This is a genomic window from Ruegeria sp. AO1 (assembly GCF_056535985.1).
Genome location: NZ_JBQFJC010000001.1, coordinates 2,592,974 through 2,704,308, shown reverse-complemented (window position 1 = coordinate 2,704,308; position 111,335 = coordinate 2,592,974). Strand labels below are relative to the sequence as shown.

Here is a 111,335-nt window from a genome sequence, read left to right as displayed (position 1 = left end):
ACGGTCAGTCAAAATACTCGGCTGGAGGGGCCTATTCCTACACCTACGCCAGCGGAGAATCCGCCTTTGGAACCTATTCCATTGCCGAGGATGGCAGCGTTTGTGTCGCCTATCGCAACGGTTTCAGCCGGTGTGACCTCTATGTGCGCAGCGGCGATCGGTTGATTCTGATCGATCAAAAGGGCGATCGGTATCCAGTTAGACCCGAAGCGCAATAGCTGTCTGCCGCTACTCACGCGCGATCAGACGATCGGAATCCTCAACTCCTGACCGGGGAAGATCACATTCGGGTCGCTGATAAAATGCGCGTTTGCCCGTTGGATCACCGACACCTGCCCGGCGTTGCCGTATTGCGATACAGAGATCGCCGTCAGCGTATCTCCGGGCGCGACGGTGTAGTTCCGATACCCGACATATCCCGGCAGAATGCGCGGACCGTAAAAGATCGGGACATGGACGGTCGGAATCCCGCCCTCACCACCGGCGCTGTCATCCTTGACCGTCAGGATCAGACGGTCGAGTTGGAAATTCGGATTGTCAGGGACATCCAGCGTGGCCTGAAATTGGCGAAGCGCAATTGCCCCAGCCGTCGCGGCTCCATTGAATTCCACATGACCTTCTGTGACCGAGATGGAGAGGTGTCCTTCAAAGCCAACGGCGTTGCCTGCGATCATGATTGTCTGGCCGACGATGTCGAAGGGTTGGGGCTGAAGTATTTCAATATTCATCAATGAACTCCTTCGCAATGGATAGGGAATCATACCCCGAACAGGTTCCCGCACAAAATCAGACCGGTGGAAAATAGCCCATCACGCGCCTCGGCTGACGTTCTGTTCAATCAGCAGGGGCGCGGGCATTCTAAAGTCTGTTTAGTAGGTCAGGCGTAGGCCAGGCGTCCGCAGGCAGCCCCAATCGTTTCTGCTCGGCCTGCACTGCTGCTCGGGTGCCAGCCCCAAGAATCCCGTCGATTTTGCCCACGTCATAGCCACGCTCCTGCAGCTTGCTCTGCAACTGCTTCATCTGCGCACCGTTCAGACCCGTCTCGGGATTGCCCGCGTTGTAAATTTGCGCACCCTCTAGCCGTGTTCCGAAATAGGCGGCGGTCAAGACGTAGACAAAGCTTTGGTTCCATTCGAAATAGACGTCGAAATTCGGGTAGGCCAGAAAGGCCGGCCCCTTGTGGCCCTGCGGCAGGATCAGTGAGGCAGGCAGGTTGGCCAACGAACCGCTGCGGGCCTGAAGACCCATCGCTTGCCAGTCAGAGACGGAACGCGGTTTGCCCGGCCCTGACAGAGACCAATCCATTTGCGCGGGTACTGTCACCTCTTGCAGCCAGGGTTGGCCCGGTTGCCAACCCAGATGGGACAACATCTTGCCGCCTGACATCAGCGCATCCGCGGCCGAGGTTTTCAGCGAGACCTTGCCGTCCCCATCTCCGTCCACGCCGTTTTCCAGAATATCGCGGGGCAGCATCTGGACCATTCCGATTTCTCCGGCCCAGGCGCCAGTCGTGCGGGCGGGGTCGAAATTGCCCTGACTGTACAGCTCCAGCGCGGCGAAGATTTGGGGTCGGAACAGCTCGGGGCGGCGGCAGTCATGGGCCAGCGTGACCAGCGCGTTGCGGGTGTTGAAATCGCCCTGAAACGCGCCGTAGTCCGTCTCGAACGCCCAGAAGGCCAGCAGGACCCCGCGTGAGATACCATATTCGCTCTCGATCCGGTCGAAGACCGCGTCGTATTTCTGGGACATGGCCTTGCCCCGGTCGATCCGGTTGGCCGAGATCAGGCGGCGTGAAAAGTCGATGAACGGTTTCTGGAATACACCCTGCGCGCGGTCGGCTCTCAGAACCGCATTGTCCTGTTGGACGCCCTTGAAGAAGGCGTTGACGGTCGGTTTGTCGAACCCCTGTTGGACGGCCTCGGCCTTCAGCCCTTTGACGAAGGAATTAAATCCTCCGCCGCATTGCGCAAAGGCGGGCGAGGTCATCAGGGCGGCGGCGAAGAGGCTGGACAGAAAGCGCATGGGGCGTCCTTTAGAAGATCACGTTGATCCCAACCCACACTGAGACGAGGCCAAGCGCAAGCCCCCAGACACGCCAGAGCATGTCGCATGCGCGGAAAACCTCTTCCGCGCAGATCTGACGGCGCGCATCGCCATTGACCCAAGCCAGGTCGCGCAACTCTCCGTCATAGCTGCGCGGCCCGGCCAGTGCGACGTCGAGCGCGCGGGCCATGGCGGCCTCGGGCCAGCCTGCATTGGGCGAGATATGGCGGTGGGCATCCTGCAGGATATCGTGCCAACGCGCCCATTGACCTGAAAGCGCCACGATCATCAAGCAGGTCAGGCGCGCAGGGATAAGATTTAGCAGGTCGTCGAACCGGGCCGAGGCCCATCCAAAGTCGCGGTGCTTCTCGGTGCGATAACCGATCATGCTGTCAGCGGTATTCACAGCCTTGTAGACCAGCAACCCTGGCAGGCCCGCCACCAGAAACCAGAAAGCGGGCGCGATAACGCCGTCGCTGAGGTTCTCTGCCGCGCTTTCGATCGCGGACCGGGCGACCTGTTCCTCGGTCATGTCGCTTGTGTCGCGTGAGACGATCATGGCCACCTGCGCCCGCCCGTCAGCAAGCGAGGCGTGTAGCCCTTCGCCGACAGCGCGGACATGGGTCACAAGCGACTTCTGTGCCAACAGGATCGCACAGACCAGAATCTCAACAACTCCGCCCAGCTGTGCCAGTACCCAGCCGATACCAAGGGCGCCCACGACCAGCAGGATCAGCGTGCAGACACCCTTGGCGCGCCGCGCCGCACCATGGTTCAGCCGGATGTCCAGCCATCCAATGGCATTGCCGATCACCACCGCAGGGTGCCGGATGCGGGACCAGAGCCAGTCCGGCTCGCCCAACGCCGCGTCCAGACACATGGCGCAGACCAACAGAAAGGGGATGCTCAAAGCGCAGCCTCCAGCCGATCCCACCCGTGTGCAGGAGGGAGGCCGAGGCGCAGAAAACGTTCGGAGTAGGGGAAGATGCGGCTCCAGATATGTGCCTGCGCCAAACGGTCTTGCCAGAGGGCTGCATCATCGACCTCGTAGAGGCGGAACAGGTTTGTGCCTCCGACCAGTTGCGCGCCTTTTCCAACTAGTAGAGCGTCCAGCTGGTTGCTCTCGGCTTCGAGCCGTGCGCGGGTCTCATTGGCCCAGCCGACGTCCTGCAAGGCTTGCGTCCCGACCCGCAGCGCAGGCCCCGACACGGCCCACGGCCCGGTCAGGTCGTTCAGTCTGGCAATCAGTTCCGTTGCACCGATGGCAAAGCCCAGCCGTATCCCGGCCAGCCCCCAGAACTTACCAAAGCTTTTCAGTACGATCACGCCGGGCTGTCCGGCCAGATGGATCAGTGACGCACCGGGCGTCACGTCACAAAAGCTTTCGTCGATGATGGTCAAAGGCTCGGTGGCGTCGCTGGCCTGCCACGCCCGGCCGTCCGGGTTGTTCGGATGCACAATCACACGCGCATCAGCAGGGCCGGTTTCCTGCACCGACCAGCCTTGAGCACGAAAGGCAGCGGCATGTTCGTTATATGTGGGCATCGTGATCTGCACTCGGCCTTGCGCTGCCAGTGCGGGAATGCGCGCGATCAGAGCCGAGGCTCCGGGCGCGGGCAGGATCGCCGCCTCCGCCGGGACATTCCAGAATTGGCGGGCGGCTGTGCTGAGCCGCTCGAACGCGCCATGATCGGGCAGTTCGGTCCAATCCGAGGGGTGCAGCCCTGCGATCGGGTAGGGATGCGGGTTGATGCCGGTGGACAGGTCGATCCAATCGCTACGCGCGCCGCCATATTGCGCGATGGCCCCGTCCAGACCGCCACCATGGTCGCGTTTCGCACGAGGATTCAATTCGGTATCGTTCATCCCAACGCATGCCCCAAATGTCGTATTCGCCCCGCTTCAAGCGGATTTTCGCCGTTTTGACAAGCAAATCCGCGTGATCAGGGCGGCCAGCGGGCAGAGTTAACACTTTGTTAAGGAAATGACGTGATCACGGGACTTGGGGGTCGGCACCACTCACCACACCAAGTGCCGAGGTTGTAGTATGAAAGTTTTGATTGTTGAGAGTAACCCCGATCTGGGTCGGGTCTGGAAAAGGCATCTTGAACGGCAAGGTGCCGAAGTGACGCTTGTGGCCGGGCAAGAGGCCGCGATACTGGCGCTCTATGGCTCTGAGTTCGAAATTATTGTGCTGGATCTGGTTCTGGAAACCGGCAGCGCGCTGGCCGTGGCCGATTTCGCCAGCTACCGCCGCCCTGAGGCGCGGGTGATTTTTGTCACCAACACCACCTTCTTCTCGGACGGGTCGATCTTTGCCCACAGTCCCAATGCCTGCGCCTATGTGCAAAGCGGCACCCCGCCCGAGGATCTGGCGGCGATGGTGGAACACTACGCAGCGGGGCGCTGATTCCGTCCGTGCGGTTCAAGATAGTCAAGCGTCGGGTTCACCGGGATGATCCGATGCGGATTGATGCTGTCGTGACTGTAGTGATAGTGCCGCACGATATGGTTCATGTTCACGGTCTGCGCGACGCCGGTCCATTGATATAGCTCACGCGTATAGGCCCAGAGGTTGGGGTAGTCGATCAGCCGGCGTTTGTTGCACTTGAAGTGCAGGTGATAGACCGGATCGAACCGGATCAGCGTTGTGAACAAACGCCAGTCAGCCTCGGTCACGCGGTCGCCCATCAGGTATCGGTTCCGGGCCAGCCGGTCCTCGAGCCAATCCAGCGTCTCGAACAGTGGGTGGACGGCGGCGTCATATGCCTCTTGCGAGGTGGCAAAGCCGGATTTGTAGACACCATTATTGACGTCCGAATAGATCCGCGCGTTGACCTCTTCGATCTCGTCCCGCATCACCTCGGGCCAGTAGTCATCGCGGTTGCCCGTGATCTCGTTGAAGGCCGAGTTGAACATGCGGATGATTTCCGAGCTTTCGTTCGAGACGATCGTCTCCTGCTGTTTGTCCCACAGGATCGGAACCGTAACCCGACCGGAATAGGCGGGGTCGGCCTTAGTGTAGATCTGATGGGCATAGTCCACGCCGTAAAGATCATCTCCGGTCGCGCCGTGATCATCGGTTTCAAAACTCCAGCCTTTGTCCAACATGTCTGGATGCACCACCGAAACTGAGATCAGATCGCTTAGCCCTTTGAGTTCCCGAAAGATCAGCGTCCGATGGGCCCAGGGACAGGCATGACTGACATAGAGGTGATAGCGCCCAGGTTCGGCCTTAAAGCCACCTTTGCCGGACGCGCCAGCGCTGCCATCAGCCGTCAGCCAATTGCGAAACTGAGCGGCGCTGCGCTTGAATGCGCCGCCGGTGGATTTGGTGTCATACCAGGTGTCGTGCCAGGTTCCGTCGACCAACAGGCCCATATCGCGTCCTCCGTATCTGCGTTTCGGCAAAGATAAGGCGCAGAACCCGGCCTTCCTATCACAGCCCGCGCGCATGCAGCCTGCACCTGCGCACATCACCAGCCTGAGATGCGCGCGCAACATCTGCCTGCGCTTTGATGGTATGTGGTCGGCTTCACTGGATTTTTACAGTTTTGCCTCCACAATAAGAGATATCGAAGGGGGGAAATTTGATGAGTACCTATGTTTCCAAGGAAATGAGCGCTGAGTTGGAGGCCGCGCGAATCGCCACTTTGAAAAAGACCAGCCGTTTGCGGGTGGAAATGGGCGACAATTACTTCAAAATCCTTAGATTGTGGAAGAATGGCTTTACAGTCGAGGCCGAGACCACGCCGCGTTTGCGCGGGTTAGTCGATATCCATGACGGCGCGAACCATTTGTATCAATGCCTGATCGTCGCGGACGAGGAAGAGGCAGGCGAAATGCGTTATGAGTTCAAGCGCAACACGGCGGCTTCCGACAAGGCGCCGCTGGATTTCTATCGCGCGCCAGATGCTCCGATTGCCCTGCTGGGGCACGAGGACTAATGCGTTTTGCGTTTTGCCTGAGGCAAGACCATTGAAAGGTGCGTTCGACCGAAGAGTGAGGCAGCGTACGGCGCCTCAAGTCAAACGCGGAACGATCTAGGGTCGAATTTCGACGGTCGTTCCGGTCGGAGTCAGGCTCCAAAGCTGTGCCATCTCTTCGTTGGATAACGCGATGCAGCCCAGCGTCCAGTTTCCGGGCAGGGTGAGGCCGACAACACCGTTTGGTTGCCCGTGAATGAAGATATCGCCGCCGGGGTCGATGCCCTGCTGCTGTGCGCGGGCGATGTCTTCGGGTTGAGGGTAGTCGATCCCAAGTGACAGGTGGAACGCACTGTTCGGGTTGCGCCGGTCGATGGTGAACATCCCGACGGGCGTCTTACCGTCGCCTTTCTGCTCTTTGTCTCCTTCTGGCGCGAAGCCCAGTGCGATCTCGCTCTGCAGTACGATGGCGCCCTCCAACGTTGCGGTCAGGCGACGGGCAGATTTTTCGATCAGAATGTGATCGATCTGTGCCGCGTCAGGCGCCATGGCAGGCGCGGGAGGGCGCGGCCCGTATCTCTGCCAGCCGATCCAGCCAATGGCTGCTAGCAGAAATACCAGCGTGATCCGGGCCAGCAGGCGCATCCGCTATTGCAGATCCCCGAACGCCTGCTTCAGCCGCGCGCAGGCCTCTTCGACGCGGGCGTGTTGGGTGGCAAGGTTGAAGCGTTCGAAAGTCTCGCCGCCCGAACCAAATCCGGGGCCTGAAGAGGTCGCGATCCGCGCATCCTGACGCAGGCGTCGTACAAATTCATCATGGCTCATCCCGGTGCCCGAGAAATCGACCCAGGCCAGATAGGTCGCCTGTAGGGGCATCGACCAAAGGCCTGGAATCTCGGCGATCGTGGCGTCAAACAGTCGGCGGTTTCCATCCAGATGCGCGATCTGAGCATCCACCCATTCTGCCCCTTCGGGCGTGTAGGCGGCGGTGATCATGGCTACGCCCAGGGCGCTTGGTTCATAGTCCAGCGTATCCAGCCGGTGGCGCATCGCCGCACGCAGTTTCGGATCGGGGATGATCATGTTGCCGGTGCGCTGTCCCGCAATGTTGAACGTCTTCGATGCCGCCGTAAGGGTCACGGTCCAAGGCCGTGCCTCAGGTGCTGCGACATCCATCGGGACGAACTTCGCCCCCGGGTAAACCAGATCATGATGGATCTCATCCGAAACCAGAATCAGCCCGTTGCGCCCGGCGAATTCAGCCACCGAGCGCAGCTCCTCGCTCGTCCAAACCCGGCCCGACGGGTTTTGCGGCGAACACCACAGCAGCAGCTTCTCCGACCCGTCCAAGCGCGATTGCGCGTCGTCCAGATCAATCGCGTAGCTGTCGCCCTCGCGCACCAGCGGGCATTCCACCACGCGGCGTCCGGATTTATTCACTTTGTGGGCAAACTCATGGTAGACGGGCGTGAAGATCACAGCGCCATCGCCCGGTTCGCTCCAGACATCCAGACAGAGGGCGATTGCATTGCCCAAACCTTGTGAGGTCAACACCCAATCAGTGTCGATTTGCCAGTCATGGCGGGTTTGCATCCACCACTGAACCGAAGACAGGTATTCAGGGTGTTTCCACGAATAGCCGAAGACCCCATGCTCAGTTGCACGACGCACCGCATCAATCACGCAAGGCGCGGTCTGATAGTCGGAATCCGCCGTCCACATCGCCAGCCCATCATCAGGGGATACGCCGTAGAGTTGCTCCATCTTGTCCCATTTTGAGCTGTGGGTGCCGCGGCGGTCGGTTGGGGTATTGAAAGTCATGTCTGCTCCATCTGTCGAGGCGAAAGCTAACTACAAATCAGGCGGGTGCAAGGGGGGCGTTGCGGCGACGGGCGGGATGCCCTAAATCAGCCTCATGAAACGCCCTATCCTGATCCATCCCGATCCTCGCCTGAAAAAACTCTGCGCCCCGGTTGCCGATCTGACAGATGATCTGCGCAAGCTGGCCGACGACATGCTTGAGACCATGTATGATGCGCCCGGCATTGGTCTGGCCGCGCCGCAGATCGGTGTACTGGATCGCCTGATCGTTCTCGATTGCGTCAAGGAAGAAGGCGAGGCCCCCCGTCCGCTGGTCATGTTCAACCCCGAGATCATCGCCTCGTCGGATGAGACCAATGTCTACGAGGAAGGTTGCCTGTCGATCCCGGATCAATATGCCGAGGTCACGCGCCCGAAGGTCGTCGACGTGGCCTGGATGGACCAGAATGGTAACGCGCAACAGGAAACGTTCGATGGGCTCTGGGCCACCTGTGTGCAGCATGAGATCGACCACTTGGATGGCAAGCTTTTCATAGACTACCTCAAGCCGCTGAAACGGCAGATGATCACGCGCAAGATGCAAAAGCTCAAGCGCGAGAAGGCCCGCACATGACCGTCCGCACCTGCCTGCCATGGCCGGACAAACGCCTGCGGACCAAGGCCGAGCATGTGTCTGAGATCACTGATGAGATCCGCGCCATATGGGACGATATGATCGACACGATGGAGGCGATGCCCGGCGTTGGCCTCGCCGCGCCTCAGATCGGGATGATGCTGCGTCTGGCGGTCGTTGATGGCTCGGCTGAGCGGGGCCGGGTGGTGCGACTGGCGAACCCGGAAATCCTGCACAGCTCGATCGAGTTGCGCGAACATGATGAGGCCAGCCCTAACCTGCAGGGCGTATCGGCCAAGGTAAAGCGCCCTCGGGCCGTGACCGTCAAATTCCTGAACGAACAGGGCATCATTGATCGCCGCGATTTCGTGGGGATCGAGGCCACCAGCGTGCAGCATCAGATCGACCATCTGAACGGCCGGATGTATTTCGACCGCCTCAGCAAGGTCAAACGCGACATGCTGCTGCGCAAAGCCAAGAAACAGGGGTAGGTCGGGCTTTAGCCCGGCACCCGGAAATCGTACCGGAGCGGAACATGCGACTAATCTTCATGGGCACGCCCGATTTTTCGGTCCCGGTATTGGACGCTCTGGTCGATGCGGGGCATGAGATCGCCGCCGTCTATTGCCAGCCCCCGCGCCCAGCAGGCCGGGGCAAGAAGGACCATCCGACGCCCGTGCATGCGCGCGCCGAGGCGTTGGGGCTAGAGGTCCGGCACCCAGTCTCGCTGAAATCGCCCGAAGAACAGGCCGCGTTTGCCGCTTTGAACGCGGATGTGGCGGTGGTCGTCGCCTACGGCCTGCTTCTGCCGCAAGCCATTCTGGACGCACCCGCACAGGGTTGTCTGAACATCCATGCGAGCCTGTTGCCGCGCTGGCGCGGGGCCGCGCCGATCCATCGCGCGATCATGTCGGGCGACGCGGAAACCGGCATCTGCATCATGCAGATGGAGGCCGGTCTCGACACGGGTCCCGTCCTGATGCGTCAGGCCACGCCGATTGAACCTGAGGAAACCACGGCTCAGCTACACGACCGGCTTTCGACCATGGGGGCCGCGTTGATCAACGAAGCCTTGACCCAGCTGCCGGACCTCACCCCCCAGCCACAACCCGAAGAGGGCGTCACCTACGCCTCAAAGATCGACAAGTCCGAGGCGCGGATCGACTGGTCCCGACCCGCAGTTGAGGTCGACCGCCAGATTCGGGGCCTGTCGCCCTTTCCCGGCGCGTGGACCGAGATGGAAGGCGCGCGCCTCAAGCTGCTGGCTTCGCGCGTGGCCGAGGGGCAGGGCGCTCCTGGAGAGGTCCTGACACCCGAATTGCATGTCGCCTGCGGGCAGGGCGCGGTTGAACTGTTGCGCTTGCAACGGGCAGGCAAAGGCGCGCAGGATAGAGAAACCTTTCTGCGGGGTTGGCCCATCCCGGTCGGCACCCGCCTGACGTCGGAGTAGAGACAGATGTTCATGGTCCTGATGGGCACCGTCGTGATTGCCGGGATAGTCGGCTACCTGTCCGAAAAGACGGAATTCACCCATAACGGCTACCTGCAGTCCATCATCATCTGCGTCGGTGGAGCATTCCTGTTCTACTTCGTCCGCATCATGTTCGGCATCAGCTTTGGCCCGCCTGGGCTGGACGCGGTTCTATCCTCAATCGGTGCGCTGATCATCGTGCCGACCCATTGGAGGCGATGACATGCCCGTTGTCGCCCTGATCGTGATCGGAGCCGCTGCAGGGTTCCTTGCCACCCGCCTGATGCGGATCGAGGCCGATATTCCCACGACCATGCTGATTGGTATCGTCGGTGCCTTGGTCGGCGGATTCCTGTTGCGTGCACTGATCACCGTTTCTGGATGGCTGTCCGGTTTTGTGGGGGCGGTGCTGGGCGCGTTGCTGGTGATCTGGATATGGCAGAGTTTAAAGCGCCGTTAAGGCTTGACCTTTCCCTTGGGTCGCCGCCTGATCAAGTCGAGTTTTCAAGCAGGTGACCCATGTCTTATGATCTGAACGCTGGTGATGTTGCCCTGATGGGCGTTCCACTGGATTTACATTCCTCATTTCTGCAGGGTCCGGCCTTTGCGCCCGGCCGCATTCGCGAGGCTTTGCATTCCGGTGCGGCCAATCTGACGGCCGAGGATGGCACCGATCTGGGGGCCACGGATCGGTTCAAAGATATCGGTGATCTGGATGTGTTTGAGATGCGCGGGCAGGCGCCGATCGACCGGATCGAGGCCGGTGCTGCCGCAGGGATCGAAACCGGCGCGCGGTTGTTGTCTCTGGGCGGTGATCACTCGGTCGCTTTCCCGCTGATCAAGGCCCATGCCGAGCGGTACGAAGGGCTGAATATCCTGCATATCGACTCGCATCCCGACCTGTATGACACGCAGGATATCGGGCCTCTAGGTCATGGCTGCCCCTTCGCGCGGGTGATGGAGACCGGCAAGGTCAAACGTCTGGTTCAGGTCGGCATCCGCACCATGAACAAGCACCAACAGGAGCAGGCGGACAAGTTCGGGGTCGAGGTGATCGACATGCGCAATTGGCGTCCCGATCTGGAGATTAGCTTTGACGGACCGGTCTACCTGTCACTGGATTTGGACGCGCTGGACCCGGCTTTTGCACCGGGTGTGTCACATCACGAACCTGGCGGGCTCAGCACACGCGAGGTGATCGACCTGATCCATCGGTTCGAGGGGCAGTTGGTCGGCGCGGATATTGTCGAACTGAACCCCCATCGCGACCCCTATGGCATGACCGCAATGGTGGCCGCAAAATTCGTCAAAGAGATCGGTGCGCGGCTGTTGTCGCGCTGAGGTCAGCGCGCATCGCAGGTTGAGGCTGACCCCAGAAGCGTCGCGCGCGTGGTGGCCATGTCGTAGCTGTTGGCCTCGGCGGCTGTCATCCAGTGCATTTCGTCCTCCGAGGCGACTTCTAGCGTGTACCAATAGAAATCCTCGGACACGCCGATATCGTCATAATAGTCCAGATATCGGTCGTGTTCGGGGTCGTCCTCGGGCAGTTCGGTGGCGATGATGCCCCCTCCTCCCCAGCTATGAACGCCGACGCAGGCGCCCGGCTGCAAGGTGCGCCTGTTGCCCGCCAGAAACAGGTCCGTCCCGCCCGAGGCGACCATGCCGTCGGACGGCACGACCGTGTCAAAACCACGTTTGCGTACCTCGCGCGAGAAGATCACGTTGGCATCGTCATCCACCGACCCTTCGATGCTTTGCAAAACAAGCGTTTTGATCTGCGGGTTGTCGGCGGCCACCGCACGAAAGGCACCAAGGGTGGTGTGATCGATGGCTCCGGTTACGACGATCTGATCGCCCTGGGCTACGAATTGCGTCGGGCTGTAGGGTTCCGCGCAAGCGGCGAGGCAAAGCGCACTGACGGCGAGCAAAGACAGGGGAGATTTCACAAGCGGGCCTTCGGTTTGTTTCGGCGGTACACGCCTTACTGGCGTGGCGGGCGGGCTTTGTAGACAGGAAGCCTCCAGCCAAAGATAAGCGATCCGGCGCGTAAGGCCCAGCAGGTCGCTGCACATAGCGCCAGAGCGGGCAGGCCCTCGAGCCCAAGCCGTGTCGCGACCACTGCCGTTAAGGCACCGGCAAACGCTGCTGAAACGTAAAGTTCTCCCTGTTTCAGCACCAGGGGGACCTCATTGCAGACCACATCGCGCATCAACCCGCCCAGACATCCGGTGGTGACGCCCATCAGCACCACGATGGTGCCGGATTGATCCAGCGAAAGCGCTGCTCCAGTTCCTGCAGCAACAGCTATGGACAAAGCGAAACTGTCCAGCCAGATCAGCCAGCTATAGCGGCTTTCGACCAGATGCGCGGTGAAGAACACCAGAACAGCGGCCCCGACAGCGATCAGGATGTAGTCCGGCTGGCCGACCCAGAAGACGGGATGGCGATCCAGCAGCAGGTCGCGCACGGTGCCGCCTCCGACCGCAGTCAGGCAGGCGATGAAGGCAAACCCCACCAGATCAAGCTGCGCCCGGCTGGCCACCAGTGCCCCAGTCAGCGCGAAGACCAGAACCGAGGCATAGTCCAGCAGGGCAAGCGCGCTCACTCCTGCGCCTTTACGGGTTTGAAGGGGGCCATCCCCGCGCGGGCCAGTTCATCCGCTTTTTCGTTTTCGGGATGGCCCGCATGGCCTTTGACCCATTCCCATGTCACATCATGACGACCCTGCGCTTCGTCCAAACGCCGCCATAGGTCCACATTCTTGACGGGTTTCTTGTTTGAGGTTTTCCAACCGTTCCGCTTCCACCCGAAAATCCACCCTGTTACGCCGTTCTTCACATAGGCGCTGTCGGTCACGACGGTGATTTTGGACGCGCGCTCCAGCGCCTCTAGCGCGCTGATAGCAGCCAGCAGTTCCATCCGGTTGTTGGTGGTCTCGGCCTCACCGCCCTTGAGTTCCCGTTCTTTCAGGATCGAATCCCCCTGCATCGCGCGGAGCAGAACGCCCCAGCCACCGGGACCGGGATTGCCGGAACAGGCACCATCGGTATAGGCAAATAGCTCAGGCATGGGCGGCAAGCCCAATCCAGTCCGAGACCGAGCCATCCAGCCCGGTGCCGCTGCCAAGTCGTCGTGCGGTAACGGTAAAGCCCGCCTTTTGCAGATAAGTTTTCAAGTCTTCCTCGGAATAATAGCTGTAGAAGCGCCCCAAACGATCCGGCCCTTCACCTTGTCCCAGCTTCATGGCGATATAGAAGACGCCCTTGGGTTTCAACGCCCGGTGAATGGCGGTCAGATGGTTCGGGAAATCCGCGCGTTTGGCGTGTAGAAGGCTGAAGTTGGCCCAGATGCCGTCATAGATTCCCTCGGCCTGCAGGTCCGAAAACGCCGCTTGGCGGGCGGACACGCCGGGATGGGCCGAGACCAGCCGGACCATCTCGGTCGAGGCATCCATAGCCTCAACCTCTAGCCCCGCCTGCGCCATGATCACTGATGAGGCACCGGGGCCGCAGCCCAGATCCAGCACCTTGCCACCTGTTGGGACGGCCTGAATGAACCGGGTCAGTTGCGGGTCCTCGGTGTTGGCTTGATCGGTCAGGTCGGCATAGCGCGCGGCCTGTTCGTCATAGACTGAGATCGTCTCACGATCGCTCATAGGTATACCCCGACAGCCAGGCACAGCAGCACGATGGCCGTCAGCAGGATACGCAATCGCATCCACCAGCGTGGCGCGAGGCCCCAATACCAGAACAGGGCGTCCAGCACCAAAAGCCCGGCAAAGCCGATCATCAGATTGGTGCCGGTGCTGATCGGCCCGCCGCCTGTCATGAAAAACGCCCAAAGGGCGGGAAGGACCGACAGAGTATAGCCCACAGTCGCCCTGCTGCCCGAGGTCTTCGTGGCAAACCCCCACAATACACCGGACATGAAACTCAGGATAACCGAGCCATAGAACAGCTGAATGTAAGGCCCCACGAAACGAGAGCCTAGTTCGCGCATGCCCAGATCGTGCAGATCCGAATTCAGATAAGTCAGTGCCCCCCAAATGAACGGGATCAGCCCCGCCAACCCCAGATAGAGCGCGGATTTGGGGACGCCGTTCATGCCGGTTGCCTCAACACGCGCGGGACTTTGAATTCTACGTTTTCGACAGCGGTTTCCACGAGGTCGACGGTTACGTCGTAGTGATCGCTGAACGCGTCGATGACTTCATTCACCAGTACCTCAGGGGCTGAGGCCCCGGCAGTGATGGCAATGCTCGAAATTCCCTCAAGCGCGCGCCAGTCAATATCGGAGGCACGTTGCACCAACTGCGCATAGTTGCATCCAGCGCGCGAGGCGACCTCGACCAATCGCCGTGAGTTGGACGAGTTCGGAGCGCCCACCACCAGCAGCGCATCCGCTTTCGGCGCTACGGCTTTCACGGCCTCTTGCCGGTTTGTTGTGGCGTAGCAGATGTCTTCCTTGTGCGGGCCGACGATCTTGGGGAACCGCTCTTCAAGCGCCGCGATGATATCCTTGGTGTCATCGACCGACAGGGTGGTCTGGGTGACAAAGGCCAGCTGATCCGGATCTCGGACCTGAACTGTGCCGACATCTTCGACGGTTTCGACCAGCAGCACCTCGCCTTCGGGCAGCTGTCCCATGGTACCGATGGTCTCGGGGTGGCCTTTGTGGCCGATCATTATCATCTGCAAGCCATTATCCGAGTGGCGCTGCGCCTCGACATGGACCTTCGAGACCAGAGGGCAGGTGGCATCGACATAGATCATCTCGCGACGAGCGGCGGTGGCAGGTACGGATTTGGGGACCCCATGAGCCGAGAAGATCACCGGCCGGTCATCTGGGCATTCATCCAGTTCCTCGACAAACACGGCCCCCTTGGCGCGCAGCCCGTCGACCACGAATTTGTTGTGGACGATCTCGTGCCGGACATAGACTGGCGCGCCCCATTTCTGCAGCGCCATCTCGACGATCTTTATGGCGCGGTCCACGCCCGCGCAGAACCCGCGCGGCGCTGCCAAGTACAAAGTCAATGGCGGCTTGGTCATGTCGCTGTCTCCTTGCGCCACAGGTAGGTCTTTTCACGGCCTTGGTCCAGACAGGGCGGCGTCATTGATCTGACATGAATCACTGATAGCCGTTAGGTGTTTCAGTACCAAACCTTAGTTAAAGAAGCGCGGCCAGGGATTCATACCCTGACCGCGCTAATCTCATCCCCAATTGTGACGCCGTGGGTTAGTGCCCGCCGGCGGCAGCAACACTGCGTGGTTCGGTCGGCATTTCCCGAGGCGGGCGGCCGATCACGTCGCGCAGGTCTTCCAGTTCAATGAAGTTGTCGGCCTGGCGGCGCAGCTCGTCCGAGATCATCGGCGGCTGGCTGCGGATGGTCGACACGACCGAAACACGTACGCCCTGACGTTGCAGGCTGGCAATCAGCGGGCGGAAATCCCCATCGCCCGAGAACAGTACGATATGATCAACGCGTGGTGCCAGTTCCATGGCATCGACGGTGAGTTCGATATCCATGTTACCCTTTACCTTCCGACGCCCCATGCTGTCGGTGTATTCCTTGGCCGGTTTGGTCACCATGGTGAAGCCATTGTAGTGCAGCCAGTCAACCAGTGGTCGGATCGGAGAGTACTCGTCATTCTCCAGCAGCGCTGTGTAGTAAAAAGCACGCAAAAGCTTGCCACGGCGCATGAATTCCTGCCGCAGAAGCTTGTAGTCGATGTCGAAGCCAAGTGCTTTTGCGGCGGCATAAAGATTCGAGCCGTCGATGAACAGCGCTAGCCGTTCGTCCTTATAAAACATAAATAGGTCCTTCCGGTATAATCCAGCCCGCTGCGCGTTTAAGAGTGAGTGGTGTAAAATTAAGCGTGCTGGTGTGCCTATAATTAGGGCTTTTAATGCGCATCGCAAGTATGCATTTGGCCGAATATGGGGGTATTAATGGGCAAAACCATGTCAAATGCAGTTGTTGCGATGGGCGCAAATCTCAATCTGAGCGGACTAGGGCCCAAGGTGACACTTCGCAACGCAATAAAAGCGCTTGCGAACCGTGGTGTGGTGATTCGCGCCGAAAGCCGGTTTTTTGAAACCCCCTGTTTCCCTCCGGGCGCGGGCCCTGACTACGTCAATGCGGCCCTTTTGATCGAGACTGACCTCCCGCCTGCGCAGCTGCTAGAGGTCCTGCACGAGGTTGAACATGAGTTCGGTCGTGAACGGGTGCAGCGCTGGGGGATGCGGACGCTGGATCTGGATCTGGTATGCTACGATGATCAGGTATTGCCCGATCCCGCCACCTTCGATCGCTGGCTGAGCCTGCACGCGGATGCACAGCGTCAAGAGGCCCCGGAGCAGCTGATTTTGCCCCATCCCCGACTGCAGGACCGGGCGTTTGTGCTTGTGCCCATGGTCGATGTGGCCCCGGACTGGAACCATCCAGTTCTGGGTCAGACCGTCCAGCAGATGCTCGAGGCGCTGCCAGCGGAAGACATCGCCGCGGTCACACCTTTGTAGATTGGTGGATTTGCGCTATTTCCTGCTTGTCAAGGCGCTCAATCGGTCTTAGATACAACGCTTCCTGATATGGACTCAGCAACGGAGTAGCGTTCCATGGCCCGCGTGACGGTTGAAGACTGCGTAGACAAGGTTCCCAACCGGTTTGAACTGGTGATGCTTGCCGCCCATCGTGCGCGTGAGATTTCCGCCGGTGGACCGATCACTGTGGACCGTGACAACGACAAGAACCCCGTTGTCTCGCTGCGTGAAATCGCCGACGAAACCCAGAGCGCGGATGAACTGCGCGAGCGTTTGATCGAGGCCAACCAGACCCAGATCGAGGTTGATGAGCCGGAAGAAGATCAGATGGCTCTGCTGATGGGCGCCGAATCGGACAAGCCTGCCGAAGATGACATGTCGGAAGAAAAACTCCTGCGCGCTCTGATGGAGGCTCAAGGGCAGGGGTAAGCCCTCAAAACGAAGGTGCGGACCGGATGATTTCTGCTGACGACCTGATTGCGCTGGTCCGCAATTATAACCCAAAGACAAACGCTGAACGCATCGCCAAGGCCTATGAATTCGGCCAGCAGATGCACGAAGGGCAGTTCCGCCATTCCGGTGAGCCCTATTTTACCCATCCCGTTGCCGTCGCCGCCATCCTGACCGAACAGCGTTTGGATGATGCGACCATTATCACGGCGCTGTTGCATGACACGATCGAAGACACCAAAGCCAGCTATGGCAAAGTGGCGGAGCTGTTCGGGGATGAGGTCGCCAAACTGGTCGATGGCGTCACCAAACTGACCAATCTGCAACTCTCCAGCCGCGAAACCAAACAGGCCGAGAATTTCCGCAAGCTGTTCATGGCCATGTCCAAGGACCTTCGGGTGATCCTGGTCAAGCTGGCCGACCGGCTGCACAACATGCGCACGATCAAGGCGATGCGCCCTGAAAAGCAGATCGTCAAAGCACGCGAGACCATGGATATCTATGCGCCGCTTGCGGGTCGGATGGGGATGCAGTGGATGCGCGAGGAGCTCGAAGACCTCGCCTTCCGTGTGCTGAACCCCGAAGGGCGCCAGTCGATCATCCGCCGCTTTATCACCCTTCAGCGCGAAACCGGAGACGTGATCCACCGGATCACTGGCGACATGCGCCATGAGCTGGAGAAAGCGGGCATCGAGGCCGAAGTCTTCGGTCGGGCCAAGAAACCCTACTCGATCTGGCGCAAAATGCAGGAAAAGGATCAGGGCTTCTCGCGCTTGTCCGACATCTACGGCTTCCGCATCATCACCGAAACCGAGGAAGACTGCTACCGCACCCTCGGCGCGATCCACCAGCGCTGGCGCGCGGTGCCCGGCAGGTTTAAGGACTATATTTCTCAGCCGAAATCGAACGGCTACCGCTCGATCCACACCACTGTTTCGGGTCGTGACGGCAAACGGGTCGAAGTGCAGATCCGTACCCGCCAGATGCACGATGTGGCTGAAACCGGCGTGGCCGCGCACTGGTCTTATCGCGACGGTGTCCGGACCGAGAACCCGTTTGCGGTCGACCCGGCCAAGTGGATTTCGAACCTGACCGAGCAATTCGACAATGAGGAAGATCACGAAGACTTCCTTGAAGCCGTCAAGCTTGAGATGTACTCGGACCAGGTATTCTGCTTCACGCCGAAAGGCGATGTCGTGAAGCTACCGCGTGGGGCGACGCCGATTGATTTTGCCTACGCCATCCACACCCGTATCGGCCATGCATGTGTCGGAGCAAAGGTCGATGCGATCCGCGTGCCGCTCTGGACCCGGCTGAAGAACGGGCAGTCGGTCGATATCATCACCGCTGATGGCCAGACCCCACAGGTCACCTGGCTTGAGATTGCGGTAACCGGAAAGGCTCGGACTGCGATCCGCCGCGCCCTGCGCGAAGTTGATCGCGAACGGTTCATCAAACTGGGCAAAGAGCTTGCCCGTTCCGGGTTCGAACATGTCGGCCGCAAATCCACCGATAAGGCGCTGGATACAGCCGCCAAGCACCTGCGTCTCAAAGACCGGCATGAGTTGCTCGCGCGTTTGGGCAGTGCCGAACTGACCGCCCATGATGTGGTCAGCGCCGTTTATCCGGAACTGACACAGGACGACGGCGATGCGATCCCGCTGCGGCGCGCCGTGATTGGCCTTGAACCAGGTCAGAAATTCGACCGCGCCCCCTGCTGCCAGCCCCTTCCGGGCGAGCGGATTGTCGGCATCACGCATCGTGGCAAGGGTGTTGAAGTTCACGCCATCGACTGCAACCGCCTCGGCGCATATGAGAATGAGCCCGAGCGTTGGGTCGATCTCCACTGGCATTCCGGCACCCACCCGGCGGTCTATGGCGCGACACTTGACCTCACCATCGGCAACGATGCAGGCGTACTGGGGCGTATTTGCACATTGATCGGCGAGAAAAAGGCCAATATCTCGAACCTTGAGTTCGTCGACCGCAAACCGGATTTTTACCGACTGCTGATCAATGTCGAACTGCGAGACCTTGAACAATTGCATTCGCTTATGCTGATGCTCGAGGCAGAAAGTGACGTGGCCGCTGTCGAACGATACCGAGAGCGTGAAAATGCCGCCCTGCCGGCTGGTTGAGATGAGGTGATCAGGAGTGGTTTTCAAGCGCCGAGATCGACGCTCTCCCATTCAGGCCGCATCTGAGTTTGTCTATCCACGTGGCGGATGGACCCGCGCCTTTCACTATGTAAAACACCGCGTTCGCCGTTTGCCGGACTCGCCCGAGCGGATCGCACGCGGTATCGGGGCAGGGGTGTTTGCAGCGTTTACACCCTTCTATGGCCTGCATTTTCTGGTCGCCGCCATCGGCGCGCGCCTGCTCAACGGCAATATCGTGGCCGCCCTCAGCGGCACGTTCTTCGGCAATCCGCTGACCTATGTTCCAATTGGCGTCATCTGCTTGCAGACAGGGCATTTCCTTCTGGGAACGGAATTCGAGAAAAGCGAAACCCGCGGCCTAATGGGGAAATTCGCGGATGCGATGGGCGATCTGAAGAACAACTTCCTCGCCATGTTTACCGACCGCGTCGCGGATTGGCACGGCCTGGGTCTTTTCTACCGCGAAGTGTTCTACCCCTATATGATCGGCGGCATTCTTCCCGGTCTGCTGGCTGGGGTGATCTGCTTTTATCTCAGCCTGCCGCTGATCCGCACCTATCAACAGCGCCGCCGCGCGCGGATCAAAGCCAAATTCGACGAAATCAAACGTCTGGCTGAAACCGAGGCTGACACTTCGGTGGAAAAGGCACTAGCTTCAGCTCAAACCGTAAAAAAGGAATCGCGCGATGTCTGACACTTATCTGCGTCTTGGTGTGAATATCGACCACGTCGCCACCGTGCGTAACGCACGCGGTGGGGCTTATCCCGACCCGCTGCGTGCCGCCAAACTGGCCGAAGAGGCCGGGGCCGATGGCATTACGGCGCATCTGCGCGAAGACCGCCGTCACATCTCGGATGCGGATATTGATGGGCTAATGGACGTCCTCTCGGTCCCTCTGAACTTTGAAATGGCGGCCACCGAAGAGATGCAGAAGATCGCCCTGCGGCACAAACCTCATGCGGTCTGTATCGTGCCGGAGAAGCGTGAGGAACGCACCACCGAAGGTGGGCTGGAAGTCGCGCGCGAGGAAAACAAGTTGGCCCACTTCATTGCTCCGCTTCGCGATGTCGGCTGTCGTGTGTCGATCTTCATCGCCGCTGACCAACGCCAGATTGAGGCCGCCCACCGTATAGGGGCCGAGGTGATCGAGCTACACACAGGCGCCTATTGCGACGCCTTCGCCGAAGGCCGCATGGAAGAGGCCGAGCGTGAGCTGGAAAGCCTGCGCCAGATGTCGACCTTTGCCCATTCGCTGGGCCTCGAAGTCCATGCAGGCCACGGGTTGACCTATGAGACGGTGAAACCCGTCGCGGCCTTCCCAGAAGTGCGTGAGTTGAACATCGGTCACTTCCTGATCGGTGAGTCGATCTTTCTGGGCCTTACCCCCGCCATACAGGAAATGCGTCGCCTGATGGATGAGGCGCGGGCGTGATCACGCCGACTTTCATAGCGATCTGGTTTGCCTGGTTGATGGCCGGTGGCTCACCCGGTCCGGCCACCATGGGCATTGCCGGTACCGCTATGTCTGAAGGTCGCTGTGCAGGGCTGGTCTTTGCACTTGGCATATGCGCGGGCTCTGCTGCTTGGGGGATTGCCGCCGCGCTGGGCTTGTCGGCGATCATGCTGGCAAATGTCTGGGTCTTCGAGGTGATCCGTTACTTTGGTGTCGCCTATTTGGGCTGGCTGGCCCTCAAGGCCCTGCGCCGCGCGATGACCGCCGGTGAGGTTCCATTGGGCAAGCCAGTCACCGGGTCGCTGCGCTCGATCTTTGCGAAAGGTGCAGCCATTCACCTGACGAACCCCAAGGCGATCCTCAGTTGGGGATCGATCTATGCGATCGTTGCCCCAAATGATGCCAGCCTATGGGTGTTGTTGGGATATTTCGGCCTACTTTATGCGGGATCGTTGCTGATCTTCATCGGTTACGCCTTCCTGTTTTCCTCGTTGCGTATGGTTAGCGCCTACCGGCGTGCTCGACGTTGGTTCGATTTTGCCTTTGCGGGGTTCTTCGGCGTCGCCAGCTATAAGATTTTGACGGTTCGGTTGTCGTGATCCTCGGAGTTGGTACAGACCTCGCGAATATCGAGCGCATTCAGCGCACGCTCGACCGTTTCGGCGACCGTTTCCGCAATCGCGTGTTCACCGAGACCGAGCAGCGCAAGGCGGAACGTCGCTACGACACCGCAGGCACCTACGCCAAACGTTGGGCCGCGAAAGAGGCTTGTTCCAAGGCGTTAGGCACCGGTCTGCGCATGGGCATCGCCTGGAAGGACATGGCGGTCAGCAACCTGCACACGGGCCAGCCCGTGATGCATGTAACCGGCTGGGCCGCCGACCGGCTGCGCCAGATGACGCCGGAGGGCCATGAGGCGATTATCCACGTCACCCTGACCGATGACCACCCCTGGGCGCAGGCCTTTGTGGTGATCGAGGCGCGCCCGCTTCAAGAAGCCGGTACGCAGCCTTGACTTGCCCCCGCATGGCCCGCATTTAGCACCCAACACACCAAGGAGCAGAGAGCAGTATGGCCGAGGACGTCAAAACCGGAAATCCCATCTGGGAGACGATCAAAACCATTGTCTACGCCCTGTTGATCGCAGGCGTTTTCCGCACCCTGTTTTTCCAGCCCTTCTGGATCCCCTCCGGCTCGATGAAACAGACCCTGCTGATCGGCGATTTCCTGTTCGTCAACAAGATGGCCTACGGTTACTCCTACGCCTCCTGCCCCAGCCTGATCATCCCCAGTGTCGGTCTGAATATCGACGCCGAGGATATATGCGGCTGGCTTCCGGGTGACGACAATACCCGCATCTGGGGCGGAGAGCCCGAACGCGGCGATGTGATCGTCTTCCGTCACCCTGTGACGGGGCGTGACTATATCAAACGCCTCATCGGCCTACCGGGCGACCGCGTTCAGGTCCGTCAAGGGCAGATCATTCTGAACGGCACACCCGTCCCGCAACAAGCCGATGGCGTCTTCACGGAAGTGGCGGCTCCGCAAGGTCCGCAACGCTTGCGTCCGCGCTGCTCCAACGGCCCGGTCGGTATCGGTGGCGTCTGTGAGAAAGAGCGCTTTGTCGAGACCCTGCCCAATGGCGTATCCTATGACGTGCTGAGTATCGGCAATCAAGGGTCCGACAATACCGGCATCTACACGGTGCCCGAAGGCCACTATTTCTTCATGGGCGACAACCGCGACAACTCTGCCGACAGCCGTCTGCCGCAATCTGCTGGTGGGGTAGGCTATGTTCCTTACGAAAACCTGATCGGTCGCGCAGACCGGATCATGTTCTCGTCGGCTGGCCGGTCTATGCTGTTCTTCTGGACATGGCGCAGCGACCGCTTCTTCAAGGCGGTCAATTGAAGGTATCGGCCGACATAAAGGCATTTCAGCAACGCTTGGGGTACGAGTTCTCAAACCCCGAGCTGTTGGTGCGGGCACTAACCCATGGTTCGGTTTCGTCCGCCACTCGGCCCGATAACCAAAGGCTCGAATTTCTGGGCGACCGCGTGCTGGGTCTGGTGATGGCAACAGCATTGCTGGAGGCGGATAAGAAAGCCTCCGAAGGCCAGCTGGCCCCTCGTTTCAATGCGCTGGTGCGTAAAGAAGCCTGTGCCGATGTCGCCCGTCAAATTGATCTGGGTGCCGTGCTCAAGCTGGGCCGGTCCGAGATGCTGTCCGGGGGGCGCCGCAAACAGGCGCTTCTGGGCGACGCGATGGAGGCCGTGATCGCCGCCATCTACCGAGATGCCGGGTTCGAGGCCGCTCGCGATGTCATTCTCGCCCTTTGGGGGGATCGCATCCACACGGTCGAATCCGACGCTCGCGACGCAAAGACTTCGCTCCAGGAATGGGCACAAGCCCGCGGCCAGAAACCCCCCAGCTATATCGAGGTCAAACGCAGCGGCCCCGACCACGCCCCGGTTTTCACCATCGCCGCCCGCCTGCAGGACGGGACCGAGGCAAAGGCTACCGCCGGATCAAAGCGCCAAGCCGAACAGGCAGCAGCAAAGGCCCTACTGGGTTCACTGAAAAAATAGCCCCCGCCCCTCTCCCCAAACCCGATCCGCTCTTCATCTGGCTAAAAATATCCCGGGGGTGAGGCCGGATGAAATCCGGACGAGGGGGCTGGCCCCCTCCCGGTCGGATTGGCGTAGCCAATCCGAAGCCTATACCACCCGGATATACCCGGTAAGACCGGTTTTCTGATGCTCAATCACATGGCAGTGAAACGCCCAGTCACCGGGATTGTCCGCGACCAGAGCGATCTCGACCACCTCATCTTTTAGCAGCAACGTGGTATCGGTCAGCAAAGGCGGCAGCTTGCGTAGGTTCGATTTCAACGGCGTGAACACAAGCCCATGCAGGTGGATTGGATGCAGGTTCGGCGATTCGTTTCGTAGCCTCAGAACGTAGCTTTTGCCCATCTCCAAAACAGCCAGAGGGCCGACACCCTCGGCGGCATCGCCCGCCCAAGGGGTCCGGTTGATCGACCAGAAATTATAGCCCAGAGAGCCACAGAATCCGTTATTCGGCTCTCCACCTTCGGGCGTCCAGCCAAAGACGAACTCATGCAGTTCGGCCTTTGCCAGATCAGGCCGTGCAACCGGGTTCGGAGGCAGTGGTTTCAACTCCCGCAAGTCCCGCGCAACATCCGCGCCTACGGCCCGAAGACGTGCCATCGGGCGATGCGGCTGACCCGGCAATTTCGCGACCAAATCCACCATCTGCCCCTCGCCTGAGGGCATCGCCACCGCGAAATCCACCCGTTGGCCCGGTCCGACCAGCAGAGGGTCCTCGGCGCTTGGCAGGGGAACCTCGACATCAACCGGATGTCCGTCCCATGCAATGATCCGAGCCTCGGCGCCCTCAAGATGCAGCCGATAGATCCGGGTCGTGTCCGTGTTCACCACCCGCAGCCGCACTAACCCGCCCGAGTTATGGTCGTAGACAGGCGTATCCAGCCAGTTTGCGGTTTGCAGATTGCCGAATGTGCCAGCTCGTGCCGCGCCGCGCTGGGTGTAGGCGGGCAGGAACTGGTCCTCGTTATCCAGACGGAAATCACGTAGGTTGACGACTTGTTCGCTGTCAAATCCGGGGTCTTCGGCCTCGGCAATGACCATCACGCCAGTCAGACCATGAGCCATCTGCTCCATCGTCATGCAATGGGGATGGTACCAATAGGTTCCGGCGTCGGGGGGCGTGAACTCATAGTCGAACAGTTCATTCGGCCCCATCGGCATCTGGGTCAGATAGGGCACGCCGTCCATTGCGTTGGGAATGCGCAGCCCGTGCCAATGCATCGCAGTGTAGTCCAGTGTCGAGTTGCGCACCGGCAGGCGCATCGCTTCACCCTGACGGCCCCGCAGCACCGGCGGCGGCGCGTCGGATGATAGGCTGACCATCCCGGTCGTCACCTGATCGCGCAGCGCAAAACTGGCCGATTGAATGATCAGTTCGGGCGCGGCTGAAGCCAACCCAAACCCTCCCAATCCGATCGCCCCAGCGGCGGCGCTGCTTCCCAAAAGGAACTCGCGTCGTTTCATGATTTGCCTCTTTGATGAAATCCTCGCCTGGCTGTCATCGGCGTGGCGTATGGCTACAGTTTCACTGCGCACAACGGATCGCAATGCGACAAAACCCTCTGGCCCGCGCGGGCATTCTGCTATAGGGGTGCGCACTTGCAAACAGGATCGCAGCAGACATGACCACACGCGCCGGATTTATCGCCCTGATCGGAGAGCCAAACGCAGGCAAATCCACCCTTTTGAACCGCATGGTCGGGGCCAAGGTCTCGATCGTGACGCATAAGGTGCAGACCACCCGCGCCCGCATCCGTGGCGTGGCGATGGAAGGCGATGCGCAGCTGGTTTTTGTGGATACGCCGGGCCTGTTCAAACCGCGCCGCCGTCTGGACCGCGCCATGGTTGCTGCCGCCTGGGGTGGAGCGGCTGATGCGGATGTGGTTGTCCTGATGATCGAGGCCCATCGCGGCATCACCGAAGGCGTCGAGCGGATCCTCGAAGGTCTCGAAGAGATCGGACAGGGCCGTACGATTGCGCTGGCCATCAACAAGATCGACAAGGTGCCCTCAGAGAAGCTGCTGGCGCTGACCAGTGACCTGAACGAACGCTACCCTTTTGCTGAGACCTTCATGATCTCGGCTGAGAAAGGTCACGGCGTCGACGACCTGCGCAAATGGCTGGCGGGTGAGCTGCCCGAAGGCCCTTGGCTTTATCCCGAAGACCAGATCGCCGATCTGCCCTTGCGCATGATCGCCGCCGAAATGACCCGCGAGAAGCTGACCCTGCGCCTGCACCAGGAACTGCCCTATCAGCTAACCGTCGAGACGGAGAACTGGGAAGAGCGCAAAGACGGCTCGGCCCGGATTGATCAGATCATCTACGTCATGCGCGACGGCCACAAGGGCATCGTGCTGGGCAAAAAGGGCGAGACGATCAAGGCCGTGAGCCAGGCCGCGCGGGCGGAATTGGAAGAGTTCCTCGACCGCAAGATTCACCTGTTCCTGCAGGTCAAAGTCCGGCCCAACTGGTTGGAGGAATCCGAGCGGTACTCGGAAATGGGACTGGATTTCAAAGACGGCAACGCATGACCCGTCTGACCGCAGACTTCTGGGTCCATGCCTATCTGGCGCGGTTGCGGTTTCAGGAGATCCCGGCCTTTGTGGTTGCGCATGGCGACGACACGGCGGGTGCGGTGCTGGTCAAGCTCAACACGCTTGATGGGATGGCGGTGGCCTTCCAACGCAGCTTTGACCTGATGAGCGGCGCGCGCAAATGGGTAGAACTCTCTAGCGGCGCCGAGGGTGATGTGGACGAGGCCATCCAACGCCAGCGCAGCTTTGACCCTGATCTATGGGTGATCGAGGTCGAAGACCGGCAGGGGCGGCATTTACTGGATGAAGAGGGTCTGGAATAGCCCCACTTACAGGGACTTGGACAGGCGGCCCAAACCGTCTAGTTTTAAGGTCAGGTCGGCACAGGCTGATCGTTGAGAAAACCGCAAAAAGGTCAGGTGTTGGCGTGGCTGAAACACTCGCTGAGAAACTTGAAAAATCGAACCTGGGTCATTGGATGCAGCGATTCGAAGGCTTCATGGTCTTCATTGGTGTCGTCGGTCCCTTTGCCACGCTGCCGCAGCTGATCAAGCTGTTTTTCACCCACTCGCAACACGCCACTGGCCAGTCGCTTTTGTCCTGGTCGCTCTATGCTGCGCTGTCATTCCTGTGGTTTGCTTACGGGTTGGTGGTCGGGAAGCTACCGATTTATGTAGGCAATGGGATCTCGATGGTCCTCAACCTGTTGATGGTGATTGGTATCCTGATGCACGCGGGCCTGACGTTCTGAGGGGGTTCTAGCCTAGCACCAGCGGCTCTAGCGACACCCGCAGCGATACGGCGGCGAAGAACAGTACGCTGCCTGCTAGAACGAAAACATGCCAAATCGTATTGTGATAGGGCATCCAGTCGGACAGGTAGAAGATGACGCCTGCGGTGTAGACTACCCCTCCGGCAATCATCAGGGCGAATACCGAGGGCGGCAGCTCGTCCAGCAAGGCATGCCCGCTCCAGACGGCAGCCCAGCCCATTCCCAGATACAAGACCAGCCCGATCCAGCGAAAGCGGTGCGGGTCCACCATTTTCAGCACCGACCCCAGCGTCGCCGAGGACCAAAGGCCGATCATCAGCCCCGGGGCTTGCGCTCCGGACAGCAGCAGGAAAGGCGTGTAGGTTCCTGCGATCTTCACATAGATGCCCGAGTGATCCAGCCTGCGCAGAACTTCTGACCATCGGTCGCTGACGACCATATTGTAGAGCGCAGAAAAGCTGAGCATCAGGATCAGCGTCACACCGTAGATCGACGCGCCCATGACCGCGTCCGGGTCGGCTCGATAGAACATCGTCATGACAATCAGAATGGGAACCGCGATAAGGGCTAGAAACAGGCCCAGAACATGTACAACTCCGTCACTGATGCGCTCGGCCCGGCTATAGGCTGGCCGGATATGTGCAAAAGATCGCATAGCAGAAGGGTAGGTCCGCTGCCGTCCTAGGGCAAGTCTACCGGGCTGAACTTCTCGTGTGGGTGCCACAGCTTGCGGCGCTGGCGGGTGTTTTTCATCCCCTCTTCATCAAACCGCAATGCTCAGGTCGGATCTTCGCCGAGCTTTGGGTCTTTGTACCGGTTGAGGTCCAGAATGCCCGCCTGGATTGGGTTATCCTTCAAAAAACGGGTGTGGATCTGATCGCTGATGGCCCAGAAATCTTCGCTGGTCCGACGCACGCCGAAATCGGCAACCAGCTGCATCCAGTCTTCTTGCGTGGCGACCGCTTTCACAGCCTGAACAAAGTCGGGCAATTGCGCTTCAGGCAGTTTGAAGAAGAAGTTTGGGTAGCTTCCGATCATCTCAGGCAGAATGGTCAGAACGTCTTTTTCGGGCTCTCGCCGGGCGGATTCGTCAAACAGGAAGGCTATGTTGGTATGGGCCTTGTCGTGGATCAGGGTGAAAACCTCGGCTTTCTCGTCGCTTGTCTCGACCACCAGCAAGGAAAGGTCGGGCAGGAACTTGACCCAAGGCCCGGTCTGGCTAGTGAGGGAAGTCAGGGCATCCTGAGCGCAATCCCCACCATCGCATCGGTTGATAGGGTCGGAGAGCAGCCACAAACCATTGCCGCGGGCTAGAAGTTGCAGAAGAAACTCCTGCTTCGGGGCGTTTGTTTCAAATGTGATCCCCGTGGGCATCGTGTCGTCGATGCGACGGGTGTGCCAAAAAGTGTGCAATCTGGCCAGAACGCCTCGGTACCAGTTTTCGTGCATCCCCGGCCGCAGATTGCGCGGCATGAAGGTCAGGAAGTTATCCTCACTCTCCATGCGCAATTCGTCCATGTAAATGCGGGTCGCTAGTTGATGCTCGACACGTCCGAACACATCATATCCGGCAACCAGATTGTAGTAGATTCGTTCAAACACCGGATAGTCGATGACCCAGGCGGTTTCCGGAATGTCGCCATGAAACCCGGTCAGGGCCGAGGCGTTGTCGAAGTGCCGAAACACGGTGATCAGGGCGTTCGGGTTGGTTCCCTCGCCATCCCAGATCGCATCATAGCCCCAACCGGTCTGATACGCAGGGCTGTTACGATAGCGGGTATCGCGGAACTCAAGGTACTGGGCCTGGTTCTGATGCGAGAACATGTGCAGGTCACCCAAGTTTTGGCCTACCTGCGCTACGGGCAGCTCAAGAAGTGCAGCGCCCTCGGCCAGAAAACTTGGGTCGGTGATCGAGAGGTCGGCGTCGGGGTCAAGGAAACTGACCCAGAACCGGTCCTCGATGACGTCAACGGCAGTCTCTCCGTGACAGACAGGGCCGCGGATAAAGCTGCGGACAAAGAACAGCGCATCGTCCAAAAGGAATTGGTACCGGCTACGCGCGGGGATCGCCGCGAAGGTCGAGAACGGGTCGCCGCCTTCGGCATCGCCATAGGAGGGCAGGTCGGTCAGCGCCCAGTTGGGCTGCAGGAACAGCGCCTGAAACCGCGTCATGCGATCAGGGCTTAGCGTATAGACCAGATGTTCTTTGTGGACGATGGTTTCATCGAACGGTTGTAGACGGTAGAAGAAAGGGTCCGCGCCGGGGTCGTCGAACGGGCGGCGGGTGGCGATGATGTCGATCTCTTCTCCGTTGGGCGTTCTGGACCGGACCATTTGAAAGAACCGCCGTGGGTCATCGCCTTCGAAATGTAGGCGGGCCAGAAACAGATGTTCGAACAGATACCGGTTCATCAATAGCGCGCGCGGGTCGGGAGCGTTCAAGAACGCCTCCCACGCGGTGACCTGTTCTTGGATATCGTCCGGCAATGGCGTAGCCGCGTTAGGCAAGGCCGCTCCGCCCTGCACCCAGTCCATCAACAGCGCATGCTCTGAGGCTGCCAGTGGCGCAGTCCCATAGGGCATTCCGGCCATCGGATGACTTTCGCGGAAGGCGTCGAACTCCTGATCGGTTGGGCAGACCAACGGGCGGTCAAGCGCCAGCTCCAACGAGTCCGGCAGGGGTGCGTTGGGGGGCAGAGGGTTTTCGGCCCCCAGTGCCAGATAGCGTTCAAGCAGGCTGGTCTCGCCTTGTGCCTGTGGAAGAACCGGATGGAACCCTAAATCCCGCCACCCCTCAACCGTTGTGGCATCTTGCCCCAAACGGGTCGGCTGGGCATCTTCTAGGCGCTGTGAATGGTAAACCGCCAGCTTGCTGCCGCCGCGCAGCAGCCCCTCGGGCGAGGTCAGCTTGACCTGACAGGGCGCGTCATAACAGCCGTGGCAAACCACGCATCGCTTGTCGAGAACCGGCTTGACTTGCGACCAGTCTGCCTGAGCGAAGGCGGAAAGAGGGCCAAAGCCGATCAAGCTTGCAAATAGCAAAACCCAAACTCTGCCTGGCATCTTTGTCCTCCCGCCCAACGCGCGCCCAATGATAATCTTGGACCAAGCGCCCGGTTTGTCGAGTCCCCATCCCGCTTGCGCCCGGCGTGCAGTTGCGCTCTTGTGAGGCGACCGACTTCCAACCCCGACCGGAGCTTGCCTTGGACTGGCGCGATCACGGCATTTTACTGACCACGCGCCGCCACGGTGAAACGGCTGCGATCATCGAGGTCTTCACCGAGGCCCATGGCCGTCATGCGGGTGTGGTGCGTGGGGGAACCAGCCGCAAGATCGCGCCGATCCTGCAGCCAGGCGCGCAACTGGACGTGCTGTGGCGTGCGCGGCTTGAGGAACATATTGGCACTTTCCAGGTCGAACCTCTGCGCTCGCGCGCGGCAGCGGCGTTTTCCGGGCGTCTGGCGCTGGCGGGGCTTAACGCCGTGGTGTCGCTGTTGTCCTTTTGCCTGCCCGAGCGGGAACCGCATCCCGCCATCTATACCCAGACCGAGCAGTTGATGGATCTGCTGGGGCAAGATGAGATCTGGCCGTTGGCCTATCTGCGGTGGGAACTTGCGCTGCTTGAGGATCTGGGCTTTGGCCTCGATCTGTCCTCCTGCGCTGTAACCGGCGCGACCGAGGGGCTGGTCTATGTCTCGCCCAAAACCGGTCGGGCCGTCAGTGTTGAGGGCGCCGGAGAGTGGGTCGACCGCCTGTTGCCCCTGCCGCCCTGTCTAAGGGGCGAAGGGACGGCCCCGGATTCTGAGATCGTGCAGGGGCTGAATACGACAGGGTATTTCATGGAACACCGCGTTGCGCCCGCGCTGGGCCATCATCCGCCGCCCGAGGCGCGGGCGCGGTTCATCGAGAGGCTTACTCGGCGGCTTTGAACACCATCTCGTGCCCGTCCTCATTGCGCAGGATCAGCACATCGCCGGAAACCTCGGATTGGGTCATCGCCAACAGGGCGGCGAAATAAACCCCCTCGGCCTCAAGCGCGGCACAGGCGGCGCGAGTGGCGGCAAGGTCCTTGATCGCGAACCAAGGATAGGGCGCGTTCAGCGTGCCATTGTAGCTATTGCAGGGGGCATTGCCCGCGATCTTACCCTCTTCGGGGAATTGCAGTATGACGCTGGCCTCAAACGGCTGCCCATCAATCTCTCGCAGCACCCAGGACCGGTCAGACGCGCCATAGGCCGCCACGGTTTCGTCGCGGTCGCATTGAAACAGGGCCATCAAGGGCAGAACGAGGGTCAGGCGTAGCATGGGCACAATCTAGCGTGTCTTCGGGTGCGGCTGAACCGGAATCTCAGCTGCCTACGCTGGCTGAGATCAGTTCTTCGCGCACCTCCAGCCGGGGCCGCCAGTTGTAACGGTCGTCTTCTGAGATCTCGCCCCAGAACAGGTCGCCGCTCTGCCGCCAGGGATCAAGGATCACGCCGTCCTTCAGGCTGTCTCCCCGCGCGCTGATCGCTGCCGAATGGTGGATGATGCGGAACGTGGTCGGAGGAGAGGTGGCCCAATGCACGTCCAGCGTTTGAAAGTCCTCTTGCTGCAAGCGCCGGGTCATGGCCTGCGCCCAGTCATTGCACAGGCCATAGTCACGAAAGCCGTTGATGACCTTGGCGTTGTGAACGATCGGCGAATCCGTCACGTTCCAGTCGCGCTTCAATTGTTGCGAATAGCTGTACGAGATTTCTGCGGCGCGGCGGGCCTCGGCCGGGTCGACATTGGGGCCAAGGTTGCGGATCTCAAGCGCCAGCCCATCGACATCCGCCCGTGTAACAGTCGAAGACGGAGCGCAAGCCCCAAGGGTCAGCATCACCAAGGCAGCAAGCAGCGCGGTCAGGCGTATCACGTTGGTCTCTCCGTCCGGGTTTCGAGAGGTCGTGTAAGTGATCTGCGCGGGATCGGGAAGGGGGAAGTTGCAGTGAAGAGTGTTCAGAATCGGTTCTGTTGGCTTTGTGGGACACACGGTTAGCGCCGTGCACAATATAAGCAAGTCAAGAAAAAAACCCGGCGCGGGCGCCGGGTTCAGTTGGGGAAATGAAGTTGCCGAATTTCGGTCAGCCCAGCAGACGCCGTGCGATGACCTGTGCCTGAATTTCGGCAGCCCCTTCGAAAATGTTCAGGATACGCGCGTCGCACAGGACGCGGCTGATTTTGTATTCCAGCGCGAAGCCGTTGCCGCCGTGAATCTGCAGCGCGTTATCGGCCGCGGCCCAGGCCACACGCGCGCCCAGCAGCTTGGCCATACCGGCCTCTAGATCGCAGCGTTGGCCGTGGTCTTTTTCCCAGGCCGAGAAATAGGTCAGCTGCCGCGCAATCATGATCTCAACCGCCATCATCGCCAGCTTGCCGGAAACGCGCGGGAAGTTGATCAGCGATTTGCCAAACTGCTTGCGGTCCTGCGCATATTGCATCGCGATATCCAGCGCACTTTGCGCAACGCCGATGGCGCGGGCGGCGGTCTGGATGCGGGCGGATTCAAAAGTCTCCATCAACTGCTTGAAGCCTTTGCCTTCTTCGCCGCCCAGAAGGTTTTCACCCTTCACGTGGAAGCCGTCGAATCCCAGCTCGTATTCCTTCATGCCGCGATAGCCCAGCACCTCGATCTCACCGCCGGTCATGCCGGGGGTGGGGAAGGGGGCTTCGTCCGTGCCCGGTGTCTTTTCGGCCAGGAACATCGACAGGCCCCGGTGATCGGTGCTGTCAGGATTGGTGCGTGCCAGCAGGGTCATCACATGGGTGCGGGCCGCGTGGGTGATCCACGTTTTGTTGCCGGTGATCTCATAGTCGCCATCGGCGTTTTTGACCGCGCGTGTGCGCAGGCTGCCCAGATCCGAGCCGGTATTGGGTTCCGTGAACACGGCGGTCGGCAAGATTTCAGCGCTTGCCAGCTTCGGCAGCCAGTTTGCTTTTTGCTCATCCGAGCCGCCTGCGATGATCAACTCAGCCGCAATCTCGGAGCGCGTGCCCAGAGAGCCAACACCGATATAGCCACGCGAAAGCTCCTCGGACACCACGCACATCGAAGCTTTGGACAGGCCGAATCCGCCGAACTCTTCGGGGATGGTCAGGCCGAAAACGCCCATCTCGGCCAGTTCTTCGATGACTTCGATCGGGATCAGTTCATCCTTGAGGTGCCAGTCATGGGCGTGCGGTTCGACCTTTTCGACGGCATAACGGCGGAATTGGTCACGGATCATCTCAAGTTCTTCGTCCAGACCCGACGCGCCGAACATGGTGGCTCCGGCCTGGTCTTCCATCAGGGCGACAAGGCGAGACCGCGCGGCTTGCGTATTGGCCTGCGCCATCAGCGTCTGGATCTCAGAAGTCTGGAACCCGGACAGAGCGTCCCAGCCCAGCCCCAGATCCTGCAGGCGGACAACTTCGCCTTGGTTCATGGGGATACCGCCAGCGACCTGATGCAGATACTCACCAAAGGCGATCTGGTGCAGCAGTTGCTCAATCTCGCCAAACTTGCCGTCCGCCTCAAGCGCTTCGGCCCAGCGTTGCATCTGTGCAAGGGACTGATGATAGGTCGCCAGCCATGCCAGCCCGTGAGCAGCTGTCTGGTTCGCCTCGATCAACGCACCCGAGATGCGACCGTCAGCCTCGACCATGGACCGCACCGAATCGCGCGCGCGCTCAAATACAGCTTCAACCGCTGGTACAGCGGCCTTTGTCAGGGCCAGAAGGTCCGGCAAAATCGCAGCTGTCGTCATCTGGGTCATATCCTGTCCGTCATGGGCCATGAATCACGTCCTCTTTTGCGTCGTCTGGTCATATCATGCTGCACGTGCAGCGCAACAAAAATACTTATTACGTAGCGAGAAAGTTCAAATATTACCTTGGCATTTTTGCAGTGCAGAGAGCGCACAGGGTGATATCTAGACGCCATGACATTGTTTTCCACACTCTCTCCGACCGATCTTGCCCTGGCTGCTGCGATTGCGTGCCTAGCCGGATGGGTCAAAGGCATGGTCGGTTTCGCGATGCCGATGGTTCTGGTTTCGGGGCTGAGCATGTTCCTGTCGCCTGAGCTCGCGGTTGCCGGTCTTATCTTCTCAACCGTCGTGACCAACGGCGTTCAGGCGCTGCAGGAAGGGGGGCGGGCGGCTATTGCCTCGATCCGGCGGTTCCGGGTCTTTCTGAGCGTTGGTTTGATCTTTCTGCTGATCGGAGCGCAGTTGGTGACGCTGGTTCCGGCCTCGACCTTCCTGATGTTGATCGGCATTCCGGTGACAGCCTTTGCATTGCTGCAGATCCTCGGGGTCACCTTTTCCCTCAAGGAAGCATCAGCGCGTATCGAAGCGATCTTCGGCGTAATTGCGGGTTTTGTCGGTGGGATTTCGGGCGTATGGGGGCCTCCGACCGTGGCGTATCTGACGGCCCTGAACACCCCAAAGCAAGAGCAGTTGAGAGTGCAGGGCGTGATCTATGGTTTGGGTGCTATTGCGTTGACAGTGGCACATATCGGATCAGGGATACTGAACAGAGAGACGGCGCCGTTCTCGGCTGTATTGGTCGTACCAGCCCTTGCAGGGTTGTGGCTTGGGATGCGGTTGCAGGACCGCATTGATCAGGCCCTGTTTCGGAAAATCACCCTGTTGGTACTGTTGGTCGCTGGGCTGAACCTTGTCCGCCGTGGTCTGTTCAGTTAGCAGATCACGCCCGCTTGTCCGCAAAGCGAAACGCGAAATAGAGGCCGAGCATCAGGAAGAACAGGCCTGAGACGTCTCCGATCAGAAAGGCTATGTACTCAGCGGTCGCACTGCCGAAGGCCAGGTTCGTCAGCCCCGAGACCAGGAATGAGGTCACAACGCCGACGCCCATGATGCAGATCCAGCAGGGTTTGCGGTCAGCGCGTGGGAACAAATCCCAGCCGAGCCATTTGCAGAGATAGAAGACCGCGGGAACCGTTGTTACTGCGATTGCCATCGCCATAAGACGGCTGGGCAAGAATACATCGCTGCCGCCGAGTGCTGCGAAAACGATGAAAACACCGGGAAGAAGGGCAAAGATCGCCCTCCAGCCCAATAGCCACGCGGATAAAACGCGCACGCCATGTGGCAGAAACAGCAGACTAGCCCGACTTGGATATTCGGGAAAGAACAAGTTCTGCAAAGGCATAAGGACCTCGAAAGTGAGGAAGGATGCGATCACATAGGCCAAAGAGGCAAAAATTGTTTCCGAGGCCCACTTGCGCACGTCGATCAGCCGTTGATCTGCCGGGGCGCGGCGTCACCTTGGTGCATGTACGATATACCGTCCGCGATTGGCTGTGCCGCTTTGCGACAGATAACCCTTTTCGACCAGCGACTTCAGCGCGCGGAAAAAGGTGGGCCGCGAAACGCTCTGGACCAGAGTGTGTTCGATCAAGCCGAATGTCCGGACTTCCTGATCGGCTTTCGATAGTTCTTCGGCCGCGTAATAAATGTCGCGCTCGACCGGAGAAAGCTGTTCAAGGCCTAGTGTGCGCTCCATGCTTTGCATGAGCTTGCGAAGTTCGGTGAGTTTCGAGATTTCGGTCATATCTTACCTGTCTTTTTCGTGCCAACGCGGCCAAAGCCGAAACCTGGAAATATATCCAAACACCGTGGTGTCTGGCTGGTTTCATATTGACACTTTACCCCATCTACTTAGACTAGCGTCGTCATTAGGTTGCCCAATTCGCTGGTGTGAGTGTCCGCGCATGAGCTGCCCAAAGGTTATTTTAAGATTCGGCCCGGTGCAAAAGCTCCGGGCCAATTTAATGTGTTGACTGTAGCGTATCGGAAACTTCGGAACAACGCATTTGTATATGCTGTTTCCGCGCGGTAACCGGAAGGTGAACACTCAGGCATAGAAAAGGGCGCCGAAGCGCCCTTGATTCAGGTCAGCCGATGGCAACAGCCTTGATGTCTTCGTCGATGAACGGAATGTACTGTTCAAAGTTCTCCGCAAACATCTGCACCAGCTTCTCTGCCTGCTTGTCGAACGCAACCTGATCGTCCCAAGTGCGGCGCGGATCCAGCAGAACCTCAGGCACTCCGGGAACCGAGACGGGCACGTCGAAGCCGAAATTGGCATCCTTGCGGTACTCGGCATCGGCCAGCGAACCGTCCAGCGCAGCAGTCAGCAAGGCGCGGGTTGCCTTGATCGGCATCCGGCTGCCAATCCCGTAGGCACCACCGGTCCAGCCTGTGTTGACCAGCCAGCAGGTCGCGCCGTGCTGGGCGATCTTGTCCCGCAGCAGGTTGCCATAGGCCTCGGGGCGGCGCGGCATGAAGGGCGCGCCAAAGCAGGTCGAGAAGGTTGGTTGCGGCTCGGTCACGCCACGCTCGGTACCTGCTACCTTAGAGGTGAAGCCCGACAGGAAGTGATACATGGCCTGCGCCGGTGTCAGCCGCGCGATCGGAGGCAGTACGCCAAACGCGTCACAGGTCAGCATGATGATGTTCTTGGGATGACCGCCCAGAGCGCTGCTGGATGCGTTCGAGATATACTCGAGCGGGTAGGCACAGCGCATGTTTGCAGTCAGGGAGTCATCGTCGAAATCCAGTTCCTTGGTTTCGGGATCGAAGACCATGTTCTCGATCACCGTGCCGAATTTCGAGGTCGTCGCGTAGATCTCGGGCTCGGCCTCGGCGTTCAGGTTGATGGTCTTGGCATAGCAGCCGCCTTCAAAGTTGAACGTACCACGATCCGACCAGCCATGTTCGTCGTCACCGATCAGCACGCGCGCCGGGTCGGCGGACAGGGTGGTCTTGCCGGTGCCGGACAGGCCGAAGAACACAGCCGTGTCGACCGGGTTACCAACGGCGTGGTTGGCCGAGCAATGCATCGGCATCACGCCTTTTTCCGGCAGCATGTAGTTCAGCAGGGTAAAGACGGACTTTTTGTTCTCACCCGCGTATTCGGTGCCGCCGATGAGGATCAGCTTGCGGTCGAAGTTCAGTGCAATCACAGTCTCGCTACGGCAGTTGTGCTTGGCGGGATCCGCTTGGAAGCTGGGGCAGTTGATGATGGTGAAGTCAGCCGTGAAATCATCCAGATCTTCGCGATCAGGGCGGCGCAGGAGGTGGCGGATGAACAGGTTGTGCCAGGCCAGCTCGGTGACCATGCGCACGTTGATCGAATAGGTCGGATCGGCCCCGCCAACGAGGTCCTGCACAAAATAGTCCCGGCCTTTCATATGGGACAGCATGTCTTCGTACAGTGCGTCAAAGCCTTCGGGGCTCATGGCGGCGTTGTTTTCCCACCAGATGCTGTCGGCGACGCTGTCGGTTTTGACGACGTGTTTGTCCTTGGGCGAACGGCCAGTGAACTTGCCGGTGGTGACCAGAAAGGCCCCGCCATTGCCAAGAGTGCCTTCGCCGCGCTTCAGCGCCTCTTCGATCAGCGCCGGTTCCATGAAGTTGTAATAGACATTGCCCAGACCCTCGATGCCCTGATCTTCGAGGCGGAATTGCGGGTTAACCCGTCCAGATGTCATGTGTGTCTTCTCCTGTGGCGGCGCGGAGGCAGTTCGGCCCGGTGCGCTCTTGGGGCAATCATGCCGGAGGACTCCGGCGGACAGGCGACCTCTTATCATGGTCGTTTGGGGCATGAACAGGAGGCTTTGACGCAGTTAGCGCAACCAAGTCTAGGTTTAGCGCCATCACAAATTTCCTGTCGGAAAACCGGGCAGCATTTTGCGGTCGGCAAGGCATTTTTGCCGCAGAACTGCCGCAAGAAAGGCTTGATTCGTGGTTACGGATTGATTCGGCGCCTTAAAACCGCCAACAATATCCTACAAAAAAGCGTATTATTGCGTATGTGAGCAGGAATAGGGGTGACCCCAATGTCAAAGATTGCACTGGTGGATGACGATAGAAACATTCTGACGTCGGTATCCATGACGCTCGAAGCTGAGGGTTTCGAGGTTGAAACGTATAATGACGGTCAGGCTGCGCTGGATGCTTTCAATAAAAAGCTGCCCGATATGGCTGTTCTGGATATCAAGATGCCGCGGATGGACGGGATGGACCTGTTGCAGCGGCTGCGCCAGAAAACCCAGATGCCGGTTATCTTCCTGACCTCCAAGGATGACGAGATCGACGAGGTTCTGGGTCTGCGCATGGGCGCGGATGATTATGTGAAGAAGCCGTTTTCGCAGCGCCTTCTGGTCGAACGCATTCGCGCTTTGCTGCGTCGTCAGGAAGCGACCGAGGGCGATAGCGCTGCGGTCAGCACTGGTGATGCGAAGGTTATGGAGCGTGGTGAGCTTCGGATGGACCCGCTGCGCCATGCGGTGACCTGGAAGGGCAATGATGTTTCACTGACCGTGACCGAGTTTCTGCTTCTGCAGGCCTTGGCGCAACGCCCAGGCTTCGTCAAAAGCCGCGACCAGCTGATGGACGTGGCCTATGACGATCAGGTCTATGTCGACGACCGCACCATCGACAGCCACATCAAACGCCTTCGCAAGAAGATGCGCGCCGCTGATCCTGAGTTCTCGGCCATCGAGACGCTCTATGGCATCGGCTACCGCTACAACGAAGAATAGGCACGCGCCCCGTTTGAAGGTATTGTGGTCCCGTGCGTGACACTGACCAATCTGACGAGCTGCACGACGGTGATGTCGTAATCGGGGATGACTGGGTTATCCCACAAGACCCCGAGTCTGCCGAACTGCGAGAGAAGCGGTCGCGGAGGAACTTGTTTTCTCTGCGCGGCTCGCCTTTGGCGCGCAAGATCGTCACCTTCAACCTGATTGCCTTGGTCATTCTCGTGACCGGTCTTTTGTATCTGGACGATTCCCGGAAGGAACAGGTTCAGCAAACCGCGCGCAACCTGATGGGCGACGCACAGCTGGTCAGCAACGTGTTCGAGGCTCAGATCCGTCAGAACGCAGCCGCGGGCGCGCAAAATCCGCGGGTGCTGGATGTGGGTGATACTCTGGCCGGGTTAAGTCTACCAGAAGGTGGCGAGGTCTTTGTTTACGACGCCAGCGGCACGTTGATCGGTTGGACGCGGGGTGCCTCAGTTGCCGTTGATCTGTCGACCATCTTGCAGTCAGAGGCGGATATCCAAACTGGAAGCACCGTTATCAGTGACTCTTTAAATGCGGTCTGGACCGGGGTATCCCGGGTGTTCAACTGGTCAACGACTGACGAGGCCCCGACGCTGGCCCAACGGGTGCAATCCATCATCCCCGATACGCTTGGCGGCAGAACGCAGGTGCAGGCCGTTCAGGACGAGATGGATGAGACGGTTATCGTTGCCGCCTCTCCCATCGTGTTCAACGACACGACAGTCGGAGCTGTTGCCATAACCGGCCCGGCAGGTGAGATCGACGCGCTGGCCCGGCGCGAGCAGGAGCGGATCCTGCAGATGTTTGTTGTCGCTCTGCTGGTCTCGGTCGGTCTCAGCCTTGTTTTGGCGTCGACCATTGCCAATCCGCTGGCCGATCTGGCCGCCGCGGCCGAGATGGGCAAAGACCGGGGTACAGGCGTTAATCCGGGCCGTATCCGCATCCCGGATCTGAGCGCCCGCCCTGATGAGATTGGTCGCCTCAGCCTGGCGCTGCGGGGCATGGTCACGGCGCTCTACAATCGGATTGACGCAAATGAACAATTCGCAGCGGACGTGGCGCATGAGATCAAGAACCCGCTGGCCAGCCTCCAATCCGCTGTGGGAACGCTGCGGATGGTCAAGCGCGACGATCAGCGTGAAAAGCTCATGGGCGTCATAGAACACGACGTGCGACGTCTGGACCGTCTTGTCAGTGATATCTCCAACGCCTCGCGGCTGGATGCGGAGCTTGTGAAAGAGGCTGAGCAGCCCTTTGACCTGCTGAAATTGCTGGACAATCTGGGTCAGTTTCTGGGAGAAGATGCTAAGTCCAAGGGCATCGAATACGCCACCGACCTGCCAGCAGACCCGATCGTGATCAATGGGCTTGAGGCGCGTTTGGCGCAGGTTTTCGTCAACCTGATCACGAACGCGATCTCCTTCTGCGAAGACGGCGACGCAATACGTGTGTGGGTGCGTCAACGAGACCACCGCGTGCTGGTTGTCGTCGAAGACACAGGCCCCGGCATACCGGAACAGGCTCTGACCAAGGTCTTCAAACGCTTCTACTCTGAGCGCCCCGAGGAGCATTTTGGCAACAACTCCGGTCTCGGGTTGGCGATCTCGAAACAAATTGTCGAAGCTCATGGCGGCGTGATCTGGGCCGAGAATATCCGACCGACCGAAGCCGATGTCACCTCGGAGCCGCTGGGAGCGCGTTTCGTCGTGGGGCTTCCTGTGTAGGACATGAGCAGTCAGACGCTTTCAGACATCGCGGATAAAGACAGGGCCTGTATTCACGCGACCTGTGTCGCCGTTCAGGGGCGGGGGCTGCTGATCATTGGAGCCTCGGGGTTGGGCAAATCCTCACTCGCCCTTCGCATGATGGCCTTTGGGGCCGATCTGGTTGCCGACGACCGAGTCGATCTGCGCCGGGACGAGGGCGCGGTGATTGCCGACGCACCACAGCGGATTGCGGGCTTGATCGAGGCGCGTGGCATAGGGCTGTTGCGCGCCGCCCCTTGCGGCCCGGTGGCCTTGGGTTATGTGATCGACATGGACCAGACGCAAACCACCCGCCTGCCAGAACCCGTTACTTTGCAGTTGCTGGGGCACTATGTACCCTTGTTGTTTGGCGCCGGCGTGCCCAATTTGGCCGAAGCACTGATGCAATTGCTTAAAATGGGGCGCGTAGACCCGGAATGGACCAGCACATGACAGCGCAACGGCGGATCGTTCTGGTGACTGGCCCGTCCGGGGCAGGACGATCAACAGCCATTCACGTGCTTGAGGATTTGGGGTTCGAGGCGATAGACAATCTGCCCATGGGCCTGCTGACGCGCCTGTTGGAAGGCGCGAGGGATGATCGACCCATGGCGTTGGGGATTGATGCGCGTAACCGGGATTTCTCGACCATCGGCTTCATCGAACTGGCCGCCAAGCTGGGCCGTATGGAACAGGTTGACCTAACCATCCTTTATCTGGATTGCAGTGATGATGTTCTTCTGCGCCGCTTCTCGGAAACTCGCAGGCGCCACCCTGTGGCAAAGGACGCGGGCCCTGAAACCGGCGTGCGCCAGGAAAAAGAACTGCTGGCCCCGATCCGCGAAATTGCCGATACCTTGATCGAAACCAGCGCCCTGAATGTTCACCAACTGCGTGAAGAGGTCGAACATTGGTTCGCCCCACAGGGTGGCCGCCATCTTGCGGTCTCGATCGAGTCTTTTTCCTACAAACGCGGCCTGCCGCGCGGCCTCGACATGGTGTTCGATTGCCGTTTTCTGGCCAATCCCTATTGGCGGCCCGAATTGCGTACCGCCGACGGTCGAAACGCTGACGTGGCGCGCTATGTCCAAACCGATAAGAACTACGCTCCGTTCTTTGACCGGGTGGTCGGAATGCTGGACATTTTGCTACCAGCCTTTCGCGCCGAAGGCAAAGCGCACCTGTCGGTTGCTTTCGGGTGTACCGGTGGCCAGCACAGATCTGTCGCTTTGGCCGAGGCGGTTGCGAAAGCCCTTGCAGACAGGGGGCAGCAGGTGGCAATTAGGCACCGCGAGATGGAACGACGCGCATTGAATGTGAGGCCGGATTGATCGGGATAGTGATCGTAGCGCATGGAGGGTTGGCCAAAGAGTATCTGGCCGCCATGCAGCATGTTGTCGGGCCGCAGCCCGGCCTCGTCGCGATCGCGATCGAAGCCGATCATGACCGCGATGAAAAGCAGGCCGAAATCTGCCGTGCCGCAAACGACGTTGATATGGGCGGCGGTGTGGTGATCGTCACGGACCTGTTCGGTGGCAGCCCGTCGAACCTCAGCCTCCGGGCCTGTGCGCCGCAGGATCGGCGCATTTTGTATGGCGCGAACCTTCCCATGCTGATCAAACTGGCCAAAAGTCGCCACTTGCCTGTAGCCGATGCCGTGCGTCACGCGATGGAGGCTGGACGCAAGTACATCAATGCGCAAAATGTGACGTTGGATTAGGACCGGACGTATTGAAATGACCAATCGAAGCTTGAAAATCATCAATGAAAAGGGCCTGCACGCCCGTGCCTCGGCCAAGCTGGTTGAGGTGGTAGAAGGTTTCGATGCCAGTGCCGAAGTCTCCAAGGACGGACTTTCTGCATCAGGCGACAGTATCATGGGCCTTTTGATGTTGGCAGCCTCGCGCGGAACCACTATTGACGTCGAGACCTCCGGGCCGGATGCTGAGGCATTGGCAGAAGCCTTGGAAACGCTTGTGAACGACAAGTTCGGCGAGGGGTTCTAAAGCCACCCCGCCGGGACAGGAAGAACGGGAAGACCAGGAATTGGCGGAAACAACGCACGACACCAAGACAGGCCCCGTTGTAGACGGGACCGAAGATCAGGGCGAGGTCTACGACCGTAGAACCCTGACCTATGCCAATTCGTTCGACGATGCCTGGACCGCGACGGCAATCCGCGCCATCGAATGGTTTACTGGCAAGCTGACCATTCTTCGGATGGTCAATAAATTCGAAAAGAAAAACGAGCAGTATCGCGGCCAGCGGTTCTGGGGTGGGGCGCTCAAGACGATGGGGATCACCCTCACCACACCCGAGGAACAGATCGCACGTATTCCCAAAACCGGCCCCGTTGTCGTTGTCGCCAACCATCCTCATGGCATGGTGGACGGCATGATTTTCGCTGAACTGATTGGACGTGTCCGTAGCGACTACCGTATTCTGACCCGCTCGGTTCTGACTGGCTTGGATGAGGCCGCGACCTCGTTTATGATCCCGGTTCCCTTCCCGCATGATCCTGAAGCGCAAACCAAAATGCTGGAAATGCGGACCAAGGCGATGGACCACCTGAAAGAGGGCGGCGTGGTCGCCCTGTTCCCCTCGGGTGTAGTGATGTCCTCGGATGATTGGTTCGGGCCGGCGATTGAACGCGAATGGAACGTCTTCACCGCCAAGATGATACGCCGTTCAGGCGCGACCGTGGTGCCGATCTACTTCCCCGGCCGCAACTCGCGCGCCTATCAGATCGCCAACAAACTCTCGCCGATCCTGCGGCAGGGCTTGTTGCTGCACGAGATCGTCCGCTCGTGCAACAAGCCCCAATCCCCGGTGATCGGAGAGCCGATCTCGGGCGAAGACATGCAGCTGCTCGAACGCGACCCGCGTGGATTCATGGCGTGGCTACGAAACCACACGATGTCCTTGGGCGGCATAGCAAAGCGCTGATCCGCTCCTTCATCTGGCTAAAGTATCCCGGGGGTGAGACCGGATGAAATCCGGGCGAGGGGGCCGGCCCCCTATTAGCGCGTCGGAACCGGCACGTCGCCGCGATAGTCGTAGAATCCACGCTGGGTCTTGCGCCCCAGCCATCCAGCCTCGACATATTTCGTCAGCAGCGGACAGGGGCGATACTTGGTATCCGCAAGCCCATCATGCAGCACGTTCATGATGGCCAGACAGGTGTCGAGCCCAATGAAATCGGCCAGTTCCAGCGGCCCCATCGGATGATTGGCGCCCAGCTTCATCGACTGGTCGATGGATTGAACACTCCCCACTCCTTCATAGAGCGTATAGACCGCCTCGTTGATCATCGGCATCAGAATACGGTTCACGATAAAGGCCGGGAAATCCTCGGCGCTGGCGGCGGTTTTGCCCAGTTTGTCGACTACGGCCTTACAGGCGTTATAGGTCTCTTCGTCGGTGGCAATTCCCCGGATCAGCTCGACAAGCTGCATGACGGGCACCGGGTTCATGAAGTGGAACCCCATGAAACGCTCCGGCCGGTCGGTCCGGCTGGCCAGGCGTGTGATCGAGATCGAGGATGTATTCGATGTAAGGATTGTATGCGGCAGCAGATGCGGTTGCAGATCCTCAAAGATCGCCTGCTTGATCGCCTCACGCTCGGTCGCGGCCTCGATCACCAGATCGGTCTGGCCCAGACGCGGCAATTCCAGCGTTGTGGTGATCCGCCCCAAAGCCGCCTGCACAGCCTCGTCCGAGATCTTCCCGCGTGAGGCCTGACGCGCTAGATTGCCTTCGATCGTCTTTACGGCATTGTCCAGGGCGTCCTTGTTGACGTCATTGACCAACACGTCATAGCCCGCCAAGGCCAGAACATGCGCGATCCCGTTGCCCATCTGGCCTGCGCCAATCACTCCGACCGATTTGATTTCCATGCTCTGGTGCCTCTGCTCTCAGCTCGCCGCGACATTACCGGCAGTTTGGGGCGGGCGGCAAGAGGCATCCGAGGTCTGCAGACCGGTCAAATTTGCCTCAAATCCGCGCATTAGCAATTTCGCAAGACTTGCGACGGCAAGATGGCAACCGGGTGAAAAATTGGGTGAGTGATATGAGCTATCATCAAACGGGCGCAGCAGTGCCCGAAGACAGCATCTGTCAGTATGGGGAGTCAAAACTACGGTTCCGGGGGCCGTCGCGCGCATTGGACGGCTCCTATCTGGCATGTATCGGAGGGGATGAGACCTTTGGGAGGTTCGTTGAGCACCCCTATGCCGCGATTCTCGAAGGCTTGCTGGACCGCAAATGCGTCAACTTTGGCAGTCTTCTTTGTGGCGTTGAGGCGCTGTGCGGCGATTCCACCTTGGTTGAGCTGGCGAATGATTCCGATCTTTGCGTGCTGCAATTGCCGGGGGCGCTGGGGCAATCGAATCGCTTTTACGGGGTGCATCCGCGCCGCAATGACCGGTTTCTGTCTCCTACACCGGACCTGCTGACGCTTTACCCTGAGGTGGATTTTACGGACGTCCATTTTGTGCGTCACTTGCTGGGGCTGTTGCATTCCTATTCGGACGCACGCTTCGAAATCGTCACCCACGAGTTGCGCAAAAAGTGGGTCGAGACGCTTGGCGCTTTTCTACAGGAGATCCGGCCTCCGGTCGTTTTGCTGAACCTGCAGGTCGATGGCGAGATCGCCCATGAGGTCGCCGGACCGCTGGGCTGTGAACCGGTCTTTGTGGATACCGAGATGTTGGACGCACTGCGTCCGTTCGGTGCGGATGTCGTTTCGATGTCAGTCCGGATCTCCGGCGAATCGGATGAGTTGGAGGATATGCTGTTCGGGACCCTTCAGCAGCCTATGGCCGAACATATGATCGGCCCGGCGACCCATCGTCGGATCGCAGAAGCGCTTTCCCGATCGATCCGTGATTTGCATTGAAAAAGGCCCGCCGAGGGGGCGGGCCTTACAATGGTTTTCCAAGCAACCGCTTGGTTCGATCAGCCGAGTTTCTCGGTCAGTTCGGGTACGGCCTGGAACAGGTCAGCAACCAGACCGAAGTCAGCAACCTGGAAGATCGGTGCTTCTTCGTCTTTGTTGATCGCAACGATGACCTTCGAGTCCTTCATACCAGCCAAGTGCTGGATCGCGCCCGAGATGCCGACGGCGACATACAGGTCCGGTGCAACAACCTTACCGGTCTGACCCACCTGCCAATCGTTCGGGGCATAGCCCGAGTCCACGGCGGCACGCGACGCGCCAACAGCGGCGCCGAGCTTGTCAGCCAGAGTCTCGATCAATTTGAAGTCTTCTTCCGAGCCGACACCACGGCCGCCCGAAACAACAACACCAGCCGAGGTCAACTCGGGACGATCGCTCTCGGCAACTTTGTCCTCAACCCAGGACGACAGGCCGGGGTTTTCGCCAACCGAGATGGTCTCAACCGCAGCCGAACCGCCTTCGCCTGCCGCATCAAAGGAAGCGGTGCGGAAGGTGACGACTTTCTTGGCGTCGTTCGACTTGACGGTCTGGATCGCGTTGCCTGCGTAGATCGGACGCTCGAAGGACGAGCCGTCAACCACGCCAGACGCATCCGAGATCACCATCACGTCCAGCAACGCAGCAACGCGCGGCATGACGTTCTTGGCGTCGGTGGTGGCAGGGGCAACGATGTGCTCATAGCCATCGGCGAGACCCACGATCAACGCTGCGGTCGATTCCGCCAGGCGGTGGCCCAGCGACTCGTCTTCAGCAACCAGAACCTTGGACACGCCGTCGATCTTGGCAGCAGCCTCACCGGCAGCAGCGGCAGAACCGCCCGCGGCCAGAACGGTCACATCACCCAGCGATTTCGCAGCGGACACTGCCTTGGCAGTGGCGTCCAGCGACAGTTCGCCGTTGTTGACTTCGGCGAGCAGAAGTACAGCCATTACACAGCCCCCGCTTCTTTGAGTTTCGAGACCAGCTCATCAACCGAGCCGACGACGATACCAGCGGCACGGGCCGGCGGCTCATCGGTTTTAACGATTTCCAAACGCGGAGTGACGTCGACGCCGTAATCGGCGGCGGTTTTCTCATCCAGCGGCTTTTTCTTCGCCTTCATGATGTTCGGCAGCGAGGCATATCGCGGCTCGTTCAGGCGCAGGTCAACGGTCACGATGGTCGGCATCTTGACGTTGATGGTCTGCAGACCGCCGTCAACCTCACGGGTGATTTTGGCGGTGTCGCCTTCGATGTCCAGCTCGGACGCGAAGGTGCCTTGGCTCCAGCCCAGCAGGGCCGACAGCATCTGGCCGGTGGCGTTCATGTCGTTGTCGATCGCCTGCTTGCCCGCCAGAACGATGCCCGGCTGCTCTTCCTCGACCACTTTGGCCAGGATTTTCGCAACAGCCAGAGGCTCGATATCCGTGTGGACGTCATCCGCAGCAATAACCAGGATCGCGCGGTCCGCACCCATGGCCAGAGCAGTCCGCAGCGTCTCCTGCGCCTGCTTCACGCCGATCGAAACAGCAACGACTTCGTCAGCCTTGCCTGCTTCTTTCAGGCGGATCGCCTCTTCAACTGCAATCTCGTCAAACGGGTTCATCGACATCTTTACATTGGCGAGATCAACACCGCTGCCATCCGCCTTAACCCGGACTTTAACGTTGTAGTCAATCACGCGCTTGACAGGCACAAGTACCTTCATTTTTGCGTTCGCTCCTTACAAAAACGGCAAGCCGCGTCGCGACTCCACCAATGCTCTCGCGGGACTAGATAGCGCCTCAATCTCATCGACAACAGAGCAAAATCGTCACGTCATGGCCTTGAGACGTCGCGTTTTGTGTTTTTTGACGAATAGGGAGCAGAGTTTTTTTGATGGTTAGCTGTCGATGCTGGGATTTGGTTGCCGGTGGCCAACCTGTCCAGCTGAAACCAGTAGGTTGATTGTTCTGGTCAGCGGGACACCGAGTAAATGACACTTAGCACCCGTTCTTTGGGCCGGGGCTCCGCCCTTCCGGTCGCCGGGACGTCCACTCGACGTCCCGCCGCTTTCAGCGGTTCGCTCCCGGAACCCACAAGACATCATCCTTGCCGCTGTTGTTGGCGCAGCGGGCGGCGACGAAGAACCAATCACTCAGACGGTTCAGGTATTTGACCGCGACCTCGTTGACAGGCTCCATATTGGTCAGCTCAACCGCCAGACGCTCGGCTCGGCGCGAGACGGTGCGGCAGACATGCAGATGCGCTGCCAAAGCCGAGCCACCGGGCAGGATGAAGCTGCGCAGTGGTTCAAGATCGGCATTCATCGCGTCGATTTCAGCCTCAAGCCGATCGATCTGAGCAGGCGCGATGCGCAGCGGCGGGTAGTCAGCCTCGGCGTCTTTTTCCATGTCGGGGCGGCAGAAATCAGCCCCCAGATCGAACAGGTCATTCTGTATGCGGGCCAGCGCCGCGTCAGTTTCTCCCTCGGCTTCGGTCCGGGCGACGCCGACAAAGGCGTTCAGCTCATCAACCGTGCCATATGCGGCCACGCGGCCCGAGTATTTCGCAACCCGTTCGCCATTGCCCAAAGCGGTTTTTCCGTCATCGCCTGTGCGCGTGTAGATCTTGTTCAGAACGACCATCGTCAAACTCCTTGTCCGCGCAGGAAGACGTAAAGCACAATCAGCAATACGGCAATGAATTGAAAGAGGATGCGCAGGCGCATCATCTTGTTGCTCTTCTTGGCGGCATCCATGCCGCTTTTTCCGAAATTTGCGATTCCAAGGGTCAGCACGACGACAACCGCCGCCATCGCCAAGAGCAAAACGACCATCAAAGGGTCCATCGTCAGTCACCGTCCGCTTTTTCTTTGTGTGCGCCTGATCTAGCGCCTGCAGTGCCAAAAGCGAACGGGAAATATTGCCTCAGATGTCTGACAGTATGCGGTCTATAGCTTTTGTTGGCAGAATTCGCCGCAAATAGCCTGCGATATAGGTCGGAGTCGTCACGTAGTAGCGCGCCTTGGGCCGTTTCGCTTCGACCGCATGTGCCAGCTTGTTGGTGACCGCCGAGGCAGGCAGTTCGAACGTGTCTGGGCCAGAGCCTTCATAGAGCCGTTTCAGCAAAGATGCCTCATACCTGTCACACAAGACCGAGTTCTCCCAATCCACGAAGCGCTCGAACACCGGGATCGCCTTTTCGCGGATTTTCGACGTGATCGGACCGGGTTCGATCAGGATGACCTTGACGCCGCTGCCGCGCAGTTCCAGGCGCATCGTGTCGGTCAGACCTTCAATCGCGTATTTGGTGGCGACATACGCGCCGCGCCAGGGGAACGCGACCAGCCCCAGAACTGAGGAGTTCTGGACAATGCGCCCATGACCTTGTTCGCGCATGACGGGAATGACCTGCCGCGTCAGCTCGTGCCAACCGAAGACATTCGATTCGAAGATGAAACGCAAACCGTCGGTCGGCACATCTTCGACCGCGCCGGGTAGCCCGTGCGCCCCGTTGTTGAACAGGGCATCCAAAGTGCCTCCGGTGGCCTCAAGAACCTCGGCCAGTCCGGCGGTGATGCTGTCTGTGTCCTGATAGTCGATTCGTGGGCTTTCAAATCCTTGCGCGCGCAGCCTGTCGCAATCACGCTGCTGGCGGCACGAGGCAAAGACGCGCCAACCGCGTGCACGCATACCGTGTGCTGCATCCAGACCTATGCCGGAAGAGCAGCCGGTAATAAGAATTGATTTTTGCATGATGGCCCCGAACCTCAACGTCCCCAACACCTAGGCTGCGAGAGGAAACAGAGCAATGACGCCCGGACGTCAGTTCGTGGTTTTGCGGACCAGTGATGCCGAAATCCATCCGACCTGTTGCCCGGGAAACACGCGGGTGCGCAGCCAGCCGGTGCCGGAATCACTCAGGACCTCAACCCGCTGCCCGATCGTGGCCTTGCCGATGATAGGATAGATCGTGCCCGGACCGTCACGCATGTTCACGCGGGTGCCTGAGATTTCGCGGATGTCTTTTTCGGGTTCCGGGACGGGCGACACGGCGGGTTCCGCGTCGGTTGTGACTTGCTGCATCGCCGTCACGCCGCCTTCCAGCGAGGCCAGCGTCAGCGTGACATCCTGATCTTCGAACAGAGACGGATTCGCTTGCAGTCCGGCTGCAACCTGAGACAGAAGCACCTTGGTTTCTTCCTCGCCCAGAACAGGTTCGGGTTCTGCAATAAACTCAATCACTGGGATGGGTTGAACCGCGGCGCGGGTCACCAACTCCTCAACTGGTGCGGCCGCCGGAGGCGCCGCCTTGGGTGCAGGTTCGAACGTGGCCGCCATGCGCTGCGGATTGTCACTGCGCAGGCCGCGCGGTTCAAAGTCGGGGCCTCCACTCATGACGTAGAAGGCCCAGCCAAGGGCGGCAAAAGTAACAAGTATCAGGCGCGTCATGACGCTTCCCCCCGAAGAAATCGTAAATACAAGATTTGGCAGCAGTTTAATTCATGAGAGCATAGCATATTTCGAGGCGGGAGTCGAAAAATGGGGGAAATCCGTAGGTTGCCTCCCCCTGTTGCAAAAAGCGCGACTTGTCCCCAGTAAAATAAGTCTTGGTTGCTTTACCAAGCCGCGCTTGCGTCGTATCACATCATATATGAACGATACGATCGACGACCCCAACATGGAGGCCCCTGACAATGGGGGCGAGGTAGCCGAACCGCTACGCCGCGCAATTGGTGAGCGCTATCTGACCTATGCGCTGTCCACCATCATGCACCGCGCCCTGCCGGATGCGCGTGATGGTTTGAAACCGGTTCACAGGCGAATCCTCTATGCGATGAGGGAACTGCGACTCAGTGCAACCGGAGGTTTCCGGAAGTCCGCGAAGATCTCGGGCGATGTGATGGGTAACTATCACCCGCATGGTGACGCCGCGATCTACGACGCGATGGCGCGTCTGGCGCAGGACTTTAACGTCCGCTACCCGCTGGTCGACGGGCAGGGGAACTTTGGCAATATCGACGGCGATAACCCGGCGGCCTCGCGATACACCGAAGCCCGGATGACCATCGTGGCAGAGGCGCTGCTTGAGGGTCTAAACGAGGACGCCGTTGATTTCCGTGACAACTATGATGGCACGCTGACCGAGCCGGTCGTGCTGCCTGCGCAGTTTCCGAACCTGCTGGCCAATGGTGCCAGCGGTATCGCGGTCGGCATGGCGACGAATATCCCGCCGCACAATATCTCGGAGCTCTGCGACGCGTGTCTACATCTGATCAAAACGCCAGACGCGCGCGACGACACGCTGTTGAACTATGTGCCCGGCCCGGATTTCCCGACCGGCGGCGTGATCGTTGAGCCGCCCGAGAATATCGCACAAGCATATCGCACCGGGCGCGGGTCCTTCCGCTTGCGGTGTAAGTTCGAAGTCGAGGATCTGGGTCGCGGCCAATGGCAGATCGTCGTCACCGAGATCCCGTATCAGGTTCAGAAATCCAAGCTGATCGAGAAGATAGCGGAACTGATCCAGACCAAGAAAATCCCGATCCTAGCCGATGTACGGGACGAATCCGCCGATGACATCCGCCTGATCCTTGAGCCGCGTTCCAAAAACGTCGACCCCGAGGTACTGATGGGCATGCTCTATCGCAACTCGGACCTTGAGGTGCGGTTCAGCCTGAACATGAACGTGCTGATCGACGGGGTGACGCCCAAGGTCTGCTCGATGAAGGAAGTGCTGCGCGCCTTCCTTGATCACCGACAAGAGGTCCTGATCCGTCGCTCGCGTCACCGCATGGCGAAGATCGACCACCGGCTTGAGGTGTTGGAGGGCTTTATTGTCGCCTTCCTCAACCTCGACCGTGTGATCGACATTATCCGTTACGACGACGACCCCAAAGCCGCGCTGATGCGCGAGGATTGGGGGATTGATCACGTCCGCGCCACGGACGAATCCGACTACGCCACACCCAAACCGGGTGAGGGTGAGTTGTCTGAGGTTCAGGTCGACGCGATCCTCAACATGCGCCTGCGCAGCCTGCGTCGTCTGGAAGAGATGGAACTGGTCCGCGAGCGTGACGAGTTGATGCTGGAACGCGCCAATCTGGAAGACCTACTGGCCGATCCCGCTCTGCAATGGGCCAAGATCGCCGAGCAGTTGAAAGAGACCAAGAAGACCTTTGGCAAAGACTACGAAGGCGGCGCGCGTCGCACGCAATTTGCTGAGGCCGGACAGGTCGAAGAAGTCCCGCTTGAAGCGATGATCGACCGTGAACCGATCACGGTGGTCTGCTCTCAGATGGGTTGGATTCGCGCCATGACCGGCCACATCGACCTCAAGCGCGAATTGAAGTTCAAAGACGGAGACGGCCCCCGGTTCATCTTCCATGCGGAAACCACGGATCGGTTGCTGGTGTTTGCATCGAACGGGCGGTTCTACACCGTTAGCGCCGCCAACTTGCCTGGCGGGCGGGGTATGGGGGAACCGCTCCGCCTGATGGTCGACCTGCCGAACGAAGCGCAGATCATCGACATCCTGATCCACAAGCCCGGACGCAAGCTGCTGGTGGCCTCGGACGCTGGCAACGGTTTCATGGTGCCCGAGGATGACGTTCTGGCGCAGACCCGCAACGGGAAACAGGTGCTGAACGTCAAAGGCGACGAGACAGCGATGATCTGTAAACCGGTCGCTGGAGATCACGTCGCAGTGGTCTCGCAGAATGGCAAGTTCTTGGTCTTCCCAACCGAAGAGTTGCCCGAGATGACGCGAGGCAAAGGCGTGCGCTTGCAGAAATACAATATGGCGCGCGGCCGGCAGGGCACGTTGGAGTTGGATGGCGGCCTGTCCGACATCACAACCTTCAACTGGGAAGAAGGGCTCAAATGGTCCATGGGTGGCGATAAAACACGGCATGAGGCAGATATGTCTCAATGGCTGGCCAAACGCGCCAGCGTTGGGAAAAAGCCTCCTTATGGCTTCCCGCGTGTCTATAAATTCTCGTGATCTGACGAGGGTTTCGGGCGAAATCCGCCGATACGGCTTGGCACAGGCCGTATCGGTGCGCTAGATCAAAGAAAAACAGGCCTATCGAGACGAGATCATGCTGCGCATTTTGACCCTGATTACTGGACTCGCCCTGATGGGCGCCTGCACGCAGACGCAAGTCTATGAAGAACCCGAGTCGTTGGGGGAGTTCAAGCTGCGCGTAAACTATGCGTTTGCCGACAAGGCGGTGAAGGGACCTGTCTCTCGCGATGCGACGCCGGATGAATGGACCAAGGCGATCCAGAACGCGGTCGATATCCGCCTTGGCCGCTACGAGGGCGCGCAGGAATACGACATCGGTATCAGCCTCGAAGGCTACATGCTGGCGCCTCCGGGCATTCCCGTCATCTACAATCCCAAAAGCACGGCGATTGTTCTGGTCAACGTCTACGATGTGAAGAAGAAAGAGTTTCTGGCCAAGGGCAAGCAGTTTCAAGTTTTGGAAGACACGACCGGAGAGAGCGCTCTGACAGGGTCGGGAAATACCCGCACGAAAGAAGAGCAGATGAGCGGCCTTGCCCTGAAAGTTGCCGACCGAGTCGAAGAGTGGTTGGCCGAAGAACATAAGGACAATGGTTGGTTTGACCGGCGTCCGGACCTGATCCAACCGCTGGAAACGAGCGAGCTCACGCAAAATCCGGCGTGATCGGTGCATTTCCCTCAGGATGTGCTTGATTTTCCCCTTTGAACCAAATATCCCGCGCGCGCAGATGTAACCATGGGACCAAGGGTCCCCCAAATCGCAAAAGGGCGCCTGAGGAATGGCAAAGGAAAAGTTTGAGCGTACAAAACCGCACGTCAACATCGGCACGATTGGGCACGTTGACCACGGCAAGACGACGCTGACCGCAGCGATCACCAAGTATTTCGGTGACTTCAAAGCGTATGACCAGATTGACGGTGCGCCGGAAGAGAAAGCGCGCGGCATCACCATCTCGACCGCCCACGTGGAATACGAGACCGAGAACCGCCACTACGCGCACGTTGACTGCCCCGGCCACGCCGACTACGTCAAGAACATGATCACCGGTGCTGCTCAGATGGACGGCGCGATCCTGGTTGTGAACGCTGCTGACGGCCCGATGCCGCAGACCCGCGAGCACATCCTGCTGGGCCGCCAGGTTGGCATCCCGAAGATGGTCGTGTTCCTGAACAAAGTTGACCAGGTTGACGACGAAGAGCTGCTGGAACTGGTTGAGATGGAAGTTCGCGAACTGCTGTCCAGCTACGAATACCCTGGCGACGATATTCCGATCATCGCAGGTTCGGCTCTGGCCGCGATGGAAGGCAACAAGCCTGAAATCGGCGAAGAGAAGATCAAGGAACTGATGGCGGCCGTTGATGAGTACATCGACACCCCTGAGCGTGCTGTTGACCAGCCGTTCCTGATGCCGATCGAAGACGTGTTCTCGATCTCGGGTCGTGGTACCGTTGTGACCGGTCGTGTTGAGCGCGGCGTGATCAACGTTGGTGACGAAATCGAAATCGTCGGCATCCGCGACACTTCGAAAACCACCTGCACCGGCGTTGAAATGTTCCGCAAGCTGCTGGACCGCGGTGAAGCGGGCGACAACATCGGCGCGCTGCTGCGTGGTGTTGACCGTGACGGCGTTGAGCGTGGCCAGGTTCTGTGTAAGCCGGGTTCGGTTACACCGCACACCAAGTTCGAAGCCGAAGCCTACATCCTGACCAAGGAAGAAGGCGGTCGTCACACTCCGTTCTTCGCGAACTACCGTCCTCAGTTCTACTTCCGTACAACTGACGTGACCGGCACCGTGACCCTGGCGGAAGGCACCGAGATGGTCATGCCCGGCGACAACGTGTCGTTCGGCGTTGAGCTGATCGCACCGATCGCGATGGAGCAGGGCCTGCGCTTCGCGATCCGCGAAGGCGGCCGCACCGTCGGCGCCGGCGTTGTATCGAAAATCACTGAATAATTCGCGCAAGCGAATAATCAGACGGAAAGGGCGTCCCTCGGGACGCCCTTTTTCGTTTGAGCCACGATCCGGATGTCTCTCAGGGTGCCTGAGATGTTGCCTTTTGGCCGCGACTCACTGCACTCGCGCATGAAAATATTGTTGAAATCAAAACCTTTTCTTACGGTCCTTGAAAACGTATCGCGCCTGATGAACGGCTGAGCGTGAAGAGGGAAGGGGACGGCAATGAAGATATTCTGGGCACTTGTCTTCCTGTGTGTTCCGCATTTTCTGCTCGCACAATCCTTGTCTCCCACGCCCCAACAAACAGAGTCATCAAAGCGAGAGTTGATCGGCTTCGGCTGGATGTTCACGGATGATCTGATTGGTGATGATCATGACCGTTGGCAGACGTCGTCTCTGAACCTGTCCTGGATTCTTGCGCGCGGCTGGAGCGGGGAACTGCCCGAAACCTTTGGGGACGTGATCGAGATTCGGGCGTACACGCAGATGGTATCTCCCGAGGACCTGGTTACGCCAAACCCGCAGGACAGACAGTATGCCGGGATCCTGTCGCTTGGTGCTTATACGCATTTTCAAAGACGCGGTGCGCAGTTCACTGTAGGCGCTGAATTGGTGGCCGTAGGGCCGCAAACGGGCGTGGACAGTCTGCAGACCGAGTTTCACGAGCTGATCGGAAGCACGCCACCGTCGCGGGCGGTCCTGGATGAGCAGATTTCCAATGATTTTTATCCCACCGTAGTCGCGGAATTCGGGCGAGAGTGGGATTGGGGCCGAAACACGCGCCTCCGCCCGTTTGCTTCTGTGCGGGCCGGAGACGAAACTCTTGCCCGCGTTGGAATGGACGTGACCTTTGGACAGGTGGGGCGGTCAGAGCTACTGATCCGCGACAAGATCACCGGGCAGCGCTATCGCTCTATGCGGACAGGACCAAAGGGTGTCAGCGGCGTGTTCGGGTTTGATGCAGCCTATGTGGCCGACAGCGCATATATCCCGAATTCCGGGGCGGTCAGCCTTAAGCATGAACGGTATCGCGCGCGCCTTGGTCTGAACTGGGAGGCCAAATACGGAACTCTGTTTTACGGCGCGACGTATCTGAGTGAAGAATTCAACCAACAACCTGAGGGTCAGGTTGTTGGATCAGTGAGTTTCAAAATCTCGTTCTGACCTTTGATCGCTATGACGCTGCGGCGGCCAGTAGCATTACTTCAACGCAGATTCCGCAGCCGCCCGAACCGAAGCGATATTCGCACCATAGACGTCAGGTTGGTCAACTGACCCGCCCTTGAACACGGCTGATCCCGCGACAAGAACATCTGCGCCCGCTGCTGCGACCAGCGGGGCTGTGTTTGGGTCAACACCGCCGTCAATCTCGATATGCACCGGGCGGTCTCCGATCATCTCGCGGAGCTTGCTGACCTTGTTGGTCATGTCGATGAACTTTTGGCCTCCGAAGCCAGGGTTCACTGTCATGACGCAGACCAGATCGGTGAGGTCCAACAGATGCTCGACCGCATCGGCAGGGGTGCCGGGGTTCAGGGCAACGCCGGCCTTCATGCCCGCCGCACGGATGGCTTGCAGGGTGCGGTGTGTGTGTGGGCCGGCCTCGACATGCGCAGTCAGGATATCGGCTCCTGCATCGGCATAGGCTTGGATGTAAGGATCGACCGGCGAGATCATCAGATGCACATCCATCACCGTTTTGACATGGGGACGGAACGCTTTGACTGCCGGAGGGCCGAACGTCAGGTTTGGCACGAAATGGCCATCCATGACATCGACATGGACCCAATCGGCACCCTGGGCCTCGATGGCCTGAATTTCGGCTCCAAAATTGGCGAAATCGGCGGACAGGATCGACGGAGCGATCTTGATGGAACGGTCAAAGCTCATAGCGGGCCTCATGCAGGAAACTGGGGTTGCGGGCGCGTATAACGGGGAATGAGCCTAAAGGGTAGGCCCTATGGTACGGGCTGCGGTGTTTACAAAACTTTCACTGAACCGACACATATCCGTTGATTGCAATCCGTAGCTACCCGCCAACACGAATTGGGGGTGGCACGTGCTGCACATCAAAAAACTGACCAAACGCTTCGGTGAGAATGTGGCGGTGGATACCGCAACGCTGGACGTGGACAAGCCCTGCATGATCGGGATCATCGGTCGATCGGGTGCGGGTAAATCGACGCTGTTGCGCATGATCAACCGACTAACGGATGCCAGCGATGGCGAGATCCTGTTCCAAGGCCGCGACGTGACCCAGTTGAAGGGTCGCGACAAGCGCGCCTGGCAGGCGGATTGTGCGATGATCTTCCAGCAATTCAACCTCGTGCCGCGTCTGGACGTGGTGTCGAACGTGTTGCACGGGACGCTGAACCGCCACTCGACCCTGGCTACGATGTTCAATCTGTTCCCGATGGATGAGGTCCACCGCGCTATCGACATCCTCGATCGTCTGGGCATCGCGGAACATGCGCCCAAGAGGGCCGAGGCGCTTTCGGGTGGTCAGCAGCAGCGCGTGGCCATTGCCCGCGCCCTGATGCAGGACCCCAAGATCATTCTGGCCGATGAACCGATTGCCTCGCTGGACCCGATGAACGCGCAGGTGGTGATGCAGACCCTACGCCGCATCCACGAAGAGGACGGCCGCACAGTCATCGCCAACCTGCACACGCTGGATACTGCGCGCCGTTATTGCGACCGCGTGGTGGGCATGCGCGACGGTCGTATCGTCTTTGATGGCCTGCCTGAACAACTGACCACCGGTGTCGCCCGCGAGATCTATGGCGCCGATGCCAGCTTCTCGGAAGAGGCAACCTCGACCGAGATCGAAACGCTGGACGCCACACAAAAGGCCCTGATGGAAGCCGAAGCGACCGTCTGAGCCACCCCAACCCCTTTCATCGCCCGGCCCGATGAGAGGTCGGGAGCATCAAACTGGAGAGAGACAGATGAAAAAACTAGTTGCTGCCCTTGTTGCGACCACTGCCATGGCCGCGCCTGCAATGGCTCAGGAGATTTCCGAGCTGCGTATCGGTATTCTGGGAGGTGAGAACGCTCAGGACCGTCTGAACAACAACGAATGCCTGCGCGTCTACACCGAAGAGGCTCTGGGCGTTCCGGCCAAGCTGTTTGCCCCTGCCGACTATAACGGTGTGATCCAGGGTCTGCTGGGCGGCACCATTGACGTAGCCTGGCTGGGCGCGTCGGGTTACGCAAAAACCTACCTGTCCGATCCCGAAGCGGTTGAGCCGGTTCTGGTCAAGGTCAACACTGATGGTGGCTACGGCTATCACTCGATCGGGTTTGCGCGCAAAGACAGCGGCATCACTTCGCTGGAAGACATGAAGGGCAAGACCTTTGGCTTCGGCGATCCGAACTCGACCTCGGGCTACCTGATCCCGTCGATCGAAATCCCTGCCGCAACCGGCGCGACCATGGATTCGGGTGACTATTTCGGTGAAGTGAAGTTCACCGGCGGTCACGAGCAGACCATCGTTGCCGTGAACAACGGCGACGTTGATGGCGGTGTGACCTGGGCCGACGGTCTGGGTGAGTGGGAAGACGGCTACCAGTCGGGTGCCCTGCGCCGTGCCGTTGATGCCGGTCTGATCGACATGAACGATCTGGTGCAGATCTGGAAATCCGAGCCAATCCCGGAAGGTCCTGTTGTTGTCCGCAAGGCGCTGCCTGCTGACGTCAAAGCCAAAGTGACCGAGCTGTGGGACACCCTGTCGGAAAAGGACCGGGATTGCTTCTACGGTGTGGCTGCGGGCGAAGCCAAAAGCTTTGATCCGATCACCCACGACGCCTACGAAATCATCATCGAAGCGCGCAAGCTGAAGTCCAACTAAGCCTGCCTCTTCTATTCGCGGGGTCCGGTATTTTGCCGGACCCCGTTTTCCACTCAGGAGCATTCCATGACAGACCTTTCGGCAGGGTCCTATAGCGTCGATCAGATCCGCGACGACTATACCGCGATGACGCGGCGCAAACGGGTCTATGGTGGTATTCTCCTGATCCTGTTTGTTGCCTTGATGGCAGCGGGCTTTCGCACGGCGGATGACCGCAATGCGGGCAGTTTCATTGATGGCTGGCACCGGATTCTGAACTACCCGTCCGAGGTTCTGTCCGAGGCGTGGGAAAAGATCGCCGAGATGCCAGCCAATCTGGTCGAGTTCTTCCCGGCCCTGATCGAGACGATCAACATTGCCGCCGCCTCGACCCTGATCGGGACGATTGCGGGTACGTTTCTGGCCCTGATGGCGACGCGCGGTATGGCGCTCTGGCCCTCGTTGATCCCGCTGTTCCGTCGGATCTCGGATATCTGCCGCGCGATCCCGGAAATCGTGATTGCTCTGGTTCTGATCTTCATTCTGGGTGGAGGGCCGGTTCCGGCGATGATCGCCATTGCCATCCACACGGCTGGCGCTTTGGGCAAGCTGTTCTCTGAGGTGAACGAAAATGCCTCGCTCAAACCGGTCGAGGGGTTACAGTCCGTCGGGGCCAACTGGTCTCAGCGCATGTATCTGGGCGTCATCCCGCAGGTCGGCCCGAACTATGTCAGCTACGCTCTGCTGCGGTTCGAGATCAACATCCGCGCCTCAGCCATCCTTGGCTTTGTCGGTGCCGGAGGTCTGGGCTATGAGCTGCGCAACGCCATGTCCTGGGGGCAGGGGCGCTACGATGAGGCCGCGGCCATCTTCATCCTTCTCTTCGTTACTATTGTGGTCGTTGATCAGATCTCTGGCTATCTGCGCGACCGTCTGACCCACGGGTCGGAAAAAGGAGCCTCGGTATGAGTACCTTTGCCACCGATCTGTCGATTGACGACCTGAAGGCCGAAGCAGACCGCTTGTTCAGCCGAAAACGCATCGTAAATTTCGGGCTACCGGGGCTGGTTGCCCTCTACCTGATCTACGTCTTTTTTGCCTTCGACGTTCCGGGTCTGACCGAGCGGGCTAACTGGGAAAACGGCAAAACGCTGGTGGCGGACAGCTACAGCTACAAGACCCATGTCGCACGCGACAACCGTACTGGAGAGATCTCTGCCGCGATCGAGGGTGAGCGGAAGGGGCGCTATCCCGACGGCACGGCACCCGATTGGGTCGCGCTGGGCGAGACCACGGTGATTGATCTGGAAGATGGCCATGTGGTGCGTTTCGGGCCGGAGACCGTCGAATATGACATCCCTGGCTATGGCACCGTGCGCGCAACCCCCAGCCGGTCGGCCGGTGTGCAGGCCGAACTTCCTGCCGGAGAGGTCCCGGACTGGATCAATGTCTCCAAGAACCGTCTGGCCATCAAAACCGACGCAGGCCGCCTGACCGTCACCCGCAACCGGTCAGAGGTGTTCCGCTACTTCACCGGGTGGGAGCTGTTCTGGTTCACGCTCGACAGCCCCTACTACGGCAAGTCCTTCCCCGAGCTTGTGAGCCTCGCAGCATCTGGTGAGGCAGGCGCGATCCTGAATGACTTCTGGACCAACAAGATGTGGCGGCATCAGGACGTGGCCTGGGCGATCTTTGAGACGATCCTGATGGCGTTTCTCGGCACGCTGGGTGCGGGCATGATTGCTCTGCCTCTGGCCTTCCTCGCGACGCGGAACTTCAACCCGCTGCGCTCGGTCCGCTTTGCAACGCGGCGCGTGTTTGACTTTGTCCGCGGCGTGGATGCGTTGATCTGGACCGTGGTTCTGGCGCGGGCTTTTGGTCCCGGCCCGCTGACAGGGGCGCTGGCCATTCTGGTGACCGATACCGGAACCTTCGGCAAGATCTTCTCGGAGGCATTGGAGAATGTCGACAACAAGCAGATCGAAGGTGTCCAGTCGACCGGGGCCAATGCGCCGCAACGCTACCGCTTTGGGGTGATCCCGCAGATCACTCCGGTTCTGCTCAGCCAGCTTTTGTACTTCCTTGAATCCAACACCCGAAGCGCGACGGTGATCGGGGCGATCACCGGAGGCGGAATTGGTCTGTTGCTGACGCAGGCGATCATCACGCAGAAAGACTGGGAAGAGGTCGCATACTACATCGTTCTCATCATTCTGATGGTGATGCTGATGGATTGGTTCTCGGGCTGGTTGCGCAAGCGCCTGATTCAGGGCCAGGCCGGTAAAAAGCGGAAGCCGCGCGGCGCGGCCAAGCTGCAGTCCTAAGCATATGGGGAAAATGATGACTCGTCTGCGCTCTGATCAGCCTTTCATCCATCCAGACTGTCAGATCTCGAACAGCAGCTTTGGCGCCTATGTCGAGATCGGCGCCGGGACACGGGTCGCCAATTCGCGGTTCGGTGACTACTCCTATTGCGACCGAACCTGTGACATTGCCAATGCCGAGATCGGCAAATTCGCCAATATCGCCAGCTTCACACGGATCGGCGCGACGGATCACCCGATGGAGAAAGCCTCCTTGCATCATTTCCTGTATCGCTCAGCGGATTATTGGGAGGATGCGGAAGACGATGCAGAATGGTTTGCCCATCGCGCTGGGCGACAGGCGTCGATTGGCCATGACACTTGGATCGGCCACGCGGCGATCATCAAACCTGAGGTGACGATCGGGCACGGGGCGGTTGTGGCGTCCGGTGCGATCGTGACCAAGGATGTCGCCCCCTATACGATCGTTGCCGGGGTAACCGCGCAACCGATCCGGCGGCGCTTTTCCGAGCAGGTGTCAGAGAGGCTTTTGGCTCTGGCGTGGTGGGATTGGAGCCACGATAGATTGCGCGACGTGCTGCCGGATTTCCGCGCGTTGCAAATAGAAGCGTTTCTGGAGAAATACGAGTAACCCTCCCGCGCCCGCATGTGCATCGGCTACGCCGATACCCATTGGCGGCCTTGGGCCCAGCGCCGCGCTTTGCGCGGCGCGACCCCCAACGGGATGAAGCCTCCGGCAGGAGGCTGAAGACGGGCGGGAGCGCTCCCTTGTCAGGTCTCGTTCAGCGTCAGGGTTACGCGCTCACCGGCGAAAACGGTTTTTCCATACTCGACCGGCTGCCCATCTGGGGCCGCATTGATCCCCAGCGAATGCAGGATCGGCGCGCCTTCGTTGAGGTTCAGGTGCAACGCTTGCGTTGCCGTGGCCGCGCGGGCGGTCAGCCGTGTGGACGTTCGTACAAAATCCTCGATCCCGCAGAGCTGAAGCGCCTTGGTGACGGATTGGGTTTCGGTCAAATGGGTGAGGATCTCAGGCAAACGGACGGCCGGAAAGACGCTTTGAAACAGCGCAATGGGCTGACCATCCGCCAAAGACAAGCCGTCATAGACATGAACCGGATCGCCGGGCTGCAAAGCCAGTGCTTCGGCTTCGGCCTCATCCGCGGCGCGGGTGGTCAGGGACAGGATGCGCTTGCCCGGTATCTTGCCGCTGGCGGAAATGCTCTTGTGATATCGGACTCGTTTGCCAATCGGATAATCCGTTGGTCGTGCGGTGACAAAGACCCCGGCCCCGCGCCGAGGCTGAACCAGCCCTTGCTCTGCCAGCTCGGCCAGTGCGCGCCTGACGGTGTGCCGATTGACGCCGTGGGTGGCCGCCAGCTGCGCCTCGGTCGGCAGCCGGTCACCGGTGCCAAAGCGCCCCTCGGCGATATCCGAGGTCAGGCTGAGTGCGATGCTCTTCCAGATCGGTGTTTTGCTCATGTCATCAAAACTTCATGGTCTCATGGATTGCCTGACAGGCGGATGCAGGTTAATATTTGTCTAGTTGTATAGTTCGAGTAGACAACCGCGACAAGGGCTTTCGATGACAGAACAGATGAAAAGCAACGGGATCACGCGTCAGGAGTGGATGGGCCTGCTGGCCCGCGCCCCTGAGGACGCGATGATGCCGCTTTGGGACAGGGTGGCTGATCGTCCATCGTTCAAATGGCTGCGGAGCCCCGAGATTGGCGGCGTGATGGTGCGCGGTCGTGCAGGCGCCATTGGCGCTCCGTTCAATCTGGGTGAAATGACGGTTACGCGCTGTTCACTGGCTTTGGAGGACGGCACCGTGGGCCATGGCTATGTCCAAGGCCGCTCCAAGCCCAAGGCTGAGGCTGCCGCGCTGATCGATGCGCTGATGCAGACCGAGGCCGCGGATCGTCTGACCGAACTGGTGATCACTCCGCTCAAGACCCAGATGCAAGATACACGCAAGGCGCGGGCGGCAAAAGCGGCGGCCACCAAGGTTGAGTTCTTCACGCTGGTCCGGGGAGAGGACTGATGAACGCACAAACGCACTTCTCAGGTGGATTTCAGGACGCCCCGCGCGATGCCGCGCACGCGTTTCGCGCCGCGATGACCGTGATGGCGCGCCCCGGTGAGATCAGAACGCTGGTCGGGGCGGAACCTCCGGCACCGCTATCGGTTGCGGCGGGCACTCTGCTTCTAACACTTTGTGACGCGGATACCGGCGTTTATCTGGCGGGCGCGGCAGATACGCCGGACATGCGTCAATGGCTCGGGTTTCATACAGGTGCTCCAATCGTCGAGGCGTCGAAAGCGGATTTCGCCGTGGGCCGCTGGCCTGAACTGATGCCTCTGAGCGACTACAGGACCGGCACTTCCGAATATCCCGACCGCTCGGCCACTTTGATTGTTGAGAGTGATGCGCTCGCGCCCAAGGGTGCGGTTCTGAGCGGCCCGGGGATCAAGACCACGGCACGTATGTCACTGCCGGATATCGCGGCGCTGCAGGACAACGCGATGCTTTCTCCGTTGGGTTGTGACTTCTTCTTCACCTGCGGGGATCAGGTCGCAGCCTTGCCGCGTAGCACGCAGATTCAGGCCGAGGGGTAACCGATGTATGTAGCCGTCAAAGGTGGTGAAAAGGCCATCGAAAACGCCCATGCCTGGCTGGCTGAGGAGCGTCGGGGCGATACCGACATCACCGATCTGAGTATCGCGCAAATCCGCGAACAGCTGAGCCTTGCCGTCAATCGGGTTATGGCCGAGGGGTCCCTGTACGACCCGGACCTCGCGGCGCTGGCGATCAAGCAGGCGCGCGGGGATCTGATCGAGGCGATCTTTCTGATCCGTGCCTATCGCACCACGCTGCCCCGGTTTGGCTATTCCAATCCGGTCAAGACGGGGGATATGGCCTGCGACCGTCGCGTCTCGGCCACGTTCAAGGACGCGCCGGGGGGGCAGGTGCTGGGGCCGACCTTCGACTACACCCACCGCCTACTGGATTTCAAACTTGCCGCCGATGGAGAGGTTGCCCCCGCGCCCGAAGGCGATGCTCGGCAAGAACCGACACCGCACATCACCAGCTTCCTCAAGGGTGAGGGCGTTATTCAGAACGAACCACTCAGCGAAGATGCACCGGGCGACCTTACACGGGAGCCGATGGAGTTTCCCTCGAACCGCCCTCTGCGCTTGCAGGCCCTGACCCGCGGGGATGAGGGGTTCGTTCTCGGCATGGCCTACTCAACCCAGCGCGGCTACGCCCGCAATCACGCGTTTGTCGGCGAATTGCGGATCGGCAAAGTAGCGGTCGAGATGGACATCCCGGAGCTGGGTTTCGCCATTGAGATCGGTGAGGTCGAACTGACCGAATGTGAAACCGTCAACCAGTTCCAGGGCTCCAAGACGGAACCGCCGCAGTTCACCCGCGGCTATGGTCTGGTCTTTGGGCAGTCCGAGCGGAAGGCGATCTCGATGGCTCTGGTCGACCGGGCGTTGCGTTGGAAAGAACTGGGCGAAGACAATCTGGGGGCCGCCGCGCAGGATGAGGAATTCGTCCTCAGCCATGCGGACAATATTCAGGCCACCGGGTTCCTCGAACACATCAAGCTGCCGCATTACGTGGATTTCCAATCCGAACTGGAACTCGTGCGCAAGCTGCGCCGCGAGGCGGAAGAACGAATAGCACCCAAGGAGGCTGCAGAATGAAAGCGGTGGTTTTTGATATCGGTGGCGTGCTTGTCGATTGGCAGCCGCATCTGGCCTGGGTCGAGGAGCTGGGGTCGGAAGACGCCGCACACGCCTTCATCAAAAGGACAGATTTCCTAGCGCGCAACGCGCGGGGCGACAATGGAGAGCGTTTCGCCGATATGGCGCAGGAGCTTTCGGACCCGCGCGATCAGGAGCTGTTCGCAGCCTATGTCGGCCTCTACGCCCGCACGGTCGAGACACCGATCCACGGCACATGGGACGTTCTGGACCGCCTGAAGACGCAAGGCACGCCGGTCCACGCCATCACCAATTGGTCGGCGGAAACATGGCCCGAGGGGCTGAAGGTTCAACCACGGCTGGGCGAGGTCTTTGGCACGCTGGTCGTGTCGGGCCAGGAGGGCGTGATGAAACCCGACGCGCGGATTTTCGAAATCCTCTGCGAACGTTCCGGCCACGCGCCCGAAGACTGCGTGTTCATCGACGACGGCCTGCACAATGTCAAAGGTGCACAGGCAGTGGGCATGGACGCCATTCACTTCACTTCGCCACAGGCTTTGGATGCCGCGTTGACTGAAAGAGGTTTGCTATGACGGAGTACAACTTCGCCTATCTGGATGAGCAGACCAAGCGGATGATCCGCCGGGCGATCCTCAAAGGGTTGGCGGTTCCGGGGTATCAGGTGCCCTTTGCCAGCCGCGAGATGCCGATGCCCTATGGCTGGGGTACCGGCGGTGTTCAGGTCTCGGCAGCAACGCTGACGCCCGACGATACGTTCAAGGTGATTGACCAGGGCGCGGATGACACGACCAATGCGGTCTCTATCCGCAAGTTCTTTGAAAACACCGCGGGTGTTGCGACCACGGAAGAGACTGAGAAAGCCTCCGTCATCCAGACCCGCCACCGCATCCCCGAGGCAAAGCTGACCGAGGATCAGATCCTCGTCTATCAGGTCCCGATCCCTGAGCCTTTGCGCTTTCTCGAACCACGCGAGACCGAGACGCGAAAGATGCACAGCCTTGAGGAATACGGGCTGATGCATGTGAAGCTCTACGAAGATATCAGCCAGCACGGCGCGATCTCGACCTCTTATTCTTATCCGGTCAAAGTGTCTGACCGCTATGTGATGGACCCGTCGCCGATCCCGAAATTCGACAACCCGAAGCTGGAAATGGACGCGATCCAACTGTTCGGCGCGGGGCGCGAACAGCGGATCTACGCGGTGCCGCCCCATACCAAAGTCGTCAGCCTCGATTTTGAGGACTACCCGTTTGAGGCCTCCAAAGCGAATCACCCCTGCGACCTGTGCGGGGCCGAGGACAGCTATCTGGACGAAGTCATCATGGATGACGCGGCCAATCGGATGTTCGTCTGCTCGGACACGGATTATTGCCGGTCGCGCCGTGAGGCGGGCCACCAAGGCCCTATGACCAGAGAGGACGCGGCATGACTCCGCTGTTGCAAGTTAAGGACATCGAAAAAAGCTACGGTGCCCGGATCGGATGTACGGATGTCAGTTTTGATGTCTATCCGGGTGAGGTGATGGGGATCGTTGGCGAAAGCGGGTCGGGCAAATCGACGTTGCTGAATTGTCTGGCAGGTCACCTAGAACCCGATGCGGGGCAGGTGATCTTTGACACCCGTGCAGACGGTCCGGTGGATACGGTCACCATGTCCGAGCCCGAGCGGCGGATGCTCAGCCGCACGGACTGGGCCTTTGTTCATCAACACGCCCGTGATGGGCTGCGCATGCCGGTCAGTGCTGGCGGCAATATCGGCGAGCGCCTGATGGCCGTCGGCGATCGTCTTTACGGTGACATTCGCGACAAGGCAATCGATTGGCTGGGTCGGGTCGAGATCAGCGAGGCGCGGGTCGATGATCGCCCCACTGCGTTCTCGGGCGGGATGCAGCAGCGCTTGCAGATCGCGCGCAATCTGGTGACGGGGCCTCGGCTGGTGTTCATGGATGAACCGACCGGAGGGCTGGACGTCTCAGTTCAGGCGCGGCTTTTGGATCTGTTGCGCGGATTGGTGCGTGAGATGGGGCTGAGCGCAATCATCGTCACCCATGATCTGGCCGTTGTGCGCCTGTTGGCGGATCGGTTGATGGTGATGAAAGACGGCCATGTGGTGGAAACCGGCCTGACCGATCAGGTGCTGGACGATCCACAACATGCCTATACGCAGCTGCTTGTGTCCAGCGTTCTGCAGGTTTGAGTATTTGGGAAAAGATGAAGCGATGATTCAGCTAACAGACGTCAGCAAGAGCTTTACCCTGCACAATCAGGGCAGCGCGGTCATTCCGGTGATGGAGGGTGCCTCGCTGAAGGTCGACGCCGGTGAATGCGTTGCCCTGACCGGGGCCTCGGGCGCGGGCAAATCCACCTTGATGCGGGTGATCTATGGAAACTACCTCGCGGCCTCTGGAACAGTGCTGGTCGGCGGGTTGGACGTGGCCAACGCCCAACCGCGCGAGATTCTGGCGCTGCGGCGTGAGACGCTGGGCTATGTCAGTCAGTTCCTGCGGGTTGTCCCTCGAGTCCCGACGCTTGAGGTCGTGGCCGAGCCTCTATTGGCGTTGAGCTGTGACCGGCAAGTCGCTTTGGACAAGGCGGCGGGGTTGCTGGCGCGGTTGAACATTCCCGAACGGCTTTGGTCGCTCAGCCCGACCACGTTTTCGGGCGGTGAGCAGCAGCGCGTGAACATCGCGCGCGGCTTTGCGCATGACTACCCGGCGATGCTGCTGGACGAGCCGACGGCCAGCCTGGACGCGCTGAACCGGGAAACGGTTCTGTCGCTGATAGAAGAGGCCAAGGCCCGTGGGGCCGCAATTGTCGGGATTTTCCACGACGTCGAGGCGCGGGAGCGTTTGTGCGACCGTTCGGTCAATGTCTCGGAGTTCACGCCCGGACAGGCAGCATGAGCCTTGCACCCGTCATAGCGGTTGTTGGCCCGTCAGGCGTTGGCAAGGACAGCGTCATGGCTGCACTAGAGGCCCGCGCGTCGGGGGTTCAGCGCCTGCGTCGCGTGATCACGCGGCCCGAGGGGGAAGAGGGTGAGGATTTCGACCGGGTCTCGGTCGAAATGTTTGAGCAGATGGTGCTGGATGGTGCCTTCTCGATGCACTGGCAGGCGCATGGGCTGCATTACGGTGTGCCGGTGCAGATCGCGGAACAGCGCACGCAATGTCAGGCTGTTTTGGTCAATTTCTCCCGTGCGGTTCTGCTGCAAGCGCAAGAGGTCTTTGGGGACCTTGTTGTGATCTCCCTGACCGCCGATGCAAAGGTTCTGGAACAACGCCTTGCGGCACGGGGGCGTGAAACCACAGAAGAACAGGCTAGGCGCCTTGGACGCGCCAAAGCGCCGCTGCCCGAAGGGTTGCGCCGTGTGATCGAGATCGACAACTCGGGCGCGCTGGACGATACGGTCAGCGCGATCCTTGCGCGGCTTCAACCGGAAAGGGCGTAGCGATGGATCAGGTGAAAACGTCCATCCTCGGCCTCGCCCATCAGGGCCAGATCCTCGATCCGGAAGGGTGCGGGCAACTTCGGGGCCAGATGCGCGCGCAAAGCCGCTTCGACCTCCGCCAGCACGGGTTTTGCCAGTTTTCCGCTCAGCGTGATGTGGAACCGGAAGGCCTCCAACACGTAAGGGTAGCCCCACTGTACCAGATTGACGTCCTGTTCCGGGGTCAGGTTTGCCGCGCGTCGGCGAGCCAGTTCGGCCTCGGACGCAGGCGCGCGGAACGCGTCAAGCTCTTGCACACAAGCCGCCGCGAGGGTGTTCAGGGCATGGGTCTCTCCGACCGGGCGCAGGGCCAGAAACCGGCCCAGCCGCGCGATCTCAAGCCCGTCCAGCGAGACCGGCGCATGGCGCGCGGCCAGCGTGGCGCAGGCCTCGTAGAGCGCCTCCACCGTCTGCCCATCCCGCAGCCGGAAAGGAGGTTTTATCGTCGCGTGCAACCCGTATTTGCGCGGCACGTCGGTGATAGATGCAACGTCGATCCCATCCACAGCGGGATGCGCCACCGGTACCCCGGCTTCCATGTCCCAGCCCAACCAGCTGGTTGCAAATCGCGTCCACTCTGCATCGGCAGGGGGGGCATAGTAGATCGCGTATCGCGTGAATGTCACATTGGCCTCCTATTGCGTGGCCCTTTCAATAGCTCAAACTGTGTGAAGTTCAGATGACAGAAGAAATGATCCTTGCCAATGCCACGCTCGTTCTTCCGGACGAAACCGTAACGGGGAGTGTTCGGCTCGTAGGAGAGAGCATTGCGGACATCGACACAGGCGCTTCGGTTCCTGCGGGTGCGGTTGATTGTGAAGGCGACTATATCAGCCCGGGTCTGGTCGAGCTGCACACGGACAACCTTGAGCGTCACATTCAGCCACGCCCCAAGGTCGACTGGCCCCACGCCGCCGCGATCCTCGCCCATGATGCCGAGCTGGCAAGCACCGGGATCACAACCGTGTTTGACGCAATGCGGATCGGGTCCATCCCCTCAGGCTCGGCCCGGTATCTGAAATACGCGCGCGGGTTGTCGCAGGAACTCTGGGACCTGCGTGAACAAGATGCGCTGAAGATCAGCCACTTTCTGCATCTCAGAGCCGAGGTGTGTTCCGAAACTCTGGTCGAGGAGTTGGACGAATTCGGCCCCGAGGACCGTGTTGGCCTTGTCTCGATCATGGATCACACGCCGGGTCAGCGGCAGTTTCGCGATCTCTCGAAGCTTGAGGCCTATATGAAGGGCAAATACGCCATGGACGATGATACGTTCATGCAACACGTGGCCCATCTGAAAGGGCTGCGCGATCGCAACGGCGAAAAGCATGAGGTTGAGACCGTCAAGGCCGCCAACCGCTTTGGCGCGGTTCTGGCCAGCCACGATGACACGACGGAAGAGCAGGTTCAGGTCTCCGCAGGCCACGGCATTCGTCTGGCTGAGTTCCCGACAACCGTCGAAGCCGCCCAAGCCTGCCACACGCACGAGATCAAGGTCATGATGGGGGCGCCGAACATCATCCGGGGCGGGTCGCATTCGGGCAATGTCGCCGCGCAGGAGCTGGCCGAGCTGGGCCATCTGGACATCATCTCGTCTGATTACGTGCCCTCGGCGCTGCTGCTGTCGGCTGTGCGGCTGGGACAGATGTGGGACGACATTGCCCGAGGGCTGAGGACTGTGACCCAGGCCCCGGCACAGGCCGTGGGGCTAGACGACCGAGGCGTGTTGCGCACCGGCGCCCGCGCGGATCTGATCCGGTTTCGCATGCGGGCAGGTGTTCCCGCCCTGAATGCGGTCTGGTCGCGTGGGCGGCGCGTCGCCTGATCACGCCATGTAGAACAGGTAGCGGTCCGGAGCGATGGTTTCGGGCCCCTCGATCTGATCGAACCCGACAAGAGGCTGGCCCGAGATCAGCAATCCTCCGGGCTGCATCACCTGCGCGATCAGGGGGCTGAGGCGCGCCGCCTCGGCCACGTCCTCCGCTTTGATCCCTCGGCCGAAATCGTAGTGCGCCATCGCCATCTTGTGGCCTGCGCTGGCAAGCTTTTGCAGCATCGGTTCGGCCTCGCCCTGCAGGAAATCCTGTTCCGGCGGAGTGCTGTCGGGGTGGCATTGCAGAACGCGATCCATCACCCAGATGCGGCGCTCGGGCAGGATTTCACGCAAATGGTCATAGGTGCGCCCATTGCCGAGCCCCATGTCCAGCACATCGCCTTTCTGATCAGCGATCTTCGCAGCGGCCCAGTTCAGCCCGTCGCGTTGCGCGGTCAGGCGGCGCAGCATGGAATCCAGTCGGCTCATTCGGGGTCTCCGTTTCCGTGTCTGGGGGCGGTCCAGAGGGTCGCCGGCCCGTCCAACAGGTGTTTCAGAAAAGCTTCGGTAAAGGCCCAGATGTCTTGATCATGGACCAGATGATGGGTCAATACGCCAAGCGGTTCGCTGTTGTCGGCGCGCTCTTCCCGGCGATCCCGCAGCAGCGCGGTGGCTTTCTGTATCAGCGCGGCAGGTGCTGCCAAACTGCGGCTGCCACGCCAGTCGATCGGGTCGATATGGGTGTTCACCTGCTCCAACCCCGGCGCGGCCTGTGCCGATGTCCGAGGGGTCGCGGTCGAGAGGATTTCATACCCGAGATCAGGCAGACGCGCGGCAATCTCGGGCGCGATACGGTTCCACGGCGGAACGAACAAGGGACGCAAACTGTTCGGAAACAGAGACCGCAAACGCGTCATACCGGCCTCGGCGTCCTGCAAGATCGTCTCCATGGGACGGTGCAGGCGAAATTCGGATTTCTTTTCTTCTGGCGGAGCGTAGTTTTCATGCGCCCAGCCGTGGACAACCGGTATCAGGTTCGGCCGTTGCGCCATGTAAGAGGCCAGTTCGCTTGTCGCATCACGCGGGATGATCGCCAGGTGAACCGAAATCCCAAGCCGTTCGGACAAAGCCGAGAGTTGGTCCAGCTGAGGGGTCGGAGCAATCGCATCGTCGTCCCGCCACCACAGCGGAAAAGACAGCCCTTGGTCGCGCCAAATGGCCAGTTCTGCGTTCAATATGTGCCAATCAGCCATCATCTGCGCGCGTCCCAGAGCCCCTGAACAATCTCAACACTGCGCTGCGCTCCGTCGAAGCCAAAGCCATGCGTCGAACGGGGTACGTCAGAAATGACCCTCTGCAGCGCTTCGGAAAGACGGGTCGCGTCAAGGTCCTTGCTGGGAAGAACCTTCATCGCCGAAAGTGCAGACAGGCTTTGCCCGCGCAGGCTTTGTTCCACTTCGTTGCCGTCATCAAACGGCACCATCACCGCCGGAGTACCCGATTGCAGCAGGTCCATCGCGGTGTTGTAGCCGCACATGCTCACCGATGCCGCCGCATGAGGGAGCATTTGCCGAAAATCCGGGCGCAGGGGTTCGATGACAACGGGCGCGCCTTCCACCAGTTGCGACAGTTCAGAAATGCGCGTCTGGGCATCACGCCCGCCCACCAACAGGCGCCAGCGCCTGTTGGGTATCTTTCGGGCGGCCTCGATGGCCGCGCGAAAGATCGGCTGCCCCACCGATCCACCGCCTGCGCTGACCAGAATCTCTCCCTCACCGACACCGTCCGGATGGGGCTGCGGTGCAACCGGCGCGACAAAGCCGGTATAGTGCAAATACCCGGACAGCCGGTCTGAGACGGGCCAGCTGACACTCAGCGGTGTGATACGCTCATCCGCGTGAACCAGAACACCGTCATAAAACGCGTCAATAATCTCATCGGCCCGTTCGGCCTTAGAGGGTTTGGATGGTGGTGCCAGAATATCACGGATTGAGCTTAGGATGACGGGGCTGTGCGGCAGTGCCCGCGCGGCGGTCAGAGCAGCCTCGAATTCATCCGCCAATACGCGGCGGCCAAAGGGGAAAAGCTCGGTGATCAACACGTCCGGCTGGAACGCGCGGACGGCCTCAACCAACGCCACGGTCCGCGCGTTGCGATAGTTTTCATCAGCCTCTTTGCCGTCCTCACCCAACAGCCGGGTAAAGTTGGTCCCGTCCGAGCGCAGCGGCGGCAGGCCAAACAGCGTCAGGCCAGAGCTATCGAGTTGCGGCGCAGGCATGCCACCAGACACCACCATCACTTCATGGCCGGCACCCGCGAAGGCACGCCCCAGCGTCAAGGCTCGGCTCAGGTGCCCGGTTCCCAACAGGTGGGTGACGACAAGCATCACTTTCATGTCGTGGCCTCGCGCTTGATCAGGCGGACCGGCTCCGCTTCGGGCGTCATCGTTTTCATGTCGATGACGTAGAGCCTGTTGCGCTTGATTTTGAAAGGGGCGGGGCCTTCAAAATCCCATCCCCAGGCGCGCGCCAGAATGACCCGCATGATGCCGATGTGACATACGGCCAGGGCGTCTTGCCGGAGTTCCGCCAGCCAAGGCACGAGGCGATCTGCAACCTCAGCCGGGCTTTCGCCATTTGGCGGGCGATAGTCCCAACCCCAGTCTTCGATATGCCGGTAGCCGCTGGACGGGTCTGCAATCAAGTCCACACCGCGCAGCCCCTCCCAATCGCCCCAATTCATCTCGATCAGCACATCGCTGGTCATCGGGGCGCGGCCCGAGACGATCTGCGCCGTCTCACGCGCGCGCCGCAACGGGCTGGCCCAGATCTGAGCCTGCTCCCAAGAGGCGGGCAAGGCGTATCCGGACAGTTCAGCCCGCGCTTCGGGGTCCAGCGCGATGTCGCTACGCCCCTGAATCTGTCCGGCGCGATTCCACGGCGTATGACCGTGTCGCAGCAAGGCCAGTCTGGTCATGCCGAATCCTCCAACAAGGGGCGGATGGTCTGCCAGAACCGACGCGTCGCGCCCGGCATCAGGTGGCGAACAGCCACGTATTTGCGGGCCTCGCCCCCTAAGCGTTGCCGTTCTTCGCCGTTCCGCAACAGGGTCTGCATGCGCTGGGCCAGGCCTTGCGCCGCTTGTTCGACACTCGGGTAGTCCGAAGGCGAAAGTACATCGCGAACGCCGGGGCGGTCTTGTGCGACCACGGGCAGGCCTGCGGCCTGAGCTTCAAGATAGATCATGCCATAGGCTTCGTTGACGCCGGGCCAGACCAGAAACCCCGAACTCTGATAGAGTTGGCCCAGGCTCTCTTGGTCCAGTTGGCCAAGGAACGTGACCTTTTCGCCGAACGGGGCCATGAGTGCTTCAACTTCAGCTCGGGCCGGTCCGTCGCCTGCGATTTGCAACTTCCAATCGCCGGTAAGGAGCGTCAGAGCTTCGGCCAGCAGCTGATATGAGGCCAGCTTGTCCCCGTGCCGCATCATACCGACGGCCAGCATCGGTCCTTCGGCCGCGGCCTGAGGGGGCAAATCAGTGATCGGCAGAAATGGTGGCAACTCGACCAGAGCCTGAGTGCCAAAACGGTCACGCTCCAACGTGATCAGGTCATTTGCGGTGTGATAGAAAATCACCTTCGCTGCATCGCAGGCCTCATGGGCGGATTGCGCGAATCCTGCCCAAGGCCCCTTCAGGCGGCTGCTGGCCCGTGTGCTTTCCATTTGAACATATGGGATCTGTCGCGCCGCGCAGACCTGCGGGCCGATCAGGTCCGGGGCTTTGTAGTAGTTGTGGTATGTCACCCAAAGCGAAGTGTCTCGCGGCAACTCGGTGATCAGGCGTTGAGTTTCGGCTTCGGCCGCCGCGCGCAAGGCGTGCTGTTTGGCGGTATCTCCGTGCTTGTCGTAGATCCGCAGCTCGGAGATAAGGTCGACATGATCCCCCTCGGCGGCAATGGCGGTGATCAGGTTCCGCGCCATCTCGCGGTCGCCCGAAGGGGTAGGGCTGTGCGGGGACTTCATGGGGGCGTAAAACGCCACGCGAGTCATCAGACCGTTTCCAGGCACAAAGCGTTCAGCCGATCCGAAAGCTGCGCGATACCCGGGTCCATCCGGAACTCCGCCAGCAAACGGTCATAGGCGGCCCGGGCCATTTTGGCGGTGGCTTCGGGATTGCTCGCTAGTGCCAGCATCGCGTCGGCCAGCGCCTTTGGATCGTCATCCGATAGGATGCCGTGGGTGCCTGAGGTGATGAACTCAGGAATCGCGGACACCGGCGTCGAAAGGATCGGCAGGAGTTGCGAGGCAGCCTCCATCAACACATTTGGCAACCCATCGCGGTCACCATCCTCGGCAATGCGGCTGGGCAGGACGAAGAGGTCGGCAGAGCGCATGGCCTCAATCACTTCGGGCTGATCGCAAGCGCCTTTCCAGCTGATCCGGTATGCGATGCCGGCTGCCGTGGCGCGGTCGCGCAGGACGTCCCCCAAAGCGCCGCCGCCGATATGGGTCCAGTGCCAGTCCAGCGCCTCGGGTAGCAAGGCCAAGGCATCAATCAGACGGTCGAAGCCCTTTTTCTCGACCAGTCGCCCGACCGAGATCATGTGAAACGGCCCATCCGCTGCTCGTAGTTTCCGGTCCGGCGGGCTTGGGAAACGTGCAAGGTCCAAACCGTGGTAAATCAGGTCAACGCGTGCGGGGTCATCCGCCAGCTCCCGCAGATGGGCGGCCCCTATAGCGGTGCAGGTGGCGCCAAAGGCGGCCCCATGGGTCGCCGCTTGCAGCTTTTCGCGCTTTTCCCACTCTGGCGAGGTCCAGATATCCTTGGCGTGGGCCGAAAAGCTCCACGGTACACCGCGCATGATGGCGGCATAGCGCGCCACCGATGAGGGCGTGTGCATGAAATGGGCATATAGCGCCTGCGTCGAGCCCGGTAGTTCGGCAGCCAAAACGCAGGCCTGTCCAAAGCGGCGAATGCGGTTGTGGGTCGGGTCGCGGCGCAGGTCCTGCCGCCACACGCGGTAGGCCTCGGCATAGCCCGGCAAGCGCTTGGCGATGGCCCGTGCGGCCCAGACACGCTGTGGTTCTTGATAAAGGTATTCAGGCAGATACCGTACCTGCCCCTTGAACCGGTCATGCAGAGGGTGGCGTTTGGTGTCTGTCGGGTGGCGCAGGGACCAGATGTCAAACTGATGCCCGGCCTCCTGCAAGGCGACCAGTTCCTGAGCAATAAACGTCTCGGACAGGCGCGGCCATCCTTTGACCAGCACCGCGAGTTTCGGGTATTGGGATGTCATCCGGTCGCTCGTTCCTGTTCCCGGTGCAGCAGCGCATCGATGCGGCCTGTTACATAGTCCAGCCCGTCCAGCAAGCCGTCGCTGATCGCCTGCGAGGGTAGTGGCTGGCGCGGTAGCTCGCGGATGGCGCGGATCATCGCGTCGGTCGTCAAGCCGTCGCGCTGTTCGTCCAGCATCCGGACAAGGCCAAGATTTTCAGCGCGCGAGGCGCGTATCCATTGTTCCAATCGAGGCGTGGTGCGCGGTACGATGACGGCGCGTTTGTCGAAAGATAGCACCTCACAAAACGTGTTGTAGCCACCCATGCAGACAACGCCCGCGGCCCCGGCAAAAAGCGTTTCGATCTGGGATTCGAACCCGACAGCCGTCACGCGCCCGTTCAGCGCGGCCACGCGTGTTTCAAACTCATCGCGCGACTCACCGGACAGGAAGGGTCCATAGACCAGCACCGCGCGGGGCGACAGGGTCGGGTCCTGTTCGTAGGCCGAGAGGACCAGATTGACCATCGCCTTGCCGTCGCCGCCGCCACCGGGCGTGATCAGGATATAGGGCTGTTCCGGGGGCTCTCCGACCGGGCCGAGGTCGCGGCGCAGATAGCCGGTCCAGTGTAGGCGTGATCGGGCCGCTGCGCTGAGGGGCAGACCCTCGGTCGGGTCGTAGATCGAATGCAATCCATAGACCCAGATTTCGTGATAGAACCGCTCGGTCGCAGCGATCGCGTCCTTGCGATCCCATTCGGCGGCCAGAACCTCAGGCTCGTCCAGAACATCGCGCAGGCCCAGAACCAGCTTGGTGTCGCAGGACTGTTCGAGGAATTCCAGCGTAGGAAGCAGCTCCCCGCGAAAACCGGTGGGTTCCTTGTCGACGATCAGGACGTCAGGATCGAATTGCTGAACGGCTGTCTTGATCAGGCTCGAGCGCAGCTCGGTCACCTCATCAATGCCCATGCCAATCGTGCGAGCCGCGTAAGATCCGTCCGAACGTTTGGTTACACCCGGCAGGCGCACATGGTCGACGCGGCGGGGAAAGGTGAAACGCCCCGCCACAGGCGAGCCGGTCAGGATCAGGGCGGATGCGCTTGGGTCGGCTTCGGTCACCGCCGCCGCCAGCGCGCGCGAACGGCGCAAGTGGCCTAACCCAAAGGTATCGTGGCTGTAAAATAGCAGGCGCGGCGCGCGGTCCGGATTGTCTTGTTTTTTGCCTAGGCTCATAGGGTCGCCCGTCTTATTGGTCTGGGTACTACATCCGCGCGTATGCAAGCGTTACCGTATATCCTTATGCTGCGCTTGCCAAAGGGGAAATCGCCCGCTTGCAAATGTGCCAAACATGGCGATTTGGCAACAGGATATTGAGGATATGGGTTCAATTTGCACCAGTCTTTGCCGTTTCGGTCAAAGCGCGAAAAAGGGCGGGCGGGAGGATTTGAACACGTCCAACAGGTTCTGTACGGTGTGCGCCAGTGAAGAAATTGGATGCAAGACCCTATGAAACCGAACTTTCTGGCCGCGACGCTTTTGGCATTTTGGGCTCTGTTGTTGGCGTTTCCAGCCAGTGTGGCGGCGCAGACCGCGCTGATACCGGGCTATAGTTCAGGCTCCGCGACAGAAGAGGCTGCAACCAACGACAGTGATCTCGCCGACGCGATCCGAACCGCCACTGAGGCTGGTGCCAGTGTTATCGTCATCGATAGTTCGGGCAATCTGGTCTCCACCGCGGGCGAGCAGCCCGAAGTGGAATCGGCTGAGGCTGACCCCATGGCCGAGGCCTCGCAACTGATGAGGACACAGGCACGATTCACCAAGTTCCGTGAGTCGGTTCAGTCACGTCTTGAGGCACTGCCCTATTCGGTGTTCGAAGTGGAGTATATCCTGCGTCAGACCAGCCCAGATGGCCGTATCCAGACCTATGTCGAGGTTCTGGGCTGGAACATCCTCTTCCTGCTGCTAGGGCGATGGCTTTCAACCGAGATCTACGGCAAACGGATCGCCAAACGCTGGGTCGTGGCACGGATCAAGGAAAACCCGCAGGGCTATCGCGAGAAGATGCCGTTTCTCGTGTACCGCTTCGTGATGGGGATCGGCGGCACGATTTTTGCCATGTTGATGGCATTGATCGTGGGCTATCTGTTCTTTGGCGAGGCCGAAGATATCTCGATCCAGTTTACCGTGACCGCGATCTTCACGGCCTTTTTCCTGTCCCGCACGATCTCGGACCTGTGGCGAATGGTGCTGTCACCTTACCTGAGCCAGTATCGCTTGCCGCCCTTTTCCGACCGCCACGCCAAGCGGCTGTATATCTGGGCATCGGCGGTGGCGACCTATGATGTATCGGTCGTTCTGTTTTCGACTTGGGTGGCGGATTTTGGTCTGAACTACAACGTCTACGCCTTGGTCTACGGGTGCTTGACCCTGTTCGGGGCCTTCTTGAATATTCTGATGATCCTGTTCAATGCCGGGGCCATTTCAAACGCGATCCGGGGCGGGCGGGCACCGTCTCAAGTCTCGTGGATTCTGCGCTTCATCTCATTTGCTTGGGCTCCGGTGCTGATCCTGTACATCGTGTTCAGCTGGTCGAAGCTGGCCGTGGATCTGGTGCTTGAGAATGAAAACTCGGTCCCGATTGTGGCCAGCAGCTATGCGATCTTCATGTCGGTTGTCGTGGCCTACGGCGCGATGAACTACCTGCTGGAGCGCTATTTCGATCGCAACCGCAAGATCGAACAGATCAACGCCGAGTCAGAGATTGACGCAGAGGCACCCTCGCCCGAGGCGGTACAACGCAAGCACGCCATTCTGACATATGAGGACCTGGCCCGCCGAGTGGCTGGCATTCTGGCCTTTGTTGTAGGCAGCTATGCGCTGGTGGTGATATGGAACCCGGATGCCAGCTGGAGCGAGGATCTGCCAATCGGGCGCGCGCTGGACGTTATGGTGATCCTGTTCATTGGATACATCCTGTTCAATTTCTTCCGCATCTGGATCGACAGCAAAATCGCCGAGGAGTCCGATGATGGCTCCGAGGCCGAGTTGGGCGATGAAGGCGGTGAAGGCGGTCAGAGCCGCTTGGCCACCTTGTTGCCCTTGTTCCGGGGGGCGATCCTGGCGGTCGTTGTCGTAACGATTGTGTTGATCGTTTTGATGGAGCTTGGCATTAACGTCAGCCCTCTGTTCGCTGGTGCTGGTGTGGTGGGTCTGGCCGTCGGGTTCGGATCGCAGACCTTGGTGCGCGACATCTTCTCGGGCGCCTTCTTCCTGTTGGATGATGCCTTCCGCAAAGGGGAATATATCGACATTGGAGATGTAAAAGGGACGGTCGAGAAAATCTCGGTCCGCTCGTTCCAGCTGCGCCACCATCTGGGTGCGCTGAACACTATTCCCTTTGGGGAGATCAAAGTTCTGACCAACTATTCGCGTGATTGGGTGATCATGAAGCTGCCTCTGCGCGTGACCTATGACACGGATGTTGAGAAGGTGCGGAAACTGATCAAGAAACTGGGTCAGGAGTTGCTGAGCGATCCGGTGATTGGCGACAACTTCATCCAGCCCTTGAAGTCGCAGGGCGTGATCGAGATGCAGGATTCGGCGATGATCATCCGGGTCAAGTTCATGACCAAACCAGGCGATCAATGGCTGGTGCGCAAAAAGGTGTATCAGGACATCCGAGAGCTATTTGCTCGCGAAGGTATCAAATTCGCACATCGTGAGGTGACCGTTCGTCTTGCCGATGGCAAAGAGGCCGAAGATCTGACCCCGAAACAGCGCGAGGCAGTGACTGGCGCGGTACAAGCGGCGATTGATGAGGACTATCTGGACGATATCGGACCGGGCGGCGACGACCGCTAAGACGGTCCTCCCGCCCCTTTGGGCTGCGTCTCCGGCGAGACGCCTTCCAAAGCGTTGGGCCGCGCGTGCCGCGCGGCGGTTGACGCATCAGGGCCAGGTTGGCTCGGATGTGCCCAGTTGTGGGGCGGGCAGGTCCCACCTCATCACCGTCTGACCAATGGTCAGTGCGGGTTTTAGCCGGTGGCCAGGGCCCCAACCGGACTGTTCGGTTTCTTCGCAATAGTCGGATTGGTTGGCCGTGATCGCACCTTGCCCTGTGTCGGTCTTGCCAAGAATGGCTAGCAACTCGGCGCTGCGCGCCAAAGACAGATGGGCGTGCATGATTGAATTTCCCGAGGCTGCCTCGGCCAGTGCAGAAAGAACTGCGGCTGCCATCAGGTATCCGGTCGCATGGTCCAGAGCCTGAACTGGCAGCGGGGTGGGTTTGTCAGCGTTGGCCCATTCCATCCCCGCATGGGCAATGCCTGCGCTCATCTGAACGAGACTGTCGAACCCTCTGCGTGTGGCCCAAGGGCCCTGCCAGCCATAGGCGTCCAGAGTGACCTCGACCCGGTTGGGGGCCAGTTCGTCACGCTTTGCTTTACTAAGCCCCAGAGCCTCAAGCGCGCCGGGGCGGTACCCGTGGATGAATACATCTGCTTGTGACAACAGGTCTTGCAGGTGGGTCAGGCCCTCGGTCGACTTCAAGTCCAGATAGGCGCAGCCTTTGCCCAGTGAGATGTCGGGGATAACGCCCGGCTCATCCCAGCCCGGAGGGTCGATGCGCAGCACATCCGCGCCGAATCCGGCCAGTGTGCGGGTTGAGACGGGACCCGCCAGAACGCGGGTCAAGTCTAGGACGCGTAGGCCGGCAAGCGGGCGTTCGGCTGTTGCAGCCGGGCGGTCTCGCAAAATGATCCGACGTGGATTCTGCCAACTGATCAAAGGGTCGCGGCTGACGGCGCGGCCTTGGGGATGGTCCAACCACTCGGCGCGGCTGCGCATGGCGGCTGCGACGCCGCCCTCGGCTACAACAGCGCTCTCGAGGTCGGCGATAGTCCAACTGCGCAGGGCCTGTGAGACCACGTCGCGGTCGGCTTGTGTGCCTAGAACTTTCAGGGCGGCAGCCCGGTGGTGGGGCAGGTTGGTGTGCAACCTGATCCAGCCGTCAGACGCGCGGTAGTCGCCTGCGATGGCGTCCCACAGGCTAGGCATCTCCCAGCCATCGGGCTTGAAGGAATAGCGATACCAGAGCGAAGCGAGGCGGTGATCCACCGTGATCTCTGGCGCGGTTGGTGACAGGTTTGCGGTGGCCATGTACCGAGCCAGCTCCTGAGCGACCGCCGCGAAGCTGGCGGTTGCGAGCTCGGAGACGGCAAAGGCGCTGGGCAGGGTTCCCTCGCCGGTAGTGCGATAGCTGTCGGCCGCCGGAAGAGAGGATAGCAGGCTCATTGCTGATAGGGGTCCAGACTGTCGCGCAACCCGTCTCCAAGGAAGTTGAAGGCCAGAACGACGACGATGATCGGCAGCATGGGAATGGCCGTCCACGGGTAGATCTCGATCGAGGCGAGGTTCTGCGCGTCATTTAGCATCACGCCCCAACTGACCGCAGGCGCACGCAGGCCGAGGCCGAGGAAGGACAGCGCGGTTTCACCCAGGATCATTGCGGGAATCGACAGTGTGGCCGACGCGATCAGGTGGGACATGAAGTTCGGCAGCAAGTGCTTGCGGATCACCCGGCCGGAGCTTGCGCCCATCATCTCGGCCGCGCGGACGTATTCTTCTTCCCTCAAGGATAGGAATTTGGCGCGGACGGACCTGGCGAGGCCTGGCCAGTCGAGAATGCCGAGGATGATCGAGATGATGAAGAAGACCGCGACGGGGCTCCAGTTCGAGGGTACGGCGGCGGACAAGGCGAGCCAGAGCGGCAGTTCGGGTAGGGATCGCAGGACTTCGATCACCCGGTTGATGGTCCAGTCGATGCGCCCTCCGAAATACCCGGCCATCGAGCCGAAGAGGATACCAAGGAAGAACGACACTGAAATGCCGATCAGACCCACGGTCAGCGATAGCTGCGCGCCATAGAGGATGCGGCTGAAGATATCGCGGCCCAGCCGGTCCGAGCCCCATAGGAACAGCGTCGCGCCATCAGGGGCACAGAACAAGTGGGTGTCAGACGGGATGAACCCGGCCAAGCGATACTCGGACCCTTCACAGAAGAACTTGATCGGACGAGGATCCTCGGTGTCTGGAATGAACTTCCACTGGAAAGTCTCTAGATCTGCCTCTGCGGTGATGGGGTAGACATAAGGCCCGATGAACTCGCCCTCGTGGAACCAGTTGATCGATTGGGGCGGGGCGTAGAGGTGCTCTCCGTTCCGGTCATTGGGGCCATAAGGGGCGATGAAGCCAGCAAAGGGCAGCATCAGGTAGCACAACAGCAGGAAAACGCCCGAAATCAAGCCCAGCTTGTGCGTGCGGAACTTGCGCCAGACCAGCACCCAGTTCGGGGCGTCCAGATCGGCGCGCTCGAGCTGTTGGACCGAGGCCTGCGGGTCGAACGGTGCGTGATCGACATAGCGATCATCAGGGCGTTGGGTCATGCGTCTCGCCCCTCATACCGAATGCGCGGATCGAGCATGACCAGCAGGATGTCCGAGATCATGGTGCCGATCAGGGTCAGCAGGGCCACGAACATCAGGATGAACGCTGACAGAAACTGGTCCTGCGTTTTCAGTGCCGTCAGCAGGGTCGGGCCAATGGTTTGCAGGCCCAACACGACCGATACCAGAACCGAGCCGGACACCATCGAGGGCAACAGGTTGCCGATGTCGGCGACAAACGGGTTGAAGGCCACGCGCAACGGATACTTGGTCAGCATCCGCGATGGGGCCATGCCCTTGGCAACGGCTGTCTCAACATAGGGCTTGCCCAGCTCGTCCAGCATGTTCGCGCGCAGGCGCTGCATCATGGCCGACGCGCCCGAGGTGCCGATTACGAAGGTCGGCACGATCAGGTGGACAAGGATGGATTTCAGCTTGTCCCAACTCATCGGTTCGCCTTCGAATTTGGGATCCATCAAGCCGCCGATGGGCAGGTTGAAATACTGATGACCGTAGTAGAACAGGATCAGCGCCAGCAAAAAATTCGGCGTGGCCAGACCCAGATAACCCACGAAGGCCGAGGTATAGTCGATCCAAGTTCGCGACCGCGCAGCGGCGATCACGCCCAAGGGTAGGGCGACGGCGTAAACGAACAGGATCGCGGCCAGATTGACCACAACCGTCAGCCAAAGCGTATCACCCACGATATCCGAGACGGGACGGTCGAATTCAAAAGACCAGCCGTAATTGCCTTGCAGTAAGCCTTCGAACCCGTGGGGGCCGGGCCAGAAGCCCATCCAAATCAGGTATTGCTCCCACATGGGGCGATCCAAGGCGTACTCGGCTCGCAGAAACTCGGCCTTGGCGACACCGGCGGACTGGCCGGAGGCCTGAAGCTCGGCGATCTGATTGCTCAGATAGTCGCCGGGCGGCAGGTTGATGATGACAAATATCAGAACCGAGACCACCAACAGTGTCAGCAGCATCGTGAAGAAGCGATAGACCGCATAGCGCAGCATGATCATTTAGCTGCTCCTGCTCAGTCGACCAAAAAGAACTCATCCGGGCGATGGACGCCGAAATGCGCGCCGGGTTCCCACGCCCACATGGCCTGCTCGGGGACATTGCGCAAACGGTTCGATACGACAATGGGCTGCGGTGCGCCGTTCAAAATGCCGATCGCGTATAGCTGGTCAGCGTGGATTTCCAACATCTCGGTCCAGACGGCAGCGCGCTGTTCATCCGTTGTGGCGGTCTCCCAGTCATGGACCAAAGTCATCAGGCGCTCAGCCTCGGGCATGTCGGGCGCCTCACCCACTTCGCCGCCGGTCTGATAGTACTGTCCCCATTTTGGCCAAGCGAGAAACACCTGATCCGTCGGGGCCAGATAGGCGGGCGAGGTGTGGACTTGAGGAAGCCCGTCATCCCAGCCAAACCAGACTGAAGCCATGGTGTTGCCTGCAAAAACCCGGTTGCGCAGAATATCGCGATCCAACGGGCGCATCACCAGATCGACGCCAATCTCGCGCCATGTGTCGGTGACGATCTGCAGGGCGTTTTCGACCTCCTGCCGCTCACCAGCGGTTTCGATGATCAGCTCCATCGGGCGCCCGTCGGGAAGCAGCCGAATGCCGTTCTTGTCGCGCTCAGCCAGCCCAGCCTCGTCCAACAGGGCGTTCGCCAGATCGGGATCATACTGGGCCCAGGCCTGGGCGTTTTCCTCGCTGTAAAAAGGCGAGGCAGGCAGAACCGCCATCGCGCCCGGTTTTGCCAGTTTGAAATAGAGCGCCTGGTTGATCGTCTTGCGATCAATCCCCAAAGACAGGGCGCGGCGCACGCGCACGTCTCGCATTACGTCCCGCCAAACCTCATCCGCGTAGTTCAGGTTCGGATAGATTGCGATCTGCGAGGCGACACCGGTTTTCCAGAGTAATGTCTTGTAGTTGCCAACCGCCTCACCCTTTTTCAGGATCGAGGCATCCCGGAACGCCAGACCACGCCCCTGCAGGTCGGTCTCACCCGCATTGGTCTTTGCGGCCACCAGCCCGGGGGCCACAATCTCCATCTCGACCACGTCGATATAGGGCAGTTGCACCCCTTTGGAGTCGATGCGGTGGTAGTACGGATTGCGGACGAAGTTGTGGCGGATTTTCTTGCCCGAGCTTGCGTTTAGCCAGGGCTGAAGCGTGGGCAGCTTGTGGTTGTCGAACTTGTAGAGGTTGTCGAGTTTGTTGTGCAGGGCCGCCCAGCTTTTGACGCGGGCATCATCGACCTGCGCGGCCAGATCCTCGGGATCAACATAGTTTTCGTGATATTGTTTCAGAAAAGCCGACGGGCGGTAAATGAAGGGCGGGCGGGCCTGTGCCAGTGTTTGCAGAAAATCCGGGTTCGGATCATCCCATTCGTAGACTACTGTCGTCTCATCCGGGAAAGAGACGGTTGGGGCCTTGCCCTCGACGATCAGAAAATCAGGAGGTCCAGAGGGGCTGAGCAATTCGTTGTTAGCGACATCTTCCCACCAGTACCGGAAATCTTCGGACGTAAACGGTGAGCCATCTGACCACTTATGTCCTTCGCGTAAATGCAGCGTGAACTTGCGGTTCCCGTCATTTTCGAACGAGGCCAAAATGTCGGGCACGATATTGTAATTTCCGTCAAACCCAACCAACCGGGCGTAACCGTAGACGACCATCTGCCGGATATCCTTGGACCGGGTCACCATGGTCCGCATTGTGCCGCCGGGGATGCCGAATTCACGCCCCTTCGCAGCCAAATCCACCACCAGAGGGTCTTTGGGTAGGCGTTCCGAAACCGGCGGCAGATCGCCGGCATTCACCTCAGCCGACCAAAAGCTGCTCTCTTGCGGGACCGGCACATCGGCCAGCGCGGGCAGCGTCCAGCCAAAGGCCAGAGCGGCGGCCAGGATCAGAGGGCGAGTGGTCTTAAACATGGCAACGTACCTTATGGCCCGGTTCCAATTCCACCAGCGAAGGTATCACGGTGTCCGAGAAACGAAAGGCCTCATCCCAACTGTCCGGCGCGCCGGCACCCAGAGAGACCATTTGCAGGTCAATCGGGCGGTTGATGTCGGGTTCTGGTTGAGCGGCAATCAACGCCTTGGTGTATGGATGGCGCGGATTGTAGAAGAGTGTTTCGGGCGGGGCTTGTTCGACGATCAGCCCACGACGCATCACAGCGACTTCGTCAGCGATACGGGCGACTACGGCAAGGTCGTGAGAGATGAAGAAATAGGACAGGTTCAGGCTGTCCTGCAAGTTTTCCAACAGTGTCAGGATTTGTTCCTGAACCGACACATCCAGCGCAGAGGTAGGTTCGTCACAGACAATCAACTGCGGGTCCAGCATCATGGCGCGCGCGATGGATAGGCGCTGCCTCTGCCCGCCGGAAAACGCATGCGGATAGCGTTTCAGCATGTCCGAGTTCAGCCCCACGCGCTGCAGCATCTCGGCCGCCTTGTCGCGTTGCTCCGAGACCGAACCGATACGGTGGATTTCCAGCGGCTCAGTCATCGCGTCCTGTATGCGCATCCGTGGACTGAGTGAGCTGTAGGGATCCTGAAACACCATCTGCGCCTTTCGTTGAAACGCGGTGCGCTGGGCGCGGGTCATCTGGTGGACCGGGATCGGGGCTTCGTCCGGGGCTGTGCAGAACAGAACCTCTCCGCCTGGGTCGGGCAGTTCAGCGCCAAGGGCGATCCGGGCGGCTGTGGTTTTGCCAGAACCGCTTTCGCCGACAATCGCCAGTGTCTTGCCACGCGCAAGCTTCAGGTCGACGCTGCGACAGGCATGGATCTGTTTGTCGGCTTGCCAGCCCTTGCTGGAGCGCATCGTGTAGGTCTTGGAGACGCCTTTCATATGCAGGATCAGGTCTTCGTCAGGCATCGGAATGCCGACGGCGTCCTGATCTGGAATGGCCGGGGCCGCATCGAACAGTTGTTTGGTATAAGGATGGGCCGGCGCGGTCAGGATGGGGGCGGCGGGGCCTGCCTCCATCACGCGGCCCTTGTGCATGACGACGACCTGCTCGGCCATATTCGCAACTACGCCTAGATCGTGCGTAACAAGGATCAGCGCCATCCCGGTTTCGCGCTGAAGTTCCTTGATCAGCCCCAAAACCTGAGCCTGTGTGGTTACATCCAGCGCAGTGGTCGGCTCGTCAGCAATCAGCAGTTCGGGTTTGGAGACCATCGCCATGGCGATCATGGCGCGCTGGCGCATACCTCCCGACAGCTCAAACGGATAGGAGTCATAGGCCCGCTGGGGATCTGGAAAGCCCACGCGTTCAAACTGGGTCAGTACTTCCTTACGGGCCTGCGCCTCGGACGCCCCGCGATGCAGCCAGAGGACCTCGCTGACCTGATTGCCGATCTTGTGCAGTGGCGACAAAGATCGCATCGGCTCCTGAAAGATCATCGAGACGCGGTTGCCGCGAATGCTGCGCATCTCCCGCTCGTTGATTTGCGTCAGGTCGGCCTGGCCCTTGGAATCATTCAGAATAATCGAGCCGCTGCGAATCTGCGCTACGCGGGGCAGGATACGCAACACGGCCCGGCAGGAGATTGTTTTGCCCGAACCCGACTCACCCACCAATGCTAGTGTCTGTCCGGCCTCCACGTCGAAATTCACGTCTCGCACGACTGAATCCGCCGTGCCGAAACCGATGCTGAGATCTCTGACAGACAACAACGCAGTCATTCGGGTTTTCCACCCGTTTGGCCGTAGATGAGCATTGGCTTTTTGTTCTCCCCGTTTTTTGACTTACTGTCGCGCGGTTTCACCCGACTCGTCAAACCCGTTCTTAGGCTGAAATGTCGCGGGAATGTGAAACTTTCGCCTCTACAACTACACAAACAGTTGAGTTTTTGCCATCAAGTTCGTGACCAGCACCATTTAAGCTGGCGTTGAGTATCAAAGAGAGAATCCCCTGTGCCCGAAAACCAAAGCCGACTGGATCTGTTTATTGACCGTATGGTGTCGCAACGCGCCTGCCTTGATTTTGCAATCGAGCAGACAAAAGGCATGTCCGGGCCGGTGTTCGAACTGGGCCTGGGCAATGGTCGAACCTACCACCACATGATCCAGTACATCCAGAACCGCCCGGTTTTTGTGTTCGAACGCGCGGTGGCCTCACACCCCGACTCCACCCCGCCAGAGGATCGGGTGATTTTGGGCGATGTGCGGGACACTCTGCCAGCCTCGGTGGATCGGTTCGGCGCGACGGCCAGCCTGATTCATGCGGACCTCGGCGGGCACAATCGCGAAAAGAACGACGCCTTCGCGCGGTTTGTTTCGCCGTTGATTGAACCGCTTCTGGCGCCGGGTGGCCTGATGGTTTCCAGTGATCGAATGTATTTCAATGCGCTGACTGAATTGCCCTTGCCCGAGGGCGCGGTCGAGGGGCGCTGTTTTATCTACCGGCGGTGACGCCTTAGGCGCGTCCGGGTCCACCAAAAGGTTAAGCAAACCGGAGGAACGCAATGCAGGCCATCCTGACGCTGAATGCGGGAAGTTCGACCATCAAATTCGGAGTTTACCAGGCCGACGCTGAACCCGAATTGCTGTGGCACGGGCAGGTGGACAATCTGGGACCGGTCGCCCAATTGCAAATCAACGGCGACGGGCTTCATGAGACACGCGAGATCGGGCCTGCCGACCACGCAGCTGGGGTCACGGCGATCTTGCTGGCCCTTGAGCCTCTGCTTCAATCGGATCTAATCGTCGGTGTAGGCCACCGCATTGTCCACGGCGGACAGACCTTCGAAGGGCCCACGGTTCTGGATGATCACGTGCTGGCCCAACTTGAAACGCTCTCGTCACTGGCCCCGTTGCATCAGCCCCATAATCTGGCGGCCGTCCGCGCTGCGCGAACGGCTTTCCCGGGTGCGCAACAGATTGGGTGTTTTGACACATCTTTTCATGTCGGCCATCCGTTTGTAAACGATGCCTTCGCCATCCCGCGCCGCTTTTATGAAAAAGGCGTTCGGCGCTATGGATTCCATGGGCTGTCCTACGACTACATTACCGGCAAGATGGCTGAGGATTTCCCGGATCTGGCCGCAGGCCGGGTGGTGATCGCGCATCTGGGCAACGGGGCCTCGATGTGCGCTGTGGCCAATGGTAAGAGTATCGGCTCAACCATGGGTTTTTCTGCTCTTGATGGGCTGCCGATGGGGACCCGTTGTGGTCAGCTTGATCCCGGCGTGTTGCTCTATCTGATGGAGCAAGGTCACTCTGCCGAGGCGATCACGCACATCCTCTACAAGAAAAGTGGCCTGCTAGGCCTCAGCGAGATCAGCCACGATATGCGCACGTTGCTGGAAAGCGATGACCCCCGCGCGCGTGAGGCGATAGACTATTATGTCTTCCGGATCAGGCGGGAACTGGGTGCGATGGCGGCTGTTCTGGGTGGCGTGGATGCGGTCGTGTTCTGCGGCGGCATCGGTGAGAACGCTGCGCCTATTCGCCAGAGCGTGCTGGATGGAATGGGATTTCTCAACATCCATCTGGACGCTGAGACCAACGCCCAAAACGCGACGGTGATATCAGATGGCGGTATACCCGTGCTCGTGATCCCGACCGACGAAGAACGGGTGATCGCGCGGGCGGTCGCCAAGGCCTTGATCTAAAGACCAGAGGGGAAACGGATGATTTTTTACGACTGCGCCACCGCTCCGAACCCGCGCCGAGCGCGTATGTTCATTGCCGAAAAGGGGTTGGAGATCGAAACCCGGCAAATCTCGATCGCGGAAGGAGAACAGTTGAGCGATGCTTTTCGTACAGTTAACCCTCGGGCCACGATCCCTGTGCTGGTGACCGATGAAGGCACGGTTCTGACCGAGAACCTTGGGATTGCTGCGTATCTTGAGGCGCAGAGCCCGGAACCCCCATTGATGGGCAAGACGCCGGATGACAAGGGCCGTGTTCTGATGTGGAACGCAATCGCCGAGCAGCAAGGCGGTATGCCCATCGCCGAGGCCCTGCGCAACGGCCATCCTGCCTTCAAGGATCGTCCTATTCCGGGACCTGAGAACTATCCCCAGATCCCCGAGCTTGCGCAACGGGGTCGCGACAGGGTGGGGGCGTTTTTCGATTTGCTCGAGGGCCATTTGCAGGGCAGCCCGTTTATGGCGGGCGAGGACTTTACCCTCGCCGATATAACCGGGTTCGTCTTTGTCGATTTCGCTCGCGTGATCAAAATGCGTATCCCGGAAGCTAATACCGCGACTCAAGCCTGGTTCGACAGGATCAAATCCCGGCCCAGCGCCAGCCTTTAAACGGCACCTGAATTGGCTGACACAAGCTTGCGCTCGACACTGTACAGAAATGTCTAGACAGAAGTGAACAGTGCCACTAGCGTTTCATCCGAGTCGTGCAGCGGAGGGCAGGATGAAATCTCAGTATCGCGTTGTGGTCATCGGGGGCGGTGTCGTTGGGGCCTCGGTCCTATATCATCTGGCCAAGTTCGGCTGGTCAGACGTAGTCATGTTGGAGCGGCGGAGGCTGGCCTCGGGGTCATCCTGGCACGCGGCGGGTGGTATTCATGCGCTGAACGCGGACCCGAATATGGCGTCCTTGCAGGCCTACACCATCGACCTGCTCAGTGAGATCGAAAAGGAATCCGGCCAGAATATCGGCCTGCACATGACCGGTGGCTTGACGCTGGCTGGCACCCCGGAACGCTGGGAATGGCTGCAGGCAAACTACCGCATCTTCCAATCCATCGGCATCGATGATTGCGAACTTCTGTCCCCGGAAGAGGCACAGAGACGTTGTCCGATCATGTCCACCGATGGCGTTTTGGGCGCGATGTGGGCGGATCGCGAAGGCTATATCGACACAACCGGCACGGTGCAGGCCTACGCGACGGCGGCAAAAAAGCGTGGCGCGGAATACTATGAGGAAACCAAGGTTGAAAGCCTGACGCAAACCGCCGATGGGTGGCAGGTCGTGACCGACAAGGGCACAATCACCTGCGAGCATGTGGTGAACGCGGCGGGTCTTTGGGCCAAGCAGGTGGGCCGGATGGCCGGAGTGGAACTTCCGGTCTCTCCGCTCAAACACCACTATCTGATCACAGACACGGTCCCCGAGGTTGCCGAGGCCGAGTTCGAGATGCCGATGACCGTGGACCTCGAAGGCTTCACCTATATGCGGCAGGACCAGAAAGGCGTTCTGGTTGGCATCTATGAGGTCGACCATGAGCACTGGGCCATGGATGGGGCGCCATGGAACTACGGCGAGGAACTGTTTCAGGAGCAGCTCGACCGCATCGAGAATGAGCTGACACTGGGCTTTGAGCGCTATCCCTCGATCCAGAATGTCGGCATCAAGACATGGGTCAATGGCGCGTTTACCTTCTCGCCCGACGGGAACCCTCTGGTCGGCCCGGTTCCGGGCAAGCGTGGCTACTGGTCGGCCTGCGCCGTGATGGCCGGGTTCCTGCAGGGCGGCGGCGTTGGCAAGACGCTGGCCGAGTGGATGATCCATGGCGAGCCTGAGGCCGACGCGTGGCCAATGGACGTCGCCCGCTATGGCGATTTCGCGCAGAACAAACGTTACATTCGCGAAACGACTGGCCAGTTCTACTCGCGCCGTTTCGTGATGACCTACCCGAACGAGCAACTGCCCGCAGGTCGCCCGCTGAAGATGGCCCCGGCGCATGATGCGATGACCGAGGCAGGGTGCAAATGGGGCGTCAGCTGGGATTTGGAGGTGCCGCTCTATTTCGCGCCCAAAGGGTTCGAGGAAACGCCGACCCTCAAACGGTCGAACGCCCATGACATTGTGGCGGAGGAATGCAAGACGCTCCGCGAAGGTGTTGGACTGTTGGACATCTCGGGCTTCTCGCGGTTCGAGGTGACGGGTCCGAATGCGCAGGCTTGGCTGGACAAGGTCATGGCCTCGAAATTGCCGGGACCGGGCCGCGCCAAGCTTGCGCCGATGCTGGGTGAGACGGGGCGGCTCAAAGGCGACCTGACTGTGCTGAACTGGGGTGACGGAACATGGTGGATCATGGGCAGCTACTACCTTCGTGCGTGGCACATGCGCTGGTTCGACGATCACATGATGGACGGTGTGACCATCCGTGATCTGGGCGAGGAATATTGCGGTTTCGCCGTGGTCGGCCCGAAATCGCAGGCGGTGGTCGAGAAGTTGGCGGAACAGGATATCTCGGACCTGAAATTCATGGGTTGTGGAGATTTCGATATCGGTCTGGTCCGCGCCCGCGTCGCCCGCATGTCGGTGACTGGTGAAAAGGGGTATGAGATCAACTGCCGCTACGGCGATCACATTAAGCTGCGCCGGATGCTTTTGGAGGCTGGGGCAGACGAAGGCATCCGCGAATGTGGGTTTAATGCCATGCTCTCAACCCGGTTGGAGAAGAGTTTCGGCATCTGGTCCGCCGAGTTTACCCAAGCCTACACGCCGGGCATGACAGGAATGGATCGCTGGATCGACTGGGACAAGGATTTCGTCGGGAAAGTTGCCGCCTTGGCCGAACGTGACGGCAATGGCCCGGCGCAGCTTCAGGTGACACTGGAGGTTGATGCCGTGGATGCCGACGCCAGCGGGTATGAGCCGATTTGGTCCAATGGCGAACGCGTAGGCTTTGTCACCTCGGGCGGTTACGGCCACTACACGGGCAAGTCTATAGCAATGGCACTGATCAACCGCGACAAGGCCGAACCCGGGACGGAGTTGACCGTGCATGTGGTTGGTGTGGAACGGCCTGCGCGCGTGGTTGCGCCATCTCCTTACGATCCGCAGGGCAAGGCGATGAGGGGCTGATGGTGATCTCACAAACATCAGAGCGTGGTCGGCGACGGCGCGGGAGGGGTGCAGAAGCCGCCCCACCTCCCTCCCGCGATGTGAACTACCGCCAGCTGCGCAACCCTTTCCCGCAGATGGAGGTGTTCCCCGAAGATCAGATCGCGGACATGCACGAGACGGCGCTACGTGTATTGCAGGAACTTGGGGTGAAAGTCCTGCTGCCCGAAGCCCGCCGCATCTTTTCCAAGGCAGGTGCGCGTGTGGATGAAGACACTCAAATGGTCTTTATCGGGCGTGATTTGGTTGAGGCCGCCGTAACCTCGGCCCCCAAATCCATCGCTTGTCGTGCAGGGGCGCGGGACCGTGATTTTACTCTCGAACTGGGTTCGCTCGTGTTTCAACCGGGCGCAGGTGCACCGAACGCAACCGATCTGGAACGCGGCAGGCGACCGGCGTCGGGTCAGGACTACATCGAGTTTCTGAAGCTGACGCATCACTTCGATGTCTTCCAGATGATTTCGCCTCAGGTCGAGCCGCAGGACGTGCCGACCCATCTTCGCCACTATTTCACAACGCAGGCGCAGATGGAGTTGACGGATAAGTTCCCATTCTTCTTCTCGCGCGGCACCCCTCAGGTGTTGGACAGTTTTGAGATGCTGTCTATCGCACGCGGGCTTTCGGATGATGAATTCCGCGGCAACGCGCATTGCTATACGATCATCAACACCAACAGTCCGCGAACACTGGATATCCCGATGGCGCAAGGGCTGATCGATTTTGCGCGCCATGGTCAGATGTCGATCGTCACGCCATTCACCCTGATGGGGGCGATGGCCCCGATCACGGTCGCGGGGGCCATCACGCTTTCCCATGCCGAGGCTCTGGCGGCCGTGACCCTGACGCAATTGACGAACCCGGGCGCGCCGGTCTGCTATGGAACCTTCACCAGCAATGTCGATATGAAATCCGGCGCTCCGGCCTTTGGGACGCCCTCGCATTTCCAGGCGTCTTTGGCTGCGGGCCAACTGGCACGGTTCCTGGGCCTGCCATGGCGGTCGGCGGCCGGGTCGGCCTCGAACATCAACGATGTACAGGCCGCGAATGAAAACCAGTTCGGCCTCTGGGGCTGTTTGATGGCCGGGGCGACGGTGATCATCCACTCGGCAGGCTGGCTCGAAGGCGGGCTGAGCGTGTCGTTTGAGAAGATGATCTGCGACGCCGAAGTGCTGAACATGGTGGCCGAGCTGTGTGCCGGCGCGCAGGCCGGACAGGCCGAGATCGGCTTTGACACCGCGCTGAGTGAGGTTGACCCCAGCGGGCATTTCTTTGCCTCGTCCCAGACGATGGAGCGCTACAATACCGAATTCTACCAGCCTCATGTTCACGACTACGCCAATTTCGGCACCTGGACTGAGCGTGGATCTGTCGATGCCAATCAACGTGCAACAGGTGTTTGGAAAGGTATCCTGAATGATTTCAAACCGCCCGCAGGCGATGGCGATCGGCTCGGGGCCTTGCACGACTTCATCGCGAAGCGAACTGCCGAAGGCGGCGCGCCGCCGGAGAGTTGAATGAGCACCAAACCGATCCTGCACCGCGATGACCCTAAGGCCGAGCCTCTGGTCGGCAATATCAAAGTCACGCGGGATGACTGGCTGAATGTGGCGATGGACGTGCTGATCTCGGACGGGGTAGATCAGATCAAGGTCATGAACCTGGCCGAGCGCATGGCCGTGTCCCGCTCGTCTTTCTATTGGTACTTCAAATCGCGGCAGGAGCTTCTGGATGCGTTGTTGGCGCGGTGGCAGGCGACCAATACGGCGGCGTTGATCGCGCAGTCCGAGGCCCCGGCCGATACAATTACCAGCGCGGTCTGCAACGTGCAGCGATGCGTGGTGAACACGGATTTGTTCGACACGGCACTGGACTTTGCCATCCGGGACTGGGCCCGCAAATCGGGCAAAGTGCGCAATGCGCTGGATCAGTCCGATGCACGACGCCTCAAAGCACTGCACGCGATGTTTGCGCGGTTTGGCTATTCGGACATTGAGGCCGAAACCCGGGCGCGCGTCCTTTACTACATGCAAATCGGGTATGATTTGGCGCAGCTGAATGAGCCAATGGAAACGCGTCTAGCGCTTGTGCCTCACTACCTGCATGCTTTCACAGGGGTTCAGCCTCGGGCCGAGGAAATTGAAGAATTTCGCGCTTATTCCAAGCGCTATTGGGAAGGAAAGACAGAATGAGCCAACCAGATGCAATCATAATCGGGACAGGCGTCATTGGCGCGGCCATCGCGTTCGAGATGTCCAAGTCCGGATGGAAAACCCTTTCGCTGGACCGCAATACGCAGGTTGGCCATGGCTCGACCGCGGGGTCCTGCGCGATCATCCGCATGCACTATTCGACGTTTGACGGCACGGCTTTCGCGTGGGAGGGCTACCATTATTGGCGCGATTGGGCCGCGTATCTGGGCCTGCCCGCAGATGCCAATCTGGCGCAGTTCCGCGAGACTGGGTGTCTGGTGATGAAAACAGACGCCAACGGGATGCTGGAAAAGCACATGCAAAACAGTGCGGATCTGGACTGCCCGTTCGAGGAATGGTCGCCCGCGATGGTCACGGAACGCCTGCCGGTCTATTCTTTGGAAAGCTTCGCCCCCGCCCGCCGGATGGACGACCCGGAGTTCGGGCAACCGAACGGGCGCAAGATGCAGGGCGGCGTGTTCTGGCCTCAGGCAGGTTATGTCACCGACCCGGCACTTTCGGCGCAGAACCTAATGGATGCGGCAATCCAGAACGGGGCCGAGTTGCGCACTGGGGCCGAGGTTGTTGAAATCCTGATAGAGGATGGGCGCGTGGCGGGTGTCAAACTGGCTACGGGCGAAGAAATTCGCGCCAAGGTCGTGGTAAACGTGGCCGGGCCTGGATCGGCCATTATCAACGGCATGGCTGGCGTTCTGGACGACATGACCATCGAAACCCGTCCTCTGCGGCAGGAAGTGGTCCACGTTCCCGCGCCTGAGGGGTTCGATTTCGAAAACAACGGAACCATTGTCTCGGATAGTGACATCGCCTGCTACTGCCGCCCAGAGCATGGCAACCATATCCTCGTGGGGTCCGAGGATCCCGAATGCGATCCGCATCAATGGTGCGAGGATGACAAGACATATAACCGCGATTTCACCGACCAGTGGACGACGCAGGCGATGCGCTATGCGCAGCGGGTACCGAGCCTTGGTATTCCGTCCAAAACGCGGGGCGTGGTTGACCTCTATGATGCGTCGACCGATTGGATTCCGATCTACGATAAATCCAGCCTACCGGGGTTCTACATGGCCTGTGGCACTAGCGGAAACCAATACAAAAACGCTCCGATTGCGGGCAAGATGATGACGGCTCTGATCGACTATTGTGAGGGCGGCGCAGATCACGATGCCGAACCGCTGCAGTTCGAACTGCCTTACATCAAGCGCGTGATTGATGTCGGATTCTATTCGCGCAACCGCTCGATCAACGAAGAAAGCAGTTTTTCGGTCCTGGGGTAGTCAGCCCGACAATTGGCCCTAACATCACGTAAATGCGAAAAGGAGCGGATACGTGATGCCTCAGACGCCAAACAAAGTCCTGATCCTTGGCAGTGCGCCGTCAGCGGTGGCCGCCCGGGATTGGGATCGGACGCCGTTCACGCATATCGTGGCCATCAACAACGCATGGCGTATTCGTCCGGATTGGGACATCCTAATCCACCCTGAGGATTTTCCGCCGGAAAACCGACCCGCAACCCTGTCGAAAGACCAAAGGATCGTGACAGCCGAAGACTACGTGCCTCGGCAAAACGCCTATGGCGGTTTTGTCTATGCGGGCGGCACCATGGCGTTTACCGCAGGCTATTGGGCGCTGTCCGCCCTTACGCCGTCGGTGATTGCCTATTTCGGCTGCGATATGGTCTATCCCGGGTCGGGGAAGACGCATTTCTACGGCAACGGAAACGCTGATCCGCTGCGTGCCGACATCTCATTGCGGTCGCTTGAGGCGAAATCGGCCAGATTGGGCGTTTTCGCTGCCGCTCAGGGCTGTCGCATGGTGCGCTTGTCGGAGGGTGAAAGCAGGCTGCTCTATCCCTCGCTGCACGTGTCACGAATGGAACACGCACCGATGCCATCGACCGGTGGCGCGCAGGACGCGTTGGAGGCCGAAGCGCGCCTAGGCTATTATGTGCCATCCGGGCGGTATTGGGAATCCGAGCAGCAGTTTGATCCTGACGAGTTGGATGCAGTCGACCGCCTTTGGATGTCCGCCTACCAGATTGCTCGAATGGACCGCGTCGCCTAAGACCTCAGACGGCGAAAGTGATCCAGGCCCAAACCATCGCAATATAGGTCAGGCTGTGCATCAGCTGGTCCAGCCCAGTTGCCCGCCAGAACGCGGCCTGATTGGGCTGTAGCTTCTTCTTGTCGGAATAGCTGGCCTTGGCGAAATCAATGTTGAAATGGATGATCCATTCCAGGGCCGAGATGATCAGGATAAAGCTGAGCGGTGCGCCAAACAGCAAAAAAATAAGGGCTGAGCCCACAACATGCACCCCTGCATGTTGCGCGCGTCCCAAATGAAAATACTCGCCACGCCCGGTCAGCATCTTGGGCGTCTGTAGATAGAAGTCCGCGAACATATGTTTGATCTGCAACAAGCAGAGCAACAGCAACACGGCACCATAGCTTTCGGGCAAACGTATCCTCCCGATATCGTCCTAAAGGGAACTCTAGGCGCTAAAATGCGTGTAGGCAAATGAACTAGTTCACACATGCGCAAAGATTGGCACTTTGTCGGAAACTATTTGCCTAGCAAAGCAAGATTACTGTAAATTCAGACTGTTAATTTTCCGTGCATCGTTTCGAAACCGGATCATTGATCAAAAGCAGGGACAGGTTCCATAGAACGCACGATTTTCCGCTTCATCTGGAAATACTCCAAACGCGACCAGTTAATCCTGCTGGCCGTGACCTCGACGTTGTTTCCGCTGCTCTATCTCACGCTTGAGCTGCCCAAGCGCATTATTAATGACGCGATTGGTGCCTCGAGCAGCGTGGTTCAGGTTTGGGGCTACAGCCTGCAGCAGACGAATTTCCTGATCATTCTCTGCTTTGCCTTTCTGGCGGCGGTGCTGGCCCACGGCCTGATGAAAATGCGCATCAACACAATGAAAGGTGTCCTGAGCGAGCGTATGTTGCGCCGCTTTCGCTATCAGTTGATCAGCCGCGCCCTGCGTTTTCCCCAACCCTATTTCGAGCGGGTCAGCCAGGGTGAGATGGTCTCGATGATCACCGCTGAAAGCGAGCCGATGGGCGGGTTGATGGGGGATGCGATCAGCCAGCCAGTTCTGCAGGCGGGGCAAATGATCACCATCCTGTCGTTTCTGTTTCTGCAAAGCGTCTGGTTCGGCCTTGCGGCAGTGGCGCTGATCCCCGTGCAGGCCTGGCTGATTCCCAAGCTGCAGCGCCAGATCAACCTTCTTAACAAAAAGCGCATCCAGGAGGTGCGCATCCTTGCCGCTCAGATTGGCGAGAATGCGGCTGGGGCCTCAACCCTGCGCGCAAATGGGGGGTGGCGGTATCGCAGGGCCATGATCTCGGATCAACTGGGGCGGCTCTTCGGAATCCGGTTCGAGATCTACCAGAAGAAGTTCTTTATGAAGTTTATCAACAACTTCATCTCACAGTTGACGCCGTTTATGTTTTATCTGGTGGGTGGTCTGCTGGTCCTGCAGGGCTCGGTCTCGTTGGGCGCGCTGGTGGCGGCGTTGGCGGCGTATAAGGATCTCAGCTCTCCGTGGAAGGAACTGCTGACCTACTACAACCAGACGCAGGACATGTCATTGCGTTGGGATGTTGTGATCGAACGGTTTGCGCCGGCCGGAATGCAGGATGAGGCACTGTTTGAGGGTGAGCCAAAAACCCGCCCGCATCTTGATGGCGACATCGCACTGGATCGGGTGTCGGTGCGCGACATGGACGGAAACCAGATCCTAGACGATCTTAACCTGACCTTCCCGCATGGAAAGACAATCGGCATCGCCGCGCCTAGCGAAGAAGACCGCCGCGCCATTGCCGAGCTGCTGACCCGTGAAATCCTGCCGAGCGCTGGGCGTGTCCGCATTGGCGAGCAGAATCTGGCCGAACTGCATCAGGGCGTCGTCGCTGCGCGGATCGGCTATGCGTCATCGCGGCCGGTGATGTTTCAGGGAACGCTGGGCGATAATGTGATGATGCCGATGCGCTACAAGCCCCTGTCGGAGGGGGGCGACGATCCCGGATTTGCCGAAACTTTGCGCGCGGGCAACAGCACCGACCCATTCAAGGCCGAGTGGCTGGACCCGTCTTTGGCAGGGCTGGATTCGGCGGATGCCCTGCGGGATTGGTGGCTTCAACTGATTGACGGAATGGGGTCAGGAGCTGCCTTGTTCCAGCGCGGGGCCGAGCAGATTTTCGACGCGGCACTACACCCGGAACTGGCGCAGAAACTGGTCAGGCTGCGCCCGTTGGTGCAACAGGCGGTGAAGAAGGCAGGGCTTGAGCAGCAGGCGCTGATCTTCGACAAGTCCACCTATAACCCGGCCTTGCCCGTGGCTGAGAACCTGCTATTTGCCACGCCCCGCGTGCCGGTCACGCAAGCGCTGTTGGCACAGCAGAGGGTCTTTCTGGGTCAATTGCGCGAACTGGGTTTGGACGAGACTCTGATCGCGCTGACCCGTGATGTGATCGATATGCTGCGTCAGATCTTCGGTCTGGATGGAACGGATCACCCACTGTTCCGCAAACTGGGGCTTGAGGCGCAGACTTATGAAACAGCCGTCGAACTGGTCGAGCGCACCCGCAAGGAAGGCGCCGAGGGGCTGGATGACGAGCAGCTGGCCACCTTGCTGGCGGTGCCTCTGGTCGTTTCGGCTGAACAAATCGGCCCGGCATTTTCGGATGAATTGAAGGACCGTATTCTGGAGCTGCGCCACAGCCACTCGGAAAAGCTGATGCGGCCGTTGATGGACGTCTTCGTGCCGCTGGACCCTGAGGCCGTCGCGCCCGGCCTGACCGTGATGGAGAACGCGCTGTTCGGCAAGGTCAGCGAGATCGGCGGCGCGCGCTCGGACGAGGTGCGCAAGCTGATCGTCGACGTTCTGGCCGAACACGGCGCGCGCCCGTTGGTGGTTGAGTTGATCTATGACGTGCCCGTGGCGCTCGGTGGGCAGAACCTGCCCGCAGTTTTTGCCGAACCCCTGGCGTTCACCCGTGCGACGATCAAGAAACCCGACATCCTGATCCTGGAAAACGCGCTGGCCAGCTATGACATGCAGACGCAGGTCGCGGTCTACAAAAACCTGCGCGCGCTGCTGCCCGAGACCACGGTCATCTATCTGAACGATCAATTCCAAAACCCCGATGTCTTCGACATGTATGTCGAGATCCGGCAAGGTCGGGTTGTCACGGATGAAGGACCGGGGGATGTGGAAGAGGATAGTGCCGCCTCGGCCGACTTGGCCCGCAAGCTGCGCGCCCTAGAGCAGACGCCGCTGTTTTCTGGCCTTGATCGGCGACAGTTGCGCCTGCTGGCCTTTGGTGCGCGGTGGTTTGATGCCTCTGCCGGGCAGGTGATCTTCCTCAAAGATGACCAGCCCACGGACGGTGCCTACGTTGTTCTCGAAGGCGAGGCGGGGTTGTATCTGCCCAAATCGGGCACGCCGGATGAGCTGATCCTACGCGTCGGCCCCGGGGCATTGGTAGGAGAGCTGGGCCTGATCCGCAAAGAGCCCCGCGCGTTGAGCATGGTGGCCGAAACCGACCTGTCCTGCTTGCGCATCGGGGAAGAGGAATTCCTGGCCGTGGTCGAAAACGACGCGGCGACGGCGTTCAAGTTGCTGCAGGTGGTTGCGGGATATGTCTCGAACTAGGGCCGTTTCGAGTTAACCCCGGAACGCTCCTCTGTCAGTCTTTCGGCTTGCAGAACAGTTGATAGAGCAGTTCGATCACTTGTTTTGTGTTGCCATCCTCAAGAGAATAAAACACCGTTTTCCCCGCGCGTCGGGTCGAGACCAAACCGTCCTCACGCAGACGGGCCAGCATCTGGCTGACGGCGGCTTGCCGAATTTGCAAAAGCGCCTCCAGTTCGCCCACCGATTTCTCGCCGTCTCCGAGGTGACACAGGATCATCAGGCGGCCCTCATGCGCCAGCGTTTTCAGAAACGCGGCGGCACGGGCTGCGTTGTCTTTCATTTCCGCCAATCCGTCCGATGCCGGGGCTTGAGTGGTGCTGTCTTTCAGTGTCACCGGTCAACCGTTCTTCAACTAAGTCTTCTGACACTATGCCCTAAGAAACGTTATAATGTCACCCCTCAGATACGGGAGCCCCACCCTGAAAGGCGTTACGATTGGCATAGTCGCACGGTTCTTCCTGCATCTGAAGGTGAAGCCCGTCGCCTTTGTAAGGATGCGCGCGAGCCAGATTTTCGTCCACTTCAATCCCAAGTCCGGCGGTGGTTGGAGGGGGCACGAACCCGTCCTCAACCCGGATTGAGCCCTTGATCAACTTGTCATGGAATGGCGTTTCAATGGTTTCCAGTAGCAACAGGTTCGGGATAGAGGCCGCCAGATGGATATTCGCAGCCCACTCCACCGGCCCGGCATAAAGATGCGGGGCCATTTGCGCGTTGAACACTTCGGCCATCGCAGCGACTTTCTTCATTTCCCAAATACCGCCTGCACGCCCCAAAGCCGGTTGCAAAATCTCCGCCGCGCCTGCGCGCAGAACCGCGCCAAATTCGGCTTTGGTGGTCATGCGTTCTCCGGTCGCGACAGGTATGCGGACGTTGCGGGCGACGCTGGCCATGTCCTCGATATTGTCGGGTGGAGTGGGTTCTTCGAACCAAAGCGGAGAGTATGGTTCCAACGCCTGACCCAAGCGGATAGCGCCTGCGGTGTTGAACTGGCCATGGGTCCCAAACAGCAAATCGGCCTTGTCGCCCACCGCCTCGCGGATCGCTTTGCAAAACGCGGCGGACAGAGAGATATCGGACATCGCAGGCATGTGCCCGCCCCGGATCGTATAGGGACCGGCGGGGTCGAACTTGACGGCGGTATAGCCCCGACGGACCGCATCTGTCGCAGCCTCAGCCGCCTGTTCGGGCGATGTCCAGAAGTCGGTCAGGTTATGCTGGGGCAGGGGGTAGAGGTAGGTATAGGCGCGAATGCGGTCATTCATCTTGCCGCCCAACAGCGCATAGACCGGGCGGTCGCGGTCCTTGCCCAGAATGTCCCAACACGCGATCTCAAGCCCCGAAAACGCTCCCATCACAGTCAGGTCCGGGCGCTGCGTGAAGCCCGAGGAATAGGCGCGGCGGAACATCAACTCGATGTTTTCCGGATTCTCGCCCTGCATGTGGCGGTCAAACACGTCGCGGATTATGTGGCTCATAGCGTCTGGTCCAACCGAGGAGGCGTAGCACTCGCCCCAGCCGGTGATGCCGGTATCCGTAGTCAGCTTGACCAAAATCCAATAGCGACCGCCCCATCCTGGGGCTGGCGGGGCCGTGACGATGATATCGAGGTCTTGCAGTTTCATCTTAGCCCTCTCGTGCTTGGTCAAAGGCAATGAGTTCGCGATCAATCTCGGCCACCACCTCGGCGCTGCCAAAGAACGCCATGTCCGGGGCGTCGACGTCGTCCATGAAAGCCTGAATTTCGATCAGCGCTGGTTTGCCGTCGAAACTGCCCTCGATCTGCCAGCGGCTGCTTTGGTCCACGGGCAAATCCGACAGGTTCTCCGCGATCTGGGTGACCAGAGCTTCGGGCAGCCCAAAACGGGGATTGTTGGCGAGGCCTGTCAGGAAAGGCGGTACCTCAGCCAAATCGAAATTCATCGACGTTTCCGAAGTGGAAGGCGCAGGTTTCGCCGCCTCGGGTTTGAAGAGATCGGTCAGGAAACGCAGCATCGGCCTACCTGTCGAACAGGATCACGTTGCGCTTGGCGGATCCGGTCTTGGTATCGGCAATCGCCTCATTGATCTGATCCAGAGACCAGCGGCCCGAGACCAGTTCATCCAGCTTCAGTCGTCCTTGCTCATAGAGGTCGATCATCCAGGGGATGTCTCGCTGGATAACCACGTCGCCCATCTTTGACCCCACCAGACCCTGACCAAGCGCGGCGAGGATCACCGGCTCATAGCTGGCTTCGTCCCCGGAATGGGGCATGCCGATCATCACGGCTTTGCCGCCCAAACCCAGATAGCGTGGGGCCTGATCATATGCGGGGATCGCGCCGACGGTGATCAGAACCGCATCCGCGCCGCGCCCGCCCAGTGCTTTGTAGGCTGCTTTCCATGGTTCCTTCAGACTGGCGAGGACGCCGTGGGTGGCACCGAACTCCTTGGCGATCTCAAGCTTCTCTTCGGTCATATCAACGGCAACGATGCGACGCGCGCCAGCGATCCGAGCGCCTTGGATTGCGTTGAGGCCCACTCCGCCCGCGCCGATCACCACCACGTCTTGCCCGGGGCGCAAACCTGCGGCGTTGACCGCTGCGCCGACCCCGGTGATCACACCACAGGACAACAGGCTGGCTAGGTCTTTGGGCAGGCTTTCCGGAATCCGAACGATCTGCCGGTGGCTGACGACGACTTTCTCGGCGAAGGCCCCGCAGGCCATCGCCTGTTCCAAAGGCCCTCCGTCGCTCGTACGCAAAGGACCTTTGACCGTGTCATAGGGGGTTTCGCAGATCGTAGGTTTGCCACCCGCACATGAAGGGCAGGAGCCGCAGGCCCGGATCAGTGTCACGACCACTGGGTCGCCCAGCTTGAAATCCCCTGCGGCCTCGCCCACTGCGCTTACAACCCCGGCGGCCTCATGCCCATAGACAGCGGGCAGGAACCCGCCCCATGCGCCGTCGGCATATGAGATGTCCGAATGGCAAATGGCCACCGCGTCCAGTGTTACCTCGACTTCGCCAGTGCCGGGGGCGGCCAGTTGGACCTCTTCTATGGTCAGAGGTTCCCCGAACGCCCGGCATACGGCGGCTTTGATGGTTTGCATGTCGTCCCTCGCTTCGTTTGGTTCACGGTGGCGTGGGAATTGACATCTCGCAAGACGGAAACCGTCACGGGTATGTCGGTATTACGCCACGGCAGGCCTAGCGCGCAGAAACAGGAAAAACCCGGCGGCCATAAGGACCAGTGCCAGGAGGAACGGTGCTCCGGGAAGGTAGAGTGACGTGTCAGGCCGGATGAACCACGCAAACACGCTGGTCATCAACAGAGGCGAGATCACCATCGACAAAGCATGCAGAGACGTCAGGACGCCCTGAAGTTCACCCTGTTGCGAGTCCGGCGTCGCGCGCGAGGTCAGCGCCTGCAAGGCGGGCGTGATCACCGCGCCCAACGCGGTGATCGGGATCAGCATCAGGGCGATAGTGCCATTGGTCAGGAAGGCCAGTAGGGCAAAGCTGATAACTTCAAAACCCATGCCGCAGATGATGGTCATGCGTTCCCCAAGATGACGTGTCGCGGGTCGGATTAGCCCGCCCTGAACGGCGGCCATGCCGATGCCATAAACGCCGAGAGACAGCCCGATCATCTGCGGCGACCACCCGAAACGCTCGGTCGTGAAATAGGACCAGATCGCGGGGTATACGTAGATTGACACTGAGTAGAGGAAATAGACCCACAACAGGGGGCGAACTCCGGGCAGGGCGGCGATGGCCTTTAGCGCATTGACAGGGTTGGCGCGTCGCAGGCTGAAGGCGCGGCGGGTTTTGTCTGTGACCGTTTCGGGCATGACCATCAGTCCCAAGCCGAATGAGAGGGCTGAAAGTGCTGCAGCCGCCCAGAAGGGCGCGCGCGTTCCGTATTCGGCAAGCAGGCCGCCCATCACGGGGCCCAGAACAAATCCCATGCCGAAGGCCGCGCCCAGCAGGCCGAAATTGGCGGCTTTGTCTTCGGGTTTCGAGACATCGGCCATGAATGCAGCCGCGGTCGCGTGGGTTGCGGCTGTGATCCCTCCCACAATACGACCGAGCAATAGCAACCAGATGCTGCCTGCAATGGCCATGACCACATAGTCCAAAGCCATCACAAACAACGAGACCAGCAAGACACGCCGACGGCCATAGGCGTCTGACAGGTTTCCCAGAATAGGCCCGAACACGAATTGCATGGCGGCAAAAGCGGTGCTGAGGACGCCTCCCCAAAGGGCGGCGTCGGCAAGCGTTCCGCCCTGCACCTCGACGATCAGTTGGGGCATGATCGGCATCACTAGACCGATACCCATCGCGTCAATCATGACGGTCAGAAGAACAAAGACAAATGGCAGACGCATGGAACCCGGTTATATGACCCATCGCTCACACTAGAGGGGCCAGCGGGATGAGGGAAGGGCGCTGTGTAGCCACTCAGGATGACGTCTCGTCAGTCAGTTACAGCTTGTCCGACAGCTCATCCAATATCTGCGCCAGATGGCGCGGGTGCGAGAAGAACGGAGAGTGGGAGCTGTCGATATCCCGCCGCAGATGTGCTGGAATTCGCTCGCTCATGTCTTTCTGATAGGCCGGAGGTATAGTGTGGTCTTCGGTGGTGCGGATATAGGCCTTCGGGACCTGGTCAAAGTGATCCCCCAATGAAAGCGGTGTGTCTTGCGGCTTGATGGCCTGCGGGCAGAGCCGGGCGAATGCATAGGGCAGGATCTCGGGCGTGCAATCATGATAGAACAGGTCCTGAACGCGGTCGGGATGCACGGTATAGGATAGCCCATCGGTGGATTTGTCGACCGCATCGCCAATGGTTTGCACCGGACCACGTCTTCGCATGTCTACCAGAGACAATCCGTCCTGCGGGACATAGGCGCAAAGATAGATCAGGGCGCGCATGGCGTTCGGGTGGGCCTCGGCTGCGGCGCTGATCGGGTAGCCGCCCCAGGAATGCCCGACGAGAATCGCGTCTGGTGTTGAGGCCGCGAGCACGGCGTCTCGGCAGCTCTCTAGCGTGACATCGCAGATTGGTGTCGGGTCCGAGCCGTGGCTGGGCATGTCGATGGCACGAGCGATGTGGCCGAACGCTTCGAGCTCGGGTATCAGGTCGCGCCAGCACCAGGCGCCGTGACAGGATCCATGGACCAATAGAAATTCGGCCAAGGGACGCTCCTTCAGATGTGACCGATCTCGGTCAGGAATTGCCGCAACAGGGCAGCGTTTTCAGCGGGTTTTTCGACGCAGGGCAGGTGGCCCACCCGGCGCATCAATTCGAACCGCGAGCCGGGGATCAGGTCCACCGTTTCGCGTACCAGATCAGGCGGTGTCGAGCCGTCTTCATTGCCTGCGATCCCAAGTGTGGGCAGGCGCAGGCCGCTGGTCGGCGTGTAGAAATCGGTGCCCGCAATGGCGGCACAACAGCCCAGATACCCTTCGGTCGGCTGGCCGACCATCATCTCGCGCCATGCGAGGTGTTGGTTGGCGGCCCGGAAATCGCGCGAGAACCAGCGCTCCATCGTCGCATCGGCCAGCGCTTCGATTCCACCGGTGCGGACGGCCTCCATCCGATCCTGCCAGATTTTCGGCATCCCGATCTTGGCAGCGGTGTTCGACAGTACCAGCGCGCGGACCTGATCCATCCGTTTCACCGCCAGCCCTTGGCCAATCATACCACCAATCGACAAGCCAACGAAGACGCAATCCCGGATTTCGAGGTGATCCAGCAGCGCCTCGGCATCGCGGATCAGCGCGCCCATGGCATAAGGCGCAGGCGGGACCGAGGATTTGCCGTGACCGCGCTTGTCATAGCGAATGATCCGCAGTCCGTCTGCCAGATGTGGTAGCACATCGTCCCACAGGTTCAGATTGGTGCCCAGCGAGTTTGCAAACACGATGGGCGCACCGTCTGGTGCGCCATCAATCCGGTAGTTTAGCTGAACGCGACCCAGATCAGCGATCGTCATGCTTTTGTTCCTTGCTCGGCCTGTGCGTGCAGATTGCATAAACCCGATATGGGTGTCAGGTCAGGAATTCCAACGCACGCGCAAAGACGCCGGGATCAACATTTCCGCCCGAGGCGACAACTATCACGTCATCCCCTTCGATCTGTTCATTGCGGAAGAGGGCCGAGGCCAGCGACACTGCGCCGCCCGGCTCCAACACGATCTTGAGGCGCAAAAAGGCCAGCGCCATGGCGTGCAGTGCCTCGTCCTCGGTCACGGATAGGCCGGGGCCGCAGAGGCGGTTGAGGATTGGAAAGGTAATGTCACCCGGTTGCGGGGTAAGGATTGCGTCACAGATATTGCCTGCAGTTGCAGGATTGCCTTGGATCTGCCCCGCCTCCAGCGAGCGCTTGACGTCGTCGAACCCGTCTGGCTCGCACGGACGTGCGCACAGGCCAGGGGCGTGCGCCTCAAGCGCGAGCGCGATGCCCGACGTTAGACCGCCGCCGCCGCAACAGACCAGAACGTCGGCATTGCTCACGCCTGCGGCTTTGGCTTGGCGCGCGATCTCGAGCCCGGCAGTGCCTTGCCCTGCGATGACTTGGGGTTCGTCGTAGGGGCGGATCAGGGTCAGTCCGCGTTCTGAGGCCAGTGCATTTCCAATCTCTTCGCGGCTTTCCGTGGCTCGGTCGTACAGAACAACTTCACCGCCCAAGGCACGCGTGTTGTCGATCTTCAGCTGCGGCGCGTCCGAAGGCATGATGATGACCGAGGAGATTCCGTGCTTCGCCGCCGCCAAGGCCACCCCCTGCGCATGATTGCCCGAGGAATAGGCGATCACACCGCGCTGTCTTTCCGCCTCGCTCAACGCCGAGATGGCCGACCACGCGCCGCGGAATTTGAAGCTGCCGGTGTGTTGCAGGCATTCGGGTTTGACCCACACCCGCCGCCCGGCGATTTCGTCCAGAAAGGGTGAGGTCAGAAGGGGCGTCTCCCGAACATGCCCTTTCAGCCGATGGGCAGCGGCTTCGATCAGCTCTAGTGTACTCATGCTTGGTCCAGAATCTTGCGAATAACGGCGAGGGATTGCGGCTCGTCCAGAAAAGGCACATGGCCGCGATCCGGGACTTCAGCCGTGATCAGGCCCGGGTGGCGGGTCTGCATCTGTTTCAGTGTTTCTTGGCTCAGGATGTCCGAGTTTGCGCCACGTAGAACGCCCGTTGGAATGCCCTGTAGCGCCTCGAAGAAGGGCCATAAGTCCGGCACGGGGCCAGCTGCGGCCTGCTCCAATAGGGCCGTGCGCAGGGCCGGGTCATAGCGCAAGGCCAGCCCCTCCGACGTCTCGTGATACTGGTTCTCGGCCTGTATGCGCCAAGTTTCCAAGGGGACTCCGGGGAAATGCGGCTCCATCACTGCCTTCAGGACGGCGGCGGCCTCGTCAAAAGTCTTGGAGTTGGGTGCTACGCCCACGTAATTCATGATCCGAGCGATACCTGAGGCTTCGATCACCGGACCCACGTCATTGAGGATCACGCCCGCCAGCCGGTCCGGCTGCAGCGTCGCGAGCGTCATCGCAACCATCCCGCCGCGCGACGTGCCCAAAACCACCACTCGGTCAAGGTCCAGATGGTCCAGCAGCTCGACGACATCCTGAGTTTCGCGCAGGACGTTGTAGTTCGCGTGGTTCGGATCATGATCCGACTGCCCGCGCCCCCGCGCATCCAATGTGATCAGGCGGGTATCGTCCATATGCGGTGCGAGAAGCGAGAAATCGCGCCCGTTGCGCGTCAGTCCGGCCAGACAAAGAAGAGGAACGCCAGCGCCACTATCCACATAGTGCAGCCGAATCCCGTCAGACGTTTTGAATTCACCCATTACAGCCCGGCCAGTTCGGGGATTGAGGTCAGGTCAGACAGAACATGCGCCGGTTTCCACGGCAGTCGATCCATCGGTTCGCCAGCGCGATTGACCCATGCGGTAACAAAGCCGTATCCGCTTGCCCCGGCAGCGTCCCAACCGTTGGAACTGACGAACAGAACCTCATCGCGGGCACATCCGAACCGGCCCTGCACAAGATCATAGACCTTGGCGTGGGGTTTGAAGATACTGACGCTTTCGACTGAAAGCACATCGTCCAAAATATCGCCAATACCGGCCGATTGCACCGCGCCATCTAACATGGGAGGCGACCCATTCGACAGAATCGCGGTTTGCAGCCCGCCTTGTTTCAGCGTCTTTAGCATCTGGGGCACCTCGGGATAGGCGCGTAGCTCCCAGTAAAGATCCAGCAGCCGTTGGCGCAGCTCGGCGTCCCCTTGCAACCCCGTCGCCTCGAGCGCCCAGTCCAGCCCGTCTTGTGTGACATCCCAGAAATCGCAATGAGCGTCTGCGACGGCGCGCAGCCATGTGTATTGCAATTGCTTCAGCCGCCAGTGATTTGCCAGATCCGGCCAAGTATCGCGGAGCGCCTCAAAGCCCGGCTCGACAGCGGCCTGACGAGCCGCAGCCGCCACATCGAACAATGTGCCATAAGCGTCAAATATACAGGTCGTGATTGCCACTAGCTCTCTCCCCTTTTTCTGGCGCAAGTTGGCACAAGAGGGCGGTGCAGGAAAGAGCCAAGGTCCGACAACATTTTGTCAGGCGCGGGCTAGTTAGGCGTATTGCCAGTAGCTGTTTGCACTTTTGCCGAGGCAAGAGGGCAGTTGTTTTTCTAGCAGTCTCATTGCTAAAGAGACGTGCCCATACCCTGCCGCTCGAGGGAGCAAAACCAATGCGATTTAGATATAGTTGTGAAATTTGGTGGAGTTCTGGGGAGCAAGTTCGAACACTCTGATAGAGGAAGTTCTACGCTGGGATAAGCACTTTGCAGGTCTCAAAGGCAGTTGAACTGAATTTCCTAAAGTCCGTAGGTTAGGGAATAACTTGGGGGTGTCCGCAAGCCGTGTTGGTCCGCTATGCGGACAGAGCGGTCGTCTGACCACTTTCCCCAGATGACGGCTATCGGTCTTCAACGCAATCTTTGGACATCCGCGTTGTCTTTCAATGCTATCCGCATGAAACGGGTCGTCTCGCTGAGACGGATTGGGGTATCAGAACATAACAAACAATATTCTTGGGACAGTTCGAAATGGCCAAAACTCCCACGCCTACCTTGGATTTGAACTCCACCATCATGCTGCTACTGCTGGCAGCGGTATGGGGTGGATCGTTCTTCTTCGGTGAAATAGCACTGCGTGAAGTTCTGCCACTCACCATCACCCTCCACAGGGTAATTTGGGCCGTGCCAATTTTGGCGTTGATTGTGCTCCTCAAGGGAATTGCTGTTCCTCGATCCCTGCGGGTCTGGGGTGCCTATCTGGTGATGGGTGCGCTCAATAATGCTATTCCCTTTTCGTTGATCTTCTGGGGGCAGACACAGATTGAAAGTGGGTTAGCTTCCATTCTGAACGGGACTACCGCCATGTTTGCCGCAGTTGTTGCAGGTCTGCTGCTTCCTGATGAGCCTTTGACGGCAAAGAAAATTTTCGGTGCAGCTTTGGGTATTGCGGGGGTGGCTTTCATCATGGGGCCGAGCGCTTTGACCGAATTCAATCCCAGCAATCTGGCTCAGCTCGCCATCCTTGGCGCTACACTGTCCTACGCATTTGCCGGTGTTTGGGGTAAGACCGCGCTTGCTGGTCAGCCGCCGCTCATGAACGCGCTCGGCATGCTGATCGGCAGCACCTTGTTGATGATCCCGATTGTGCTTGTCTTCGACGGTCCACCCAATCTTGCGCTCTCCGCAGGTGTTTGGGGCGCTCTATTGGGCATGGCCGCATTGTCCACTGCACTGGCATATTTTCTCTATTTCGCCATTCTCGTTCGGGCCGGGGCCGCTAATCTGCTGCTGGTCACCTTGCTCATCCCTCCCTTCGCAATTGGGCTCGGCGTTATGTTCCTTGGCGAAAATATGGGGTTCGAAGCATGGATCGGTTTTGCAATTATTGCATTGGGTTTCGCGGTGACGGACGGACGCCTATTTTCATTCTTCGTTCAAAAACCTTCGACCAAAGCGGACGTTGGTCGATCTTAGGCACTCGACAGTTTCGGCTCTGTGCAGACGTTCGCTGATTTTTGGTGAGTGTCTGCTGAATCGCGTTTAGCAGCCGTTCGAAGCCGTTGATTTGAAATTTCCAACCCGAACGTCGGCTTTCACCAGCAGCAGCCGTTCGTAAAAAATCGCCGAAGGTCCGAGTCGCGGGACTAAGCAGACGAGCGATCAATATCGTAAGCTGGCTTTGGCCTAAACGGCACGGGCACCTCAATGGCGGGATCGTACTGACAGTAGCCGAAATGCATAGGCACTGATACTTTCGGCACTGAAGTCACCCTGCGAGGTAAGAAATGAAGAGATACTGGTCATTTGCCGCAACCATGCTTCTATCTGTTTCCGCAACGGCAGTAAGTGCCACGGAAGACATTCGACTTGTCGTGCAGATAACAGTGGATGGCCTGCGTGGAGATTTGATTTCCCGGTACAGCGCCTCTTTTGGAGATGGAGGGTTTTACAGACTTCTGAAAACCGGTGTCTGGTACACCGACGCTCACCATAGACACGCCAACACCGAAACTATTGTCGGCCACGCGACTCTTGCGACTGGGGCATACCCCTCTGAACATGGAATGATTGGCAATGCCTGGTTTAACAGGAGTGAAGAGCGTTTGGGGTACAATATTGAGGACCCGAACTTTCCAATGCTAGCTGTTACCGGCTTTGGGGGTGAGGTCGATCAAGTTGACCCAACACAGGCAGCCGCTACGACCTCAGGCCGTTCGCCTGTTAACCTGCTGGCCACAACTTTCGGAGATGAATTGTCGAAGTCCAATGCGGGCCGATCCAAAGTGTTTTCTGTGTCTGGCAAAGACCGTTCGGCGGTTGCAATGGCCGGACATGTCGGCAAGGCCTTTTGGATGTCGACGGCCACTGGCGCGTTTGAAACAAGCACGTACTATTATGACGCATATCCTGACTGGGCAAACGATTGGAACGCCAAGCGCCCGGCAGATACGAAAATCGAGAGTGAATGGTGGCCGGAATGCTCGGACGCGCCCTACCTGATGGACAAAGAGGAACGTCCATTCGTAACAAATCTCGGCACGTTCGGTCGTACTTTCCCACATTTCTATGGGACGCCGGAAGATGGGCTCTATTACACACAGGTCCTGGTTTCACCGCATGGAGATCGGATCACGGCGGATTTTGCAAAAACTGTTATCAAAGAAGAAGAACTAGGCCTTGACGAGTGGCCCGACTACCTCTCCATCAGTTTCTCGGGCGTGGACGCAACCAACCATTTCTTTGGACCAACCAGCCTGGAAAATGAAGAAATGGTGCGCTGCTTGGACGAGACGCTGGCAGATTTTTTCGCCTTCCTGGATCGAGAAGTCGGACCCGAGAATGTACTTTACGTGCTTTCCGCAGATCATGGCATGCCCGAAGCCCCGGAAGAGATGGCTCAAGCCGGACTCACGACTTTCCGAAACTCCACCGACGTACTGATGGCGGAGGTAAATACCACTATTGCTGATGGATTCGGTGTTGAAGGCGCGATTCAGTTCTTTTTTCGTCCATATGTTTATCTCGACCACAACGCTATATCGTCGGCAGGCGCCGACCTCCGGTTGATCGAACGGCGCGTCGCCGAAAGGTTAATGGCCGAACCGGGTATTGAGCTTGCCATGCCGACTGTACCGCTCGCTGAACAACAGGGTCACACGCTGCAGAACCAAATCCGGCGCAATTACCACCCAACACGCTCTGGAGACATTTACGTTGTGCAGACGCCGTATTCATTTTTGTTTGAGGATGGTCCGATTGCCGTAATGCACGGATCACCTTGGCGCTATGACACTCACGTTCCGATCATCTTCTCTGGGCCCGACATCAAACCGGCTAGAGTAAGTCGCCCAGTTTCAACAGTGGATGTCGCTGTTACACTGAGCAATTTTTTGGGTATCAGCCAACCTAGCAGCGCTGCTGGTGAACCGTTAATGGAAATTGGCCCTCCGAGTCCTTAAGGTGGTAGTACTGGGCTCAGTGCAGTCATTCGCTGCAACTTGCTTGAACGACTGCTTTGCGGAAAATTTTTACTAAAGCGGAAAATGCGTCTTCTTGCTTCAGCCCGTACAAGTGTTGCTAAGAACGCTTTTCTCCTAGGTGCGCGATACCCGAAGCCAGTAGTCGTCTCGCCTCGTAGAGTTCACGCTGACCAGACATCAGGTTTGGAGGCAGAGCACCTATCTTTTCAGAATGCTGGATTGATATCTCTAACCTATCAGCCGCTTCGATTGCGGCTTTTAGTGCAGCCTTGATGGCGGTCCTATCGGAATTGGGCAAGTGAGTTCCAGCCATTCCTCCGCTGTCTGTCCATGACCCTCTCTTCATTTTTGTTCCTCGCTCAGGCGGCCCCATTTTGGTAGCAGTGACTTATCTATTGCGGCGGTCGTGCTATCCGTACGTCGCATTTCCTCGACCTCCGCACGAAGTGCGGACAGTTCTTCAAGCCCTTTGAGCTGGGCGTGACGACCCAGGACATCCTGAAGAAGCAATGCCTGTTGCAAGCTGATTTCGCCCCGCGATGCTGCAGTTGTGGTCCGCTCTGATGCGACGAGGATATCTTCAATAGAGCTCAATTTGTTCTTGTCAGCCAATTGAACGAAGTCAGAGCGTGCAGGAGGCCGAACCCGATCAACGAGCCATTGGGCTACGGTTGGATTGCCGTTATCAAGCTCGTCGGAAATTACGTCAGTGGCGCGCCCGAGCATCTCTTCAAGCCGTTCGCCCGCAAGCCGTGCTGCACGTGCTTTAATGCCATTTGCGCCCCGCGGTCGGCCGGTTGACTTTGGCGGTTTGTGCCCGGGCAGGAACTTGCCATCCGGGCCGCGTTTAGCTTGTTGCTCGTCGTGGGGCATAAAACCGTCAATCCCGTCATTTATACGTCAATAATACTGACATAATAGCTTAACTTTGCGTTCTTGTCACTGTCTTGG

119 protein-coding genes (1 of these 119 cut by a window edge) are annotated in these 111,335 nt (G+C 59.6%); 62 read left to right on the top strand and 57 right to left on the bottom strand.

Annotated features, from left to right (window positions below):
- On the top strand, nt 1-218 hold the 3' portion of the coding sequence (locus tag ACR3FB_RS13415; RefSeq protein WP_480565749.1) for a hypothetical protein. It extends 139 nt beyond the left edge of the window; only the last 218 of its 357 coding nucleotides appear in the window; its start codon lies off the left edge, out of view; the stop codon is at nt 216-218.
- 24 nt (nt 219-242) lie between these two features.
- Here the strand turns inward: ACR3FB_RS13415 and ACR3FB_RS13410 are convergent, their stop codons facing one another.
- The 4 genes from ACR3FB_RS13410 to cobD form a co-directional block, all read right to left on the bottom strand.
- Entirely contained in the window at nt 243-728 is a 486-nt protein-coding gene (locus ACR3FB_RS13410; RefSeq protein ID WP_170380471.1) for a LysM peptidoglycan-binding domain-containing protein, read from the bottom strand.
- Nucleotides 729-858: 130 nt separating this feature from the next.
- A complete protein-coding gene (locus tag ACR3FB_RS13405; RefSeq protein WP_480565747.1) occupies nt 859-2,022 on the bottom strand; it encodes a lytic murein transglycosylase in 1,164 nt (387 codons plus the stop codon).
- Between the two features lie 10 nt (nt 2,023-2,032).
- The gene (cbiB, locus tag ACR3FB_RS13400) at nt 2,033-2,953 is read right to left on the bottom strand and encodes an adenosylcobinamide-phosphate synthase CbiB (RefSeq protein WP_480565745.1); all 921 of its coding nucleotides are present in this window, start codon (nt 2,951-2,953) and stop codon (nt 2,033-2,035) included.
- On the bottom strand, nt 2,950-3,909 hold the full coding sequence (cobD, locus tag ACR3FB_RS13395) for a threonine-phosphate decarboxylase CobD (RefSeq protein WP_480565743.1): 960 nt from the start codon (nt 3,907-3,909) through the stop codon (nt 2,950-2,952). Before cobD ends, cbiB begins: the two co-directional genes overlap by 4 nt.
- A gap of 181 nt (nt 3,910-4,090) precedes the next feature.
- Between cobD and ACR3FB_RS13390 the strand changes: the two genes are divergently transcribed.
- Nucleotides 4,091-4,453, top strand: a complete 363-nt coding sequence (locus ACR3FB_RS13390) for a response regulator transcription factor (protein ID WP_170556374.1) — start codon at nt 4,091-4,093, stop codon at nt 4,451-4,453.
- Here the strand turns inward: ACR3FB_RS13390 and ACR3FB_RS13385 are convergent.
- On the bottom strand, nt 4,435-5,424 hold the full coding sequence (locus ACR3FB_RS13385) for a glutathione S-transferase family protein (protein WP_480565741.1): 990 nt from the start codon (nt 5,422-5,424) through the stop codon (nt 4,435-4,437). The two genes, ACR3FB_RS13390 and ACR3FB_RS13385, sit on opposite strands and share 19 nt — an antisense overlap.
- A gap of 212 nt (nt 5,425-5,636) precedes the next feature.
- On the opposite strand from ACR3FB_RS13385, the gene ACR3FB_RS13380 reads away from it, so the two are divergent.
- Nucleotides 5,637-5,990, top strand: a complete 354-nt coding sequence (locus tag ACR3FB_RS13380) for a hypothetical protein (RefSeq protein ID WP_170380466.1) — start codon at nt 5,637-5,639, stop codon at nt 5,988-5,990.
- 96 nt (nt 5,991-6,086) lie between these two features.
- Here the strand turns inward: ACR3FB_RS13380 and ACR3FB_RS13375 are convergent, their stop codons facing one another.
- Nucleotides 6,087-6,614 (bottom strand): L,D-transpeptidase family protein, encoded by a 528-nt coding sequence (locus ACR3FB_RS13375; protein WP_480565739.1) that lies wholly within the window; start codon nt 6,612-6,614, stop codon nt 6,087-6,089.
- A gap of 3 nt (nt 6,615-6,617) precedes the next feature.
- Nucleotides 6,618-7,790, bottom strand: coding sequence for a MalY/PatB family protein (locus tag ACR3FB_RS13370; protein WP_480565737.1), 1,173 nt, complete (start codon nt 7,788-7,790; stop codon nt 6,618-6,620).
- 94 nt (nt 7,791-7,884) lie between these two features.
- Between ACR3FB_RS13370 and def (ACR3FB_RS13365) the strand changes: the two genes are divergently transcribed.
- Genes def (ACR3FB_RS13365) through speB form a run of 6 tightly spaced genes read left to right on the top strand, consistent with a single transcriptional unit; the run spans nt 7,885 to nt 11,215 of the window.
- Nucleotides 7,885-8,403: a peptide deformylase gene (def, locus tag ACR3FB_RS13365; protein ID WP_170494114.1), complete on the top strand. Its 519-nt coding sequence runs from the start codon at nt 7,885-7,887 to the stop codon at nt 8,401-8,403.
- On the top strand, nt 8,400-8,894 hold the full coding sequence (gene def / locus ACR3FB_RS13360; RefSeq protein ID WP_480565735.1) for a peptide deformylase: 495 nt from the start codon (nt 8,400-8,402) through the stop codon (nt 8,892-8,894). Before def (ACR3FB_RS13365) ends, def (ACR3FB_RS13360) begins: the two co-directional genes overlap by 4 nt.
- 44 nt (nt 8,895-8,938) lie before the next feature.
- Complete coding sequence (fmt, locus tag ACR3FB_RS13355) at nt 8,939-9,853, top strand: methionyl-tRNA formyltransferase (RefSeq protein ID WP_480565733.1); 915 nt, start codon at nt 8,939-8,941, stop codon at nt 9,851-9,853.
- 6 nt (nt 9,854-9,859) lie between these two features.
- On the top strand, nt 9,860-10,096 hold the full coding sequence (locus tag ACR3FB_RS13350; RefSeq protein ID WP_170380460.1) for a hypothetical protein: 237 nt from the start codon (nt 9,860-9,862) through the stop codon (nt 10,094-10,096).
- A 1-nt stretch (nt 10,097) separates the two neighbouring features.
- Nucleotides 10,098-10,334: a GlsB/YeaQ/YmgE family stress response membrane protein gene (locus ACR3FB_RS13345; protein WP_170380459.1), complete on the top strand. Its 237-nt coding sequence runs from the start codon at nt 10,098-10,100 to the stop codon at nt 10,332-10,334.
- 59 nt (nt 10,335-10,393) lie between these two features.
- Nucleotides 10,394-11,215 carry an agmatinase gene (speB, locus tag ACR3FB_RS13340; RefSeq protein ID WP_480565731.1) on the top strand — a complete coding sequence of 274 codons (822 nt, stop codon included), beginning with the start codon at nt 10,394-10,396 and terminating at the stop codon, nt 11,213-11,215.
- A gap of 2 nt (nt 11,216-11,217) precedes the next feature.
- Here speB and ACR3FB_RS13335 read toward each other — a convergent pair whose 3' ends face one another.
- The 7 genes from ACR3FB_RS13335 to ACR3FB_RS13305 all read right to left on the bottom strand — a co-directional run bounded on the left by ACR3FB_RS13335 (nt 11,218) and on the right by ACR3FB_RS13305 (nt 15,688).
- A complete protein-coding gene (locus ACR3FB_RS13335) occupies nt 11,218-11,820 on the bottom strand; it encodes a COG3904 family protein (RefSeq protein ID WP_480565729.1) in 603 nt (200 codons plus the stop codon).
- A gap of 35 nt (nt 11,821-11,855) precedes the next feature.
- On the bottom strand, nt 11,856-12,479 hold the full coding sequence (locus ACR3FB_RS13330; RefSeq protein ID WP_480565727.1) for a trimeric intracellular cation channel family protein: 624 nt from the start codon (nt 12,477-12,479) through the stop codon (nt 11,856-11,858).
- Nucleotides 12,476-12,943: a ribonuclease HI gene (gene rnhA / locus ACR3FB_RS13325; protein ID WP_170768427.1), complete on the bottom strand. Its 468-nt coding sequence runs from the start codon at nt 12,941-12,943 to the stop codon at nt 12,476-12,478. The genes ACR3FB_RS13330 and rnhA overlap by 4 nt, the downstream gene beginning before the upstream one ends.
- The gene (locus ACR3FB_RS13320) at nt 12,936-13,529 is read right to left on the bottom strand and encodes a class I SAM-dependent DNA methyltransferase (RefSeq protein WP_480565725.1); all 594 of its coding nucleotides are present in this window, start codon (nt 13,527-13,529) and stop codon (nt 12,936-12,938) included. The genes rnhA and ACR3FB_RS13320 overlap by 8 nt, the downstream gene beginning before the upstream one ends.
- Nucleotides 13,526-13,978 carry a DUF3429 domain-containing protein gene (locus ACR3FB_RS13315; RefSeq protein ID WP_170380453.1) on the bottom strand — a complete coding sequence of 151 codons (453 nt, stop codon included), beginning with the start codon at nt 13,976-13,978 and terminating at the stop codon, nt 13,526-13,528. The genes ACR3FB_RS13320 and ACR3FB_RS13315 overlap by 4 nt, the downstream gene beginning before the upstream one ends.
- Nucleotides 13,975-14,925, bottom strand: a complete 951-nt coding sequence (gene ispH / locus ACR3FB_RS13310) for a 4-hydroxy-3-methylbut-2-enyl diphosphate reductase (protein WP_480565723.1) — start codon at nt 14,923-14,925, stop codon at nt 13,975-13,977. Before ispH ends, ACR3FB_RS13315 begins: the two co-directional genes overlap by 4 nt.
- A 187-nt stretch (nt 14,926-15,112) precedes the next feature.
- Entirely contained in the window at nt 15,113-15,688 is a 576-nt protein-coding gene (locus ACR3FB_RS13305) for a LabA-like NYN domain-containing protein (RefSeq protein ID WP_039541714.1), read from the bottom strand.
- 138 nt (nt 15,689-15,826) lie between these two features.
- On the opposite strand from ACR3FB_RS13305, the gene folK reads away from it, so the two are divergent.
- The 9 genes from folK (at nt 15,827) to rnc (ending at nt 23,068) form a co-directional block, all read left to right on the top strand.
- Nucleotides 15,827-16,396 (top strand): 2-amino-4-hydroxy-6-hydroxymethyldihydropteridine diphosphokinase, encoded by a 570-nt coding sequence (gene folK, locus ACR3FB_RS13300; protein ID WP_480565721.1) that lies wholly within the window; start codon nt 15,827-15,829, stop codon nt 16,394-16,396.
- A gap of 96 nt (nt 16,397-16,492) precedes the next feature.
- A complete protein-coding gene (gene rpoZ, locus ACR3FB_RS13295; protein WP_170380450.1) occupies nt 16,493-16,846 on the top strand; it encodes a DNA-directed RNA polymerase subunit omega in 354 nt (117 codons plus the stop codon).
- A 26-nt stretch (nt 16,847-16,872) separates the two neighbouring features.
- The gene (locus ACR3FB_RS13290) at nt 16,873-19,005 is read left to right on the top strand and encodes a RelA/SpoT family protein (RefSeq protein ID WP_170556386.1); all 2,133 of its coding nucleotides are present in this window, start codon (nt 16,873-16,875) and stop codon (nt 19,003-19,005) included.
- 16 nt (nt 19,006-19,021) lie between these two features.
- Complete coding sequence (locus ACR3FB_RS13285; protein WP_170380448.1) at nt 19,022-19,720, top strand: DUF2062 domain-containing protein; 699 nt, start codon at nt 19,022-19,024, stop codon at nt 19,718-19,720.
- Nucleotides 19,713-20,459: a pyridoxine 5'-phosphate synthase gene (locus tag ACR3FB_RS13280; protein ID WP_170681255.1), complete on the top strand. Its 747-nt coding sequence runs from the start codon at nt 19,713-19,715 to the stop codon at nt 20,457-20,459. The genes ACR3FB_RS13285 and ACR3FB_RS13280 overlap by 8 nt, the downstream gene beginning before the upstream one ends.
- Entirely contained in the window at nt 20,456-21,079 is a 624-nt protein-coding gene (locus ACR3FB_RS13275) for a LysE family translocator (protein ID WP_480565719.1), read from the top strand. The genes ACR3FB_RS13280 and ACR3FB_RS13275 overlap by 4 nt, the downstream gene beginning before the upstream one ends.
- Entirely contained in the window at nt 21,076-21,495 is a 420-nt protein-coding gene (gene acpS / locus ACR3FB_RS13270) for a holo-ACP synthase (RefSeq protein ID WP_170667994.1), read from the top strand. The genes ACR3FB_RS13275 and acpS overlap by 4 nt, the downstream gene beginning before the upstream one ends.
- Before the next feature lie 56 nt (nt 21,496-21,551).
- Entirely contained in the window at nt 21,552-22,391 is an 840-nt protein-coding gene (lepB, locus tag ACR3FB_RS13265; RefSeq protein WP_170556391.1) for a signal peptidase I, read from the top strand.
- Nucleotides 22,388-23,068: a ribonuclease III gene (rnc, locus tag ACR3FB_RS13260; protein ID WP_480565716.1), complete on the top strand. Its 681-nt coding sequence runs from the start codon at nt 22,388-22,390 to the stop codon at nt 23,066-23,068. The genes lepB and rnc overlap by 4 nt, the downstream gene beginning before the upstream one ends.
- A gap of 129 nt (nt 23,069-23,197) precedes the next feature.
- Here rnc and ACR3FB_RS13255 read toward each other — a convergent pair whose 3' ends face one another.
- On the bottom strand, nt 23,198-24,574 hold the full coding sequence (locus ACR3FB_RS13255) for a multicopper oxidase family protein (RefSeq protein ID WP_480565714.1): 1,377 nt from the start codon (nt 24,572-24,574) through the stop codon (nt 23,198-23,200).
- A 158-nt stretch (nt 24,575-24,732) separates the two neighbouring features.
- Here ACR3FB_RS13255 and era point away from each other — a divergent pair, with 158 nt between their 5' ends.
- From era to ACR3FB_RS13240, 3 genes are all read left to right on the top strand, one after another.
- Nucleotides 24,733-25,641, top strand: a complete 909-nt coding sequence (era, locus tag ACR3FB_RS13250) for a GTPase Era (protein ID WP_480565712.1) — start codon at nt 24,733-24,735, stop codon at nt 25,639-25,641.
- Nucleotides 25,638-25,967 (top strand): DUF1491 family protein, encoded by a 330-nt coding sequence (locus ACR3FB_RS13245; RefSeq protein ID WP_170494055.1) that lies wholly within the window; start codon nt 25,638-25,640, stop codon nt 25,965-25,967. Before era ends, ACR3FB_RS13245 begins: the two co-directional genes overlap by 4 nt.
- Before the next feature lie 104 nt (nt 25,968-26,071).
- A complete protein-coding gene (locus ACR3FB_RS13240; protein ID WP_425085641.1) occupies nt 26,072-26,395 on the top strand; it encodes a SemiSWEET transporter in 324 nt (107 codons plus the stop codon).
- Nucleotides 26,396-26,402: 7 nt separating this feature from the next.
- On the opposite strand, the gene trhA is transcribed toward ACR3FB_RS13240, so the two are convergent.
- Together trhA and ACR3FB_RS13230 are read right to left on the bottom strand one after the other, a co-directional pair.
- Nucleotides 26,403-27,071: a PAQR family membrane homeostasis protein TrhA gene (trhA, locus tag ACR3FB_RS13235; protein ID WP_425085642.1), complete on the bottom strand. Its 669-nt coding sequence runs from the start codon at nt 27,069-27,071 to the stop codon at nt 26,403-26,405.
- A 122-nt stretch (nt 27,072-27,193) separates the two neighbouring features.
- Nucleotides 27,194-29,479 (bottom strand): fatty acid cis/trans isomerase, encoded by a 2,286-nt coding sequence (locus ACR3FB_RS13230; RefSeq protein WP_480565710.1) that lies wholly within the window; start codon nt 29,477-29,479, stop codon nt 27,194-27,196.
- Nucleotides 29,480-29,619: 140 nt separating this feature from the next.
- Here ACR3FB_RS13230 and recO point away from each other — a divergent pair, with 140 nt between their 5' ends.
- Entirely contained in the window at nt 29,620-30,345 is a 726-nt protein-coding gene (gene recO / locus ACR3FB_RS13225) for a DNA repair protein RecO (protein ID WP_425085644.1), read from the top strand.
- Here recO and ACR3FB_RS13220 read toward each other — a convergent pair.
- From ACR3FB_RS13220 to ACR3FB_RS13210, 3 genes are all read right to left on the bottom strand, one after another.
- On the bottom strand, nt 30,329-30,721 hold the full coding sequence (locus ACR3FB_RS13220) for an META domain-containing protein (protein ID WP_480565708.1): 393 nt from the start codon (nt 30,719-30,721) through the stop codon (nt 30,329-30,331). The genes recO and ACR3FB_RS13220 overlap by 17 nt on opposite strands.
- 43 nt (nt 30,722-30,764) lie before the next feature.
- On the bottom strand, nt 30,765-31,313 hold the full coding sequence (locus ACR3FB_RS13215) for a hypothetical protein (RefSeq protein WP_480565706.1): 549 nt from the start codon (nt 31,311-31,313) through the stop codon (nt 30,765-30,767).
- 208 nt (nt 31,314-31,521) lie between these two features.
- The gene (locus ACR3FB_RS13210) at nt 31,522-33,213 is read right to left on the bottom strand and encodes an acyl-CoA dehydrogenase family protein (protein WP_480565704.1); all 1,692 of its coding nucleotides are present in this window, start codon (nt 33,211-33,213) and stop codon (nt 31,522-31,524) included.
- A gap of 144 nt (nt 33,214-33,357) precedes the next feature.
- Here ACR3FB_RS13210 and ACR3FB_RS13205 point away from each other — a divergent pair, with 144 nt between their 5' ends.
- A complete protein-coding gene (locus ACR3FB_RS13205) occupies nt 33,358-34,122 on the top strand; it encodes a sulfite exporter TauE/SafE family protein (protein WP_480565702.1) in 765 nt (254 codons plus the stop codon).
- Nucleotides 34,123-34,126: 4 nt separating this feature from the next.
- On the opposite strand, the gene ACR3FB_RS13200 is transcribed toward ACR3FB_RS13205, so the two are convergent.
- The 3 genes from ACR3FB_RS13200 to ACR3FB_RS13190 all read right to left on the bottom strand — a co-directional run bounded on the left by ACR3FB_RS13200 (nt 34,127) and on the right by ACR3FB_RS13190 (nt 36,935).
- On the bottom strand, nt 34,127-34,591 hold the full coding sequence (locus tag ACR3FB_RS13200; protein ID WP_480565700.1) for a hypothetical protein: 465 nt from the start codon (nt 34,589-34,591) through the stop codon (nt 34,127-34,129).
- Between the two features lie 111 nt (nt 34,592-34,702).
- Nucleotides 34,703-34,993: a hypothetical protein gene (locus ACR3FB_RS13195; RefSeq protein WP_170380432.1), complete on the bottom strand. Its 291-nt coding sequence runs from the start codon at nt 34,991-34,993 to the stop codon at nt 34,703-34,705.
- Between the two features lie 343 nt (nt 34,994-35,336).
- Entirely contained in the window at nt 35,337-36,935 is a 1,599-nt protein-coding gene (locus tag ACR3FB_RS13190) for a phosphoenolpyruvate carboxykinase (RefSeq protein WP_425085650.1), read from the bottom strand.
- A gap of 60 nt (nt 36,936-36,995) precedes the next feature.
- On the opposite strand from ACR3FB_RS13190, the gene ACR3FB_RS13185 reads away from it, so the two are divergent.
- From ACR3FB_RS13185 to ACR3FB_RS13150, 8 genes are read left to right on the top strand one after another with little or no spacing between them, the layout of a single operon-like run.
- Entirely contained in the window at nt 36,996-37,262 is a 267-nt protein-coding gene (locus tag ACR3FB_RS13185; protein ID WP_425085651.1) for a hypothetical protein, read from the top strand.
- Between the two features lie 21 nt (nt 37,263-37,283).
- The gene (locus ACR3FB_RS13180; protein WP_170380430.1) at nt 37,284-37,988 is read left to right on the top strand and encodes a response regulator transcription factor; all 705 of its coding nucleotides are present in this window, start codon (nt 37,284-37,286) and stop codon (nt 37,986-37,988) included.
- 32 nt (nt 37,989-38,020) lie between these two features.
- The gene (locus ACR3FB_RS13175; RefSeq protein ID WP_480565698.1) at nt 38,021-39,739 is read left to right on the top strand and encodes a sensor histidine kinase; all 1,719 of its coding nucleotides are present in this window, start codon (nt 38,021-38,023) and stop codon (nt 39,737-39,739) included.
- 3 nt (nt 39,740-39,742) lie between these two features.
- Nucleotides 39,743-40,213, top strand: coding sequence for an HPr kinase/phosphorylase (locus ACR3FB_RS13170; RefSeq protein ID WP_480565696.1), 471 nt, complete (start codon nt 39,743-39,745; stop codon nt 40,211-40,213).
- Nucleotides 40,210-41,091: an RNase adapter RapZ gene (gene rapZ / locus ACR3FB_RS13165; RefSeq protein ID WP_480565694.1), complete on the top strand. Its 882-nt coding sequence runs from the start codon at nt 40,210-40,212 to the stop codon at nt 41,089-41,091. The genes ACR3FB_RS13170 and rapZ overlap by 4 nt, the downstream gene beginning before the upstream one ends.
- Nucleotides 41,088-41,480 (top strand): PTS sugar transporter subunit IIA, encoded by a 393-nt coding sequence (locus ACR3FB_RS13160; protein ID WP_170474049.1) that lies wholly within the window; start codon nt 41,088-41,090, stop codon nt 41,478-41,480. Before rapZ ends, ACR3FB_RS13160 begins: the two co-directional genes overlap by 4 nt.
- A gap of 16 nt (nt 41,481-41,496) precedes the next feature.
- A complete protein-coding gene (locus ACR3FB_RS13155; RefSeq protein WP_170380425.1) occupies nt 41,497-41,766 on the top strand; it encodes an HPr family phosphocarrier protein in 270 nt (89 codons plus the stop codon).
- A 40-nt stretch (nt 41,767-41,806) separates the two neighbouring features.
- On the top strand, nt 41,807-42,706 hold the full coding sequence (locus tag ACR3FB_RS13150; RefSeq protein ID WP_480565691.1) for a lysophospholipid acyltransferase family protein: 900 nt from the start codon (nt 41,807-41,809) through the stop codon (nt 42,704-42,706).
- Between the two features lie 74 nt (nt 42,707-42,780).
- On the opposite strand, the gene ACR3FB_RS13145 is transcribed toward ACR3FB_RS13150, so the two are convergent.
- Nucleotides 42,781-43,656: a 3-hydroxybutyryl-CoA dehydrogenase gene (locus tag ACR3FB_RS13145; protein ID WP_480565689.1), complete on the bottom strand. Its 876-nt coding sequence runs from the start codon at nt 43,654-43,656 to the stop codon at nt 42,781-42,783.
- A gap of 173 nt (nt 43,657-43,829) precedes the next feature.
- Between ACR3FB_RS13145 and ACR3FB_RS13140 the strand changes: the two genes are divergently transcribed.
- The gene (locus tag ACR3FB_RS13140) at nt 43,830-44,657 is read left to right on the top strand and encodes a DUF6473 family protein (RefSeq protein ID WP_480565687.1); all 828 of its coding nucleotides are present in this window, start codon (nt 43,830-43,832) and stop codon (nt 44,655-44,657) included.
- 59 nt (nt 44,658-44,716) lie between these two features.
- On the opposite strand, the gene ACR3FB_RS13135 is transcribed toward ACR3FB_RS13140, so the two are convergent.
- The 6 genes from ACR3FB_RS13135 to ACR3FB_RS13110 form a co-directional block, all read right to left on the bottom strand.
- Nucleotides 44,717-45,646, bottom strand: coding sequence for an electron transfer flavoprotein subunit alpha/FixB family protein (locus ACR3FB_RS13135; protein WP_480565685.1), 930 nt, complete (start codon nt 45,644-45,646; stop codon nt 44,717-44,719).
- The gene (locus ACR3FB_RS13130) at nt 45,646-46,404 is read right to left on the bottom strand and encodes an electron transfer flavoprotein subunit beta/FixA family protein (RefSeq protein ID WP_170556409.1); all 759 of its coding nucleotides are present in this window, start codon (nt 46,402-46,404) and stop codon (nt 45,646-45,648) included. Before ACR3FB_RS13130 ends, ACR3FB_RS13135 begins: the two co-directional genes overlap by 1 nt.
- 346 nt (nt 46,405-46,750) lie before the next feature.
- On the bottom strand, nt 46,751-47,323 hold the full coding sequence (locus tag ACR3FB_RS13125) for a cob(I)yrinic acid a,c-diamide adenosyltransferase (protein WP_170380420.1): 573 nt from the start codon (nt 47,321-47,323) through the stop codon (nt 46,751-46,753).
- A gap of 2 nt (nt 47,324-47,325) precedes the next feature.
- Nucleotides 47,326-47,526, bottom strand: a complete 201-nt coding sequence (locus tag ACR3FB_RS13120) for a twin transmembrane helix small protein (protein ID WP_170380419.1) — start codon at nt 47,524-47,526, stop codon at nt 47,326-47,328.
- 79 nt (nt 47,527-47,605) lie between these two features.
- A complete protein-coding gene (locus ACR3FB_RS13115; RefSeq protein ID WP_480565683.1) occupies nt 47,606-48,433 on the bottom strand; it encodes an SDR family NAD(P)-dependent oxidoreductase in 828 nt (275 codons plus the stop codon).
- A 69-nt stretch (nt 48,434-48,502) separates the two neighbouring features.
- Nucleotides 48,503-49,129: an SH3 domain-containing protein gene (locus ACR3FB_RS13110; protein WP_480565681.1), complete on the bottom strand. Its 627-nt coding sequence runs from the start codon at nt 49,127-49,129 to the stop codon at nt 48,503-48,505.
- A 202-nt stretch (nt 49,130-49,331) separates the two neighbouring features.
- Here ACR3FB_RS13110 and parC point away from each other — a divergent pair, with 202 nt between their 5' ends.
- The 4 genes from parC to ACR3FB_RS13090 all read left to right on the top strand — a co-directional run bounded on the left by parC (nt 49,332) and on the right by ACR3FB_RS13090 (nt 54,826).
- The gene (parC, locus tag ACR3FB_RS13105) at nt 49,332-51,680 is read left to right on the top strand and encodes a DNA topoisomerase IV subunit A (RefSeq protein WP_425085661.1); all 2,349 of its coding nucleotides are present in this window, start codon (nt 49,332-49,334) and stop codon (nt 51,678-51,680) included.
- A 97-nt stretch (nt 51,681-51,777) separates the two neighbouring features.
- A complete protein-coding gene (locus ACR3FB_RS13100; RefSeq protein WP_425085662.1) occupies nt 51,778-52,368 on the top strand; it encodes a hypothetical protein in 591 nt (196 codons plus the stop codon).
- Between the two features lie 115 nt (nt 52,369-52,483).
- Nucleotides 52,484-53,659, top strand: a complete 1,176-nt coding sequence (gene tuf, locus ACR3FB_RS13095; protein WP_170381019.1) for an elongation factor Tu — start codon at nt 52,484-52,486, stop codon at nt 53,657-53,659.
- A 225-nt stretch (nt 53,660-53,884) separates the two neighbouring features.
- Nucleotides 53,885-54,826 (top strand): lipid A-modifier LpxR family protein, encoded by a 942-nt coding sequence (locus ACR3FB_RS13090; protein WP_480563275.1) that lies wholly within the window; start codon nt 53,885-53,887, stop codon nt 54,824-54,826.
- A 36-nt stretch (nt 54,827-54,862) separates the two neighbouring features.
- On the opposite strand, the gene rpe is transcribed toward ACR3FB_RS13090, so the two are convergent.
- Nucleotides 54,863-55,552: a ribulose-phosphate 3-epimerase gene (gene rpe, locus ACR3FB_RS13085; protein ID WP_170639157.1), complete on the bottom strand. Its 690-nt coding sequence runs from the start codon at nt 55,550-55,552 to the stop codon at nt 54,863-54,865.
- Nucleotides 55,553-55,721: 169 nt separating this feature from the next.
- On the opposite strand from rpe, the gene phnC reads away from it, so the two are divergent.
- From phnC to ACR3FB_RS13060, 5 genes are all read left to right on the top strand, one after another.
- Nucleotides 55,722-56,543, top strand: coding sequence for a phosphonate ABC transporter ATP-binding protein (phnC, locus tag ACR3FB_RS13080; protein WP_170709989.1), 822 nt, complete (start codon nt 55,722-55,724; stop codon nt 56,541-56,543).
- A gap of 67 nt (nt 56,544-56,610) precedes the next feature.
- On the top strand, nt 56,611-57,513 hold the full coding sequence (phnD, locus tag ACR3FB_RS13075) for a phosphonate ABC transporter substrate-binding protein (RefSeq protein WP_170527473.1): 903 nt from the start codon (nt 56,611-56,613) through the stop codon (nt 57,511-57,513).
- Between the two features lie 66 nt (nt 57,514-57,579).
- Nucleotides 57,580-58,461: a phosphonate ABC transporter, permease protein PhnE gene (gene phnE, locus ACR3FB_RS13070; protein WP_480563278.1), complete on the top strand. Its 882-nt coding sequence runs from the start codon at nt 57,580-57,582 to the stop codon at nt 58,459-58,461.
- Nucleotides 58,458-59,816, top strand: coding sequence for a phosphonate ABC transporter, permease protein PhnE (gene phnE / locus ACR3FB_RS13065; RefSeq protein ID WP_480563280.1), 1,359 nt, complete (start codon nt 58,458-58,460; stop codon nt 59,814-59,816). Before phnE (ACR3FB_RS13070) ends, phnE (ACR3FB_RS13065) begins: the two co-directional genes overlap by 4 nt.
- A gap of 16 nt (nt 59,817-59,832) precedes the next feature.
- A complete protein-coding gene (locus tag ACR3FB_RS13060) occupies nt 59,833-60,447 on the top strand; it encodes an LbetaH domain-containing protein (protein ID WP_480563283.1) in 615 nt (204 codons plus the stop codon).
- 140 nt (nt 60,448-60,587) lie between these two features.
- On the opposite strand, the gene phnF is transcribed toward ACR3FB_RS13060, so the two are convergent.
- Nucleotides 60,588-61,298 (bottom strand): phosphonate metabolism transcriptional regulator PhnF, encoded by a 711-nt coding sequence (gene phnF, locus ACR3FB_RS13055; RefSeq protein WP_480563285.1) that lies wholly within the window; start codon nt 61,296-61,298, stop codon nt 60,588-60,590.
- Nucleotides 61,299-61,401: 103 nt separating this feature from the next.
- Here phnF and phnG point away from each other — a divergent pair, with 103 nt between their 5' ends.
- From phnG to phnN, 8 genes are read left to right on the top strand one after another with little or no spacing between them, the layout of a single operon-like run.
- Entirely contained in the window at nt 61,402-61,860 is a 459-nt protein-coding gene (gene phnG, locus ACR3FB_RS13050; protein ID WP_480525471.1) for a phosphonate C-P lyase system protein PhnG, read from the top strand.
- Nucleotides 61,860-62,435 carry a phosphonate C-P lyase system protein PhnH gene (gene phnH / locus ACR3FB_RS13045; RefSeq protein ID WP_480563287.1) on the top strand — a complete coding sequence of 192 codons (576 nt, stop codon included), beginning with the start codon at nt 61,860-61,862 and terminating at the stop codon, nt 62,433-62,435. Before phnG ends, phnH begins: the two co-directional genes overlap by 1 nt.
- A 3-nt stretch (nt 62,436-62,438) precedes the next feature.
- Nucleotides 62,439-63,530, top strand: coding sequence for a carbon-phosphorus lyase complex subunit PhnI (locus ACR3FB_RS13040; protein ID WP_170719607.1), 1,092 nt, complete (start codon nt 62,439-62,441; stop codon nt 63,528-63,530).
- Nucleotides 63,527-64,123 (top strand): HAD family hydrolase, encoded by a 597-nt coding sequence (locus tag ACR3FB_RS13035; RefSeq protein WP_170719606.1) that lies wholly within the window; start codon nt 63,527-63,529, stop codon nt 64,121-64,123. The genes ACR3FB_RS13040 and ACR3FB_RS13035 overlap by 4 nt, the downstream gene beginning before the upstream one ends.
- A complete protein-coding gene (locus ACR3FB_RS13030; protein ID WP_480563289.1) occupies nt 64,120-64,980 on the top strand; it encodes an alpha-D-ribose 1-methylphosphonate 5-phosphate C-P-lyase PhnJ in 861 nt (286 codons plus the stop codon). The genes ACR3FB_RS13035 and ACR3FB_RS13030 overlap by 4 nt, the downstream gene beginning before the upstream one ends.
- Nucleotides 64,977-65,747: a phosphonate C-P lyase system protein PhnK gene (gene phnK / locus ACR3FB_RS13025; RefSeq protein WP_480563291.1), complete on the top strand. Its 771-nt coding sequence runs from the start codon at nt 64,977-64,979 to the stop codon at nt 65,745-65,747. The genes ACR3FB_RS13030 and phnK overlap by 4 nt, the downstream gene beginning before the upstream one ends.
- A gap of 22 nt (nt 65,748-65,769) precedes the next feature.
- Entirely contained in the window at nt 65,770-66,453 is a 684-nt protein-coding gene (phnL, locus tag ACR3FB_RS13020) for a phosphonate C-P lyase system protein PhnL (RefSeq protein ID WP_480563293.1), read from the top strand.
- Nucleotides 66,450-66,998 carry a phosphonate metabolism protein/1,5-bisphosphokinase (PRPP-forming) PhnN gene (phnN, locus tag ACR3FB_RS13015; RefSeq protein ID WP_425083976.1) on the top strand — a complete coding sequence of 183 codons (549 nt, stop codon included), beginning with the start codon at nt 66,450-66,452 and terminating at the stop codon, nt 66,996-66,998. The genes phnL and phnN overlap by 4 nt, the downstream gene beginning before the upstream one ends.
- Here phnN and ACR3FB_RS13010 read toward each other — a convergent pair.
- Nucleotides 66,980-67,663, bottom strand: coding sequence for a DUF1045 domain-containing protein (locus ACR3FB_RS13010; RefSeq protein WP_480563295.1), 684 nt, complete (start codon nt 67,661-67,663; stop codon nt 66,980-66,982). The genes phnN and ACR3FB_RS13010 overlap by 19 nt on opposite strands.
- Before the next feature lie 53 nt (nt 67,664-67,716).
- Here ACR3FB_RS13010 and ACR3FB_RS13005 point away from each other — a divergent pair, with 53 nt between their 5' ends.
- The gene (locus ACR3FB_RS13005; RefSeq protein WP_480563298.1) at nt 67,717-68,859 is read left to right on the top strand and encodes an alpha-D-ribose 1-methylphosphonate 5-triphosphate diphosphatase; all 1,143 of its coding nucleotides are present in this window, start codon (nt 67,717-67,719) and stop codon (nt 68,857-68,859) included.
- Here the strand turns inward: ACR3FB_RS13005 and ACR3FB_RS13000 are convergent, their stop codons facing one another.
- Genes ACR3FB_RS13000 through ACR3FB_RS12970 form a run of 7 tightly spaced genes read right to left on the bottom strand, consistent with a single transcriptional unit; the run spans nt 68,860 to nt 75,354 of the window.
- Nucleotides 68,860-69,336: a class I SAM-dependent methyltransferase gene (locus ACR3FB_RS13000; RefSeq protein WP_480563301.1), complete on the bottom strand. Its 477-nt coding sequence runs from the start codon at nt 69,334-69,336 to the stop codon at nt 68,860-68,862.
- Complete coding sequence (locus tag ACR3FB_RS12995) at nt 69,333-70,103, bottom strand: polysaccharide deacetylase family protein (RefSeq protein WP_480563303.1); 771 nt, start codon at nt 70,101-70,103, stop codon at nt 69,333-69,335. The genes ACR3FB_RS13000 and ACR3FB_RS12995 overlap by 4 nt, the downstream gene beginning before the upstream one ends.
- Complete coding sequence (locus ACR3FB_RS12990; RefSeq protein WP_480563306.1) at nt 70,100-71,242, bottom strand: glycosyltransferase family protein; 1,143 nt, start codon at nt 71,240-71,242, stop codon at nt 70,100-70,102. Before ACR3FB_RS12990 ends, ACR3FB_RS12995 begins: the two co-directional genes overlap by 4 nt.
- Nucleotides 71,239-71,823 (bottom strand): histidine phosphatase family protein, encoded by a 585-nt coding sequence (locus tag ACR3FB_RS12985; RefSeq protein ID WP_480563309.1) that lies wholly within the window; start codon nt 71,821-71,823, stop codon nt 71,239-71,241. Before ACR3FB_RS12985 ends, ACR3FB_RS12990 begins: the two co-directional genes overlap by 4 nt.
- Complete coding sequence (locus ACR3FB_RS12980) at nt 71,820-72,896, bottom strand: glycosyltransferase family 4 protein (protein ID WP_480563311.1); 1,077 nt, start codon at nt 72,894-72,896, stop codon at nt 71,820-71,822. The genes ACR3FB_RS12985 and ACR3FB_RS12980 overlap by 4 nt, the downstream gene beginning before the upstream one ends.
- A complete protein-coding gene (locus ACR3FB_RS12975) occupies nt 72,896-74,143 on the bottom strand; it encodes a glycosyltransferase (RefSeq protein WP_480563313.1) in 1,248 nt (415 codons plus the stop codon). The genes ACR3FB_RS12980 and ACR3FB_RS12975 overlap by 1 nt, the downstream gene beginning before the upstream one ends.
- Nucleotides 74,140-75,354: a glycosyltransferase family protein gene (locus ACR3FB_RS12970; protein WP_480563315.1), complete on the bottom strand. Its 1,215-nt coding sequence runs from the start codon at nt 75,352-75,354 to the stop codon at nt 74,140-74,142. Before ACR3FB_RS12970 ends, ACR3FB_RS12975 begins: the two co-directional genes overlap by 4 nt.
- Nucleotides 75,355-75,627: 273 nt before the next feature.
- On the opposite strand from ACR3FB_RS12970, the gene ACR3FB_RS12965 reads away from it, so the two are divergent.
- Nucleotides 75,628-77,985, top strand: coding sequence for a mechanosensitive ion channel domain-containing protein (locus ACR3FB_RS12965; RefSeq protein WP_480564960.1), 2,358 nt, complete (start codon nt 75,628-75,630; stop codon nt 77,983-77,985).
- Between the two features lie 87 nt (nt 77,986-78,072).
- Here ACR3FB_RS12965 and ACR3FB_RS12960 read toward each other — a convergent pair whose 3' ends face one another.
- Genes ACR3FB_RS12960 through ACR3FB_RS12940 form a run of 5 tightly spaced genes read right to left on the bottom strand, consistent with a single transcriptional unit; the run spans nt 78,073 to nt 85,282 of the window.
- Nucleotides 78,073-79,416, bottom strand: a complete 1,344-nt coding sequence (locus ACR3FB_RS12960; RefSeq protein WP_480563317.1) for a CoA transferase — start codon at nt 79,414-79,416, stop codon at nt 78,073-78,075.
- On the bottom strand, nt 79,413-80,567 hold the full coding sequence (locus tag ACR3FB_RS12955; protein ID WP_480563319.1) for an ABC transporter permease: 1,155 nt from the start codon (nt 80,565-80,567) through the stop codon (nt 79,413-79,415). Before ACR3FB_RS12955 ends, ACR3FB_RS12960 begins: the two co-directional genes overlap by 4 nt.
- Complete coding sequence (locus ACR3FB_RS12950) at nt 80,564-81,592, bottom strand: ABC transporter permease (protein ID WP_170377562.1); 1,029 nt, start codon at nt 81,590-81,592, stop codon at nt 80,564-80,566. Before ACR3FB_RS12950 ends, ACR3FB_RS12955 begins: the two co-directional genes overlap by 4 nt.
- A gap of 14 nt (nt 81,593-81,606) precedes the next feature.
- The gene (locus ACR3FB_RS12945) at nt 81,607-83,517 is read right to left on the bottom strand and encodes an ABC transporter substrate-binding protein (protein ID WP_425083963.1); all 1,911 of its coding nucleotides are present in this window, start codon (nt 83,515-83,517) and stop codon (nt 81,607-81,609) included.
- The gene (locus ACR3FB_RS12940) at nt 83,510-85,282 is read right to left on the bottom strand and encodes an ABC transporter ATP-binding protein (protein WP_480563321.1); all 1,773 of its coding nucleotides are present in this window, start codon (nt 85,280-85,282) and stop codon (nt 83,510-83,512) included. Before ACR3FB_RS12940 ends, ACR3FB_RS12945 begins: the two co-directional genes overlap by 8 nt.
- Nucleotides 85,283-85,513: 231 nt before the next feature.
- On the opposite strand from ACR3FB_RS12940, the gene ACR3FB_RS12935 reads away from it, so the two are divergent.
- The 8 genes from ACR3FB_RS12935 (at nt 85,514) to ACR3FB_RS12900 (ending at nt 94,692) form a co-directional block, all read left to right on the top strand.
- Complete coding sequence (locus ACR3FB_RS12935; RefSeq protein ID WP_480563323.1) at nt 85,514-86,011, top strand: class I SAM-dependent methyltransferase; 498 nt, start codon at nt 85,514-85,516, stop codon at nt 86,009-86,011.
- A gap of 53 nt (nt 86,012-86,064) precedes the next feature.
- Nucleotides 86,065-87,213, top strand: coding sequence for an acetate/propionate family kinase (locus ACR3FB_RS12930; RefSeq protein ID WP_480563325.1), 1,149 nt, complete (start codon nt 86,065-86,067; stop codon nt 87,211-87,213).
- Nucleotides 87,214-87,231: 18 nt separating this feature from the next.
- Complete coding sequence (locus ACR3FB_RS12925; protein ID WP_480563327.1) at nt 87,232-87,861, top strand: glutathione S-transferase family protein; 630 nt, start codon at nt 87,232-87,234, stop codon at nt 87,859-87,861.
- A 112-nt stretch (nt 87,862-87,973) separates the two neighbouring features.
- Nucleotides 87,974-90,376: a GcvT family protein gene (locus ACR3FB_RS12920; RefSeq protein WP_480563329.1), complete on the top strand. Its 2,403-nt coding sequence runs from the start codon at nt 87,974-87,976 to the stop codon at nt 90,374-90,376.
- Nucleotides 90,376-91,929: a trimethylamine methyltransferase family protein gene (locus ACR3FB_RS12915; RefSeq protein ID WP_480563331.1), complete on the top strand. Its 1,554-nt coding sequence runs from the start codon at nt 90,376-90,378 to the stop codon at nt 91,927-91,929. Before ACR3FB_RS12920 ends, ACR3FB_RS12915 begins: the two co-directional genes overlap by 1 nt.
- Nucleotides 91,930-92,604, top strand: coding sequence for a TetR/AcrR family transcriptional regulator (locus tag ACR3FB_RS12910; RefSeq protein WP_170676791.1), 675 nt, complete (start codon nt 91,930-91,932; stop codon nt 92,602-92,604).
- Entirely contained in the window at nt 92,601-93,905 is a 1,305-nt protein-coding gene (locus tag ACR3FB_RS12905; protein WP_480563333.1) for an NAD(P)/FAD-dependent oxidoreductase, read from the top strand. The genes ACR3FB_RS12910 and ACR3FB_RS12905 overlap by 4 nt, the downstream gene beginning before the upstream one ends.
- A gap of 55 nt (nt 93,906-93,960) precedes the next feature.
- Nucleotides 93,961-94,692: a hypothetical protein gene (locus ACR3FB_RS12900; protein ID WP_480563335.1), complete on the top strand. Its 732-nt coding sequence runs from the start codon at nt 93,961-93,963 to the stop codon at nt 94,690-94,692.
- A gap of 4 nt (nt 94,693-94,696) precedes the next feature.
- Here ACR3FB_RS12900 and ACR3FB_RS12895 read toward each other — a convergent pair whose 3' ends face one another.
- Nucleotides 94,697-95,086, bottom strand: coding sequence for a DUF3307 domain-containing protein (locus ACR3FB_RS12895; protein ID WP_170691013.1), 390 nt, complete (start codon nt 95,084-95,086; stop codon nt 94,697-94,699).
- A gap of 216 nt (nt 95,087-95,302) precedes the next feature.
- On the opposite strand from ACR3FB_RS12895, the gene ACR3FB_RS12890 reads away from it, so the two are divergent.
- Nucleotides 95,303-98,299 carry an ABC transporter transmembrane domain-containing protein gene (locus ACR3FB_RS12890; protein ID WP_480564963.1) on the top strand — a complete coding sequence of 999 codons (2,997 nt, stop codon included), beginning with the start codon at nt 95,303-95,305 and terminating at the stop codon, nt 98,297-98,299.
- Between the two features lie 34 nt (nt 98,300-98,333).
- Here the strand turns inward: ACR3FB_RS12890 and ACR3FB_RS12885 are convergent, their stop codons facing one another.
- The 10 genes from ACR3FB_RS12885 to ACR3FB_RS12840 form a co-directional block, all read right to left on the bottom strand.
- Nucleotides 98,334-98,621 carry an ArsR/SmtB family transcription factor gene (locus ACR3FB_RS12885; protein WP_170555798.1) on the bottom strand — a complete coding sequence of 96 codons (288 nt, stop codon included), beginning with the start codon at nt 98,619-98,621 and terminating at the stop codon, nt 98,334-98,336.
- 112 nt (nt 98,622-98,733) lie between these two features.
- Nucleotides 98,734-99,966 (bottom strand): mandelate racemase/muconate lactonizing enzyme family protein, encoded by a 1,233-nt coding sequence (locus ACR3FB_RS12880; RefSeq protein WP_480563338.1) that lies wholly within the window; start codon nt 99,964-99,966, stop codon nt 98,734-98,736.
- A 1-nt stretch (nt 99,967) separates the two neighbouring features.
- Entirely contained in the window at nt 99,968-100,336 is a 369-nt protein-coding gene (locus tag ACR3FB_RS12875) for a hypothetical protein (protein WP_170659828.1), read from the bottom strand.
- A 4-nt stretch (nt 100,337-100,340) separates the two neighbouring features.
- The gene (locus tag ACR3FB_RS12870; protein WP_480563341.1) at nt 100,341-101,432 is read right to left on the bottom strand and encodes a Zn-dependent alcohol dehydrogenase; all 1,092 of its coding nucleotides are present in this window, start codon (nt 101,430-101,432) and stop codon (nt 100,341-100,343) included.
- Between the two features lie 81 nt (nt 101,433-101,513).
- Complete coding sequence (locus ACR3FB_RS12865) at nt 101,514-102,713, bottom strand: TCR/Tet family MFS transporter (RefSeq protein ID WP_480563343.1); 1,200 nt, start codon at nt 102,711-102,713, stop codon at nt 101,514-101,516.
- 97 nt (nt 102,714-102,810) lie between these two features.
- Entirely contained in the window at nt 102,811-103,524 is a 714-nt protein-coding gene (locus tag ACR3FB_RS12860) for an alpha/beta fold hydrolase (protein ID WP_480563345.1), read from the bottom strand.
- Nucleotides 103,525-103,535: 11 nt separating this feature from the next.
- Nucleotides 103,536-104,324 (bottom strand): 3-oxoadipate enol-lactonase, encoded by a 789-nt coding sequence (gene pcaD / locus ACR3FB_RS12855; RefSeq protein WP_480563347.1) that lies wholly within the window; start codon nt 104,322-104,324, stop codon nt 103,536-103,538.
- A gap of 55 nt (nt 104,325-104,379) precedes the next feature.
- Nucleotides 104,380-105,354, bottom strand: coding sequence for a threonine/serine dehydratase family protein (locus tag ACR3FB_RS12850; protein WP_170472180.1), 975 nt, complete (start codon nt 105,352-105,354; stop codon nt 104,380-104,382).
- Entirely contained in the window at nt 105,351-106,178 is an 828-nt protein-coding gene (locus ACR3FB_RS12845) for an alpha/beta fold hydrolase (protein ID WP_480563349.1), read from the bottom strand. The genes ACR3FB_RS12850 and ACR3FB_RS12845 overlap by 4 nt, the downstream gene beginning before the upstream one ends.
- A complete protein-coding gene (locus ACR3FB_RS12840) occupies nt 106,178-106,864 on the bottom strand; it encodes a haloacid dehalogenase type II (protein WP_480563351.1) in 687 nt (228 codons plus the stop codon). Before ACR3FB_RS12840 ends, ACR3FB_RS12845 begins: the two co-directional genes overlap by 1 nt.
- A 569-nt stretch (nt 106,865-107,433) precedes the next feature.
- On the opposite strand from ACR3FB_RS12840, the gene ACR3FB_RS12835 reads away from it, so the two are divergent.
- Entirely contained in the window at nt 107,434-108,378 is a 945-nt protein-coding gene (locus tag ACR3FB_RS12835; RefSeq protein WP_480563353.1) for a DMT family transporter, read from the top strand.
- A gap of 311 nt (nt 108,379-108,689) precedes the next feature.
- Entirely contained in the window at nt 108,690-110,363 is a 1,674-nt protein-coding gene (locus ACR3FB_RS12830; protein WP_480565674.1) for an alkaline phosphatase family protein, read from the top strand.
- 363 nt (nt 110,364-110,726) lie between these two features.
- Here ACR3FB_RS12830 and ACR3FB_RS12825 read toward each other — a convergent pair whose 3' ends face one another.
- Nucleotides 110,727-111,257 carry a hypothetical protein gene (locus tag ACR3FB_RS12825; RefSeq protein ID WP_480563357.1) on the bottom strand — a complete coding sequence of 177 codons (531 nt, stop codon included), beginning with the start codon at nt 111,255-111,257 and terminating at the stop codon, nt 110,727-110,729.
- Nucleotides 111,258-111,335: the final 78 nt, after the last annotated feature.

Coding starts and splice junctions, on each gene's coding strand:
- ACR3FB_RS13115 (WP_480565683.1), bottom strand. CDS start 48,433: ATGCAAAAATCAATTCTTATTACCGGCTGCTCTTCCGGCATAGGTCTG.
- ispH (WP_480565723.1), bottom strand. CDS start 14,925: ATGACCAAGCCGCCATTGACTTTGTACTTGGCAGCGCCGCGCGGGTTC.
- ACR3FB_RS13380 (WP_170380466.1), top strand. CDS start 5,637: ATGAGTACCTATGTTTCCAAGGAAATGAGCGCTGAGTTGGAGGCCGCG.
- ACR3FB_RS13230 (WP_480565710.1), bottom strand. CDS start 29,479: ATGCCAGGCAGAGTTTGGGTTTTGCTATTTGCAAGCTTGATCGGCTTT.
- ACR3FB_RS12980 (WP_480563311.1), bottom strand. CDS start 72,896: ATGACTCGCGTGGCGTTTTACGCCCCCATGAAGTCCCCGCACAGCCCT.
- fmt (WP_480565733.1), top strand. CDS start 8,939: ATGCGACTAATCTTCATGGGCACGCCCGATTTTTCGGTCCCGGTATTG.
- tuf (WP_170381019.1), top strand. CDS start 52,484: ATGGCAAAGGAAAAGTTTGAGCGTACAAAACCGCACGTCAACATCGGC.
- ACR3FB_RS13280 (WP_170681255.1), top strand. CDS start 19,713: ATGTCTGACACTTATCTGCGTCTTGGTGTGAATATCGACCACGTCGCC.
- ACR3FB_RS13125 (WP_170380420.1), bottom strand. CDS start 47,323: ATGGTCGTTCTGAACAAGATCTACACGCGCACAGGCGATGACGGAAAA.
- ACR3FB_RS12880 (WP_480563338.1), bottom strand. CDS start 99,966: ATGAAACTGCAAGACCTCGATATCATCGTCACGGCCCCGCCAGCCCCA.
- ACR3FB_RS12900 (WP_480563335.1), top strand. CDS start 93,961: ATGCCTCAGACGCCAAACAAAGTCCTGATCCTTGGCAGTGCGCCGTCA.
- ACR3FB_RS12925 (WP_480563327.1), top strand. CDS start 87,232: ATGATTTTTTACGACTGCGCCACCGCTCCGAACCCGCGCCGAGCGCGT.
- ACR3FB_RS12865 (WP_480563343.1), bottom strand. CDS start 102,713: ATGCGTCTGCCATTTGTCTTTGTTCTTCTGACCGTCATGATTGACGCG.
- ACR3FB_RS12940 (WP_480563321.1), bottom strand. CDS start 85,282: ATGACTGCGTTGTTGTCTGTCAGAGATCTCAGCATCGGTTTCGGCACG.
- ACR3FB_RS13100 (WP_425085662.1), top strand. CDS start 51,778: ATGCTGCGCATTTTGACCCTGATTACTGGACTCGCCCTGATGGGCGCC.
- ACR3FB_RS13170 (WP_480565696.1), top strand. CDS start 39,743: ATGAGCAGTCAGACGCTTTCAGACATCGCGGATAAAGACAGGGCCTGT.
- ACR3FB_RS12945 (WP_425083963.1), bottom strand. CDS start 83,517: ATGTTTAAGACCACTCGCCCTCTGATCCTGGCCGCCGCTCTGGCCTTT.
- ACR3FB_RS12985 (WP_480563309.1), bottom strand. CDS start 71,823: ATGACCAGACTGGCCTTGCTGCGACACGGTCATACGCCGTGGAATCGC.
- ACR3FB_RS13350 (WP_170380460.1), top strand. CDS start 9,860: ATGTTCATGGTCCTGATGGGCACCGTCGTGATTGCCGGGATAGTCGGC.
- ACR3FB_RS13135 (WP_480565685.1), bottom strand. CDS start 45,646: ATGGCTGTACTTCTGCTCGCCGAAGTCAACAACGGCGAACTGTCGCTG.
- ACR3FB_RS13405 (WP_480565747.1), bottom strand. CDS start 2,022: ATGCGCTTTCTGTCCAGCCTCTTCGCCGCCGCCCTGATGACCTCGCCC.
- phnG (WP_480525471.1), top strand. CDS start 61,402: ATGACAGAACAGATGAAAAGCAACGGGATCACGCGTCAGGAGTGGATG.
- rpoZ (WP_170380450.1), top strand. CDS start 16,493: ATGGCCCGCGTGACGGTTGAAGACTGCGTAGACAAGGTTCCCAACCGG.
- ACR3FB_RS13005 (WP_480563298.1), top strand. CDS start 67,717: ATGACAGAAGAAATGATCCTTGCCAATGCCACGCTCGTTCTTCCGGAC.
- ACR3FB_RS13060 (WP_480563283.1), top strand. CDS start 59,833: ATGACTCGTCTGCGCTCTGATCAGCCTTTCATCCATCCAGACTGTCAG.
- ACR3FB_RS12915 (WP_480563331.1), top strand. CDS start 90,376: ATGGTGATCTCACAAACATCAGAGCGTGGTCGGCGACGGCGCGGGAGG.
- ACR3FB_RS13185 (WP_425085651.1), top strand. CDS start 36,996: ATGCCGGAGGACTCCGGCGGACAGGCGACCTCTTATCATGGTCGTTTG.
- phnN (WP_425083976.1), top strand. CDS start 66,450: ATGAGCCTTGCACCCGTCATAGCGGTTGTTGGCCCGTCAGGCGTTGGC.
- rpe (WP_170639157.1), bottom strand. CDS start 55,552: ATGAGCTTTGACCGTTCCATCAAGATCGCTCCGTCGATCCTGTCCGCC.
- phnE (WP_480563278.1), top strand. CDS start 57,580: ATGACAGACCTTTCGGCAGGGTCCTATAGCGTCGATCAGATCCGCGAC.
- phnH (WP_480563287.1), top strand. CDS start 61,860: ATGAACGCACAAACGCACTTCTCAGGTGGATTTCAGGACGCCCCGCGC.
- ACR3FB_RS12825 (WP_480563357.1), bottom strand. CDS start 111,257: ATGCCCCACGACGAGCAACAAGCTAAACGCGGCCCGGATGGCAAGTTC.
- ACR3FB_RS12995 (WP_480563303.1), bottom strand. CDS start 70,103: ATGATGGCTGATTGGCACATATTGAACGCAGAACTGGCCATTTGGCGC.
- phnE (WP_480563280.1), top strand. CDS start 58,458: ATGAGTACCTTTGCCACCGATCTGTCGATTGACGACCTGAAGGCCGAA.
- ACR3FB_RS13195 (WP_170380432.1), bottom strand. CDS start 34,993: ATGACCGAAATCTCGAAACTCACCGAACTTCGCAAGCTCATGCAAAGC.
- ACR3FB_RS12920 (WP_480563329.1), top strand. CDS start 87,974: ATGAAATCTCAGTATCGCGTTGTGGTCATCGGGGGCGGTGTCGTTGGG.
- ACR3FB_RS13345 (WP_170380459.1), top strand. CDS start 10,098: ATGCCCGTTGTCGCCCTGATCGTGATCGGAGCCGCTGCAGGGTTCCTT.
- era (WP_480565712.1), top strand. CDS start 24,733: ATGACCACACGCGCCGGATTTATCGCCCTGATCGGAGAGCCAAACGCA.
- ACR3FB_RS12830 (WP_480565674.1), top strand. CDS start 108,690: ATGAAGAGATACTGGTCATTTGCCGCAACCATGCTTCTATCTGTTTCC.
- ACR3FB_RS12965 (WP_480564960.1), top strand. CDS start 75,628: ATGAAACCGAACTTTCTGGCCGCGACGCTTTTGGCATTTTGGGCTCTG.
- phnD (WP_170527473.1), top strand. CDS start 56,611: ATGAAAAAACTAGTTGCTGCCCTTGTTGCGACCACTGCCATGGCCGCG.
- ACR3FB_RS12905 (WP_480563333.1), top strand. CDS start 92,601: ATGAGCCAACCAGATGCAATCATAATCGGGACAGGCGTCATTGGCGCG.
- ACR3FB_RS12975 (WP_480563313.1), bottom strand. CDS start 74,143: ATGACATCCCAATACCCGAAACTCGCGGTGCTGGTCAAAGGATGGCCG.
- ACR3FB_RS12845 (WP_480563349.1), bottom strand. CDS start 106,178: ATGGGTGAATTCAAAACGTCTGACGGGATTCGGCTGCACTATGTGGAT.
- trhA (WP_425085642.1), bottom strand. CDS start 27,071: ATGCGATCTTTTGCACATATCCGGCCAGCCTATAGCCGGGCCGAGCGC.
- cobD (WP_480565743.1), bottom strand. CDS start 3,909: ATGAACGATACCGAATTGAATCCTCGTGCGAAACGCGACCATGGTGGC.
- ACR3FB_RS12850 (WP_170472180.1), bottom strand. CDS start 105,354: ATGAGTACACTAGAGCTGATCGAAGCCGCTGCCCATCGGCTGAAAGGG.
- ACR3FB_RS12930 (WP_480563325.1), top strand. CDS start 86,065: ATGCAGGCCATCCTGACGCTGAATGCGGGAAGTTCGACCATCAAATTC.
- pcaD (WP_480563347.1), bottom strand. CDS start 104,324: ATGACGATCGCTGATCTGGGTCGCGTTCAGCTAAACTACCGGATTGAT.
- ACR3FB_RS13220 (WP_480565708.1), bottom strand. CDS start 30,721: ATGCTACGCCTGACCCTCGTTCTGCCCTTGATGGCCCTGTTTCAATGC.
- ACR3FB_RS12970 (WP_480563315.1), bottom strand. CDS start 75,354: ATGAGCCTAGGCAAAAAACAAGACAATCCGGACCGCGCGCCGCGCCTG.
- ACR3FB_RS13410 (WP_170380471.1), bottom strand. CDS start 728: ATGAATATTGAAATACTTCAGCCCCAACCCTTCGACATCGTCGGCCAG.
- ACR3FB_RS13315 (WP_170380453.1), bottom strand. CDS start 13,978: ATGAACGGCGTCCCCAAATCCGCGCTCTATCTGGGGTTGGCGGGGCTG.
- ACR3FB_RS13385 (WP_480565741.1), bottom strand. CDS start 5,424: ATGGGCCTGTTGGTCGACGGAACCTGGCACGACACCTGGTATGACACC.
- ACR3FB_RS13370 (WP_480565737.1), bottom strand. CDS start 7,790: ATGACTTTCAATACCCCAACCGACCGCCGCGGCACCCACAGCTCAAAA.
- ACR3FB_RS13140 (WP_480565687.1), top strand. CDS start 43,830: ATGAGCTATCATCAAACGGGCGCAGCAGTGCCCGAAGACAGCATCTGT.
- ACR3FB_RS13190 (WP_425085650.1), bottom strand. CDS start 36,935: ATGACATCTGGACGGGTTAACCCGCAATTCCGCCTCGAAGATCAGGGC.
- ACR3FB_RS12835 (WP_480563353.1), top strand. CDS start 107,434: ATGGCCAAAACTCCCACGCCTACCTTGGATTTGAACTCCACCATCATG.
- ACR3FB_RS12990 (WP_480563306.1), bottom strand. CDS start 71,242: ATGAAAGTGATGCTTGTCGTCACCCACCTGTTGGGAACCGGGCACCTG.
- ACR3FB_RS13130 (WP_170556409.1), bottom strand. CDS start 46,404: ATGAAGGTACTTGTGCCTGTCAAGCGCGTGATTGACTACAACGTTAAA.
- ACR3FB_RS13305 (WP_039541714.1), bottom strand. CDS start 15,688: ATGTTTTATAAGGACGAACGGCTAGCGCTGTTCATCGACGGCTCGAAT.
- ACR3FB_RS13145 (WP_480565689.1), bottom strand. CDS start 43,656: ATGGAAATCAAATCGGTCGGAGTGATTGGCGCAGGCCAGATGGGCAAC.
- speB (WP_480565731.1), top strand. CDS start 10,394: ATGTCTTATGATCTGAACGCTGGTGATGTTGCCCTGATGGGCGTTCCA.
- parC (WP_425085661.1), top strand. CDS start 49,332: ATGAACGATACGATCGACGACCCCAACATGGAGGCCCCTGACAATGGG.
- phnF (WP_480563285.1), bottom strand. CDS start 61,298: ATGAGCAAAACACCGATCTGGAAGAGCATCGCACTCAGCCTGACCTCG.
- ACR3FB_RS13035 (WP_170719606.1), top strand. CDS start 63,527: ATGAAAGCGGTGGTTTTTGATATCGGTGGCGTGCTTGTCGATTGGCAG.
- ACR3FB_RS13390 (WP_170556374.1), top strand. CDS start 4,091: ATGAAAGTTTTGATTGTTGAGAGTAACCCCGATCTGGGTCGGGTCTGG.
- ACR3FB_RS13205 (WP_480565702.1), top strand. CDS start 33,358: ATGACATTGTTTTCCACACTCTCTCCGACCGATCTTGCCCTGGCTGCT.
- ACR3FB_RS13120 (WP_170380419.1), bottom strand. CDS start 47,526: ATGGACCCTTTGATGGTCGTTTTGCTCTTGGCGATGGCGGCGGTTGTC.
- phnK (WP_480563291.1), top strand. CDS start 64,977: ATGACTCCGCTGTTGCAAGTTAAGGACATCGAAAAAAGCTACGGTGCC.
- ACR3FB_RS12870 (WP_480563341.1), bottom strand. CDS start 101,432: ATGCAAACCATCAAAGCCGCCGTATGCCGGGCGTTCGGGGAACCTCTG.
- ACR3FB_RS13110 (WP_480565681.1), bottom strand. CDS start 49,129: ATGACGCGCCTGATACTTGTTACTTTTGCCGCCCTTGGCTGGGCCTTC.
- ACR3FB_RS13090 (WP_480563275.1), top strand. CDS start 53,885: ATGAAGATATTCTGGGCACTTGTCTTCCTGTGTGTTCCGCATTTTCTG.
- ACR3FB_RS12955 (WP_480563319.1), bottom strand. CDS start 80,567: ATGACCCAACGCCCTGATGATCGCTATGTCGATCACGCACCGTTCGAC.
- ACR3FB_RS13210 (WP_480565704.1), bottom strand. CDS start 33,213: ATGGCCCATGACGGACAGGATATGACCCAGATGACGACAGCTGCGATT.
- phnL (WP_480563293.1), top strand. CDS start 65,770: ATGATTCAGCTAACAGACGTCAGCAAGAGCTTTACCCTGCACAATCAG.
- def (WP_480565735.1), top strand. CDS start 8,400: ATGACCGTCCGCACCTGCCTGCCATGGCCGGACAAACGCCTGCGGACC.
- folK (WP_480565721.1), top strand. CDS start 15,827: ATGGGCAAAACCATGTCAAATGCAGTTGTTGCGATGGGCGCAAATCTC.
- ACR3FB_RS13030 (WP_480563289.1), top strand. CDS start 64,120: ATGACGGAGTACAACTTCGCCTATCTGGATGAGCAGACCAAGCGGATG.
- lepB (WP_170556391.1), top strand. CDS start 21,552: ATGGCCGAGGACGTCAAAACCGGAAATCCCATCTGGGAGACGATCAAA.
- ACR3FB_RS13320 (WP_480565725.1), bottom strand. CDS start 13,529: ATGAGCGATCGTGAGACGATCTCAGTCTATGACGAACAGGCCGCGCGC.
- ACR3FB_RS13375 (WP_480565739.1), bottom strand. CDS start 6,614: ATGCGCCTGCTGGCCCGGATCACGCTGGTATTTCTGCTAGCAGCCATT.
- ACR3FB_RS12950 (WP_170377562.1), bottom strand. CDS start 81,592: ATGATCATGCTGCGCTATGCGGTCTATCGCTTCTTCACGATGCTGCTG.
- ACR3FB_RS13290 (WP_170556386.1), top strand. CDS start 16,873: ATGATTTCTGCTGACGACCTGATTGCGCTGGTCCGCAATTATAACCCA.
- ACR3FB_RS13255 (WP_480565714.1), bottom strand. CDS start 24,574: ATGAAACGACGCGAGTTCCTTTTGGGAAGCAGCGCCGCCGCTGGGGCG.
- ACR3FB_RS13200 (WP_480565700.1), bottom strand. CDS start 34,591: ATGCCTTTGCAGAACTTGTTCTTTCCCGAATATCCAAGTCGGGCTAGT.
- ACR3FB_RS12885 (WP_170555798.1), bottom strand. CDS start 98,621: ATGAAAGACAACGCAGCCCGTGCCGCCGCGTTTCTGAAAACGCTGGCG.
- ACR3FB_RS12910 (WP_170676791.1), top strand. CDS start 91,930: ATGAGCACCAAACCGATCCTGCACCGCGATGACCCTAAGGCCGAGCCT.
- rapZ (WP_480565694.1), top strand. CDS start 40,210: ATGACAGCGCAACGGCGGATCGTTCTGGTGACTGGCCCGTCCGGGGCA.
- ACR3FB_RS13000 (WP_480563301.1), bottom strand. CDS start 69,336: ATGAGCCGACTGGATTCCATGCTGCGCCGCCTGACCGCGCAACGCGAC.
- ACR3FB_RS13155 (WP_170380425.1), top strand. CDS start 41,497: ATGACCAATCGAAGCTTGAAAATCATCAATGAAAAGGGCCTGCACGCC.
- ACR3FB_RS13180 (WP_170380430.1), top strand. CDS start 37,284: ATGTCAAAGATTGCACTGGTGGATGACGATAGAAACATTCTGACGTCG.
- ACR3FB_RS13040 (WP_170719607.1), top strand. CDS start 62,439: ATGTATGTAGCCGTCAAAGGTGGTGAAAAGGCCATCGAAAACGCCCAT.
- rnhA (WP_170768427.1), bottom strand. CDS start 12,943: ATGCCTGAGCTATTTGCCTATACCGATGGTGCCTGTTCCGGCAATCCC.
- def (WP_170494114.1), top strand. CDS start 7,885: ATGAAACGCCCTATCCTGATCCATCCCGATCCTCGCCTGAAAAAACTC.
- ACR3FB_RS12960 (WP_480563317.1), bottom strand. CDS start 79,416: ATGAGCCTGCTATCCTCTCTTCCGGCGGCCGACAGCTATCGCACTACC.
- ACR3FB_RS12875 (WP_170659828.1), bottom strand. CDS start 100,336: ATGCTGCGTTTCCTGACCGATCTCTTCAAACCCGAGGCGGCGAAACCT.
- ACR3FB_RS13245 (WP_170494055.1), top strand. CDS start 25,638: ATGACCCGTCTGACCGCAGACTTCTGGGTCCATGCCTATCTGGCGCGG.